Annotated in this window: 64 protein-coding genes and 5 pseudogenes (1 of these 69 only partly in view); 58 read left to right on the top strand and 11 right to left on the bottom strand. The window is 38.9% G+C overall.

The genetic code is table 11. The features are described 5' to 3' along the window. Positions 1 to 1176 (top strand): EndoU domain-containing protein (locus tag ACH0AK_RS10695; RefSeq protein WP_499796889.1); only part of this gene is annotated, 1176 nt, incomplete at its 5' end. A gap of 18 nt (positions 1177 to 1194) precedes the next feature. Here ACH0AK_RS10695 and ACH0AK_RS10690 read toward each other — a convergent pair. Together ACH0AK_RS10690 and ACH0AK_RS10685 are read right to left on the bottom strand one after the other, a co-directional pair. Then, positions 1195 to 2178: a hypothetical protein gene (locus tag ACH0AK_RS10690; RefSeq protein WP_062805086.1), complete on the bottom strand. Its 984-nt coding sequence runs from the start codon at positions 2176 to 2178 to the stop codon at positions 1195 to 1197. Positions 2179 to 2579: 401 nt separating this feature from the next. After that, positions 2580 to 3059, bottom strand: a complete 480-nt coding sequence (locus ACH0AK_RS10685) for an arginine repressor (protein WP_010735183.1) — start codon at positions 3057 to 3059, stop codon at positions 2580 to 2582. Between the two features lie 374 nt (positions 3060 to 3433). On the opposite strand from ACH0AK_RS10685, the gene rpsB reads away from it, so the two are divergent. The 20 genes and pseudogenes from rpsB to ACH0AK_RS10585 all read left to right on the top strand — a co-directional run bounded on the left by rpsB (position 3434) and on the right by ACH0AK_RS10585 (position 26064). Next, the gene (gene rpsB, locus ACH0AK_RS10680) at positions 3434 to 4216 is read left to right on the top strand and encodes a 30S ribosomal protein S2 (protein ID WP_010735184.1); all 783 of its coding nucleotides are present in this window, start codon (positions 3434 to 3436) and stop codon (positions 4214 to 4216) included. Between the two features lie 102 nt (positions 4217 to 4318). Continuing rightward, positions 4319 to 5200 (top strand): translation elongation factor Ts, encoded by an 882-nt coding sequence (tsf, locus tag ACH0AK_RS10675; RefSeq protein WP_010735185.1) that lies wholly within the window; start codon positions 4319 to 4321, stop codon positions 5198 to 5200. A gap of 234 nt (positions 5201 to 5434) precedes the next feature. After that, positions 5435 to 6157, top strand: coding sequence for a UMP kinase (gene pyrH, locus ACH0AK_RS10670; RefSeq protein ID WP_010735186.1), 723 nt, complete (start codon positions 5435 to 5437; stop codon positions 6155 to 6157). Positions 6158 to 6160: 3 nt separating this feature from the next. Further along, entirely contained in the window at positions 6161 to 6718 is a 558-nt protein-coding gene (gene frr, locus ACH0AK_RS10665) for a ribosome recycling factor (protein WP_023519849.1), read from the top strand. 180 nt (positions 6719 to 6898) lie between these two features. Beyond that, positions 6899 to 7705 carry an undecaprenyl pyrophosphate synthase gene (uppS, locus tag ACH0AK_RS10660; RefSeq protein WP_010735188.1) on the top strand — a complete coding sequence of 269 codons (807 nt, stop codon included), beginning with the start codon at positions 6899 to 6901 and terminating at the stop codon, positions 7703 to 7705. Beyond that, positions 7702 to 8502 (top strand): phosphatidate cytidylyltransferase, encoded by an 801-nt coding sequence (locus tag ACH0AK_RS10655; protein ID WP_023519848.1) that lies wholly within the window; start codon positions 7702 to 7704, stop codon positions 8500 to 8502. The genes uppS and ACH0AK_RS10655 overlap by 4 nt, the downstream gene beginning before the upstream one ends. A gap of 200 nt (positions 8503 to 8702) precedes the next feature. Further along, positions 8703 to 9971, top strand: coding sequence for an RIP metalloprotease RseP (gene rseP / locus ACH0AK_RS10650; RefSeq protein ID WP_062805088.1), 1269 nt, complete (start codon positions 8703 to 8705; stop codon positions 9969 to 9971). Positions 9972 to 10029: 58 nt separating this feature from the next. Then, positions 10030 to 11739 (top strand): proline--tRNA ligase, encoded by a 1710-nt coding sequence (locus tag ACH0AK_RS10645; RefSeq protein WP_010735191.1) that lies wholly within the window; start codon positions 10030 to 10032, stop codon positions 11737 to 11739. 404 nt (positions 11740 to 12143) lie between these two features. Next, the gene (locus tag ACH0AK_RS10640) at positions 12144 to 16496 is read left to right on the top strand and encodes a PolC-type DNA polymerase III (RefSeq protein WP_137072540.1); all 4353 of its coding nucleotides are present in this window, start codon (positions 12144 to 12146) and stop codon (positions 16494 to 16496) included. A 205-nt stretch (positions 16497 to 16701) separates the two neighbouring features. Further along, entirely contained in the window at positions 16702 to 17175 is a 474-nt protein-coding gene (gene rimP / locus ACH0AK_RS10635; protein ID WP_010735193.1) for a ribosome maturation factor RimP, read from the top strand. Positions 17176 to 17196: 21 nt separating this feature from the next. Beyond that, complete coding sequence (gene nusA, locus ACH0AK_RS10630) at positions 17197 to 18384, top strand: transcription termination factor NusA (RefSeq protein WP_010735194.1); 1188 nt, start codon at positions 17197 to 17199, stop codon at positions 18382 to 18384. 23 nt (positions 18385 to 18407) lie between these two features. After that, the gene (rnpM, locus tag ACH0AK_RS10625; RefSeq protein WP_010735195.1) at positions 18408 to 18701 is read left to right on the top strand and encodes an RNase P modulator RnpM; all 294 of its coding nucleotides are present in this window, start codon (positions 18408 to 18410) and stop codon (positions 18699 to 18701) included. Continuing rightward, the gene (locus tag ACH0AK_RS10620; RefSeq protein ID WP_010735196.1) at positions 18698 to 19009 is read left to right on the top strand and encodes a YlxQ-related RNA-binding protein; all 312 of its coding nucleotides are present in this window, start codon (positions 18698 to 18700) and stop codon (positions 19007 to 19009) included. Before rnpM ends, ACH0AK_RS10620 begins: the two co-directional genes overlap by 4 nt. A 12-nt stretch (positions 19010 to 19021) precedes the next feature. After that, positions 19022 to 19444: pseudogene (locus ACH0AK_RS10615) on the top strand (translation initiation factor IF-2 N-terminal domain-containing protein); the annotation flags it as partial. A gap of 138 nt (positions 19445 to 19582) precedes the next feature. Next, positions 19583 to 21472, top strand: a pseudogene (infB, locus tag ACH0AK_RS10610) (translation initiation factor IF-2); the annotation flags it as partial. A 24-nt stretch (positions 21473 to 21496) separates the two neighbouring features. Continuing rightward, a complete protein-coding gene (gene rbfA / locus ACH0AK_RS10605) occupies positions 21497 to 21844 on the top strand; it encodes a 30S ribosome-binding factor RbfA (RefSeq protein WP_010735198.1) in 348 nt (115 codons plus the stop codon). 506 nt (positions 21845 to 22350) lie between these two features. Further along, on the top strand, positions 22351 to 23274 hold the full coding sequence (gene truB / locus ACH0AK_RS10600; RefSeq protein WP_096081583.1) for a tRNA pseudouridine(55) synthase TruB: 924 nt from the start codon (positions 22351 to 22353) through the stop codon (positions 23272 to 23274). A gap of 7 nt (positions 23275 to 23281) precedes the next feature. Next, positions 23282 to 24226 (top strand): riboflavin biosynthesis protein RibF, encoded by a 945-nt coding sequence (gene ribF / locus ACH0AK_RS10595; RefSeq protein WP_226076955.1) that lies wholly within the window; start codon positions 23282 to 23284, stop codon positions 24224 to 24226. A 190-nt stretch (positions 24227 to 24416) separates the two neighbouring features. Continuing rightward, positions 24417 to 25202, top strand: coding sequence for a glucose-1-dehydrogenase (locus ACH0AK_RS10590; protein ID WP_226076953.1), 786 nt, complete (start codon positions 24417 to 24419; stop codon positions 25200 to 25202). 10 nt (positions 25203 to 25212) lie between these two features. Next, the gene (locus ACH0AK_RS10585; protein WP_023519841.1) at positions 25213 to 26064 is read left to right on the top strand and encodes a GRP family sugar transporter; all 852 of its coding nucleotides are present in this window, start codon (positions 25213 to 25215) and stop codon (positions 26062 to 26064) included. Positions 26065 to 26113: 49 nt separating this feature from the next. Here the strand turns inward: ACH0AK_RS10585 and ACH0AK_RS10580 are convergent, their stop codons facing one another. Continuing rightward, positions 26114 to 26572: a helix-turn-helix domain-containing protein gene (locus ACH0AK_RS10580; protein ID WP_023519840.1), complete on the bottom strand. Its 459-nt coding sequence runs from the start codon at positions 26570 to 26572 to the stop codon at positions 26114 to 26116. 1106 nt (positions 26573 to 27678) lie between these two features. Here ACH0AK_RS10580 and ACH0AK_RS10575 point away from each other — a divergent pair. From ACH0AK_RS10575 to ACH0AK_RS10555, 5 genes are all read left to right on the top strand, one after another. After that, positions 27679 to 27936 carry a hypothetical protein gene (locus ACH0AK_RS10575; protein WP_023519839.1) on the top strand — a complete coding sequence of 86 codons (258 nt, stop codon included), beginning with the start codon at positions 27679 to 27681 and terminating at the stop codon, positions 27934 to 27936. A 596-nt stretch (positions 27937 to 28532) separates the two neighbouring features. Further along, complete coding sequence (locus ACH0AK_RS10570) at positions 28533 to 29429, top strand: 6-phosphofructokinase (RefSeq protein ID WP_023519838.1); 897 nt, start codon at positions 28533 to 28535, stop codon at positions 29427 to 29429. Positions 29430 to 29953: 524 nt separating this feature from the next. Then, positions 29954 to 31225 (top strand): electron transport complex subunit RsxC, encoded by a 1272-nt coding sequence (gene rsxC / locus ACH0AK_RS10565; RefSeq protein ID WP_499796887.1) that lies wholly within the window; start codon positions 29954 to 29956, stop codon positions 31223 to 31225. After that, positions 31222 to 32235 (top strand): RnfABCDGE type electron transport complex subunit D, encoded by a 1014-nt coding sequence (locus ACH0AK_RS10560; protein ID WP_226076950.1) that lies wholly within the window; start codon positions 31222 to 31224, stop codon positions 32233 to 32235. Before rsxC ends, ACH0AK_RS10560 begins: the two co-directional genes overlap by 4 nt. Before the next feature lie 281 nt (positions 32236 to 32516). Then, entirely contained in the window at positions 32517 to 34253 is a 1737-nt protein-coding gene (locus tag ACH0AK_RS10555) for a glycosyl hydrolase family 28-related protein (RefSeq protein WP_178946442.1), read from the top strand. 2042 nt (positions 34254 to 36295) lie between these two features. Here ACH0AK_RS10555 and ACH0AK_RS10550 read toward each other — a convergent pair. Next, complete coding sequence (locus tag ACH0AK_RS10550) at positions 36296 to 36838, bottom strand: hypothetical protein (protein WP_226076948.1); 543 nt, start codon at positions 36836 to 36838, stop codon at positions 36296 to 36298. 115 nt (positions 36839 to 36953) lie between these two features. On the opposite strand from ACH0AK_RS10550, the gene ACH0AK_RS10545 reads away from it, so the two are divergent. From ACH0AK_RS10545 to dnaJ, 7 genes and pseudogenes are all read left to right on the top strand, one after another. Beyond that, positions 36954 to 37184, top strand: a complete 231-nt coding sequence (locus tag ACH0AK_RS10545; protein WP_023519833.1) for a hypothetical protein — start codon at positions 36954 to 36956, stop codon at positions 37182 to 37184. A gap of 9 nt (positions 37185 to 37193) precedes the next feature. Next, positions 37194 to 37636: pseudogene (locus ACH0AK_RS10540) on the top strand (IS3 family transposase); the annotation flags it as partial. 358 nt (positions 37637 to 37994) lie between these two features. After that, a complete protein-coding gene (hemW, locus tag ACH0AK_RS10535) occupies positions 37995 to 39176 on the top strand; it encodes a radical SAM family heme chaperone HemW (protein ID WP_226076946.1) in 1182 nt (393 codons plus the stop codon). Between the two features lie 232 nt (positions 39177 to 39408). Further along, entirely contained in the window at positions 39409 to 40452 is a 1044-nt protein-coding gene (hrcA, locus tag ACH0AK_RS10530; protein WP_226076944.1) for a heat-inducible transcriptional repressor HrcA, read from the top strand. 79 nt (positions 40453 to 40531) lie between these two features. Continuing rightward, positions 40532 to 41080 (top strand): nucleotide exchange factor GrpE, encoded by a 549-nt coding sequence (grpE, locus tag ACH0AK_RS10525; RefSeq protein WP_010735217.1) that lies wholly within the window; start codon positions 40532 to 40534, stop codon positions 41078 to 41080. Between the two features lie 55 nt (positions 41081 to 41135). After that, positions 41136 to 42965, top strand: coding sequence for a molecular chaperone DnaK (dnaK, locus tag ACH0AK_RS10520; protein ID WP_010735218.1), 1830 nt, complete (start codon positions 41136 to 41138; stop codon positions 42963 to 42965). Positions 42966 to 43319: 354 nt separating this feature from the next. Continuing rightward, positions 43320 to 44486 (top strand): molecular chaperone DnaJ, encoded by a 1167-nt coding sequence (dnaJ, locus tag ACH0AK_RS10515; protein WP_010735219.1) that lies wholly within the window; start codon positions 43320 to 43322, stop codon positions 44484 to 44486. A 28-nt stretch (positions 44487 to 44514) separates the two neighbouring features. Here the strand turns inward: dnaJ and ACH0AK_RS10510 are convergent, their stop codons facing one another. Both ACH0AK_RS10510 and ACH0AK_RS10505 read right to left on the bottom strand, forming a co-directional pair. Next, on the bottom strand, positions 44515 to 45213 hold the full coding sequence (locus ACH0AK_RS10510; protein ID WP_023519827.1) for an HAD family hydrolase: 699 nt from the start codon (positions 45211 to 45213) through the stop codon (positions 44515 to 44517). A 10-nt stretch (positions 45214 to 45223) separates the two neighbouring features. Beyond that, entirely contained in the window at positions 45224 to 46000 is a 777-nt protein-coding gene (locus tag ACH0AK_RS10505) for a DeoR/GlpR family DNA-binding transcription regulator (RefSeq protein ID WP_226076942.1), read from the bottom strand. A 226-nt stretch (positions 46001 to 46226) separates the two neighbouring features. Here ACH0AK_RS10505 and lacG point away from each other — a divergent pair, with 226 nt between their 5' ends. From lacG to ACH0AK_RS10480, 5 genes and pseudogenes are all read left to right on the top strand, one after another. Continuing rightward, positions 46227 to 47627, top strand: a complete 1401-nt coding sequence (lacG, locus tag ACH0AK_RS10500) for a 6-phospho-beta-galactosidase (RefSeq protein WP_010735222.1) — start codon at positions 46227 to 46229, stop codon at positions 47625 to 47627. Positions 47628 to 47643: 16 nt separating this feature from the next. Continuing rightward, complete coding sequence (locus tag ACH0AK_RS10495; RefSeq protein ID WP_010735223.1) at positions 47644 to 47955, top strand: PTS sugar transporter subunit IIA; 312 nt, start codon at positions 47644 to 47646, stop codon at positions 47953 to 47955. Between the two features lie 18 nt (positions 47956 to 47973). Then, a pseudogene (locus ACH0AK_RS10490) lies at positions 47974 to 49258 on the top strand (PTS transporter subunit EIIC); the annotation flags it as partial. 77 nt (positions 49259 to 49335) lie between these two features. Then, positions 49336 to 49656, top strand: a pseudogene (locus ACH0AK_RS10485) (lactose/cellobiose PTS transporter subunit IIB); the annotation flags it as partial. Between the two features lie 20 nt (positions 49657 to 49676). Further along, complete coding sequence (locus ACH0AK_RS10480) at positions 49677 to 51308, top strand: glycosyl hydrolase 53 family protein (RefSeq protein ID WP_438725208.1); 1632 nt, start codon at positions 49677 to 49679, stop codon at positions 51306 to 51308. Between the two features lie 60 nt (positions 51309 to 51368). On the opposite strand, the gene ACH0AK_RS10475 is transcribed toward ACH0AK_RS10480, so the two are convergent. Together ACH0AK_RS10475 and ACH0AK_RS10470 are read right to left on the bottom strand one after the other, a co-directional pair. Then, the gene (locus tag ACH0AK_RS10475; RefSeq protein ID WP_019723724.1) at positions 51369 to 52106 is read right to left on the bottom strand and encodes an amino acid ABC transporter ATP-binding protein; all 738 of its coding nucleotides are present in this window, start codon (positions 52104 to 52106) and stop codon (positions 51369 to 51371) included. A gap of 1 nt (position 52107) precedes the next feature. Further along, positions 52108 to 53697, bottom strand: coding sequence for an amino acid ABC transporter substrate-binding protein/permease (locus ACH0AK_RS10470; protein ID WP_309296177.1), 1590 nt, complete (start codon positions 53695 to 53697; stop codon positions 52108 to 52110). Between the two features lie 198 nt (positions 53698 to 53895). On the opposite strand from ACH0AK_RS10470, the gene uvrB reads away from it, so the two are divergent. From uvrB to ACH0AK_RS10410, 12 genes are all read left to right on the top strand, one after another. Beyond that, entirely contained in the window at positions 53896 to 55890 is a 1995-nt protein-coding gene (gene uvrB / locus ACH0AK_RS10465) for an excinuclease ABC subunit UvrB (RefSeq protein ID WP_019723722.1), read from the top strand. A 9-nt stretch (positions 55891 to 55899) separates the two neighbouring features. Beyond that, positions 55900 to 58719: an excinuclease ABC subunit UvrA gene (gene uvrA / locus ACH0AK_RS10460; RefSeq protein WP_010735229.1), complete on the top strand. Its 2820-nt coding sequence runs from the start codon at positions 55900 to 55902 to the stop codon at positions 58717 to 58719. Between the two features lie 262 nt (positions 58720 to 58981). After that, positions 58982 to 60247, top strand: coding sequence for a D-aspartate ligase (locus ACH0AK_RS10455; protein WP_041684221.1), 1266 nt, complete (start codon positions 58982 to 58984; stop codon positions 60245 to 60247). 3 nt (positions 60248 to 60250) lie between these two features. Next, positions 60251 to 60955, top strand: coding sequence for an amino acid racemase (locus ACH0AK_RS10450; RefSeq protein WP_010735231.1), 705 nt, complete (start codon positions 60251 to 60253; stop codon positions 60953 to 60955). Between the two features lie 375 nt (positions 60956 to 61330). Then, entirely contained in the window at positions 61331 to 62215 is an 885-nt protein-coding gene (gene rapZ, locus ACH0AK_RS10445; protein ID WP_010735232.1) for an RNase adapter RapZ, read from the top strand. Then, positions 62212 to 63207, top strand: a complete 996-nt coding sequence (locus ACH0AK_RS10440; RefSeq protein ID WP_010735233.1) for a gluconeogenesis factor YvcK family protein — start codon at positions 62212 to 62214, stop codon at positions 63205 to 63207. Before rapZ ends, ACH0AK_RS10440 begins: the two co-directional genes overlap by 4 nt. 36 nt (positions 63208 to 63243) lie before the next feature. Beyond that, positions 63244 to 64179, top strand: a complete 936-nt coding sequence (gene whiA, locus ACH0AK_RS10435; RefSeq protein WP_010735234.1) for a DNA-binding protein WhiA — start codon at positions 63244 to 63246, stop codon at positions 64177 to 64179. Between the two features lie 203 nt (positions 64180 to 64382). Beyond that, complete coding sequence (locus ACH0AK_RS10430) at positions 64383 to 64802, top strand: hypothetical protein (protein WP_010735235.1); 420 nt, start codon at positions 64383 to 64385, stop codon at positions 64800 to 64802. Positions 64803 to 64839: 37 nt separating this feature from the next. Beyond that, positions 64840 to 65124 (top strand): helix-turn-helix domain-containing protein, encoded by a 285-nt coding sequence (locus ACH0AK_RS10425; RefSeq protein WP_023519818.1) that lies wholly within the window; start codon positions 64840 to 64842, stop codon positions 65122 to 65124. Between the two features lie 126 nt (positions 65125 to 65250). Further along, positions 65251 to 66063 (top strand): hypothetical protein, encoded by an 813-nt coding sequence (locus tag ACH0AK_RS10420; protein WP_226076934.1) that lies wholly within the window; start codon positions 65251 to 65253, stop codon positions 66061 to 66063. 380 nt (positions 66064 to 66443) lie between these two features. Then, positions 66444 to 67643: a hypothetical protein gene (locus tag ACH0AK_RS10415; protein ID WP_226076932.1), complete on the top strand. Its 1200-nt coding sequence runs from the start codon at positions 66444 to 66446 to the stop codon at positions 67641 to 67643. 123 nt (positions 67644 to 67766) lie between these two features. Further along, positions 67767 to 67940, top strand: a complete 174-nt coding sequence (locus ACH0AK_RS10410; protein WP_153829763.1) for a hypothetical protein — start codon at positions 67767 to 67769, stop codon at positions 67938 to 67940. Between the two features lie 75 nt (positions 67941 to 68015). Here ACH0AK_RS10410 and ACH0AK_RS10405 read toward each other — a convergent pair whose 3' ends face one another. Then, positions 68016 to 68531, bottom strand: coding sequence for a DsbA family protein (locus ACH0AK_RS10405; RefSeq protein WP_010735239.1), 516 nt, complete (start codon positions 68529 to 68531; stop codon positions 68016 to 68018). Between the two features lie 291 nt (positions 68532 to 68822). Here ACH0AK_RS10405 and nifJ point away from each other — a divergent pair, with 291 nt between their 5' ends. From nifJ to glmM, 4 genes are all read left to right on the top strand, one after another. Continuing rightward, positions 68823 to 72500, top strand: a complete 3678-nt coding sequence (gene nifJ / locus ACH0AK_RS10400) for a pyruvate:ferredoxin (flavodoxin) oxidoreductase (protein WP_226076930.1) — start codon at positions 68823 to 68825, stop codon at positions 72498 to 72500. A gap of 170 nt (positions 72501 to 72670) precedes the next feature. Next, a complete protein-coding gene (gene cdaA / locus ACH0AK_RS10395; RefSeq protein ID WP_010735241.1) occupies positions 72671 to 73555 on the top strand; it encodes a diadenylate cyclase CdaA in 885 nt (294 codons plus the stop codon). Further along, a complete protein-coding gene (locus ACH0AK_RS10390) occupies positions 73552 to 74727 on the top strand; it encodes a CdaR family protein (protein ID WP_137072525.1) in 1176 nt (391 codons plus the stop codon). Before cdaA ends, ACH0AK_RS10390 begins: the two co-directional genes overlap by 4 nt. Before the next feature lie 23 nt (positions 74728 to 74750). Continuing rightward, positions 74751 to 76106 (top strand): phosphoglucosamine mutase, encoded by a 1356-nt coding sequence (gene glmM / locus ACH0AK_RS10385; RefSeq protein WP_010735243.1) that lies wholly within the window; start codon positions 74751 to 74753, stop codon positions 76104 to 76106. 73 nt (positions 76107 to 76179) lie between these two features. Here glmM and ACH0AK_RS10380 read toward each other — a convergent pair whose 3' ends face one another. Further along, a complete protein-coding gene (locus tag ACH0AK_RS10380; RefSeq protein WP_023519811.1) occupies positions 76180 to 77139 on the bottom strand; it encodes an Rgg/GadR/MutR family transcriptional regulator in 960 nt (319 codons plus the stop codon). Positions 77140 to 77233: 94 nt separating this feature from the next. Here ACH0AK_RS10380 and ACH0AK_RS10375 point away from each other — a divergent pair, with 94 nt between their 5' ends. Both ACH0AK_RS10375 and ACH0AK_RS10370 read left to right on the top strand, forming a co-directional pair. Further along, the gene (locus ACH0AK_RS10375) at positions 77234 to 78163 is read left to right on the top strand and encodes an ATP-binding cassette domain-containing protein (RefSeq protein ID WP_137072521.1); all 930 of its coding nucleotides are present in this window, start codon (positions 77234 to 77236) and stop codon (positions 78161 to 78163) included. Next, on the top strand, positions 78164 to 78922 hold the full coding sequence (locus ACH0AK_RS10370; protein ID WP_226076928.1) for an ABC transporter permease: 759 nt from the start codon (positions 78164 to 78166) through the stop codon (positions 78920 to 78922). It abuts the gene before it with no gap. Positions 78923 to 79019: 97 nt separating this feature from the next. Here the strand turns inward: ACH0AK_RS10370 and glmS are convergent, their stop codons facing one another. Further along, positions 79020 to 80828 (bottom strand): glutamine--fructose-6-phosphate transaminase (isomerizing), encoded by a 1809-nt coding sequence (gene glmS, locus ACH0AK_RS10365; RefSeq protein ID WP_499796886.1) that lies wholly within the window; start codon positions 80826 to 80828, stop codon positions 79020 to 79022. Between the two features lie 391 nt (positions 80829 to 81219). Here glmS and ACH0AK_RS10360 point away from each other — a divergent pair, with 391 nt between their 5' ends. Together ACH0AK_RS10360 and sppA are read left to right on the top strand one after the other, a co-directional pair. Continuing rightward, positions 81220 to 81510 carry a hypothetical protein gene (locus ACH0AK_RS10360; RefSeq protein ID WP_226076926.1) on the top strand — a complete coding sequence of 97 codons (291 nt, stop codon included), beginning with the start codon at positions 81220 to 81222 and terminating at the stop codon, positions 81508 to 81510. An 11-nt stretch (positions 81511 to 81521) separates the two neighbouring features. Continuing rightward, on the top strand, positions 81522 to 81872 hold the 5' portion of the coding sequence (gene sppA / locus ACH0AK_RS10355; RefSeq protein ID WP_077151451.1) for a signal peptide peptidase SppA. Its footprint extends 675 nt past the window's final position; 351 of the gene's 1026 nt are visible here — the first part of the coding sequence; the start codon lies at positions 81522 to 81524; its stop codon lies beyond the right edge, outside the window.

Here is an 81872-nt window from a genome sequence, read left to right as displayed (position 1 = left end):
ATTCCCTTGGAGACGGACTTTGATACATTTTTAGCAGAAATCGCCACACCTGAACAAGCCTTGGAACTGGTCAAAGAATACTCGTCCGTCCAATTTGGGGCAGTAGCCCCAACAGATGTTGATTCTGTCAATGACATCGGAAAAGAAATCACCCGTCAGATGATCGATGAGCGGGATGCGCTGATTGATCAATTACCTGATACGTTTCAGACCAATCTATTCCGGATCGCAGCGAAAGCCAATGACAAAGAAGTTGTCATTGATCGAGAAGGTGAGTTTGTGTATCGGGGAACGCAAGAAATTGTTCCCTTAGACCAAATCGACATCGGCTTTAACCAAGAAGTCATCTATACGATCCGCAAAGTGCAAAGCTTTTTCGGTGTCTATTGCAACTACTATGCGTTAGCCGATGGCTTGTTTGATGAAGAACGCACGAATTCTTTGCCAAAGAGTTTAGATGACACCACCATTGCAGCGATTTCTGAAGTCGGTGGCAGTGTATTGAAGCACTTACCAAATTACGAAAATACCGACTGGGTCATCAAGCAGTCCCAATTGAAGCCCGAACCAATGGACGTCTTACTCATCGCCATGTGCTTACCATGGTCAGAAATGATTTCTGTCTTACGGACCGTCAAATCCGATGAAGTCATCCTAACAGCGATTGAAGTCGAAGAAGCCGAAGCCGCTCGCGTATTGGAAGCGGAAAAGGCTCTAATCACCAAAGGGTGTCCAAATGAAGCCTTGGTAGAGAAGTTACCAACCACCGAATACTATAACCGTAAAGCCTTGCGCCATGTGGCGGGAGAGGTAAGACCGGGAAGAACTGGCAATCCTGAAATCACAGGTGCTCATTCGCGCCATCCTGATTTCTATAGTCCAGAAAGTGGAGTTGTATATAAGCCGACAGAGACTGTAGTAGAAGGGCAACCTTATAACGCCGAAATAACTTATCCAGGTACTTTGAAGGTCAAAGAATCTACAGTATTCCCAGATAATTGGGATGCTCAAAAAATTACGAGTGAGGTAGAACAGATTGTAAAAAAACATAATTTTACCACTCCCGGAAATCATTCATTTAGTGGTAAGAGCACAGCTGGATTTGAGATAAAAGGAAATGTAAATGTTAAAATGAATGGTAAAATAACTGTTGCAACAGCCTATCCGGTGAAATAAAAAGACATGGAAGTTGAATTAATTCAACTTCCATGTCTTTTTATAGTTACGCACTATTTTTTGGAAATCTTCATAGGAATAATTGTTGCGCCAGTAATATTTATTATAGAGCATATATTTCCTCATAATCACTTCGATCGCATCATCTAGTTCCTTACTAAGTCCAAGGTACGTAATATTAGCAATCCCCCCATTAAAGAAGTCGCCATGAAAACTAGTTCCTATACTATAAGGAGAAAGTCCGTAAATGGCTGTCTCATTAAAATAAATGTGGTAATCATAGTGAGATAAGTAACGTCTAGGATCATCTGGCTCGTCTTCTTCAGGATCATAAGGACATTCCGCAAGAAAATGGCCAATATCCGGACCAAAATCAATATAAGAATCATCATGAATCACCGTTAATTGAGAATCTAAGTGATCTAATTGAGTTTCTAAAAATTCGGTATTCTTTTCTACAGCAGCTAAAGATCGATGTTTGGGGTCAGTGAAACTAATTGGCGAACTAATGATTTTTACTGGTCCAACGAATTGTGATAATCGTTTATAAGGTTCTAACTTTTCCTGTTCAAATTGTTTTTCTGTAAATAAGTCTTTCCAGTAGAGTAGGTTACGCACTTGATAGTCATGAATGATTCTTAGGAGAGTCTGTTCAATCATTTTTAAAGTTTTTCTTTCTGGATCTGGAGTTCCTCCAGGTTTTTTATAAGTTTCGTAAAGCCATTCACCATAAGGAGTAAACCAGTAAAGAGGATAGTTTTTATATCTAAGTTGGTACTCCGAGTACGCAAAATGTTCCATCGGATGATTTGCCACGCGAGGATCCCAGTAAATCGACGAAAGTTGTGGAAAGACCTCTGGACCATAATCAATAAAGTTATCATTATGTATCAAAGTCAAATCTGGATCGATTGCTTGAAATTTTTGTGTGAGTTCTTCTGTGATTTTTCGAATCTTGGCTTGTGGTCGACGATTGGGATCGACAAAGGGGAAGAAGGTCATAATCGTTTTTTCCTTTCTATCTATAAAAATTTTTTTAATTAAATTATGACATGTAAATAAGGAGTGTTGGGGACTGTTTTTTTCGTCAATCAGAAAAAAGTAGAGGTTTATAATGAAACAAGCAATACCTGCCTAATTCAAAGTTAAATAAGCTTTATATGATTTTTAGCGCTTGTGGTGTTTCTCAAATTTGTATTTATTCTACTAGTGGAAAACATTACTATTGTTGTTTCTATGAGGCATTGAGTGCGAGGTATAGCGGAAATTTCGTAGTAACTGAAGGTTAAGTCAACTTGAGAGAGGTTCAAGGTTCTTCTCTAGTATTGATTCAAATAAAAAAGATGCTGGCAAATTTCACCAACATCAAAAAATATAGATACAATTACTATTTGTTATGGTATTTAAAAAATTGTAGCTGTAGTGGGATGATGCAAGAAGTTTTCAACTAACTGCGCATCTTCATCATCTTTCGAAATAATGATCGTTGTATCAAAGCCAGCAATCGTACTAACGATATGAGGCGGTTTGATTTCATCTAAGACAGCAGCGAACAATGGTGCGTTGTCTGGTAAGGTGTGGACGATAGTCAAAAAATGAACTCGTTCCACTTTTAACACGATATCTTCAATCATCTGGATCAAACGTTTTTCATCTTCGCTTTTTGATTCAGCTGTCTCCTTTTCTTTGAACAGGACAAAATGGGAAACACCATTTTCATCAGGCGCCTTGACGATTTTTAAGTCACGTATATCTCTTGAAATCGTCGCTTGAGTCGCAGATACACCCATTTCAGTCAGCTTAGCTAACATTTCATCTTGTGTACGGATCGTATAATCTTCAATGATTTGTTTAATCAACAAGTGTCGCTCAGTTTTTCGCATTTTAGTTCTCCTTTAACGAAACTTTTCACAAGTATCATAACAAAAAAACGTTGAATTGCCCATCTTTATTTTCCAGTTACCTGTTTATTTTTTCACGAATTCCTTATAAAAAAACAAAGAAATAAAATAAAAAAATGAGAGGGAGAAAAAGAAGACACAAAAAATTAAGTAAGTTAATTTTTTTTCTTGAATTTTATGCCCAATTCAGTTAAACTATTGAATGTTGAGCAGAAAAAGATCACTTTGGTGTATCTTGCGTCACTACTCAATAAATCCACATTCTTGTTGGATCGTTGGTCGGTGCTTGTAAAAGTTGGCTAGCGAGTTGGAAGACAAGAAGAGGGAAAATAAAAACCAAATCGGAGGAAACAAACATGGCAGTAATTTCAATGAAACAATTACTAGAAGCCGGCGTACACTTTGGTCACCAAACGCGTCGCTGGAACCCAAAAATGAAGAAATACATCTTCACAGAAAGAAACGGAATCTACATTATTGACTTGCAAAAAACAGTTAAATTAGTAGATGCAGCTTACGATTACATGAAGAGCGTAGCAGAAGAAGGCGGCGTTGCTTTATTCGTAGGTACAAAAAAACAAGCACAAGAAGCAATCAAAGATGAAGCTACTCGTGCTGGACAATACTTTGTAAACCACCGTTGGTTAGGTGGAACATTGACAAACTGGGATACGATCCAAAAACGTATCGCTCGTTTGAAACAAATCAATGCAATGGAAGAAGATGGAACTTTTGCAGTTCTACCTAAAAAAGAAGTTGCTGGTTTGAACAAACAACGTGAACGTCTTGAAAAATTCTTAGGTGGTATCGCTGATATGCCAAGAATCCCAGATGTAATGTACATCGTTGACCCACGTAAAGAACGCATTGCCGTTCAAGAAGCACACAAATTGAATATCCCAATCGTAGCAATGGTTGACACAAACTGTGATCCAGATGAGATCGACGTAGTTATCCCATCAAACGACGACGCAATCCGTGCCGTTAAATTGATTACTTCAAAAATGGCTGATGCTTTCATCGAAGGAAATCAAGGGGAAGATCAAGTAGTTGAAGAAGATTTTTCAGCAGAAAACACAGCGACTTCAATCGAAGAAATCGTTGATGTTGTTGAAGGCGACAACTCTTCAGCAGAATAATTTTTAAATGATGGAGCTGTTTCAAAGGCTAGGCGACAAGCCTCACTCTCCTTTGAAACAGCTTTTTTTAAAGAAAAAGCATACAACTAGGAGGAAGAAAAAATGGCAGACGTTACAGCTAAAATGGTAAAAGAACTACGCGACATGACTGGCGTAGGAATGATGGACGCGAAAAAAGCATTGGTTGAAGTTGAAGGTGACATCGAAAAAGCAGTAGATCTTTTACGTGAAAAAGGAATGGCTAAAGCTGCGAAGAAAAACGATCGTATCGCCGCTGAAGGTCTTGCTTCAGTTGCAGTGAAAGGTAATACTGCAGCAATCGTTGAAGTCAACTCAGAAACAGACTTCGTTTCTAAAAACGAAATGTTCCAAGACTTAGTAAAAGAAATCGCTGAACTAGTTGCTGAAAACAAACCAGCTGACATGGACGCAGCAATGAAAATCAAAACATCAAAAGGAACAGTTGAATCTGACTTGATCGAAGCAACACAAGTTATCGGTGAAAAAATCAGCTTCCGTCGTTTTGAAGTAATCGAAAAAGATGACAACGCTGCATTTGGCGGTTACCTACACATGGGTGGACGTATTGCTGTATTAGCTGTTTTAGAAGGTACAACTGACGAAGCAGTAGCTAGAGACGTAGCGATGCACGTAGCAGCGATCAACCCTCGTTATGTAAACGAAACACAAATTCCTGAAGCTGAATTAGATCACGAACGTACAGTCTTGACTGAACAAGCATTGAACGAAGGCAAACCAGCGAACATCGTTGAAAAAATGGTTGAAGGACGCTTAAACAAATTTAAAGCTGAAATAGCATTGGTTGACCAACCATTCGTTAAAGATCCTGATATGACTGTTGAAAAATTTGTTGCTTCTAAAGGCGCAACTGTGAAATCATTTGTCCGCTTTGAAGTCGGCGAAGGTATCGAAAAACGCGAAGATAACTTTGTAGAAGAAGTAATGAACCAAGTGAAAAAATAATCCGGTTTATAGACTTGATCAATGGGACGATGTTTGGGGCAAAGAAAATGAAGATCATTCTCCGTTTTCTTTGTGCCCCCATCGATTCCATCGCTTATTTGAATGAAATGAGGAGCAGCGACATTCGTCACAGCTCTTTTTTTTAGGGCAAGAGATATCAGGAGCATAGGTATTTTCGTGCCTAAACTATCTGGATATGGTAGAATGTCAATAGAAAATATTGGAGGAATGAACATGGTCACACCAAAATATCAGCGTGTCGTCTTAAAATTAAGTGGAGAAGCTTTAGCTGGAGATGAAGGGTTTGGAATCAAACCACCAGTTATCAAAGAAATCATCCAAGAAATCAAAGAAGTCCACGAGTTAGGCGTAGAGATGGCAATTGTTGTCGGCGGTGGAAATATCTGGCGCGGTCAAATTGGCGCACAAATGGGGATGGAACGTGCACAAGCGGATTACATGGGCATGTTAGCAACTGTGATGAATGCTTTAGCATTACAAGATACATTAGAAAATGTTGGTGTTCCTACACGCGTACAAACCTCAATTGAAATGCGACAAATCGCAGAACCATACATCCGTCGTAAAGCAGAGCGTCATTTAGAGAAAGGGCGCATCGTTATTTTTGCCGGTGGTACTGGAAACCCTTATTTTTCTACAGATACAACTGCGGCATTACGTGCAGCTGAAATTGGCGCTGATGTTATTTTAATGGCTAAGAACAATGTTGACGGTGTTTATTCTGCCGATCCAAAAATCGATTCAACAGCAGTGAAATTCGATGAATTGACACACATGGAAGTCATTGCAAAAGGATTACAAGTAATGGATTCAACTGCTAGTTCATTGAGTATGGACAATGATATCCCGTTACTTGTGTTCAATCTTAATGAACATGGAAACATTCGCCGAGCAATCTTAGGTGAAAATATCGGAACAACCGTAAGGGGGAAATAAACAATGGCAGATGCAATTATGACAGAAGCAAAAGACAAGATGCAAAAAGCAGCACAAAATCTACAACGTGAACTTGGACAGATCCGTGCCGGCCGTGCGAATGCGAGCTTATTAGATCGTATAACTGTTAATTATTATGGCGCACCAACACCATTGAACCAATTAGCATCGATCCAGATCCCAGAAGCAAGAGTATTGATGATCACACCATTCGATAAAAGTGTGCTTCAAGACATCGAAAAATCGATCATGGCAAGCGACATCGGTATCAGCCCAACAAATGACGGAAATGTGATCCGTTTAGTCATTCCTCAGTTAACAGAAGAACGTCGGAAAGAATTAGCGAAAGACGTGAAAAAAGAAGCTGAAAATGCGAAAATCGCTGTCCGTAACATTCGTCGTGATGCAATCGATGAGTACAAGAAACAACAAAAAAATGGCGATATCACAGAAGATGATTTGCGTGACTTAGAAAAAGAAGTGCAAACTCTAACAGATGATAGTATCAAAGAAGTAGATCGTATCGCTGCAGACAAAGAAAAAGAATTGCTTGAAGTATAAGAATCAATAAAGACAGGTGGACAGTGTGAAGTGCTGTCTCCTGTTTTTTACTTTTTGACTAAGAAAAACTAAAAAATCCTTTGAATTTGCGTAAAAAAAGGGCTATACCATAGGAAATAACGATAGATATTGCTATAATGGTAAAGATAGTTGTAATTTTTTAGTATGGGAGGAAAAAGAATGTTACGTTTTTTTCCGCAAAAAAACAAATATATTCAAGAAAAAAGTGAGCACCATTTTGATGCGCAGAGAGATATCCCGAAACATATCGCCATCATCATGGATGGGAATGGTCGTTGGGCACAAAACCGTCGTCTTCCACGAGTGGCTGGCCACAAAGAAGGCATGGAAACCGTTAAGAAAGTCACTAAAAAAGCTTCTCGACTTGGGGTAAAGGTGTTAACGCTCTATGCGTTTTCAACCGAAAATTGGAAACGTCCAAAAGAGGAAGTCAATTTTTTGATGCAATTACCTGTAGACTTTTTTGATACGTTCGTCCCTGAGTTGATTGCTGAAAATGTCAAGGTACAAGTGATGGGCTATGAAGAACTTTTGCCGGAACATACGCAAGATGCAGTACGCCGTGCCATTGAACAAACCAAAGAAAATACGGGAATGATCTTAAACTTCGCACTGAATTATGGTAGTCGGGCAGAAATCATCTCTGCAGTCAAAGCAATCAGTGAACAAGTAAAAGAAAACGATCTTTCTACGGAAGACATCGACGAGGACATGATCGCGGATCATTTGATGACCGGTTTCTTACCTCCCGAACTTCGCGATCCAGGATTAGTCATCCGGACAAGTGGCGAAGAACGGATCAGTAATTTCTTATTGTGGCAGATTGCTTATAGTGAATTATATTTTTCAAAAGCCTTATGGCCAGATTTTGACGGCGCCCATTTAGAGGAAGCAATCGCTTCTTATCAACATCGAGACCGTCGTTTTGGTGGCGTAAAAAGTGTAGATAAAGGAGAACAATCATGAAGCAACGTGTGATCACTGCGGTCGTAGCATTGGCATTATTTATTCCGATCATTTGGATCGGAGGAATTGGTCTTGAGCTAGTAGCGGCTTTATTAGCAGTAGTTGGTGTCTATGAACTTTTTCGTATGAAAGGATTGACACTATTAAGTTTTGAAGGAGTTCTTTCTGCCATTGGTGCAGTTTTTCTTGTCCTGCCGAAAGAGCGCTGGTTTTTCTTTTTACCTGAACAAACAAATGAATTTATGTTGTTTTATTTGACTGTGATGATCCTATTGGGTGCCGCTGTCTTCTCAAAAAATATGTATACGATCGATGAAGCTGGTTTTCCAGTTGTTACTAGTTTATATGTCGGTTTTGGTTTTCAAAACTTTGTTAGTGCGCGTACAGAAGGAATCAACGTATTACTTTTTGGCTTGTTCATCGTTTGGGCAACCGATATTGGCGCATATCTAGTTGGTAGACGTTTTGGTAAGCGTAAGCTATGGCCAGATATCTCACCCAATAAAACGATTGAAGGTGCATTAGGGGGAATAGGTAGTGCGTTAGTTGTTGCCTTACTATATTTCTTACTTTATCCACCACAAGAATTGTTTGGACATGGCTTATTCGTCATGTTACTCCTAACGATCATTCTATCGATCGTAGGCCAATTTGGGGATCTAGTCGAGTCGGCAATTAAACGCCACTATGAGGTCAAAGATTCAGGGAACATTTTACCTGGACACGGTGGGATCTTAGATCGATTCGATAGTCTATTGTTCGTCTTTCCAGTCATGTACTTATTTGGATTGATATAAATAAAAATTCTGTAAAAGAAGCTTCCGAAGCCAAAAGTTTTTCGTCCGTCAATCAGACACGATCGGTAAGGAGATTCTTTACAGGATTTTTATTTTTTTACATTTTAATAGGTGCTTGGTGAAGTGTCGATAATATGGTAAAATTAAGTAGTTTTATTTTAACTGAATAAAAAATAATGATTAATGTAAAGGAGAATAGGATGAGAACAATTATCACGTTCATTATCGTTTTTGGCATCTTAGTGATCGTACATGAATTTGGCCACTTCTTCTTTGCGAAACGATCAGGAATCCTAGTTCGCGAGTTTGCGATTGGCATGGGACCTAAAATCTACGGTCATCAAGCAAAAGACGGCACGACTTATACATTGCGTTTGTTACCGATCGGTGGCTATGTGAGAATGGCTGGGAATGGGGACGACGAAACGGAAATGGCCCCAGGAATGCCGTTATCACTCTTGATGGATTCAGATCATGTCGTAAAGAAAATCAATTTAAGCAAAAAGATCCAATTGACCAATGCGATCCCAATGGAATTGATCCGTTATGATCTTGATGAAGCACTCACGATCACAGGTTATGTGAATGGTGATGAAACGCAAGAAGTAACGTATGCAGTGGATCACGATGCTTCGATCATCGAGGCGGATGGGACTGAATTGAGGATCGCACCGAGAGATGTGCAGTTCCAATCAGCCAAATTATGGCAACGAATGTTAACTAACTTTGCAGGTCCAATGAATAATTTTATTCTAGCAATTCTATTATTCATCGTATTAGCGTTCATGCAAGGCGGGGTGACTGTCACAAATACCAACCAAATCGGTGTTGTTACGCCAGACGGAGCTGCGGCTGCAGCCGGACTGAAAGAAAATGATGAAATTCTTTCAGTAGAGGGAAAATCAATCCAAACATGGAATGATCTGACAGCGATCATTACTGAAAATCCAGATAAACCACTTGATTTTGAAGTTGAACGAAATGGACAGGTTTCTTCTGTTGAAGTGACACCGAAAGCAATTGAGTCAAATGGTGAAAAAATTGGTCAACTTGGGATACAAGCGCCAATGAAAACTGGCTTCTTCGATAAGATCATCGGTGGAACACAACGTGCATTTAGTAGCTCTTTGGAAATATTCAAAGCATTAGGTTCATTATTTACCGGCTTTAGCTTGGACAAATTAGGTGGACCGGTGATGATGTTCCAATTGTCTTCTGAGGCAGCGAATCAAGGGATCATGACAGTCATTGGTTTGATGGCTATCTTATCCATGAATTTAGGGATCGTCAATTTATTACCGATTCCAGCATTAGATGGTGGAAAACTAGTCTTGAATATTTTTGAAGGTGTCCGTGGTAAACCACTTAGTCAGGAAAAAGAAGGCGTTTTGACGCTCGTTGGTTTTGGCTTCCTGATGCTATTGATGGTATTAGTAACATGGAATGACATTCAACGATTCTTTTTCTAGAAAAAGTAGGGTATAATGACATGCGTTAGATTATTTGAGGAATAAAGGAGTTTATATAATGAGACAATCAAAAATGTTGATTCCAACATTAAGAGAAGTTCCAAATGATGCGGAAGTATTAAGTCATCAAATCTTACTACGTGCCGGTTACATTCGTCAGGTTTCGGCTGGAATCTATTCTTATTTACCACTTGCAAATCGTGTATTAGAAAAATTAAAAACGATCATGCGCGAAGAATTTGAAAAAATCGGCGCAGTAGAAATGTTGATGCCAGCGATTTTACCTGCTGAGTTATGGCAAGAATCTGGTCGTTATGAAACATACGGTCCCAACTTGTATCGCTTGAATGATCGTAACGATCGTCAGATGATCTTAGGACCAACACATGAAGAAACATTTACAGAATTGATCCGTGATGAAGTCAATTCATACAAAAAATTACCTTTGAATCTTTATCAGATCCAAGCAAAATACCGTGATGAAAAACGTCCCCGTTTTGGACTATTGCGTGGACGCGAGTTTATCATGAAAGATGCTTATTCTTTCCATGCGTCTCAAGAGAGTTTGGATGAAACATACAAAGATTATGAAAAAGCTTATACAGAGATCTTTAAGCGTTGTGGTCTAGAGTTCCGCGCGATCATCGGTGACGGTGGGGCGATGGGCGGAAAAGACTCAAAAGAATTTATGGCAATCTCAGAAATTGGTGAAGACACGATTTGTTATTCAACAGAAAGTGACTATGCAGCAAATTTGGAGATGGCGACGAGCTACTATGTGCCAAAAAAATCCCATGAAACACAATTGGAAATGGAAAAGAAAGAAACACCAGATGTGAAAACCATCGAAGAGGTTGCAGCTTTCTTTGACGTTCAACCACAAAAAATCATTAAGTCTGTACTTTTCACAGCAGATGAGCAGCCTGTTCTAGTTTTAGTTCGCGGCGATCATGAAGTCAATGATGTGAAATTGAAAAACTTCTTAGGTGCAGATTTCTTAGAAGAAGCAACAGAAGAAGAAGCGAAAAACTATTTAGGCGCTGATTTTGGATCAGTTGGACCAATCGGTGTAGCAGAAGAAGTCAAAGTCTATGCGGATCGTCATGTTCAAGATCTGGCCAACGCGATTGCGGGAGCGAATGAAACTGGCTACCATTATATCAATGTCAATCCAGAACGTGATTTCAATGTCCTAGCATATGAAGACTTACGCTTTGTCCAAGAAGGCGATCCTTCGCCAGATAATAATGGCGTATTAGCCTTCACTCGAGGAATCGAGATTGGGCATATCTTCAAACTAGGTACACGTTACAGTGAATCAATGGGTGCTACTGTTCTTGATGAAAATGGTCGTGAAAAACACGTGATCATGGGTTGCTATGGTATCGGTGTGAGCCGTCTACTTTCAGCGATCGTTGAACAAAATGCTGACGAAAACGGTATTCACTGGCCAAAAGGCATTGCACCATTTGATTTGCATGTCGTACAAATGAACTTAAAAGATGAGTTCCAAACGAACTTGACGAATGAAGTGGAAAAAGCAATGAACGAAGCCGGTTATCAAGTACTTGTTGATGATCGCAATGAGCGTGCCGGTGTTAAGTTTGCTGATTCTGATTTGATCGGATGTCCAATCCGTATCACCGTCGGTAAAAAAGCAGTAGATGGCATCGTCGAAGTGAAAATCAAAAAAACAGGTGAAATGGTCGAAGTTCGGAAAGAAGAACTCGTAAATACACTACCGATTTTATTGAATCAAGGCGAATAAATAAGAGTGGAAAAGTCGTATCAGTCTTTTAGAAGACGGAAGCGACTTTTTCATTTCCTTTTCTTCAGTTAATGAACGGTGTTCAAGAAGCAACACTTCAATAATAAGCCAAAAAAATCAAAATGAAAAAGCCATTTTTCGATTTTCTTGTCTTATTCCTCAGTGCTGATCGCTTTTTTCACAACTTGATAAACGGTTTTCGAAAAGCTAACCTTCAACATTAAGCTGGAAAATTAAAAAATATGAAAAGCTATTTTCTGATTTTCCATCTTACTGCTCAGGTCAGAGCGCTTTTCTTACAACCTTAATGAAAATTTCCCTAAAAAGGGTTATACTAAATAGTATTGAAAAGTAAGGGTCGGAAATGGAATAATTTCTGGTCTTGACAGAAAGGGCGTATATTTTTGTCAGAAAAACGAGAGTTATTTGAGAAATTATTGGAGCAGATCCAATTAGAAGAAACAGAAAAAGCACATCCGCTTATTTCTGCTGGGGAAATGGAACAGGTGGTGGTCCATCGTAAATCTCGTCTGTGGGAGTTTACGTTACGTTTTCCAGCTATTTTGCCTGTGATGCTTTATCGCTCGCTGGTGCAGCATGTTATACTTGCATTCAAAGAAATTGCTGAGGTGAAAATCACAGTCCAAGCAGCGGATCAAACATTCGATGAACAACTCTTACAAGATTATTGGTCGCAAGCACTGGAAAGTCAGCAATGCGATACACCTTTAGTACAAAAGGTATTAAAGACGCAAGTACCAATGATCAAAGAGCATAAGGTGATTTTGCCTGTTGATGGTGAAGGAGCGATCGGCTATCTTAAACAACAATATCTGCCATTAGTAGAACAGTTATTTGTTAGTTACGGTTTTCCTAAGTTTCGAATCGAACCAGAAGTTGATGAGCAACAAGCAGAAAGAGTCCTAAAGCTTTTTGAAGAAAGACGACAAGAACAGGCTGAGGCGTTCATGAAACAAGCAGCTGAAAGCTTGATTGTTCATGAACAAAAGAAAAAAGAGCGCAAAGAGCAATTACCAGCGCTTGACGGGCCAATCCAGCTAGGTAGAAATATCCCGAATGATGAGCCTATCACACCGATGATCAATATCTTGGAAGAGGAACGCCGGGTAACGATCGAAGGCTACGTGTTCGATAAAGAAGTACGCGAGCTTCGTTCAAAACGTAAGATTTTGACATTGAAGATCACAGATTACACTTCTTCATTTATCGTCAAAAAGTTTTCAAATAATGAAAAAGATGAACAAATCTTTGAAGCAATCAGTACGGGTAGTTGGTTGAAAGTTCGTGGGAGTGTACAAGAAGACACGTTTGTTCGTGACCTAGTGATGAATGCCCAAGACATTTTAGAAGTCAAACATGCACCACGTAAAGATTATTCTCCTGAAGGGGAAAAGCGTGTCGAATTACATCTTCATAGTAATATGAGTACTATGGATGCAACGAACAATATTTCAGATCTTGTGGCACAGGCAGGTAAGTGGGGACATAAAGCAATTGCAATCACTGACCATGGCGGTGCACAAGCATTTCCAGAGGCACATAGTGCAGGGAAAAAAGCTGGTGTGAAGATCTTGTATGGTGTCGAAGCGAATGTGGTCGATGATGGGGTGCCGATTGCGTATAATGACGCCCATGATTCATTGAGTGAATCCACTTATGTCGTGTTTGACGTGGAGACAACAGGTTTGTCTGCTGTTTATGATACGATCATCGAGTTAGCTGCTGTTAAGATGTACAAAGGAAATGTCATCGAAAGTTTTGATGAATTTATCGATCCTGGACATCCCTTATCACGAACAACCATTGATTTGACAGGGATCACGGATGAAATGGTTCGCGGTTCAAAATCTGAGGAGGAAGTTTTACGCTTATTCTTGGAATTCTCAAAAGATGCGATCCTAGTTGCCCATAATGCGGCATTCGATATGGGATTTTTGAATACAAGTTATGCCAAATACAACATCCCTGAAGCAGCCAATCCAGTTATAGATACCTTAGAATTAGCTCGTTATTTATATCCACAATTCAAACGGTTTGGTTTAGGTGTACTATCCAAAAAATTCGGTGTTAGCTTGGAACAACATCACCGCGCGATTTATGACGCGGAAGCAACCGGACATCTGGCTTGGATATTTATCAAAGAAGCGATGGAAAACCACGAAATGTATTATCACGATCAGTTGAATGCCCATGTAGGTGAAGGTGATTCTTACAAACGGGCGCGACCTTTCCATGTCACATTACTGGCTAAAAACCAAGCTGGATTAAAAGACCTGTTCAAATTGATCTCGATGTCAAACGTCGATTATTTTGAACGCGTGCCACGAATCCCCCGATCACAGCTGAAAAAATTCCGACAAGATTTGTTAGTTGGCTCTGCCTGTGACAAGGGTGAGATTTTTGAAGCCATGATGCAAAAAGGGGTAGAAGAAGCACGTAACCGGGCGAAATTTTATGACTATATCGAAGTCATGCCTAAAGCTGTCTATGCACCACTCCTGGAGCAAGAGCTTGTCAAAAATGAACATGACTTAGAAGAAATCATTCGTAACTTAGTAGAAATCGGCAAATCATTAGATAAAATCGTTGTAGCGACAGGAAATGTCCACTACCTGAATGAAGAAGATGCGATCTATCGTAAAATCTTGGTCAATTCGATGGGGGGAGCCAATCCATTGAATCGTCACAGTCTGCCCGAAGTGCATTTCAGAACAACAGATGAGATGCTGACTGCATTCTCCTTCTTAGGTACGGATTTAGCAAAAGAAATCGTAGTTGAAAATACCAATAAGATTGCAGATATCTGTGAAGAAGTCGTGCCAGTGAAAGATGAATTATATACCCCTAAAATTCCTGGTTCGGAAGATGAAATCACGGATCTAAGTTATTCGAAGGCAAAACAAATGTATGGTGATCCATTACCGGATATCGTAGAAAAGCGTCTGAAAAAAGAGCTGGATTCGATCAATGGTAATGGCTTCTCAGTGATTTATTTGATTTCACAAAAGTTAGTGCATAAAAGTAATGAAGATGGCTATTTAGTAGGTTCTCGTGGCTCGGTTGGTTCTAGTTTCGTCGCAACCATGACAGGGATCACAGAGGTCAATCCATTGGCACCTCATTACTATTGCCCAGATTGTCAGTATTCGGAATTTTATGAAGATGGAACTTATGGTTCAGGATTTGATATGCCTGAGAAAAAATGTCCAAAATGCGGTACTCGTTTAAATAAAGATGGGCATGATATTCCGTTTGAAACATTCTTAGGTTTCCATGGCGATAAAGTACCCGATATCGATTTGAACTTCTCAGGGGATTATCAAGCAGAAGCCCATCATTATACGAAAGTATTGTTTGGCGAAGAATATGTCTATCGTGCGGGAACGATCGGTACTGTTGCGGATAAAACGGCGTATGGATTCGTTAAAGGGTTTGAACGTGACCACAACTTGCATTACCGCAGCGCCGAAGTGGATCGCTTAGCCAAAGGTGCTACTGGGGTCAAACGAACGACCGGACAGCATCCAGGAGGGATCATTGTTATCCCCGATTATATGGATGTATATGATTTCACGCCGATCCAATATCCGGCAGACGATCAGAATTCAGAATGGAAAACGACCCACTTTGATTTCCACTCGATCCATGACAATGTCTTGAAACTTGATATCCTGGGACACGATGATCCAACGGTGATCCGGATGTTGCAAGATTTGTCTGGGATTGATCCACAAACGATCCCAACCGATGATCCAGAAGTCATGCGGATCTTTTCTGGACCCGAAGTCTTGGGAGTCACACAAGAACAGATTTATTCTAAAACAGGTACATTAGGGATACCGGAATTTGGGACACGTTTCGTTCGTGGGATGTTAGAGGAAACACACCCAACGACTTTTGCGGAATTATTGCAGATCTCTGGTCTTTCTCATGGTACGGATGTTTGGTTAGGGAATGCAGAGGAATTGATCAAACGTGGGGATGCGACGCTGGCTGAAGTAATCGGCTGTCGTGACGATATCATGGTTTATTTGATCCATGCTGGCTTAGATAGTGGGATGGCGTTCAAAATCATGGAGACGGTGCGTAAAGGATTATGGAATAAGATCCCTGACGAATTGCGTGAAACGTATTTGACCGCAATGAAAGAAAATAACGTACCTGACTGGTACATCGATTCTTGTTCGAAAATCAAATACATGTTCCCGAAAGCCCATGCGGCTGCTTATGTCTTGATGGCGCTACGGGTTGCTTATTTCAAAGTTTATTTTCCGATATTGTATTACTGTGCCTATTTTTCCGTTCGTGCAGATGACTTTAATCTTGTTGCTATGTGCAAAGGAAAAGAAGCAGTGAAAGAGGCGATGAAGGAAATCACGGATAAAGGCTTAGATGCTTCTGTAAAAGAAAAGAATCAGTTGACAGTTTTAGAGTTAGCCAATGAGATGCTAGAACGTGGCTTGAAATTCGGAATGATCGATTTATACAAATCCGATGCAGTAAACTTTGTGATCGAAGGAGACACGCTGATTGCGCCATTCCGTGCGGTACCAAGTTTAGGGGCCAACGTAGCGAAACAAATCGTCGAAGCTAGAAAAGATGGTCCTTTCTTATCCAAAGAAGACTTGGCAACTCGTGGGAAAGTCTCGAAGACATTGATCGAGTATATGACAGAAAATGGTGTCTTGAAAGATTTACCTGATGAAAATCAATTATCGTTATTTGATATGTTATAAAAGTCAACGTGAGAAATGAAAATGAATCAAAATGAAAGCAAAGATTAGTAAAGCTGGTTGCCAGTTGGTTCTAATGATATGGCTTGTCATTTAGAGTGATTTATGTTATAGTTATTTAAGGTAATGATACTAACTGTGAGTGAGCGGAATTTTCGCTCACTCTTTTTAATGGAATTACGGATCTAATTTTAAGGAGGCGAAATCTTTGAGTAGCGTCGTTGAAACAGTCACAGAAATGGTGACACCGATCTTAGATGAACAAAAGTTTGAGCTAGTAGAAGTAGAATTTGTCAAAGAAGGAAAAAGCTGGTTTTTACGGGTGTTTATAGATAAAGAAGGCGGAATCGACATTGAAGAATGCGCATTTGTCAGTGAAAAATTAAGTGAGAAACTTGATACGACAGAGCCAGACCCGATACCACAAGCATATTTCCTAGAGGTATCATCTCCAGGCGCAGAACGCCCTTTGAAAAAAGAGGCAGATTATGAAAAAGCACGAGGAGAGTATATCCATGTGTCTTTATATCAACCAGTTGACGGAGAAAAACAATACGAAGGTTTTCTCCAATCATTTGATGCTGAACAGCTTACATTGAAGATACGCATAAAGACACGGGAAAAAGAAATTGTTTTTGACCGTAAGAATATTGCCAAAGCTCGCTTAGCAATCCAATTTTAATCACGGAGAGGAAACAGAAGAATGAGTAAAGAAATGTTGAACGCGTTAGATGCTTTAGAGGCTGAAAAAGGAATCTCAAAAGAAATCGTGATCGACGCTTTAGAAGCTGCGTTAGTTTCTGCATACAAACGCCATTATGGGCAAGCACAAAACGTAGAAGTAGAATTTGAACAAAAAAAAGGCAAGATCCATGTCTATGCAGTGAAAGAAGTCACTGAAGAAGTGATGGACTCACAATTAGAAGTATCTTTGAAAGACGCCTTGTTGATCAATCCTGCTTACGAGATCGGTGACAAGATCCGTTTTGAAGTCACACCAAAAGATTTCGGTCGTATCGCTGCCCAAACAGCGAAGCAAGTCATCTTGCAACGTGTACGTGAAGCAGAACGCACGATCATCTATAACGAATTCAGTGCTTATGAAAAAGACATTATGCAAGGGATCGTTGAACGTCAAGACAAACGTTATATCTATGTCAATTTAGGTAAAATCGAAGCGGTACTATCAAAACAAGACCAAATGCCAAATGAATTTTATCAACCACATGATCGTATCAAAGTATATGTATCACGTGTTGAGAATACATCAAAAGGCCCTCAAGTCTTTGTTAGCCGTAGTCATCCTGATCTTTTGCGTCGCTTGTTCGAACAAGAAGTACCAGAAGTTTATGATGGACTTGTTGAAATCGTCAGTGTGGCTAGAGAAGCAGGCGATCGTTCAAAAGTGGCTGTCCGCTCAACGGATCCGAATATCGATGCTGTCGGCACGTGTGTTGGTCCTAAAGGCCAACGTGTCCAAGCGATCGTGAATGAATTGAAGGGCGAAAACATGGATATCGTCGAGTGGGATGAAGATCCTGCGGTGTTCATTGCGAACGCATTGAATCCTTCACAAGTCGTGGATGTCATTTTTGACGAACAAAATCCAAAAGCTTGTACGGTCGTTGTACCGGATTATCAATTGTCATTGGCAATCGGTAAACGCGGACAAAATGCGCGTCTAGCAGCCAAATTGACGAACCACAAAATCGACATCAAATCAGAGTCAGACATGACTGAATTCTATGAGAAAAAAGCTCAGGCAGAAGCAGCAATCTCTGAAGAATTACACGATGAAGCAATCATCCAATCAGATTTGACAGATGATGAATATCAAACAATCGCATTTGAAGACGAAACAGCTGAAGTAACTGAACAAGAAGAAATTTAACTGCTAGTGAAGGAGGCAAAGAGATGAAACAAAGGAAGATCCCTTTACGCAAATCTGTGGTTTCAGGTGAAATGAAACCAAAAAAAGAGATGATTCGTGTCACACGTTCAAAAGAAGGTGTGGTATCGATCGATCCTACTGGAAAAATGCCTGGACGAGGAGCGTATGTCTCACTTGAGCCGGAGGAAGTACAACAAGCTTGGGATAAACATCTCTTGGATCGTGTACTTGAAGCTAAGCTAACAGATGAATTTTATCAAGAACTATTAGATTACGTCACTCACCAAAAAGCCCGAAAAGAGCTATTTGGCGAATGAATGGAATGAATCGGCAAAAAGCCATGAATCTTATTGGTCTAGCGATGCGTGCAGGGAAAATGATCACAGGTGAAGAATTGACGATCGGAGACATCCGTCGTCAAAAAGCCAAGATCGTTTTCGTCGCAAGTGATGCCAGTGAGAATACCAGAAAAAAAATCAAAGATAAGAGTTCGTACTACGAAGTTCCTTGCTTTGAGCTGTTTTCTGAGGAAGAAATCACGCAGATGATCGGTAAACCTCGGAAAGTGATAGGAATCACGGACACCGGCTTTGCAAAAAAGGTCAAGGAGCTAATTGAAGGTTAGGAAGGTGATTGCATGGGCAATAAACGAATTTATGAACTAGCGAAAGAATGGAACAAGTCTAGTAAAGAGGTCGTTGATAAAGCGCAGAAACTTGGAATCGATGTGAAAAATCACATGGGTGCGGTCAGCACACAAGATGAAAAGAAACTGCAACAAGCGTTCAACCAACCACAGCAGAAAAAGCAACCAGTACAAAAAGCAAACCAAAAACCAGCCGGACAACAGCCAAGTAACCAAAAGAAAACAAACGAACCATCGAACCAACAAAAAAATAAAAGTAACCGCAACTATCAAGATCGCGGTCAAGGGAGCGGTCAAGTGAATCAAGGAAAATACCAATCAACAAATCAGAATAAGAGTAACCAGACAGGTGGAAACAATCAAAACCGTCAAGGATCTACTCAAAACAATAATCAAAATCGCCAAGGTAACAACCAAGGCAGCAACCAAAACCGTCAGGGAACTACCCAAGGAAACAGCCAAGGTAGCAACCAAAACCGCCAAGGCTCTACCCAAGGAAACACTCAGGGCAGTAACCAAAACCGTCAAGGAGCAAACCAAGGCGGCGGCCAAAATAGAAACAATAATAACAATCGCGGCAAATTCAACAATAACAACCGCAATCGTTTCAACAAAAAAGGAAAAAAAGGCAAACAACAAACGTCAAACAAGCCAGCAGTTCCACCACGTAAATTCCGTGAGTTACCTGAAGTATTAGAGTATACAGAAGGTATGAATGTTGCAGATATCGCGAAGAAAATTCACCGCGAACCAGCAGAGATCATTAAAAAATTATTTATGCTAGGCGTGATGGTCAATCAAAACCAAGCATTAGATAAAGATACGATCGAATTGTTAGCAACAGACTACGGGATGGAACCACAAGAAAAAATCCAAGTAGATATTGCGGATATTGACAAATTCTTTGAAGCGGATGAAGTGAATCCAGAAAAATTAGTCTCACGTCCTCCAGTTGTTACGATCATGGGACACGTTGACCATGGTAAAACAACTTTACTCGATACCTTACGTCATTCTCGCGTAACAAGCGGAGAAGCCGGTGGTATCACACAGCATATCGGTGCGTATCAAATCGATATTGATGGCAAACCAATCACATTCTTGGATACACCAGGACATGCGGCCTTTACAAGTATGCGTGCGCGTGGTGCAAGTATCACTGATATCACGATTTTAGTTGTTGCCGCCGATGATGGCGTAATGCCACAGACTGTAGAAGCGATCAACCATGCGAAAGCAGCTGGTGTGCCAATCATCGTTGCAGTCAACAAAATCGATAAACCAGGTGCAAACCCACAACATGTGATGCAAGAATTAAGTGAATATGAATTGATTCCTGAAGCATGGGGTGGCGAAACGATTTTTGTAGAAATCTCAGCGAAATTCGGTCAAAACATCGAAGAACTATTAGAAATGATTCTTTTAGTCGCTGAAGTGGAAGACTTGAAAGCTGATCCAACACAACGTGCGATCGGTACAGTGATTGAAGCACGATTAGACAAAGGAAAAGGTCCTGTGACAACATTACTTGTTCAACAAGGTTCATTGAATGTTGGAGACCCAATCGTTGTCGGAAACACATATGGTCGTGTACGTGTAATGGTCAACGACTTAGGACGCCGTGAAAAAACAGCTGGACCAGCAACACCAGTTGAAATCACAGGATTGAATGATGTACCTCAAGCAGGCGATCGTTTTGTTGTCTTTGAAGATGAGAAAACAGCTCGTGCGGCGGGTGAAGAACGTGGCAAACGTGCGATGTTAGAACAACGTGCAGCAACTAGCCGTGTGACATTAGATAACTTGTTTGAAAGCTTAAAAGAAGGCGAATTAAAAGAAGTCAATGTCATCATCAAGGCTGATGTACAAGGTTCAGCAGAAGCACTAGCTGCTTCATTGAAGAAGATCGACGTTGAAGGCGTACGTGTCAAGATCGTCCATTCAGCTGTTGGAGCAATCAATGAAAGTGATGTAACGCTTGCTGCGGCAAGTAATGCGATCATCATTGGTTTCAATGTTCGTCCGACACCACAAGCGAAAATCCAAGCAGATACAGAAGAAGTGGATATCCGTCTTCACCGTATCATCTACAAAGCCATCGAAGAAATCGAAACAGCGATGAAAGGGATGCTAGATCCTGAATTTGAAGAGAAAATCACTGGTCAAATGACTGTCCGTGAAACCTTCAAAGTATCAAAAGTCGGAACGATCGCTGGTGCCTTTGTCACTGATGGTTACATTCGTCGTGATAGCGGCGTACGTGTCATTCGTGATGGCATCGTCATTTTCGAAGGACAATTAGCAAGCTTGAAACGCTTCAAAGACGATGTCAAAGAAGTGAAAATGGGCTTTGAATGTGGAGCAATGGTAGAGAAATTCAATGATCTTAAAGTAGATGATGTTATCGAAGGCTTTATCATGGAAGAAATCAAAGTCGACTAATTTAAAAAAAGGAGGCCGCTCATTATGGCTAACTATCGTGACCGCAGAGTCGGTCAAGAAATTTTAAAAGAAGTGAATGATATCTTACGCAAAAAGGTACGTGATCCACGTGTGGAAAACGTAACGATCACAGATGTGCATGTCACGGGTGATCTGCAACAAGCAACGATTTATTATAGCCTCTTATCTGACTTAGCCTCAGATAAGAAAAAAGCGCAAGAAGGGTTGAATAAAGCAAGTGGACTGATTCGTCGTGAATTAGGACATAACATGAGCATTTATAAAACACCTGAATTGACGTTTGAGCTAGACGAATCAGTTGTCTATGGTAATCATATCGATGAATTATTGCGTAATTTAAACAAAGACTAATGTTCTAGCGAGTTAAATCGTTCGTATCAATGGTCGAACAGGGAGGATACAATAACTGTATCCTCCCTGTTTTTTTTTTTGTCTATTTTCATTCGACACTAGAGAGCCAAACAAAATACAACGAAAGAATCCAAAAATAAAAGGAGCCATTTTCGAATTTTTTCGTTGTATTCGTAGCAGATGATCATCGCTGAATTGTCCGCTTTTGGGGAAAACATGTTTCATCATAAAAGCAAAAGATAAGAATTGACTGATCAAAGAATCATCCGATCATCTACCAGATAACCATCCGTATAACCAATCAAAAGGTGCAAAGAAAAGATTTTCCATAGGTGCTCCCTCCTTTACAAAAAGAATACCACCTTTCTATTTACAACAGTGTGAACTTTTGTTACGTTTATGTTTCTAAAACAAAATAATCGTACATTTAAGGATCAATCCCGTCAGTTTTTGATCCGATGTGTTATAATAATTCAGTTAATACTTAAAAGAATGGAGAACAAAAGATGGAAGGCTTATTACCTTTATGGAAAGAACGCGGCATGACTAGCCACGATTGTGTATTCAAATTACGAAAAATTTTACATACAAAGAAAATCGGACATGGTGGGACATTAGATCCTGATGTAGATGGTGTTCTTCCAATTTGTATTGGTAAAGCCACTAAAGTCATTGAATATCTGACGGATTCGGGGAAGACCTACAAAGGAGAAATCACACTTGGCTACAGTACGACGACTGAAGACAAATCAGGTGAAATCGTTGAACAACGAGCTGTCACCGAAGCATTGACAGAGGAGCAAGTAGATGAAGCAATGGCTGCTTTTGTCGGTGAGATCACACAGATTCCTCCGATGTACTCGGCTGTGAAAGTCAATGGTCGACGTTTATATGAATATGCTCGAAATAATGAGACAGTGGAACGACCTGTTCGCAAGGCACAGATCTATCGTTTTGAACGAACAAGTGAAATCCTCTGGTCAAAAGAAGCAGGGACCGTTTCGTGGCGGTTTGAAGTCGAATGTGGCAAAGGTACCTATGTTCGGACGTTGGCTGTAGATACGGGGAGTAAGCTAGGCTATCCTGCGCATATGTCAGATTTGACGAGAACAGCGAGTGCCGGCATGGATGAATCCCAAGCAATTACTTTAGCTGAAGTAGCATCATATATGGAGAATGGTACGATCGAAGAGTATTTATTACCCATTGAAACGGGTGTAGCAAAGTTCAAACAGGTCGATATCGATGAAACAGTGTGGCAGAAAGTCAAGAATGGTATGCGCTTAGATTACCAAGTATTCGGTCTATCCGAGATGCCATCAGAAGAAATTGCCCTTTTTTATCAAGGAAAAGTAGTGAGTATCTACCAACCAAATCCAAAAGAAAAAAATAAGTTAAAACCAAGTAAAGTTTTAAGAAATGAGGTTTAATGTAAAAATGGAAATCATCAAAATCAGACACCCTTATCAAGTTTCTCAAATTCCGAAAGAAGACGTCGTATTGATCTTAGGTTTCTTTGACGGAGTTCATTTAGGACATCAGAAAGTGATTGAAACGGGGCGAGAAATTGCTCAAAGAGAGGGTCTGAAATTGGCATTGATGACATTTAATCAACATCCGTCAATCGTCTTTAAAAAAATCAATCCAAGTAACGTCAAATACTTGACTACGTTAGAACAAAAAGAAGAAAAAATGGCAGAACTTGGGATCGATTATCTTTACGAAATTGAATTTACTTCTGCATTTGCTCACTTAGCCCCTCAAGATTTCGTTGATCAATATATTGTAGGGCTAAATGCTAAGTATGCCGTTTCTGGCTTTGACTATACGTATGGTCCAAAAGAAATTGCGGATGTCCCTCATCTCCCAGGTTATGCAAAAGGTCGCTTTGAAGTAGTCACTGTACCAAAAGAGCAACAAGAAGGGGAAAAAATCAGTTCTTCACGGATTCGTCAAGACTTGGATGCTGGGGATGTCGCGAGTGTGGCCCATTTGCTAGGATATATTTATGAAATCGACGGTGTGGTCATCCACGGGGACGCACGTGGTCGCTTATTAGGATTTCCGACAGCTAATGTCAAAGTTAAAAGCACCGTTCATTTACCAAAAGTGGGGGTCTATGTTTGTGAAATCAAAGTCGGTGAGACGTGGTACCCAGCGATGGGATCAATCGGACATAATGATACATTTGGCGATGGACGTGAATTGACAGTCGAACTGTATATTCTAGATTTTGATCAAGATATCTATGGTGAACATGTCTACATTCGTTGGCACGAGTTTATCCGAGATCAAGTGAAGTTTGATGGAGCAGAAGCTTTGATCGAGCAATTAAAAGCAGACGAACGAGTAACTGCTGATTTTTTTGAACATGTTGAATAAGCAAATGTAGTATTCGAGAATAAGGAAGAAGCCCAATCAGGATAACTGAAGGGCTTTCTTTTTTGGAAAGAATTTTTTAGTGCGTATGATTTGCTTTCACCTACACTGCGTAGTGTACACTGTCTTTATAGCTAATAACGAATGTTTTAAAATATCTGTTATTAATGTGATAAAAGAAAGGGTGTCTTCTATGTATAAAGAATTAGAACAGAAAGTAGCTATAGTGACTGGTGGGTCCAAAGGGATCGGTACAGCCATTTCTCAGCGTTTTGGAGAAGAGAAGATGAAAGTAGTTGTAAATTACCATTCGGATGCTGATGGAGCAGAAGAAGCAGTTAAAGCGATTGAAGAAGCTGGGGGTCAAGCATTAGCTGTCAAAGCGGATGTAGGAACAGAAGAAGGCGTGCAGACTTTGATTGATCAAGCGATAAAAGCCTATGGTCAGTTGGATGTTTGGGTCAACAATGCTGGCACTGAAAACCAAAAACCTACGCACGAATTAAGCTTGGAAGAATGGGAAACTGTGATGCAAGTCAACCTTACTGGCGTGTTTTTAGGAACAAAAGCCGCGATCAATTATTTCAAAAAACACAAAGTAAAAGGAAGTATTATCAATATTTCCTCTGTCCATGAACAAATCCCATGGCCGACCTTCTCACATTATGCCGCTTCAAAGGGTGGGGTAAAACTATTCACTCAAAGTGTTGCGATGGAGTATGCGCCTGAAGGAATACGTATCAATAGTATCGGACCAGGAGCGATCAAAACACCGATTAATGCCGAAAAGTTTGATGATCCAGAGCAAAAAGCGACAACAGAAAGTATGATCCCGATGGAACGCATTGGAAAACCAAGTGAAGTCGCCGCTGCGGCTGCTTGGTTGGCTTCAGATGAATCAAGCTACGTTACAGGTATCACGTTGTTTGTAGACGGTGGTATGACGCTTTATCCTTCATTTCAAGGTGGGAAAGGGTAGGGATTGATTGATGGGAATCTTAATTGCATTAATACCAGCGATTGGCTGGGGAATCCAACCACTGGTTTTGAAAAAAATCGGTGGACGTCCCACCAATGAAATATTGGGTACAGGTATTGGGGCATTACTCGTTGGTCTAGTTGTTCAATTGTTCATGTCACCCGGTGGTATTTCGATTACTACATTTTTGATCAGTCTTTTATCTGGGGCGTTTTGGGTCATTGGCCAAATCGGACAATATACGACGTTCAATTTGATCGGCGTATCCAAAACAATGCCTATTTCCACTGCGATGCAGCTTGTTGGAACGTCACTCATTGGTGTTTTTGCTTTTGGCGAATGGTCAGGAACAACAGGGAAAGTGATTGGTGGAGTAGCGATCGTCTTGCTAGTGATTGGTTCTGCACTAACAGCAGTAACTGATAGGGGAAGTAAACAAGGTGGAATAACTAAAGGAATTTCGATTCTTGCTTCTACGAGTATTGGTTATTGGGTGTACAGTGCATTACCTAAATTAGTCAATGCAGATGGTGTAGCTATCTTCTTTCCACAAATGTTAGGTGTTTTCTTAGCCGCGGCTATTTACGTCGTCTTGAAGCAACCAAAAGCGTACGGAGATGGAAAAAGTTGGAAAGCGACGATCGTCGGAGTCATTTTTAGTTTAGCCGCATTTGCTTATATATTTTCAGCTAGTGCCAATGGAGTAGCTACTGCCTATATCATCACACAACTGAACGTAGTGATCTCAACATTAGGTGGTATGGTTATTTTGCACGAAAAGAAGAGCAAAAAAGAATTAAGATACACGTTGATCGGGTTAGCCTTGATTGTCGGGGGTAGTATGATTACTGTGCTGATTTAAAAAATAAAGCAATGTAAGACATCGACTAACAAAAATGTCTTACACTGCTTTATTTTGGTGCGGTCAATGAGATATCCGTTCGTTTTAAAACAGCTTCATTAAACCAAGTACCAAAACTTTGAACATAGTTAAAATTCCCGCTAATGATAAATTCCGCGCAGGTATCATCTAAGACATTATAAAAAAAGTAACGATCTTCTTTATTTGAATAAACATCTTGATGATAGCTGATCATACAATCTCTAAATTGGTGCAATGACTCCAACGTTTCGTACTGAAGGTAGAATTTTAGGACTACTGCACTATTTATTGGTTGGTCAGTTCCTACGAAGCTTGGTTTGTTTTTAAGAGAGAACTGTAGAAACTCTGACAGATTTTCTTCTGAGAATTTCCATTTTCCTCCAACCTTTATCCCCTGTAGTTTTCCCTCGCGTAGATAATTTCGTACAGAACGAGTAGTTACTCCTAGAATCTCTGCAACTTCATTGACTGAATAATAATTCTTCATCAGTTTTCCTTCCTCCGTTTTCTTGAATGATAGAAACAAATAACTAGTACCATTTACGAGTTAGGTAAATGATTTTTGCTATTATGATTTGCCTATCAATTATATAAATATAGCGTAAAATAATAAATAAATAGAGAAAAAATAAGGATATCTTTCAAATTATTATACTCAATATAAAGCATTAAAACCATAATTTTTGAAGATTATTGTTATGTTTTTAAACTTTTGCAAAATATCGATAAGGTAAATATCAAGTCTGTAAACAATCCGCCTAAACCTTTTCTAAAACATTCTCTAAAATTTGTGAGTGTTTCAATATAGGATAGCTAGTTACTTCTTAATTCAGTGTCTAAAATCCTGCAATCCATGAAAACAGTACGAATAAGCTGTTTAATAAAAATAAACTTATTCCTAACTTTTCCTAACAAAGATATTGACTTTTACATTAATCGCGTTATACTAATGTTAGGAAAAAAAGTGAAATTTTTTCCTAAATACTAGAGAGGAGGACAGTGATAGTTAGCTCAAAGGATCTGTGAAGAGTCTCTAAGCACATTAAATGACCGTATACCAAAGTGAAGTCATGTAGTTGTTCTAGATGATTAGCAAATGGACCAAAGCTTACACCGTTCTTTTTTATGGTAGAAACGAAGTTAGTACACTAAAAAACTCCCCTTTTTTGTACAGACTAACTTTAGTTTCCTAAAAATCCCCATATTGTGAGGCAAATGATTTCGTCTATGATTTGCCTCACAATAATCAATTGTAAGTTAACGATGACCAAGATCAGATAAGAAGGATAAACCTTATCTATATAGTGAATCTTATGTGTATACATACCATTTTGAGATGAAAACTACTACTTATTCGCATTTGATTATTTTACGATGTAAAGTAAATGCAAGAATCGATCACCCGCCAAGAATAAAGGAACTCTTATCTTTGGAATAAGGAATAAGAACAAGTAATACGGTTAATGCTTTTGAAAAGGCAGTCCAAGTGAAGTAATATTCAGAACACCATCAATTTCGAAGAATTGCTGTTAAAAGAAGACAATCAATAGTAGAACTATTGGTTATGGAGTTATAGGAAAGGAAGAAAAAGAAATGAAGTTAAACAAAGCGATCGCTTATGAAAAATTAGGAAATACAATCTACTTGTCATCAGATGAGGGAATCTTTCTACTGGAGAATGAAGTAGCGACATATATCTTCGATCTTCTGACAAAGGAACAGACCATCAAAGAAATCAAATTAAAAGTAAAAGAAAAGTTTAGTCACGCGAATGAACTGACAAAAGAAGGAACAGATTTATTTATTGAAAATTTTTTAACTGATTTGTCGAAGCGATCGATTGTTTGTTAAATGAAAAGCACATTATCTAACTCTATGTTGGATCATTCAACATGAAACAGCTCTAATTGTTGCTACGAATAAAATATACATGTTACAGCTGGAGGTACAATAAGTTTAAAGCTGTTTTATTTTGAGTTATCGAACGTTAAAAATAGACTGCAAGTCACACTTGCGGTCTATTTTTTTGTTGAAGACAGATCCAAAGCCTGATTCGATGATCACCAATAAAAGAAATGTCTTTGTCTTTCTCGCTTTCTAGGTGTTGCCGTGAGACAAAAATATCATAATTTGTTCTGTCGCAATTGCTACTATTATTTTAGTATTCCTATACTTTTTTCTACCAATAAAAAAACCTCTATGCTATATTGGAATAAATATGGTATATTTTACTTAAATAGAAAACAGCGGAAAGATACTATGTTTATCCTATGGAAATCACAAAATTAAGTGACTTTTCGAAAACTTTTACGATTAAATGATACCGATTACATAGGGCTGCTATTTATTTGATCGGCATGAGAAATTACTACTGACTGAGGAAGATAGCTCTTGGAACTAACTTAGTATAGAAATTCAATGAAAGAATACAGTGAGGGGAAAAGAATATGGCGAAAAAAGTTGGGATTTTATCAATAGAAGGCTATGTAAAAGGGGGAGAGCGATTAGTGGAACAGCTTGTGCTTTCCATACCTGAACAAGAAATCGAATTATTCGCAATCAATTTTTCTGAAGAACAATATATCCAAACAAAGTTGGATCAAAATATAAATAATTGGCATTTATTTGATTGTTCCTATTTATGTTCAGAAACTAACCATGTAAACTATCAATTTATTCAATTGATCAAAGAGGCAAATTACGACTCCTTCGTATTATTAGGTGGGACTTCGAGTGTTGTATTTGCAAATGAGCTACGTAGCCATGGACTTTCAGTAATCACTGTACCAGTATCCAACTATCTTGATTATCCAAGTGGTGACTATACAGTAGGTTCAGATACATTTATCAACGGCGTAACAAAAGTGATTGATCGGATAGTCGATACTGGACATTCTCATCAAAAAGTAACGTTCATCCAAATTGACGATACCATCACAGGTAAAGTCACAAGAGAACTATCTTTGACAAATGAAATCGATGTTTGTATTGCTAATCAACTTGATTTAACGAATAATAAAAAATATCTTTTGAAACATATGAATAGCCATCCTATGCATTTTTTATTGAACCGTTCAGTTAGTTCAATCGATTCTTTTGTTGAAACGTTTTGTCCCACATTATCCGACTATAGAAGTATTGTTTTAGATAATTTAGCCATTGGACAGTCGATGATCACCGCGTTTGATCGAATTGCGGTAATTGAATTAGCGAATGTCATAACTGATTTACTTAACGACAGGCAATGTTTAGACGCTGAATTGTATTTCTCACATGGGAAGGTGTTGTTTGAACAAAGTCCTTATCATCAAAATGTGAAAAACAAGCGGTGGAGTAACTATTAGTAAGCAGATTGTTACAGGATAGAATGTCACGTTCCACGAAATAATTTTCGGTAATCCGGATCTGGCAAAAAGGTAACCCTTCAAATTATTTCTCGCAAGCAAATCAATAAAAAATTCTAACTCAAAGCAACACATGAGTTAGTTTTTTTTTGTTATTGTCATTTAGTAAAAAAGATAAGATAAAAATTTTTATAAATTAATCTTTTATATTACGTTATATAATGTTATTATATTTGTGAAAAACAGTTATTCTATTTACTTTTATATAAACGGAAATAGTAAAATATTTCACTTATAAATCATTTTCTTTAGTAGAGTTTGGGCGAATATATACTATTTTGTTCATATTCATTCGAGTAATAAAACAACTGTTTTATATAAAAAAACAATTGTTATTCTAGGGGGAGAAATGAAAAAAATTAGTTATCGAAAAAAATATGAATGGATCGGATTAGGTTTGCAATTAGTTTTAGTAGCTATCGGTTTGATTTATTACTTTTTTATCTATCGTTAGGAGAATGAAAATGAAATTAATAGTAAAAAAAAGGTTGAATGGCGTCTATCTTGATAAAAACAAACATACAGCACAACAAGCCATCGAGAAACTAACGCCACCAAAGAAAATTATTTTACCAATGTCTATGCATCTTGGAAAACCTGCTAAAGTCGTTGTTGAAGTAGGCGATAAAGTGGCAATTGGGACACTCATCGGAGAAAAAGATGGACCAATATCTGCCAATGTACATAGTTCAGTGGCAGGAGTCGTAAAAAAAATCGAGAACCGCATGGTCAATCATCGGTCGACTGAAGTGGTCATTATAGAAAATGACTTTTCTGACCGTATGGAATTATTACATACAAAAAACAAAGTTTTACATAATATCGTCGCGAATGCAGGAATTGTAGGGATGGGAGGCGCTGGTTTTCCAACTGACTTAAAGCTACTACCTAAAGAAGAACAAAAGATCCATACCTTGATCATTAACGCAGCAGAATGTGAACCATCCATTACTAGTGATAGAAGATTATTGATTGAAGATACTGAACAAATGATTTTGGATACTTATAAAATCCCCAAAGCAAGGATTGCGATCGAAAAATCATCTGTACAAGTGATTGAACATTTACATAAACATCTGATTGATCCAAGAATCCAGTTACATATTCTAGGGAATCTATATCCTCAAGGTGCGGAAAAATTAGTGATCAAGCATGTATTATCTCAAGAAATACCTAAAAGCAAGCTCCCTTTTGATGTCGGAGTGATCACCTTGAATGTAGCGACGATACATAGTATTCTTAGTGCTGCGTTGAAGCAGGTCGCATCCTTCGAACGGGTAGTAACAGTTTCAGGTACACCGATCAAAGAAGGAAAAAATCTACGAGTACGAATTGGCACACCAGTAGAGGAATTGATTGATGCTTGTGGTGGATTTGTGTCGTCACCTCTTAAGGTATTGAATGGTGGACCGATGATGGGGAAACTTATCCAATCATTAGATGAACCAGTCACAAAAACGACTAATTTGATTTTAGCATTGTCTGCAGCAGAGGCAATGATCCCCAAGGAACAAAAGTGTATCAAATGTAGCGAGTGTGTGAATGCGTGCCCAATCGGTCTACATCCGATCTTGATCAGTCAAGCGTACCGTCATCAGGATCTTCAGACAGCCGAACAGTTAGGCGCGTTGAATTGTTTAGAATGTGGTGCTTGTTCATTTATCTGTCCTTCAAAAATCAATTTATTAAAAGATATCAGAGCAGTAAAAAATCAGATCATGGAGGCAAAAGGATGAGTACGAAATATCTAGGAAACGGAACGATCAATGGTCCGCATATCCGTAATGATTGGACAAGCCAATGGAAAATGAAACAAGTATTGATTGCCCTTATATTTCCAACGATTGGTGCTACTTACTTTTTTGGTTGGCGTTCGTTAGTGAAGATCATTACCAGTATCCTCACATGTGTATTACTTGAAGGGGTTATCCAAAAAGTAAGTAAACAACAGATCACGGTCAATGATTTGACTGCTGTGATCACAGGTTGGCTGTTAGCTTTGACATTACCTACTAGTGCACCATTATGGACAGTGCTTGTCGGAGACTTTATTGCTATCGTCCTTGTAAAGCATCTAGGAGGCGGGTTAGGAAGGAACTGGATCAATCCCGCAGTAGCAGCACGAGTCCTTCTAAAGCTCTTTTTATCTCCTTGCATCACCAATTGGATCGCACCAGGACCAGATGTGATCACTACTGTGACGCCACTTGTGGCACTTGCTCATTTTTCTCGAGAAATCAGCGCGACCACACCTGAATGGTGGAAACTTTTCTTAGGGATTGATCTAGGCGGTCCAATGGGGGAAACAAGTAAACTGCTCTTATTGATTGCAGGGGGCTATTTGATCGTGCGAAAAATCATCCATCCATTCGTTCCTCTGTTGACCCTAAGCTCTTTCTATCTAGCGATTTTAATTTATAGTGGGTTTAATTTTAGCTTTGCTACAGCTCATTTGCTTAGTGGAGCATTGATCATGGCAGCTGTTTTCATGGTAACAGACTATACGACTTCACCTGCAACCGATAAAGGGAAGTATTATTTCGCTATCGGCTGTGGTTTACTATGTGCTGTTTTAAGAATCGTCTTAGATTTGCCAGGGGGGATCGGCGTAGCGATTGTTGTCATGAATCTAGCGGTACCATTCATTGATCAGTGGACGATGCATCGGGTGTATAGTGAAAAAGAGTTTAAGATAACCCCGATGATTGATAAAGAAAATAGAAAAGGATTATCAAGTTTCAAGTGATAATTTATAAGGAATAGGACTGTTACCCGACTAGAGAAATTTAGTCGGGTCTTTTTAGGTAAAACTGTTGCTCAACTATTTTTTTTGTGAAAGAACTCAATAATTTCACCTGTGAATGAAATTATTGAGTGCCAAACTATTTATTTATCTGCTAATCTACAAATGGATATCATTCGTTATTTTATAGTGTCTTAAAACAAAAGGTACCTAACATCAAAAATAAAAGAATACTTCCTGTTTAGAACGATAGCCAATCACAGCTAAAAAGAATGGAGAGACAAATGAACAAACGACAACTAAAAATGATGTTATGTTTTCTGGTTCTGTTTGTAATAAGCATACCAGCAAATATAAACGCAGAAGCAACGAATGAGTTAGAGGGCCAAAAAACTTTTTCGGCTCAGCACACCGAATGGTTAGATGCAACAGATGCGACGATTTTTGGAGAGCACGCGCTGCGACGTGAGAGTTTAGAAGATCAGTCAAATCAATTACAAGCGATTATTGATCATGCCAATTCTTTAACAAAACAGTTATATATTCCAGCTGGTACGTATATTATCAACAAAAATGTAGTGTTAAGAAGCGGTCTTAAGATCAAAGGAGAAGAAGAGAATCCAACGATACTGAAAAATGAAACAGGACAAAACGTTTATTTGTCAGATGAAAATTACCAGACAAGCTACAATATTGAGATTCATTCATTGTTTTTCGATGGAGTAGGAATTTTTACACGTTTAGCAAATAACATTACCATCAATGATAATGTGTTTTATCATCCTGTCTCTTTATATCCGATCAACCTACAGACATCCAATGGGGCAACTATGCAAAATAATATATTTATGAGAGATCATGAACATGCCACGCCAGATACAGAAAATCGGGCAATCTATATTGGTGGTTTTTCGACGGTTGGAAGATATGAGTATATGGAAAATGTACAGATTACAGATAATCTATTTGGATTACGGATCAATGAGTTAGAAGCAATCAAGAGCTTTAGCAATCCTGAGATTATCAAAACCATCAATCGTCTACAATCTGCATTGGAGTCTGAGCAAATGTCTCTTGAACATAACGAACAAAACTATCTTTCTTGTGGTGTCAATTCATATAGTAATTCGAAGAATGTTTTGATAAAAAATAATTTCTTCCAGCAGATGTACGAGAACGAGGATCGATATGGTGTGGTAGGTGATCATGCCATCTATCTAAGAGGATCACAGAATGTACAGGTTGTAGGCAATCACGTTCGTGGATTGCACAATGGACCTTATGGTGGATTTAAATTCAAATCAGGACGTAACATCACGATCATGAATAATTATCTACGTAATACCGGTATTATCATGTATGAAACACCAGAATTTGGATTAGGAGATAGTTTTGCTCAAGGTCAAGTAGCTGAGTTATCGAATTGGTTCGTAGCAAATAACGTGTTTGATTTTAAAGAGTGGCAGGATAAATACGCGATTGGGATAGAGTATAATCGGCATACTGGAAAGGACAACGTATACAATGGGGTATTTATTGATAATAAATTTATCAATTATCACAATATTCCAGCCAACCGCCGGAGAGAGCTATTGATCATGAATCAAGCTTCTGAAGGTTTTAAAGGAGAGTCAACATATGTTTCTGGCAATACACGTGATGACACATCTGATCGTCAATTAAATGTTGAGTATTGGACCTCGGCAGAGTATGACAAAATGCCAAAGGATTGGAGAAGTTTGATCGATTCTACAATGTATGATCAATATAAAGAAACGCAAATACCAATACAAGATGCATTTCCTGTTGGTCGGACGGTTGAGATTATTTTAGGTGAATCTTATGATCCATTTGATTTTGTTGAGCAAACCCATATAGAAGAAAACGATCGTCCTGAAATCACTATTTTGAATCCTGAAGTTCTATCAAAAGTTGGTCAACATAAGCTAGAGCTAATGCTTTCATATCCAAATGGACGAACAGTGCGTGTGGTTTCAAATGTGACAGTCATGTTTCAATAATATAAAAAGTTCAAGCGATTCAAAAACCAGTTGAAACTTCTTGGCATATCATTTTCTAGCCAAAGTCGAAAGAGTTAGAAATATTTTCGCTCGATAAAGATTTACAAGTAGTCATTTTATCAGAAATACCAAGTTTTTACCGCTTAATTTTCGATTGAAAAGGCGGTGTTAATGAGCTTGGCTAAATAGGTGATTTCGACAAAAGAACAGATGCATGAAATTACTTATATCTCTTCTATTTTTCGCACCAAAAAACAAGGTTGGTTGAACATTCCTTCTTTTTATAGACATAGTATAAAGACGGAGGATGTTCAACTGATTTTTATTTTGCCTAAGTAGTTTATCAATCAGTTAAATAAAAATACACTTATAAAGTGAAAAAGAAAAGGTACAAGAAATGTAAAATAAAAGTATTGTGGATTTAGTAGAGATTGTCATAGCGAAAGAATTTTATGCTGGAATGAAATATGTAACAGATGAAGCGAATAAAAGACAGAAAGGATTAGATGGTTAGGGTAAAATGGATTGGATACTGAAGTCATCCAAGAAATATGTGTATGGCTTTTTTTGTTTTGCTGATTTTATCATACTTGATTGAGATAAATTTAACGTTTATGCGTTCAAAATAAGTTTTTATGATTAGTTTGAATAATAACTATGTTATTAGGTTATATTAAACGTGTGGCTTAAAGGTTTATGATTTTTTGTATATTATGTAAAAAAAGTTCTAAAGATTAATAATTTTTTTGTAATTAAAATTTTCTTGGTACTACTATGAACTATGGTAAAGAGAATTATTGCAGAAGGTATAGCTAGAATCGTCAGAAAAATAATAGTTATCTTTTGGAATAAGCCTTTAACAGTACATATTGAAAAGGATGTAGGTAGGTTAAATTGATATATTTCGCGATCCGAATAGGCTTATGTTTCTTAAGTCTGTTGTGTTTTAGTATAGGCATTAGCTTTTTATGGAGAATAAAAAAATTAGTACGACAAAACCTTGGGAAAAGTTTGTCAAGATCAGATTATATGAAAACACAAGATTATTTAACAAAATATAGGTTTTATGTTTATATAGTTTTTTTTACATTAGCATTTATCTTAATACTAATACGTTTTAATTAGTATTTAATTGATATTATTTCTCTTTGATTACAATTTATATTCAGCATAAAGTGTATTATGTTTATTTTCATAAATAATCGGTTGTAAGCCCGATTATTTATGAAAAAGAGAGTATAAAATTTTTACGGTAGGATAGAATTATTATGATAGAAAAGATTCTGATAAGGAACATCGTATCTAGAAATATTTTTTATAATTGTTAATTCGTCGAAATCTAATTGTTTTAGCATAAGAATATCTAAGATACATTGTAATTTTAGAGTTACATATATAATTCTATTGGATTGGTAATGGCTAATTCATATTTACTTACTGAATCTCCGTGGGTAAGATAATTTCTTGTGAATCTGTAAATATTTTTAAATATCTATAATTTAGTTTTCGTCCCAAAAAAAATTGAATAAAAATTATTGATTTTAAGTAAACTATCTTTAAAATCTTTAAAAAGGAAGTAGACTGTCGTTTAAAACTTTTATTTCAAAATTTTTTTAGAGAAATTTCAAATTTTGTAAATCCATCAATATGTCTCCTTGATAGTATAGCTCTTTTAGAAAATTCCATTGTATCAACCTCTATTAGAAATGAGCTTTCAATTGATTTTAGATTTTCCTTACCATAGTTTACAGATTCAGAATTTTCTGCTTTATTTATAGATATTGTGATTGGAGAACTTTGATTCCATCTTTCATATGAGTCAAAGGAAAAAGTGGATTTTATGATATTTAAATTATCAATTAATGCAATTGGTTGGGATGAAATAAATAAGGAATTAACCAGGTATGTTACTAGTTTGTATAATAATAATGAAATCCTTTAAATATACATATTTACCATTTTCAGAAAAACCATAGATTATTCTATCGTCAATTATATTTTGCTGATCAAAGAAGTCTGCAAAACTATTCATTAACTTTAGTCTAAATTTTTGCGATAGTACCATCATCTTTTAATTGATAACTAGTAACCACTTGGCGACTCAGTCCCATTCCTGTTCCAGTAAATATATACAGATTAATTGATTTATTTACTGGTTGTTGTGCCATCAAAAGCTCTGAGTTCTTTTTAAAACGTTCTAAATCTTGTTCACTCTCTAAATAATTATTAGTAATGCTTAGACTATAGAAGTTATCTCCTGTTTTAGTTAACTCAATTTCAGCTTTGTCAGTATTATCAGAAAAATAAGGTGATAAACTCAATTCTGCAACCATAGAGGCATCCTGCAAAGCTTTAGTTTCGTTGCCTTGAGTAGCATTAATCATACCTTGAATATCCATTTTTCCAGGATGCCATTCACTTGCAGGATATTCTTTTAATAATGATTCAGAAGTTGGTTCACTGCTTGATATTTTTGTTTGTTCAACCGTACTACTCGTTGTAGAACTAACTTTTTTTGTGGTTGGCTCGGTATTTTGATTAGAACAACCAGCAAATAAAGTAATCGTTGATACAAGTAATAACAACCAAATATTTTTTTCATTATTTCACTCTCCTCAAATTATATAATAACATGGTTTGAATATATTGTATCTAAATATTCCATGACGATAAGTATGCGCAACAGAAAAGTATTGTATTATGAAATTTGAACAACTTGGAAAACCAATCAAATTTGGCGAATATATGGGTCGTTACAAAGAAATGATCCAGCATGTGTTATGTGAATTGTCTTTTGTAGATTTTGATTCAGAAAAAATAAAAGCATTATTAAGAGCAAAAATACGTAAGGCAGAAACTACTTTTTATATCTTTTATGATCAACATCGCAGAGAGCCTGATTATGCTTTTTTGCAGAGGAAAATTATGTAGTGCGAGCCACTTTCACAACCCAATTTTGTTAATCAACAAAGGTTCAAGGCCACAGAAAATATAAAATTTGGTTAAGAGACATTACCTATATCACTCTGAAAGAAGGAACGCTTTATTTATCTATATTTATTGATATCTGTACGAGAAAAATTGTTGGGTGGTCTATGTCACCTAGAATGAAAGGTCAATTAGTTGTGGACTCTTTTCTTCAAGCATTTGGAAAAGAGCAGCCTGGACCAGGGGTTATTATTCACACTGATTAAGGCTCACAATAAACAAGCGCTAAATTCCAATCGGTGTTAAGAAAAAAAGAAGCACGCTCTAGTATGAGCCGAAAAGGAAACCCTTATGATAATGCCTTAATGGAATCTTTTTACAAAACGATAAAAAGAGAGCTGATCAATGATGTTCAATTTAGAGATATTGATCAGGCTCAAATGGAGATATTTAAATAGATTGAAACTTACTATAACACGAAACGCATACATTCTAGAACGTGTAGGGCACGCCAACATGAAAACCACACTGGAAATTTACAAACAAGTCTCCAATACAACTAAAGAAAAACTAATCCAAGAAACCGATTCTTGGATTTTTTAGTGGATTTGTTTGTTAAATACGTTTAGTATGCGTATATAAGAGGTCGTGAAAGTGCCGGTTAGCTCCGATGACAATAAGAAAGCAATTTTTAAAACAGCTTTTCATGTTTTGAAAATTGCTGGCTTATTTCAAGGAGTTGGCACTTGAACACCGTTTAAAGAGTGGTCGAAAAGCGGTACGACTTTTTGACGTAAGGAGAAAGAAAAACTAATGAAAGAAACAAACAAATCCGCAGAACATAAGGTTTCTGCTTATATCCATATCCCGTTTTGCGAACATATCTGTTATTACTGTGACTTCAATAAAGTGTTTCTAGAAGGTCAACCAGTGGATGAGTATGTCGAAATGCTACTAAAGGAAATGGCGATCATGATGGAGCGTCGTCCGGTGAATGAATTGGAGACGCTGTATGTTGGTGGTGGAACGCCGACTTCTTTATCGGCTAAGCAGCTCGATCGACTATTGTCTGGTGCCAGAGAGATCTTACCTTTTAATGAAGGAAAAGAGTTTACGGTGGAAGCGAATCCTGGTGATTTGACCAGGGAAAAGCTACAAGTAATGAAGAATTATGGGGTCAATCGTTTATCGATGGGGGTCCAGACCTTTGATAATCGCTTATTAAAGAAAATTGGTCGAAAACATACGGCGGAAGATGTCTATGAAACAATGCGATTTTTAGAGGCGGAAAATTTTTCAAATGTCAGCATTGATTTGATCTATGCGTTACCTGGGCAGACGTTAGAAGGCTATCTTGATACTTTGGAGCGGGCATTAGCCTTAGACTTACCTCATTATTCTCTTTATTCATTGATTTTAGAGAATAAAACGATGTTTATGAATTGGGTTCGACAAGGTCGGTTGCAATTACCAGATCAAGAGACGGAGACACGGATGTTTGAAGAAACGATTGCGGCGATGGAAAAACACCAACGTCATCAATATGAGATCAGTAACTTTGGTTTAGCTGGTCATGAATCGCAACACAATTTGATGTATTGGAATAATGATCACTATTTCGGTTTTGGCGCAGGGGCAAGTGGCTATTTGGATCATACGCGATATCGAAATAAAGGTCCGATCCAACATTATTTGCGTCCGTTACGTGAAGGTGAGCTACCGGTATTAGAACGTGAAGAGTTATCTCATAAAAATCAAATTGAGGAAGAGATGTTTCTTGGTTTAAGAAAAAAGGTGGGCATTGAGAAGCAACACTTTTTACAGCGTTATGGTCGATCGATTGAATCGTTGTATCAATCTGTCCTGGATGAGTTAGTAGCAGAAGAGTTGTTAGTGAATGAAGAAGACCGAGTATATTTGACACAAAAAGGAACTTTTTTGGGAAATAATGTCTTCGAACGGTTTTTATTGGATAAGGACTTGATAAACGACTGAATGATTGTTTAAATTTTTTATAACAACGAAATAAAAAAACGATTTGATCATTTTTTTTATGATTAAAAGACTGATATGACGGTATTTTAAGCAAGTTGACAATTGATTAGCACTCTCGGTGGCAGAGTGCTAAAAAAGTGGGTTCTTTTCCTTGACACTTTTTAGTCTTCTTGCTATATTTATAAGTGGGTTAGCACTTAGAAGCTAAGAGTGCTAATGAGAGGTGAGAAAGATGTTAACACAGCGACAAAGTGATATTTTACGTCTGATCATCCAAAACTATACGAGTAGTGGGGTGCCCGTTGGTTCCAAAACGTTAATGGCGGAAGGAGTCGAGGCAAGTCCAGCGACGATCCGTAATGATATGAAAGCTTTAGAGGATGAAGGTCTACTTTTAAAGACACATTCTTCTTCTGGACGTATACCGTCTGCGCTAGGTTATCGTTATTATGTGGATCATCTGTTACGACCTGCTCGTGTAGCAAATGATGATTTGCACCAAATTCGACAGTCTTTAAACAAGGAATTCCATGAAATCAACGAAATCATCAAACAATCAGCTGAGATTTTATCTGAGTTGACTAGTTACACTACTTTTTCGTTAGGACCCGAGATTAAAGATCGCCGTTTGACCGGTTTTCGCATCGTGCCATTGAACAGTCGTCAGGTGATTGCGATCGTGGTGACTGATAATGGGAACGTTGAAAGTCAGGTTTTTACTCTTCCTGAAAACTTAGGTAGTCAGGACTTAGAAAAAATGGTTCATATTGTCAATGACCGTTTGGTAGGAGATCCGTTAGTGACGGTATACAACAAATTACGCACGGAGATCCCAATGATCTTGCATAAATATTTTCAAACAACGGAAGGGATGTCAAATCTCTTTGATACGGTATTGAGTCATGCGTTTGAAGATAAAGTTTATGTGAGTGGCCAAATGAACTTATTGGATTATGAACCGTTGCAAGATGTGGATCAGTTCAAGTCAATGTTTTCATTTATGACAGATTCCTATGAACTGACACAGATGATCGTACCGATGGATAGCAAGATACATATCAAAATCGGTTCGGAAATAGGCAATGACCTATTGCAAAATATGAGTATGATCCAAGCGAGTTATGAAATCGTCGGCCATGGACGTGGAACCATTGCATTGCTAGGACCAACTAGTATGCCATATTCCAAAATGTTAGGCCTTGTCGATGTCTATCGAAAAGAATTGGCGCACAAACTCGCTGATTATTATCGCACACTTGATCGCTCGGATTTTTAAACAATCACAAAAGTGACTGATCGTTTTTTCGATTTGAGCGATCAAGCATCTGACTGAATAATGAAAGGAAGACTGCATCATGAAAGAAAACCATGAAGAATTAGATCAGGAATTGAATGATACGCAGCTAGATCCAGAAACGGAAGAAGTAGAAGTTTCAGAAGTGGAAGAAGAAGCAAATGAACTTGCAAATCTCCAAGCTGAATTTGATGAAATGGAAGACAAGTTTTTGCGTGCGAGAGCAGAAATCGCTAATATGGCAAATCGTGGTAAAAACGAACGAGAGCAATTGCAAAAATATCGTTCACAAGATTTAGCCAAAAAATTATTACCTTCGATCGACAACTTAGAACGTGCTTTAGCAACAGAAGTATCTGATGAGCAAGGTGCAAGTTTGAAAAAAGGTGTCGAGATGGTTCTTGAAAGTTTGAAACATGCATTGAAGGAAGAGGGAATCGAAAAAATCCCTGCAAAAGGTGAACCTTTTGATCCGACATTGCATCAAGCAGTTCAGACCGTGCCAGCAACAGATGAATTACCTGCTGATACGATCGTTGAAGTGTTACAAGAAGGCTATAAATTACATGACCGCGTATTGAGACCGACAATGGTTATCGTTGCGCAATAAAGTCATGATGGAATAGAAACAAACAACTTAGTAATAAGATAAGGAGACGTTGATTATGAGTAAAATTATCGGAATTGACTTAGGTACTACAAACTCAGCAGTAGCTGTATTAGAAGGAAATGAAGCAAAAATCATTGCAAACCCAGAAGGAAACCGTACAACACCTTCTGTTGTGTCATTTAAAAATGGTGAGATCCAAGTAGGGGAAGTAGCAAAACGTCAAGCAGTAACAAACCCTAATACGATTTCTTCCATCAAACGCCATATTGGTGAAGCTGGTTATAAAGTGGATGTTGAAGGTAAATCATATACACCACAAGAAATCTCTGCAATGATCTTACAATACATCAAAGGATTCGCAGAAGATTATTTAGGCGAAAAAGTAGAAAAAGCAGTTATCACTGTTCCTGCATACTTCAACGACGCACAACGTCAAGCAACTAAAGATGCTGGTAAAATTGCAGGTTTAGAAGTAGAGCGTATCGTCAATGAACCGACAGCGGCAGCGCTAGCTTATGGTTTAGACAAAACAGATCGCGATGAAAAAATCTTAGTATTTGACCTTGGTGGTGGTACATTCGACGTATCGATCCTTGAATTAGGTGATGGCGTATTCGACGTATTATCTACTGCTGGAGACAACCATTTAGGTGGAGATGACTTTGATAACAAAATCATTGATCATATGGTTGCTGAATTCAAAAAAGAAAATGGCATTGACTTAGGTCAAGATAAAATGGCTTTACAACGTTTGAAAGACGCTGCTGAAAAAGCGAAAAAAGATCTTTCAGGTGTTTCAAGCACTCAAATCAGCTTGCCATTTATCACAGCTGGCGATGCTGGTCCATTGCACTTAGAAATGACATTGACTCGTGCAAAATTTGATGAATTGACAGCTGACTTAGTGGAACGTACGAAAGTTCCTGTACGTCAAGCATTGAAAGATGCTGGTTTGTCACAATCAGAAATCGATGAAGTGATTTTAGTCGGTGGTTCAACGCGTATTCCTGCGGTTGTTGAAGCTGTAAGAAAAGAAACAGGAAAAGAACCAAACAAATCAGTAAACCCAGATGAAGTTGTAGCGATGGGTGCGGCAATCCAAGGTGGCGTGATCACTGGTGATGTAAAAGACGTTGTTTTACTAGACGTAACACCATTATCATTAGGTATCGAAACGATGGGTGGCGTATTTACAAAATTGATCGATCGTAATACAACAATCCCAACAAGTAAATCACAAGTATTCTCAACAGCTGCGGATAACCAACCTGCGGTAGATATCCATGTATTACAAGGGGAACGCCCAATGGCTGCGGACAATAAAACATTAGGTCGCTTCCAATTGACAGATATTCCAGCTGCACCACGCGGTATCCCTCAAATCGAAGTAACATTCGATATTGATAAAAATGGTATCGTAAATGTATCTGCTAAAGATCTAGGTACACAAAAAGAACAAAAAATCACGATCAAATCTTCTTCAGGTCTAACAGACGAAGAAATCGAACGCATGGTGAAAGATGCTGAATCTAATGCAGAAGCAGATAAAGCACGTAAAGAAGAAGTGGATCTACGTAACGATGTCGATGCATTGCTATTCTCAGTTGATAAAACCTTGAAAGAATTAGAAGGTAAAGTTGACGAAGAAGAAGTGAAAAAAGCTGAGGCAGCTCGTGACGAGTTGAAAGCTGCAGTAGAAGCAAACAACATCGAAGAAATGAAAACAAAACGTGATGCGTTGAACGAAATCGTGCAAAACTTGACAGTTAAATTATATGAACAAGCGGCACAACAACAAGCTCAAGAAAATCCTGAAGCTGCCCAAGGCGGAGCGGATGATGTCGTAGATGCTGATTTTGAAGAAGTCGATGACGACAAAAAATAATCAGTTCATTTAGTTTCACTTAAAGAGATCAAGTCCCGCTTAGAATAAGCCGAAGAATTCGAAAATAGCTTCTCATATTTTCGCGATTCTTCGGCTTATTTCCGAGGGAATAATCTTGTATCACTTTATTTTATAGAGTTTAGAAGCATCGCTAGTGTAAAGAAACAAGTCATCAATTATGATTTTTCTTTGGATCAAGAAGAGAAATGTTTTCTTTTCTTCATGCCATAGAAATCAATGATCGATTTTTTCTTCTTTAGTCGATACTTCGAAATTTCCGGTTTTTGTTTCGATCAAAGTGTGATATGATAACAAACGACGTGGAAATGAAGAGAACCAATAGGAGGAAAGCCTATGGCAACAAAACGTGATTATTACGAAGTCTTGGGGCTGTCAAAGGGAGCTTCAGAAGACGAAATAAAAAAAGCTTATCGAAAGTTATCAAAGAAATACCATCCAGATATCAATAAAGAGCCTGATGCTGATGAAAAATTCAAAGAAGTTTCCGAGGCTTATGAGATTTTAAGTGATCCACAAAAACGTGCGGCTTACGATCAATACGGACATGCCGGAACTGATCCTAATTATGGCGCAGGTGGCGGCGGCTTTGGTGGCTTTGGCGGCTTCTCCGGTGGTGGAGCTGGCTTTGGTGGATTTGAAGATATTTTTGATTCGTTTTTTGGCGGTGGTGGAAGATCTGTTGATCCAAATGCCCCTCGTCAAGGATCAGATCTACAATATACAGTCAATTTATCCTTCGAAGAAGCAATCTTTGGGGTAGAAAAAGAAATCAAATACAACCGTGAAGAAATATGTCACACGTGTAGCGGAAATGGTGCAAAACCAGGAACACAACCGACGACTTGTCATAAATGTCATGGTTCTGGAACGATCAATGTGGAACGTCAAACGCCACTTGGTCGTGTGATGAGCCGCCAAACTTGTGATGTGTGTCGAGGCACTGGGAAAGAGATCAAAGAACCATGTCCAACTTGTCATGGCTCTGGTCATGAGAAGAAAGCACATACGGTCAAAGTGAATGTACCAGCCGGTGTGGAAGAAGGACAACAAATGCGCTTAGCAGGACAAGGTGAAGCAGGCGAAAATGGAGGCCCATTCGGAGATCTATATGTGGTCTTCCGAGTAGAAGAAAGTGATATCTTCGATCGCGATGGCTCAGAGATCTATTATGAGTTACCATTAAGCTTCGTGCAAGCGGCATTAGGCGATGAAGTACAAGTGCCAACTGTTCATGGGGATGTCAAATTGAAAATCCCTGCTGGTACGCAAACGGGAACGAACTTCCGTTTACGTGGCAAAGGAGCGCCGCGTTTACGTGGTGGTTCAACAGGGGACCAACATGTACGTGTGAAATTGATCACACCTAAAAACCTCAATGAGGAACAGCGTGAAGCTTTACGTGCGTTTGCTAAAGCAGGCGGCATGCATGTTCAAGAGCAACAAGAAGATGGTTTTTTTGATAAAGTAAAAGATGCGTTTGGCGGAAAAAAACGTAAATAAATACAAAAAAAGATAGACGATCATACGTCTATCTTTTTTTTGATGAAGTTGCAGTGGAGAAGAAATTGAGATAGAAATCATCAAAATTCTCTATCACACCATCTTTTCTTAGTTCTTGATCGGAGAATAACTGGCGATTTTTTCCAAATGGATCAATGGCGATGATCGTACCGATATTTGCACGCTTGGCTGCTAAAAGTCCAGAATAAGCATCTTCAATGACCAAGCAGTCTTTTGGTTCAAGAGCCAATTTTTGGGCAGCTTTGATAAAGATATCAGGTTGTGGTTTACCTGGAAAAGTATTATCATCGTAAACGACTTGGTCAAATTCAAACCATCGCGCTAAATCGAAAATCTCGAAATAAAATTCAACGTTTTCTTTGACTGTCGCTGTAGCGATGGTGATCGGGATATCCTCCTCTTTCAATATATCCAAAGTACCGATCAATCCCTGCGTAAGCACTAAATCATCCGGTTTTTCTAAGCAAAGAGTGCGATAATATGCCTCTTTCTCGTTTGATAGTTTCTCGACTTCTTCCTTAGATAAAGTAGGTGAGATAAAATAATTCAATATCTCGCTATTGGTACGTCCATGGATATTTTTAACAATGTCTTCATCAGAAAGCTCTTTTTTAGAATAATGATGGATCATTTGGACCCAAGCCGCTTCATGTAAATGGGAGTCTTGGAACATCGTCCCGTTGAAATCAAAAATAATTCCTTTCATACGTTCACTCCTAAAGTTCATTTTCTAGCGATTCCGCTAATTTTATTTGGACATATTGCGAATAATGATCTTTCACATGTGACTTGATGTGTGGATCAGTAATCAATAAATCGAAATCATGTAATTGATAAAAGATATAAAAGTCATCGCGATTAAATTTTTGGTGATCCACTAATAAGTATTTATTTTTCGAATGGTTCAATGCAATTTGTTGGGCTTCGCCTTCTTCAGTACTATAGGTTGAGATTGCTTCATTATGCACACCGTTAGCGCTGATAAAAGATTTGGTGAACTTCAGTTTTCTGAGGTTATCGTTGGTGATGGGGCCGACAAATGCACCAGTGTTTTTTCGAAAATCGCCACCGATCAACAAAATTTCGGGAACTTCTGCTTGGGCTAACACTTCAAAAACGGCATAATTATTCGTAATGATCCGCAATTTTCTGTGGATCAAGTGAGAAGCTAATAACTCGATCGTCGTTCCTGGGCCCAAAAAGACTGTATCGCCTTCATTGATCAACTGTGCAGCAGTTGCTGCAATCTGTTGCTTTTCGTTGATTTGCATGACTGATTTTTCTGTATGTGATAATTCTTGGTCGAGGGTATAGGTAAGACTTTGAGCCCCGCCATGGATACGCAATAATTTTCCTGACTTTTCTAGCTCATCCAAATCTCGACGAACGGTCATATCAGAGACATTCAATTGTTCGATGATCTCACTGACCGTTAAAATTCCTTTTTTATTCACCATCTCACTAATTGTTAGTAAGCGCTCTCTTTTTAACATCTAATCACTCCCAATTCACAAATAATCTACCATAGAATAGAATGGAGGTCAACAAAAACAAACATGTGCAAACAAAAATAATCAACCTAAACAAACAATTGCCACTTTTATTTTAAATAAATGCAATTTTTTGATTGAATTTGTTTGTTTTTGTTGACAAATGTTTTGGATGCGATTACAATTCGTGTTGTCATATAAATTAGTAGACAAGAAGGTAGGGGAAGAGATGCTGAAATTACCAGAAGATTTTATTTTTGGCGGAGCAACAGCGGCATACCAAGTAGAAGGTGCAACAAAAGAAGGCGGAAAAGGTGAAGTTGCTTGGGACGAGTTTTTAGAGAAACAAGGAAGATTCAGTCCTGATCCGGCAAGTGATTTCTATCATCAATATGAAAAAGATATTGAATTATGTGAAAAGTTTGGTGTGAATGGGTTACGTTTATCCATTGCGTGGAGTCGTATTTTTCCTGATGGAACTGGGAAAGTCAATGAAGAGGGTGTGGCATTTTACCATAAGGTCTTTGCAGCTTGTGAGAAACATGGTGTACTTCCTTTTGTGACGCTCCATCATTTTGATACTCCGAAAGTTTTATTTGATCAAGGTGATTTTTTAAATAGAGACAATATAGAAGCATTTGTTGCATATGCAAAATTTTGCTTTAAAGAATTTAAAGAAGTGCGTTACTGGAGTACCTTCAACGAGATTTATCCAGTGGCAACGAATCAATATTTATTAGGGATTTTCCCACCAGGAATCACCTATGATTTTACCAAAATCATTGCTTGTTTGCATAACATGATGTATGCGCACGCAAGAGTGGTGAACTTGTTCAAGGACGAGGGATACGCCGGTGAAATTGGTGTGGTTCATTCCTTAGAAACGAAATATCCTGCATCGGACGCTTTGGAAGATCAACATGCAGCATTCTTAGATGATGCGTTGTCGATCCGTTTTCTCTTAGATGCCACTTACTTAGGATATTACTCTGATGAAACATTGTCAGCACTTGCTGAGATTTGTGAAGCGAACGACGCAAGTTATGAGTTTCCTGAAGAGGATCTGGCGGAGATGAAGCGTGCCTCACATCGTAATGATTACTTGGGGATCAACCATTATCAATGCCACTTTGTCAAAGCGTATCATGGAGAGAATGCGATCCATCATAATGGCACAGGGGACAAAGGAACTTCTGTTTATAAAGTAAAAGGAATTGGGGAACGGATCTATAAAGAAGGGATCCCTCGAACGGATTGGGACTGGTTGATCTATCCAGAAGGGTTATATGATCTATTGTTACGTATCAAGGAAGATTATCCCCACTACAATAAAATCTACATCACTGAAAATGGGATGGGATTCAAAGATCAGTTCGATGATGGTGTGATCATGGACCAACCACGGATCGAATATTTGAAAGTTTATTTAGAATCATTGAGCCAAGCTATATCTGCTGGAGTCAACGTGAAAGGCTATTTCCTATGGTCGTTAATGGATTTGTTCTCTTGGTCAAATGGTTACAATAAACGATACGGACTCTTCTATGTCGATTTCGAAACACAAAAACGTTACCCTAAAGAGTCCGCCTATTGGTACAAATTCGTCAGTGAAACAAAAACAATCATTTAAGTTGGAGGAATGGAAGATGAATAAAGAAGAATTGCAAATGTTAGGTTTTGAGATCGTGGCTTATTCAGGGGATGCACGTAGTACGTTACTCACATTATTAAGAGAAGTACGTCAAGGGAAATTTGATCGTGTGGAAGAAGCCTTGAAGGATGCAGATGAGAATTTGACATTAGCCCATAATTCACAAACGAAGATCTTAGCAGAAGAAGCTTCAGGAAAAGATATGGATATGGGATTTATTTTTATCCATGGACAAGATCACTTGATGACTACTTTATTGCTAAGAGATTTGATCCAAGATTTTATTGAGTTATATAAAAACAAATAATCACTAGGAGTGAAAAGCATGAATGGGATCATCAAGCAAATTGAAAAAGGCAAACCGATCTTTGAAAAAATCTCACGTAATATATACTTAGGTGCGGTCAGAGATGGATTCTTGACGGCTATGCCTGCAATTTTATTTTCAAGTATCTTTATTTTGATTGCGGCAGTTCCTGAGATTTTTGGTTTTCAATGGCCAGAAGGAGTATCGACCTGGTTATGGAAAATCTACAATTATTCGATGGGGGTCGTGGGCATATTAGTTTCTACAACTACTGCACGTTGTTTAGCTGAATCGATGAATCGGAGAATGCCGAAAAATAAAATCATCAATACCACATCGGTGATGCTTGCTTCTTTAGTTAGTTTCTTATTGTTGAGTGTCTCACCGATCGAAGGTGGTTTTTCAACGGAATATATGGGGACGAAAGGATTACTTGCTTCGTTCATCGCTGCATTTATTACTGTAAATATTTATAAGTTTTGTGTACGAAAAGATATTACGATCAAGATGCCAAAAGAAGTGCCAGGAACGATTTCTCAAACGTTCCGCGATATTTTTCCATTTTCATTTTCGGTCTTTGCCGCCGTGTTGGTCGACTTAGCTGCACGTAGTCTTTTTGGCATCTCTTTTGCAGAAGCCATCATCACTTTATTACAACCACTATTTACAGCAGCAGATGGCTATTTGGGGATAGCCGTGATCTGGGGTGCTATGGCATTTTTCTGGTTTGTTGGTGTGCATGGCCCATCGATTGTTGAACCAGCGATTGCAGCGATCATTTATGCGAATGTCGAAACCAATTTACAACTGTTTAATTCTGGGGAACAAGCTTCACATGTATTGACTGTTGGTTTAGGAAATTTTGTCGGAACGATGGGTGGAACAGGTGCGACTTTAGTCGTGCCGTTTATCTTTTTGCTGTTTGCAAAATCCAAACAGTTAAAAGCCGTTGGTAAAGCTTCAGTTATTCCAGTCAGCTTTGCTGTGAATGAGCCGTTGTTGTTTGCGGCACCGATGATTTTGAATCCGTATTTCTTTGTTCCGTTTTTATTGACACCGATTGTAAACGTTTGCTTGTTCAAGTTTTTTGTTGATGTGTTTGGAATGAATAGTTTCATGTATGTCTTACCTTGGGCAACGCCAGCGCCGATTGGACTAGTTTTGGGAACCGGCATGGGGGTTTTGGCGTTTGTATTAGCAGCCGTCTTGATTCTCGTCGACTTTGCAATCTACTTCCCATTCTGTAAGGCGTATGATGCAACGTTAGTCGAGCAAGAAGCACGACAAGCAGAACAAGTAGCCATGCAAGAAAACGAAACAAAAGTGACTGTGACGATTCCGGCGAATGAAGTATTGGCAACAGAAGCGAGTTCTTTGGGTGATTCAGGAAAAGAAATCAATGTATTAGTTTTATGTGCAGGTGCAGGTACAAGTGCTATGCTTGCAAATGCCTTAAAAGAAGGAGCAAAAGAATTTGATGCACCAATCAGTGCTTTAGCAGGTGCTTATGGTTCTCATTACGAGATGATGGAAGACTTTGATATGATCGTCTTGGCGCCGCAAGTCCAATCTTACTATGAGGATATCAAGGAAGACACAGATCGTTTAGGGATTAAATTGGTTGCCACAAAAGGTGCAGAATACATTGGTTTGACAAGAGATCCTGAGAAAGCTGTTCGGTTTGTTTTAGATCAATTTTAAATCAAAGGAGAGATCGTTAAATGAACAAAGTAAAAGGTTGGCGAGTGTTGGTTGTCGGATTATTTGTTTCATTAGTCAGTGTAGTATTAGGCACAAAGCAAGTGGAGGCAAAGGAATTGATACGAGGAGCAGATATCTCGATATTAGCAGATATGGAAAAATCTGGTGCAGGATATTACGAAAATGGTGTGAAAAAAGATGCATTACAGATTCTAAAGAACAATGGCGTCAACTATGTTCGTTTGCGATTATGGCAAGATCCTTATGATGATCAAGGGAATTCATATGGTGCAGGCACGAATGATTTGAAAACAACGATTGCTTTGGCGAAACGTGCGAAAAACCTAGGATTAAAAGTGTTACTTGATTTTCATTATAGTGATTTCTGGGTGGACCCTGGCAAACAAAACCTACCGAAAGCATGGGAAAACTATAGCTTTGAGCAACTTGATGCAGCCTTATACGGTTATACGAAAAGTGTATTGACAGAAATGAAAAACAATGGCGTATATCCTGATATGGTCCAGATAGGTAATGAATTGAATAGCGGCATGCTTTGGCCACATGGGAAATCATGGGGGGAAGGTGGTGGCGAGTTTGATCGATTAGCCACTTTCTTGAAGTCTGGGATTCGGGGAGTAAAAGAAACACAACCAGTCGACACGCCGATCATGCTACATTTAGCTGATGGTGGAGATACAGATGTATTTACTTGGTGGTTTGATGAGATTACAAAACGTGGGGTGGATTACGATTTGATCGGCCTGTCCTATTATCCTTATTGGCATGGCTCGATGAATGCCTTACAAACAACAATGAACACGATCAGTGCCAGATATGATAAAGAAGTCAATGTGGTAGAGACTGCGTATGGACACACAACTGCCAGTGCGGATAGTATGCCCAATGCTTTTGGACCTGAACAGGAAATTGCAGGAGGCTATGCGGCAACACCAGCAGGACAAAGAGAATATTTGAATGATTTGGTGACCCGTATCCAAACCGTGCCAAATGAGAAAGGAAACGGATTCTTCTACTGGGAACCTCTATGGTATAACGGCAATGTCTCTTGGGCAACAGCTGCTGGAATGAACTATCTAGGCGTACAATCTCAAACAGGAAATGAGTGGGACAACCAAGCGATGTTTGATTTCAATGGGCAAGCACTTTCCAGCTTAAAGGCGTTTCAAGAAGCCGGGAGACAGCAAAATCTTCTGAAAAATCCTAGTTTTGAAAATGACGGTTTCACGAACGCACCGTCCAATTGGTCGGTGTGGCGAGGCAATGGTGCAGCAATCGATACATTGAAAACTGAAACTGGTGGGTTTTCCGGAACGTATAAAGCAACCTTTTGGGATGATCAAGCGTATCAAATGTCGATATATCAAACGGTTAATGGATTAAGCAAGGGAACCTACACATTAACTGCTTATACTATGGCAGGCGGCGATTTGACCACTAGTCAGGTGTATGTCAAAAATCATGGTGGGAAAGAACTGAAGACTTCGATCACTAAAAGTGGCGAGTGGAGGAAGGTAACGATCAAAGATATCCCGGTTACTTCAGGCACGAGTGAGATTGGCATTTATGTTGATGCAAAAGCGCAAGGATGGGTATCGGTGGATCATGTAACATTCGTTAAAAATCAATAGTAAAAAGCCCCTAAGGACGCTTGGTTTTTCCAGACGTTCTTAGAGGCCTTTTTTAGTCGATCAGATATCTAATACTTTATCCAAGAAATCTTTCGTTCGCTCATTTTGCGGATTTTCAAAGATTTGTTGTGGTGTGCCATCTTCAAGGAAGTTGCCGCCATCTATAAACATGACACGGTTAGCGACTTCTTTAGCAAAGCCCATTTCATGTGTCACGATGACCATAGTCATTCCTTGTTTCGCTAATTTTTTCATGACATTCAATACATCGCCGACCATTTCTGGGTCCAAGGCTGAAGTAGGTTCATCAAAGAGCATGATATCGGGATTCATAGCTAATGCACGAGCGATAGCAACCCGTTGTTTTTGTCCACCAGATAAGTTATCTGGGTACATATCTTTTTTGTCTTCTAAACCAACTGTTTCTAACAATTTGATTGCTTTTTTCTCTGCTTCCTCACGAGAGAGTTTCTTTAGATCCATCGGTGCTAAAACGATGTTTTCCAACACAGAAAGATGTGGGAAAAGATTGAAATGCTGGAATACCATGCCAATATGTTGTCTTACTAAGTTGATATCTGTGTTTTTATCCATCAAATGAGCACCATCAATGATGATATCACCGGATGTCGGATCTTCTAAACGGTTCAAACAACGTAAAAAAGTACTTTTACCTGAACCAGAAGGTCCGATCACACAAACAACATCGCCTTCATTGATCGACACGTTGATGTCGTTCAAGACAGTGTTGTCTCCATATTTTTTTACAAGATGTTCGACTAAGATTTTTTCTGTCATCTTATTTCACCTTCTTTTCTAAAACTTTCGCGAATTTCGTCAATGCAGTGATCAAGATCAAGTACATTACTGCGATGATCAAGTAAACATACGTACTTTGAGTGGTCCGAGCAACGATGATTCGTCCAGTTTGTAACAACTCGACCACACCGATCGCTGAAATGATCGTCGTATCTTTCAATGAGATCACGAATTGGTTGACAAACGATGGAATCATGATTTTAAATGCTTGTGGTAAAATGATTTTTTGCATCGTACGGTTATAAGACAGACCTAAACTTCGTGAAGCTTCCATTTGTCCTGTTGGAACTGCATTGATCCCACCACGTACGATTTCAGCGATATAGGCACTCGCGTTCAAGGTCAATGTAATGATCCCTGCAATAAAGTCAGGAATCGTAAAGCCGACGATACTTGGTAGACCGAAAAAGATGAAGAAAGCAAGTACCATCATCGGGATTCCACGAATGATATCTACATAGATGCTGGCAACTGTTCGTAAGGCGCGGATCGGTGCAACACTGAAAAGACCGAAGATTACGCCGACAACTAAAGCTAGTGCAAATGAAATCAAGGTTAATAGGATCGTTTGCCATAAGCCTTTCAATAGCGCTTTGTAATTGTTTTGGATCAAGCCAGTCAATGTCGATTCATCAACAGCTGGTGCTGCTGCACTTTCATCTGTAGAGATGTATTGATTGATGATCTCATCATATTGACCTGTTCGTTTTAATTCTTTTAATCCTTCGTTGAACATTTGTAATAATTCAGGATTTTCTCCTTTTTTCACTGCGAAACCATAAGAGCCACCAGTTTCTCGTTCGATCGGCGTTTCTAATTCCTGACCATTTTTGATCGCATAACCGATTACTGGATAGTCATCCATCATTGCGTCAATTGCTCCGACTCTCAAACTGTCATATAGTTGATCTGCAGCATCGAAATATTTGATTTCGTAGCCATATTTCTCTTGGTTAGCGACCAAGAAATCTGCACTTTCGGTACCGACTTTCGCACCGACTGTTTTTCCATCTAAGTCTTCATAAGACTTGATCGAAGTATTGCCTTTTTTGACTGCGATTTGGATACCACTTTGGAAATAAGGGTCTGAAAAATCAAACGTTTTTTTACGTTCATCTGTAATCGTCATCCCCGCGATCATTCCATCTGCTTGTCCAGATTCCAATGCTTGTAACGCAGCAGAGAAACCGCGGAAGTCCATGCGGATATTGAACCCATGCATTTCTGAGATAGCTTCCATTAAGCTGACATCGATCCCCACATATTCGCCATCCGCATTTTGATACTCGAATGGAGCGAAGGCCGAATCACTTGCAATCACATAAACGTCTTTTTTAGGTTCTATTTTTTGCATCGTCTCGCTAGTTGCTGTAGTCGATTGCGTCTCATCAGCTTGCACAGGCGTGTGCAGAGCGAATGTAACAAGTCCTGTCATTATGAAAAGGAATGTCTGTAACATGTTTCTTTTTTTCATAAATAACCTCCTATATAAATTTCGATAATTTCCATATTTAACTATTATAGGCGAAAAGATATTCCTAACACAAGATTCCAAGAAAAAATAATTCAAAAAAGTAGCAGTTTATTACATGGTATGTAAGAAAATGTGACATGTAATAAAAGAAAGAGATGAACTATAAGATCTGAAACTTTCAATTGGCGAAAGTATGTTCGCCGTGATATAATAGAAGAACAAGGAATGCCTTTGCTTTCCTTTTCTTTTTTTTGATGAAATGAGAGAAGGAATGAACGAAAAGGAGGACGAACAATGATTGAAAGAGATACCTCCCGTCATTTCGAGTTGGTGTCAAAATACCAACCAGCCGGCGATCAACCAGAAGCGATCAAGCAGTTGGTCGAAGGTGTAAATGAGGGTAAAAAAGCGCAGATTTTATTAGGTGCGACCGGAACAGGGAAAACCTATACGATATCTAATTTGATCGAAAAAGTAAATAAACCAACTTTGATCATTGCACATAATAAGACACTAGCTGGCCAATTATATGGGGAATTCAAAGAGTTCTTTCCGAATAATGCGGTCGAATATTTTGTTTCTTACTATGATTATTATCAACCAGAAGCCTATGTACCTTCGAGTGATACGTACATTGAAAAAGATTCAAGTGTCAACGATGAAATCGATAAATTGCGTCATTCCGCCACAAGTTCATTGTTAGAACGAAATGACGTGATCGTGATTGCTTCGGTTTCTTGTATTTTTGGATTAGGTTCACCATTCGAATATCAAAAACAAGTCGTGTCGATCAGACAAGGTGCGGAGATGGACCGTAATCAATTGATCCGAGATCTAGTCAGCATCCAATTTGAGCGAAACGATATTGATTTTCAGCGCGGTCGTTTTCGAGTGCGTGGTGATGTCGTGGAGATCTTTCCGGCTTCACGTGATGAGCGAGCATTACGCGTGGAATTTTTTGGTGATGAGGTAGAAAGAATCCGTGAAGTGAATGCGTTGACAGGTGAAGTATTAGGCGAAACAGAGCACGTCGCTATTTTCCCAGCCACTCACTTTGTGACCGATGACGATCATATGGAACATGCGGTCGCAAATATCAAAGCAGAACTGGAACAACGCTTGACTGTGTTACGTAATGAGAACAAATTACTAGAGGCGCAACGCTTAGAACAACGGACGAACTATGACATCGAGATGATGTTAGAGATGGGCTATACTTCAGGGATCGAAAACTATTCACGTCATATGGATGGTCGTAAAGAAGGCGAACCGCCGTATACGTTATTAGATTTCTTCCCTGAGGATGCGCTGATGGTCATTGATGAATCTCATGTGACGATGCCACAGATCCGTGGAATGTATAACGGAGACCGTGCGAGAAAACAAATGCTAGTCGATTATGGCTTCCGCTTGCCATCTGCACTAGATAACCGTCCTTTGCGTCTAGAAGAATTTGAGAAACATGTCAACCAGATCGTCTATGTTTCAGCTACTCCTGGACCTTATGAGTACGAACAAACAGACACAGTGGTCCAACAAATCATTCGACCAACAGGATTATTAGACCCAGTCATCGAAGTACGACCGATCATGGGTCAAATCGATGATCTAGTTGGTGAGATCAATGAGCGGGTCGAAAAAGATCAACGGGTGTTCGTGACCACGTTGACGAAAAAGATGTCAGAAGACTTGACCGATTACTTCAAAGAGTTAGGGATCAAAGTGAAATACTTGCATAGTGATATCAAAACATTAGAACGAACAGAGATCATTCGCGACCTTCGTTTAGGTGAGTTCGATGTATTAGTTGGTATCAACTTACTACGTGAAGGATTAGATGTCCCTGAAGTATCGTTAGTCGCTATTTTAGATGCCGATAAAGAAGGGTTCTTACGAAGTGAACGTTCGTTAGTCCAAACCATCGGACGTGCGGCACGTAACTCAGAAGGTAAAGTCATCATGTATGCGGACAGAGTCACTGATTCTATGCGTTTGGCCATGGACGAAACGTCAAGACGTCGTAGTATCCAGCAACAATACAATGAGGAACATGGTATTGTTCCGAAAACGATCATCAAAGAAATCCGAGACTTGATCTCGATTACGAAAGAATCAGAAGATGATGCAAAAGAAACGGTACAAGTTTCTTATGAAGAGATGACAAGAGAAGAAAAAGCAACACTATTGATGAAACTAGAAAAAGAAATGAAAGATGCAGCGAAAGCATTGGATTTCGAGACCGCAGCCAATGTGCGTGATATGATTCTTGAATTAAAAGCATCTGAGTAGGGGGTAAACATGGCTAACGATAAAATTATTATTCATGGCGCAAGAGCGCACAATTTGAAGAATATCGATGTGACGATCCCACGTGATAAATTCGTGGTCGTCACCGGATTATCCGGTTCAGGGAAAAGTTCACTTGCTTTTGACACATTATACGCAGAGGGACAACGCCGATATGTCGAAAGTTTATCTGCGTATGCCCGTCAATTTTTGGGGCAAATGGATAAACCGGATGTCGATAGTATTGATGGACTTAGCCCAGCAATCTCGATCGATCAAAAAACAACCAGTAAAAACCCTCGTTCTACCGTAGGGACAGTCACAGAGATCAATGATTATTTACGTTTGTTGTTTGCTCGGGTCGGTCATCCGATCTGTCCAAATGACCATATCGAGATCACCAGTCAATCCGTCGAACAAATGGTGGACAAAGTGCTAGAACTGTCTGATCGGACGAAGATCCAAATTTTAGCACCGATCGTGGTAAAGAAAAAAGGACAACACAAAAAAGTATTTGAACGTGTCCAAAAAGAAGGGTATGTTCGTGTTCGTGTAGACGGAGAAACCTATGACGTTAGCGAAGTACCTGAATTAGAGAAAAATAAAAAACACGATATCGCGATCGTGATTGACCGAATCGTGGTCAAAGAAGGCGTCCGCTCTCGTTTATTCGATTCTATCGAAGCAGCGCTTCGTTTAGCGGATGGCTATGTACTGATCGATGTGATCGGGGAAGAAGAAATGCTCTTTAGCGAACATTATGCGTGTCCGTACTGTGGGTTTACAGTGGGAGAATTAGAACCGCGCTTATTTTCTTTCAATGCACCATTTGGCGCATGTCCGGATTGTGATGGTTTGGGTGTCAAATTAGAAGTCGATATCGATCTAGTGATCCCAGATAAAACAAAAACATTGAATGAAGGAGCAATCATCCCTTGGAATCCCATCAGTTCGCAATATTATCCACAAATGCTGGCTCAAGCGTGCGAAAGTTATGGCATCGATATGGATACACCATTTGAAGACTTACCTATTGAACATCAAGAAATCGTGTTGAATGGTACCTCAGAGCCCTTCCATTTCCACTACGAAAATGATTTTGGAGGAGTGAGAGATGTTGAAACGTCATTTGAAGGGGTGATGACCAATATCAAACGTCGCTACCATGATACGAACAGCGATTTTACGAGAGAACAAATGCGTCTTTACATGACAGAATTGACGTGTAAGACTTGTGACGGTTACCGGTTGAATCCACAAGCTTTATCCGTACAGATCAATGGTACGAATATTGGTCAGACGAATGAGTTGTCGATCCAACATGCCGTTGAATTTTTTGAAAATCTAACTTTATCAGAGCAAGAAAAAGTCATCGCTCGTCCGATTCTAAAAGAAGTCAATGATCGTTTGTCATTCTTAGAAAATGTGGGTCTTGATTATTTGACACTTAGTCGTGCTTCGGGCACTTTATCAGGTGGAGAAGCGCAACGGATTCGTTTAGCCACACAAATCGGTTCAAATCTATCGGGAGTTCTTTATATCTTAGATGAGCCTTCCATTGGCTTGCATCAACGGGACAATGATCGCTTGATCGGTTCATTGAAGAAAATGCGTGATCTTGGCAATACCTTAGTGGTTGTGGAACATGATGAAGATACGATGCGTGCAGCTGATTATTTGATCGATGTTGGGCCTGGTGCGGGACATCAAGGTGGCGAGATCGTTTCTGCTGGAACCCCAGCTCAAGTTGCGAAGGATAAACATTCATTGACCGGACAATATCTGTCTGGCAAAAAATCGATCCCTGTTCCTGAAACAAGACGAAAAGGTACAGGGAAAGCGATCAAGATCACAGGTGCGACAGAAAACAACTTGAAAAACGTGTCCGTCGAGTTTCCTTTGGGTGAGTTCGTGGCGGTCACTGGAGTCTCTGGTTCAGGGAAAAGTACGCTTGTGAACAGTATCTTGAAGAAGGCATTAGCACAAAAAATCAATCGTAATTCAGCCAAACCAGGAAAGTTCAAAACGATAACTGGTTATGAAGGAATCGAAAAAATCATTGATATCGATCAAAGCCCGATTGGTCGGACACCAAGAAGTAATCCGGCGACTTATACGAGTGTTTTTGATGATATCCGTGATCTGTTTGCTCAAACTAATGAAGCGAAGATGCGTGGCTACAAAAAAGGTCGTTTCAGTTTCAATGTGAAAGGTGGACGCTGTGAAGCTTGCCGCGGGGATGGGATCATCAAAATCGAAATGCATTTCTTACCAGATGTGTATGTCCCATGCGAAGTCTGTCATGGGAAACGTTATAACTCAGAAACATTAGAAGTTCATTACAAAGGAAAAAGTATTGCGGATATCTTAGAGATGACGGTTGAAGATGCCGTTGAGTTTTTCCAACCGATCCCTAAGATCCATCGAAAACTACAAACGATCGTTGATGTTGGTTTAGGGTATGTCACGATGGGACAACCAGCAACGACATTGTCCGGCGGAGAAGCGCAACGAATGAAACTTGCGAGTGAACTGCACAAAATTTCTAATGGGAAGAATTTTTATATTTTAGATGAGCCGACTACAGGGCTTCACACTGATGACATTGCTCGTTTATTGCATGTTTTGCAACGATTGGTTGATGCAGGAAATACTGTGTTAGTCATTGAACACAATTTAGACGTCATCAAAACAGCGGATCATTTGATCGACCTAGGACCTGAAGGTGGCGAAGGTGGCGGTACGATCCTAGCGACTGGTACACCAGAGGAATTAGTGAAAGTCAAAGAAAGCTATACAGGACATTATTTGAAAAAAATCATGGGAAAATAATAAAAGTGATGATGATAGTTAAAAAAATATTAAAAGAATACAATATGTATTGTTTTCTTTTCATGAATATTCTAGAATATTTTATATGGTAGTTCTTTCTACACTTATTGGTATAGATAAAAACTTCCTATAAGTTCAATCCGTTCAAAAAAGAATTGAGCAATCGGAGGAGATTCCTTTGATTGCTTTTTTCTTTATGGTATGATATTCCTTGTGTAATTGTAAAAGAAAAAACAAGAGATTATTAAGTTAGTGAGAGATAATGATGAACAGTAATGAAAAAAATGAATTTATCCCTATTTTATTAGGTAGCGATATGAACGTTTATGGTATGGCCCGTTCATTTCACGAGGCATATGGCACAGTTTGCCAATCCTATGCGTCGAATCAATTAGCGCCTACCCGCTATAGCAAAATCGTAAACGTTGAAGTGATTCCAGGATTTGATCAAGATCCGGTTTTTATAGAGACGATGAGACGTTTAGCAAAAGAAAAATATACGGATAAAAATAAAAAATATTTACTGATAGCTTGTGGCGATGGATATGCCGAGTTGATATCTCAGCATAAAGAGGAGCTGTCTGAAACTTTTATATGTCCTTATATCGATTATTCACTTTTCGAGCGATTAGTGAATAAAGTGAGTTTTTATGAGATATGTGAAGAATATCAGTTACCTTATCCCAAAACATTGATCATTCGAAAAGAAATGTTGAACAATGGCCGCTTGGAACAAGAGTTACCTTTCAATTTTCCTGTAGCACTAAAACCGGCAAATAGTGTGGAATATTTATCTGTCCAATTTGAGGGACGAAAAAAAGCGTTTATTATTGATAATCGCGAGGAATTTGATTTGATGTTAGGTCGGATCTATGAAGCAGGTTATACGAGCGAAATGATCGCACAAGATTTTATTCCTGGGGATGACAGCAATATGCGTGTTTTGAATGCCTACGTTGATGACCAGCATCAAGTACGAATGATGTGTCTAGGACATCCATTACTTGAAGACCCAACACCAGCGTCTATCGGAAACTATGTGGTGATCATGCCTGACTATAACGAGAAGATCTACCAAACGATCAAAGCATTTCTAGAAAAAATCGAGTACACTGGTTTTGCAAACTTCGACATGAAATATGACCCACGAGATGGGGAATATAAATTATTTGAGATCAATCTTCGTCAAGGAAGAAGTAGTTTCTTTGTTACGCTTAATGGTCTGAATTTAGCACGTTTTCTAACAGAAGACCGTGTCTTTGGTGTGCCATTCGTGGAAACGACCTACGGAACGAACCAATCAGACCAAGCGAAGCTATGGCTTGGCGTGCCTAAAAAAGTCTTTTTGACTTATGCCAAAGAGAACGAACAAAAACAACGTGCCTTGCAGTTGATCAAAGAAAAACGCTATGGAACGACTGTGTTTTATGAGAAAGATCATTCACTTAAACGCTGGGTATTGATGACTTATATGTTCCGAAACTATATTCCAAGATTTAAAAAATACTTTCATTCGAAAGAAGGCTAGCTCATGGAGAATTTTTTCAGCATCTTAGGTGGGATGGGAACGATGGCAACGGAAAGCTTTGTACGCTTGATCAATCATCGTGTCAAAGCCGCCAAAGATCAGGATTATTTGAACTATGTATTGTTCAATCATGCGACAGTTCCTGATCGAACGGCCTACATTTTGGATCAAACAAAAGAAAATCCTGTCTCTTATTTAGTAGAGGATGTCAAAAAACAAAATTTACTACAACCGAATTTCATTGTTTTGACTTGTAATACAGCTCATTACTTTTTTGATGACTTACAAGCAGAGACGACGATTCCGATTTTGCATATGCCACGAGAAGCGGCAAAAGAGCTTGTCCGTCAAAAAACAACGGGTAAAGTAGCTGTTTTAGCAACTCAAGGAAGTATTCTTGCCGGCGTTTACGAAAAAGAAATCAAAGCGTTAGGATTTGACGTGGTGATTCCTGACCAAGAACTACAAGAAAAAGTGAACTACTTGATTTATCATGAAATCAAAGAAGCAGATCGCTTGAACAAAGAACTTTATTTTGAGATTTTAGAAGAAGTCGTTCAACGATTGGCATGTGAAAAGATCATCTTAGGCTGTACAGAATTGTCTTTGATGCAAGAAGTTGCCTCCGATAATCCTTATCCTGTGATCGATGCGCAGTCGATATTAGCTGATCGAACAATCGAGATGGCACTGTCTGCTCGAAAGTAAGATACGTTTTGAGTGTAATAATAGTTGTGGGCTGAGTTTGATCCACAGGGGTTCAGCTCCTATAAATTAGCGCGAAAAGAGTTAGAGACAGAAATGTTTCCCCTCGAGAAATAAGACGCCATCCACGAAAATTGTTCTTCAAATTTTTGTGGATGGCGCCTTATTTCCGAAGAGCGTACTTTTGTTCTCGCCATTTATTCGGTTTTAGAATGTGCGTGAGGACTAATGTCCCACTCACTTTTCGTGCTTATTTTGAAGTGATTTGTTTTTGTTTCACAGTCTTTGAATAAAATCAAAAGAAATCGAATTCAAACTAGCAATGATACGCCCGGGATGATATAATTTTATAGGAGAACGAGAGAGGAGGCCATACGGATGGCTGATAATTTAGAACTAGTAATCATTACAGGAATGAGCGGTGCAGGTAAAACTGTGGCCATTCAAAGCTTTGAAGATATGGGGTACTTTTGTATCGATAATATGCCCCCAACACTGATCCCGAAATTCTGGGAACTGATCAAGGAATCGGGGAAAGTCACAAAAATGGCACTTGGTGTGGATCTACGTTCACGCTCTTTCTTTGAAGAGATCCAAAGTATGTTGATCGAGATCGAAAACACAAATTTCATCGATACCTCTGTCTTATTTTTAGATGCTTCTGATGAAGAGTTGGTTGCTCGTTATAAAGAAACCAGAAGAACACATCCGATGGCGATGGATGGTCTAGTAACGGAAGGTATTCGTAAGGAACGGGCGATTTTAAATGACATCAAAGCACAAGCTTCGGTCATTATTGATACGACGACTTTAACTCCACGACAACTACGTGAAAAAATCAATCAAACATTTAAAACAAAAGATGATCAAGGATTTCGCATCGAGTTTGTTTCGTTTGGTTTCAAATATGGATTACCGATTGATTCAGATATTGTAATGGATGTTCGCTTTTTACCGAACCCTCATTATATCGCTGATTTAAGACCATTGACTGGGAAAGATAAACCAGTCTATGATTACGTCATGTCCTTTGACGAAACAGAATTATTTTATTTGAAATTCCTTGATTTATTAAAGACAGTCATGCCAGGATATATCAAAGAAGGAAAAAGCAGTTTGACTGTAGCAATTGGCTGTACGGGTGGACAACACCGTTCAGTTGCTTTAACAGAAAGGTTATCTCAAGCGCTTAGTGAAACATATAAAGTCAATGTAACTCATCGTGACAAAGATAAGCGCAAAGAGACGGTGAACCGCTCATGAAAATGAAAACTTACCGAATTCGAAAACCCAAAATCGTTGTAGTCGGAGGCGGTACTGGCTTACCTGTTATTTTGAAAAGTCTACGTAATCAAGGAGCCGATATCACGGCAATCGTGACTGTCGCAGATGATGGCGGTAGCAGCGGTGAGATTCGCCAGTCGATTGCGATGGCTCCTCCAGGAGATTTAAGAAATGTGTTAGTCTCGCTATCTGATATGCCTCAATTTTACGAAGATATCTTTCAGTACCGTTTCAAAAAAGAAGACCAATTTTTAGCCAATCATACCATTGGTAACTTGATCATTGCGGCAGTTGCTGAAATGAGAGGGAGTACTTATGAAGCAGTGCAACTATTGTCTCGAATGATGCACGTGGATGGTCACATCTATCCCTCTTCTGAAACGCCGTTGACTTTACATGCGGTCTTCAAAGATGGAACGACAGCGATCGGAGAATCTAAAATCGCTCTTGACCGCAAAACGATCGATCGGGTATTCGTGCGTAATACAGAAGACGAAAGTGAAGCCAAAGCAGGCCGCAAAGTCGTTTCTGCGATCATGGAAGCAGATATGGTCGTCTTAGGACCGGGAAGCTTGTTCACGAGTATTCTTCCTAACTTAGTCATACCAGAAGTTGGTGAAGCCATGCTTCAAACGAAAGCAGAGGTCGTGTACATTTGTAATATCATGACACAAAAAGGGGAAACAGAACATTTTTCAGATGCAGACCATATTCGTGTGTTGCATCAACATTTAGACCAACCCTTTATCGATACTGTTTTAGTCAATACAGAAAAAGTACCAAAAGATTACATGGACCCGGAAATCTACGATGAATACCTTGTCCAAGTAGCACATGATTTTAATGGCTTAAGAGAAGAAAATTGTCGGGTCATTTCGACAGACTTTTTAGAGTTGAAAAATGGCGGGGTCTTCCATGATGGTGAAAAGGTAGTTGAAGAACTATTTCGTATCGTCTTTGGCTCAAAGTAATTAAAGGAAAAATTTTGTGAAAAGGAGGTGGATAACGTGTCATTTGCAGCTGAAGTCAAGAAGGAATTGACTGGTTTGGAAGTCCATCGAGAACATGCAAAAGCGGAATTAGCCGCGTTATTACGAATGAATGGCTCACTTGGAATCGTCAACCAGCAATTCATCTTGAATGTACAGACAGAAAACGCCGCAATTGCTCGACGGATCTACTCACTTTTAAAAGATCATTATCAAGTACGAAGCGAACTGCTCGTACGCAAGAAAATGAAATTAAAGAAGAATAATGTCTACATCGTTCGCTTGAAACAAGGAACAAAAAATGTATTGATGGATCTGGATATCATGGATGGCATGATGTTCAATGGGCATGTTTCCGATGAGATCATGGGAAATGCACAAAAGATGCGTTCATATTTACGTGGCGCATTTATGGCGTCGGGTTCAGTCAATAACCCGGAAACAAGTCGTTATCACTTAGAGATTTATTCGATCTACGAACAACATAACCAAGATATTTGTAATATGTTGAATTACTATGGTTTACACGCGCGTACACTAGAAAGACGTAATGGCTATATCTCTTATTTAAAAGGGGCCGAAAAAATTGCTGATTTCTTGACTCTGATTGGGGCAACAAATTCGATGTTGCGCTTTGAAGATGTGCGGATCGTGCGTGATATGAGAAATTCAGTGAACCGGTTAGTCAATTGTGAGACGGCTAACCTGAACAAAACCATTGATGCAGCATCAAAGCAGATTGAAAATATTGAATTGATCGAAGCACGAGTGGGTTTACAAGCACTTCCGGAAAAGTTACAAGAGATTGCTGAATTACGCTTGCAACATCCTGAAGTCAGTTTAAAAGAACTAGGAGAAATGATCCCATCCGGAGCGATCTCGAAATCAGGGATCAATCATCGGATTCGAAAAATCAACGAATTTGCTGAAAAATTAAAGGAACAAGCATCCTAACGAACAATGAATTTATTGTTCATTTAATGGAAATATAAACATATTGTGGTTTGACTAATTTGTCTTTTGCTTTTAGGGTCCATCGAAGCAAGAGGATAGATGTCAGACCACTTTTTTTTCTTTTTCTTAAAAATGGGCCTGAATCTAAAGTTTAGGTACTTATAATGAATGTAAATTAGTGATAGTGAGGAGGAGATTGCATTATGGAAGAAGCACATAAAAGTAAGAAACGTAAAATAGATGAACTATATCCTACAAGAGACCTAAAAGAAAAGCGTGATCAAGCCATTTATCGTGAGTTAATATCAGGTCAGTTGGAAAAAGACATCATGAACAAGTATCAAATCAGCAGAGAGCGCCTCTATACAACCAAGAAAAAGCTGGCAATCCAAGAGATTATCGGGCAAAAAAGCCAAAAAAAAATTGCCTATCGGTTGAAATTGACAGTCTCACAAGTTCGTAAGTATCGAAATGATTATATTTATACCGCATTAGCAAAAAATGGAGAGATAGCAGCATTAGCAGCTGAATTTCAGATGAGTGAAAAACAAATCTTGCAGATTCGCAATAAAAGGATCGAGTTTAACAGAAGTAGCAAAAGATTCACAGTTATCAGTCAATAAAATTTGTTCAATCAGAAATGAACAGATTATCGAACGATTGAAAGAACAACATCCTGAAGAAATTGCCAGAGATTTCAATTTATCAATGGAACAAGTATTTTTGATCAAGCAACGTTCGCTAGAATCAAATAGTAAGACAAAAGAGTTGTCTTCCGCGAACAAAAATCTCTTGGATCAATTAGAGGAACGCAAAGCGAAGATGCTAAGTTTACTTGAAGAAAGCAAAACAACAAAAGCTGTAGCACAAGAATTAATGATCAGTCAACGAGCAGTCATTGATATCCGTAATCGGGAAATCGAAAAATCATTCGAAGCTGGATAGACTGGCCAAGAAATCAGTCAGCGATTCCACATTGGAATCGAGGAACTCTATCGACTAAGAGATGTTCGTCTATTGATACAAAGCGATCAAGGGAAAACGAGTAGTCTTCTTTCAAAAAGATTTAATGTGTCATTATCCAGAGTTGGATCGATTTTGTGTCGGAATAATGCTTCTAGTAAGCTTGATCATACTACAGCAAGCTCTCGAAAAACATTTGATATTTCAGTAGTGTCTGATGAGACAAGACAAGAAATTCTGAAACGAATCAAAGAAACAAAAATAACGAAGGCTTTGGGAAAAGAATTAGGAGTAATCGTCCCCCTGATCTATAAAGTGAGAAATCATGGGATATTAACAAAATTGAACAGTGGAGAATCCACTCAAGCGGTCGCAGAAGAATTCAAAATGGATATCAAAAATGTTCGTGAAGTTATTTTCCGAGCAAATCTGGCAGAATTTCCAAATATCAAACGACGTACTTTAGATTATTTGACACCTGAACAAGTGCAAACAGTTAGAAACTGCCTCAATCGCAAGATGACGCTCAGAAAAATCTCTGAAGTACTAGGAATCAAAGACTCGCTGGTCAGATGTGTGCAAACAAAAATGAAATCACAAAAAGGAACAATCAAGATGAAGCATCGAGTCACAAAAGAACAAAAAAAGCAGATCATGCAAGACCTAAACTACATGACTCCTTTTGTGAATTCTTCGAAATCAGGGGTTAGTGAGTCGACCATCCGCGTTTTGGCTACTAGGTTTGAAGAAATCAAGGGGAGAGAAATCCAAGAAAGACGAAAAACAGCAAAAATGAAGGCACTACAAAAGATGGATGAACTACTTACTAAGGTGAAAGAAGAAGCGAAAATCCGCAATATCCAGCAAATTATTCAAAAAGAAAAAATGCCAAAAACGAAATTGATGACACAACGTGAATAAATAGATACGAGTAATGGACAGTATTCTAAAGAGCATTAGCACTCTTTTTGATCAAGACGAAGTAGAATCATTCCCTTGATCTCTTTTTAGCATATGTTGAAAAAAAGAAAGATCGATCAAAGAAATACTCCTATAACGAGAGAATGAAACAAACAAGTTAGGAGGAAACTGTAAATGAGTGATTATGAAAAACAGGTAGTGACATCCAAAAGAAGATTTCAAATACGTACGCAAGCAATCGAAAAAAACAAGACGTATTAGCGGAAATAAGACATCGCAAAACGAACGCATATATCATAAAAAAACATCACCTTACTCTTTGGCAGGTCAGATTCGTTATAAAAAGAGAAATTATACGACAGATCAAAAAAGGTACGCGTATGGAAATAATCGCTCACCGATTGAATATGTCGCTAGATCAAATTCGAGAGGTACGCAATAACTATATCAAACATCATCTAATAAACGGTGCTTCAAAGAATGATCTCGCTAAAAAGCTACATATGGAGCATCAACAGATACTTACTATTCGAAATCATATGATCGAGAAAAAGTTAGTTCAAAAATTGACCATCAAAGAAGTTGCACACAGGTGGAGATTGGCAGAGAGTAGTGTAGAAAAGATACGAGAACAAGCCATTTTAAGACGATTACAAATGACTCATCCAGAAGATGTTGCCACTACTTTTCGATTATCAGTTGAAGATGTTTTACGTATTCGTCAGAAAATTAGCCAACCACTTGCCTTGCAAGGTCATGTCACAAAAGAAAGTAAGAAATGGCTAAAAAATATCAATCGACAAGAACAAGCAATTGTCGCGAGCTTAGAACAAGGAAAGCCAACAAGAATCATTGCCCAGCAATTGAATATCAACCAAAAATTTGTGATTCGGACACGCACGCGTCATATTGAACAAGCATTCGAGCAAAGGCAGCCACTAGTAGAAATCAGCAAGCGATTTTATACACCTGTTGATGAACTAAGAAAACTTAGGAATCAGCGAATTTTGTATTATCGCGAGGGTGGAATCAAAGCAAGGATCTTAGCTAGAAAGTTCAATATGAAAACTACTGCACTTCAGAAAGTCGTTTATCATAATCGAGCAGTAAAACAGCCCATGAAAAAAGATAAGAAAGAGAATAAAACTGAGCCACTGACGTTGTTTTCAGTTGAAGCATGTGCCAAATTTATGGAGGAATTAAAAAAAAGGAAATCAATGGCCGAAATTGGTCTCTCTCTTAACTTGAATCACCATAAAACTTGTGCAATTAGAAATCACCTGATTTTAACGAAGCTTAATAACGGGGAGAAAACAGAAGCTGTCGCAAAGCAATTCAATACTAATTTGACCAATATCTATCAAATCACGTTTCAAGCGGATCTAGTAAACTATCCCAATATCAAAAAACGGACAAATAGTTATTTGACAGAGGAGCAAACGCAAGATGTTAAGCGGATGATTGGGGAAGGAAAAACAAACAGCCAAATTGCGCAGCTACTTTCGGTAAAAAAATCATTAGTCATCAGTAAAAGGCGATCATTGAAAAGACTGACAAGATTATCTAACAAAAAGTATTGAATTACAGATGAACAAAAATCAGCGATCCTTGCAGATGCTAGGTATCTCGATAAGGTCACTAATGCCATGAAACATGGGGTAAGCATAGAGTCAGTTCGAGTCATCTCGAAGCGCAATAATAAAATGAGCATAAAAAAAATCAGTGAACGTAAAAATGATGTGGAGAAACTAAAAAAATTCAAGGAAATAGAAAAAGAAATCAAACGACAAGCAAAAGTAGAGAATATCAAGCGGGTCCTCCAAGAAAAGCCGCAACAGTTTCGTTCAACCAAGCATACTTCGTTACTACAACGATAAAAAATAGACCGAAAAAGCCAATCGCTTTTCGGTCTATTTTTGATTTTGAACATCAAGGAATGATCAAATGATGAATTATTTAACCAATTCACTCAATTCTTCTGGTGTAATCGATTCATCAAAGATATGTTCATCGATGATTACAGTAGGGACGAATTGGATGTGAGCAGCATTTGCTTCATCGATGATTGCTTGAGTAGTTGCTTGGTCTTCTTGTTCGGTTAAACCAAGTGTTTCTGTTGCATATTCGGCAATGCCGGCTAAATCAAGTTGTTTCCATTCATCTTGCGCATCGAAAATCGCTTTGATTTGTTTTAATGCGACTTTTCCATCCGTCGTAGTGATATGATGATGCATCACATTTCCTTTTTGTAAACTAGGTTTTTCTTTGTCGAACAATTTGATGATTCGTAAGAGTCTTCCAGATTGAACCGCCTCTTCTAAAATGTCATAAGATTCGATAAACCATTGTCGACAATAAGGACAAGCAAGATTAACAAATTCGATCATTTGTTTTGGTGCATTTTCGTTTCCGTACATGATTCCAGTAGTTTTGTTTGTTTTTGTTGCATCAATAATTGAAATATCCATTTTTTAACACCTCTTTATTCTATTGTAATAACTTTGCCCTAAAAAAGACAATGATTTGTTCAAAGAAATAAATGTGTGTGAATCGTTAATCTCTCATTTCCTAGATTAAAAAGCTAAAAGTTGTAAGAAGGGAAAAGCTATTTTTTTATTTTTTACCTGTCGATTCTGGTCGAAGCATTTCTGTCATATCTTTAGCATGTGATTTTTCTTTCAAAATTAGGAGGTTTTCTTTGTTCGTTTACGGTATAATAATAAAGATTATTTAGATAAATTGAGCAAAGGTGATGAAACATGCGGAAAATGAAGACGATGGATGGGAATACTGCTGCGGCATATATTTCATATGCCTTTACAGAATTAGCAGCGATCTATCCAATTACGCCTAGTTCAACAATGGCTGAACTGGTTGATCAATGGGCAGCTTCAGGTAAAAAAAATATTTTCGGACAACCAGTGAAAGTCGTAGAGATGCAATCAGAAGCTGGTGCTGCTGGTGTCGTACATGGGTCATTAAAAACCGGAGCATTGACAACAACGTACACTGCTTCACAAGGATTATTATTGATGATCCCAAATATGTATAAGATAGCCGGTGAACTTTTACCTAGTGTTTTTCACGTAGCTAGTCGAGCGGTGACGACGAATGCGTTGAATATTTTTGGTGATCATGGCGATGTGATGGCCGCTCGCCAAACAGGATTTGCGATGCTTGCGGAAAGCAGCGTCCAAGAAGTGATGGATTTAGCGCCAGTTGCGCATCTAGCTTCCTTAGAAGGAGAAATCCCTTTTGTTAACTTTTTTGATGGTTTTCGAACGAGTCATGAAATCCAAAAAATCGAAGTGTTGGAATATGATGAATTAACTCCTTTGATTCCTCAAGAAAAATTGGAGGCCTTTCGTGAACGTGGAATGAATCCTAATCGGCCGACGACCAGTGGGACGAATCAAAACCCTGATATCCACTTTCAACAACGAGAAACGATCAACCGATACTATGATCGTTTGCCCCAAATCGTGAAAAAGTATATGGATAAAATCAATGAACTTCGAGGAACTTCTTATGATCTGGTCACTTATTATGGAGCGGCTGACGCAGAAGAAGTCATTATTTCAATGGGATCAGTTGCGCAAACGATCCAACAAACAGTTGATTACTTGAACCAAAACGGTCGTAAAGTCGGCTTCTTGAATATCCACTTATATCGTCCGTTTCCAATTGAAACATTGATTGAAAAACTACCGAATACCGTAAAGGCAATTGCTGTTCTAGATCGCAGTAAAGAGCCGGGAGCAGGGGGAGAACCTTTATTATTAGACGTTCAAAGTGCGTTATATGATGCAGAACGTCATCTGAAAGTGATCGGCGGACGTTATGGCATTGGTTCAAAAGATGTCACCCCTGATCAGATTGTAGCGGTATATGATGAATTGAAAAAAGAAAAAACGGATATGAAGAAACGTTTCACGATCGGGATCATTGATGATTTAACTTACTGTTCTTTGGAGGTTGGCCCATCACTTGATTTGACTGAAGCGAATACTTTCCAAGCGAAATTCTGGGGATTTGGATCTGATGGAACAGTTGGAGCAAATAAATCAGCGATCAAAATCATTGGTGACCATACAAACAAATACGCACAAGGCTATTTTTACTATGATTCAAAAAAATCAGGTGGTCTGACTGTTTCACATTTGCGTTTTGGCGATACACCGATCCGTTCGACCTATTTAGTCGAACATGCCGATTTTGTAGCTTGTCATACCCCTGCTTATCTTCACAGCTATGATTTAGTCAAAGGGTTGAAACCTAAAGGGACTTTCTTATTGAATACACTTTGGTCAGACGAACAACTAGCTACGCATCTACCGACCCATTTAAAACGATATTTAGCTGAAAATGAGATCCAATTTTATACGATCAATGCGATGCGTTTGGCGCAAGAAGTAGGTCTAGGTCGGCGGATCAATACGGCGATGGAAACAGCATTTTTCAAGTTGGCGAATATCATACCTTTCGAAGAAGTCCTACCGATTTTGAAAGAGGAAGCCTTGAAGAGTTATGGTCATAAATCAATAGCGATCGTTGAAAAAAATATCAAGGCGATCGATCGTACAGTGGAATTGTTGCATAAAGTCGAAGTGCCGGCTGAATGGGCAACATTGGCGCTTCCTGATAAGGAGAAAAATACTCAAAATCGCTATATCAGAGACATCCTTGAACCAATCAACGCTCAAGAAGGAAATCAGCTCTCAGTGAGGACCTTAGCAGAAAACGGAATGACACGAGGCGATATGCCTTTAGGAACCACTGCTTACGAAAAACGCGGAGTAGCACTTGAAGTACCTGAATGGATCAGTGAGCGCTGTACGATGTGTAATGAATGTTCGTTCGTTTGTCCTCATGCAGCGATTCGACCATTCTTAGCCGATGAGGAAGAACTAGAAGAAGCACCGGAAGGGTTCATTGTTCGAGAAATGCGTGGGCCAGATGGTTTGAAGTATCGCATCCAAGTGTCTGTCGAAGACTGTACTGGTTGTGGCCTATGTGTTGAAGCTTGTCCAGCAAAAGGTAAAGCACTAGTGATGAAGCCCTATGAAGAACAAAAGAAACAAGCAATCAACTGGGCATTTGCGATGACCTTGCGACAAAAAGAAAATCCGATCAAAGGCAAAAATACAGTGCTATCAACACAGTTCAATCAACCTTTATTAGAATTTTCCGGGGCATGTTCCGGTTGTGGGGAAACGCCTTACGTGAAGCTATTGACACAGATGTTCGGTGACCGTATGATGATCGCCAACGCGACAGGTTGTTCATCTATTTGGGGAGGAGCAGTGCCGGCTTCACCATTTACCACAAATGATTGTGGGCAAGGACCTGCGTGGTCAAATTCATTATTAGAAGACAATGCTGAATTTGGTTATGGGATGCTTTTAGCCGCACAAACAAGAAGAGAAGCTTTAGCAGAAACGATGAAAAAAGTGATGTCTAAAGTCTCCTTAAAACTACGTGAATTGATGGAAGATTGGTTGGCGCATATGTTTGAAAGCGAAGGAACCCAACAACGGGCAGCTAAATTACGTGGGGCAATCGAAAATGAGCTTGAAGCTGTTCCTGAATTACAAACGATCTACCAAGAAAAAGATCTATTTGTCAAAAATAGTCAATGGATGATCGGTGGTGATGGCTGGGCGTATGATATCGGTTTTGGCGGAATCGATCACGTCTTGGCAAGTGGCGCAGATGTAAACATTTTAGTCATGGATAACGAAGTCTATTCCAATACAGGTGGACAAGCCTCGAAAGCTACACCTGCTTCAGCAATCGCTAAATTCTCAGCAAATGGGAAATATGCCTCGAAGAAAGATTTAGGCATGATGGCGATGACGTATGGGAATGTGTATGTAGCACAGATCGCTTCAGGCGCGAATCAAATGCAAACGATCAAAGCATTTGAAGAAGCAGAAAAATTCCCTGGACCATCGTTGATCATTGCGTATACGCCATGTATTGCTCATGGGTTACTAGGTGGAATGAAAGAATCGATCAAAGAAGCAAAAGAAGCAGTGGCTTCAGGCTATTGGTCGTTGTATCGCTATAATCCTGAATTGATCGAAAAGAAGAAAACGCCGATGACGCTAGACTATAAAAAGCCTGATTTTACCATGATGGCTGACTTCATGCGCAAGCAAGTCCGTTTTTCATCGCTTGAAACGATTCATCCGCAGGCAGCGGAGCAGTTATTCAATAAAACGATCCAAGATGCGAAAAAACGGTTTTACAACTATGCGGCGATGACTGGTCAATTAGAAAAAATCAAAGCGAAGATCGAACCGACAGAAGGTACTGAAAGTCCAGAGATCGAAAAACCGAGAGTCAAAAAAGGACGAACGGTTGATCCGGAAGCAGAAGCTAGACGTGCTGCCAGACGTGCCGCTAGAGCGGAACGAAGAAAAACCAAAGAATGATAAAACGAAACGATCCAAGGAAATAGAATAACTTATTGGTGAATAAATGGAAAATGTAAATTTCTTGAAAAAAATTGGTTTTTGTTAGGAAATTCCAAGCAGATAAGTCTCTTCTGAGGAAACATATGATATACTAAAGAGGAAATCTCAAAAGAGAAGAGAGGCTGTCTATGTCATTTCAAATCGGAGAACTTTTTAATTTAGACTATTGGCGACAAATGTTTTCCGGTGACTTGTTTTCTCAGAATTTTTTGGTGAACATACTCGATGTATTGGTTGTTTGGTATTTAGTTTATAAACTCATTCAACTATTGCGAGGAACAAAAGCAATCCAATTGCTAAAAGGGGTAGGGATTTTTGTTGTTATTCGGATCTTAGCCGAGATTATTGGTCTACATACCTTATCTTGGTTGATGAATCAAGTGATCACGTATGGTGTGATTGCGGCTATCGTCATTTTTCAACCAGAGATACGGCGTGGATTAGAACACCTCGGTCGTAGCTCACTTTTCAAACAATCGAAGAGTGAGAAGCAAGAAGATGAACAGATGATCCTTTCTTTCGACAAAGCGATCCAATATATGTCCAAACGTAAAATCGGTGCCTTGATCACGATCGAACGCCACACCGGGTTGGATGAATATATCGAAACAGGGATTGCTTTAGATGCCGATATCACTGGCGAATTACTGATCAATATTTTTATTCCGAATACACCGCTGCATGATGGTGCAGTGATCGTAAAAGATGGAAAAATTGCAGTAGCCAGTGCCTACTTGCCTTTATCTGAAAGTATGTTGATTCCGAAAGAATTCGGAACCCGTCACCGAGCGGCTGTCGGAGTCAGTGAGGCGAGCGATGCGATTACGATCGTTGTCTCAGAAGAAACAGGAGATGTCAGCATTACGTTGGATAACCAATTGATGCCTGGCTTATCTCAAGAAGAATATTTGACGATCTTGCGTAAAAATTTGATCGTCGAAGAAAAAAACAAAAATAAAAATACGCTCCAAACCTTCTTAGACGTGATGACTAAAGGAGGGGATCACAAATGATCTCAAAAGAGAGGCGTAAAAGTATCTTATATGCGTTTGTTGCGTTATTATTCAGTATTGTGCTGTATTTTAATGCAAATGGACAATCTGTCCAAGACACGCTGTCAGGAAATGAAGCCTATACGCAAAACGTTTCTGATGTGTCAGTACAACTTTTATACGATACGGATCAATATTATATCCATGGATATGAGAGTACGGTCACAGCGAAGTTGTCCAGTGCCAATCGTGTTCAGTTGAATGCCGAAGCAATTGAAGATACAAGAATGTTTCGGGTGACAGCAGATCTCACTGGTTTAGGTGAAGGAACACATGAAGTACCATTGAAAATCAGAAATCTGAGCAGTGCAGTCAAAGCAAAACTAGAGCCGGATACGATCACAGTGACTATCGAGAAAAAAGTGACAAAAGAATTTGAGGTCACGCCTTTACTCACAACAGAATCAACTCCAGCTGGATTCGAATTGAATGACCTTGAATTATCACCAAAAAAAGTGACGGTCACGACTGGCGATCAGACACTGGAAGAGATCCAACAGGTCGTAGCGAGGATCGAACCTGCGATGATCACGGACGATGGGGTCGATACGAGAGTCACTGTACAAGCATTGAATAGTGCAGGAGAACCTTTAAGTATTGTTTCAGATCCAGTGCAAGTCACTGCAAAAGCAACGGTAACAAAGCCTACGAAAACGATTCGACTTTATGGAACAGCACAAGGGACCCCCGCAGATAATGTGGAGAGTTACGATTTCAGTTTCTCTGACATTGAAGCAGAAGTCACTGGTTCAGAGAGTCAACTGGCTCAACTAGGAAATAGCATCACGATACCAATCGATATTTCTGGGATCGTCCACCGGACGACAAGAAATATTGATATTCCGGTAGAGAGTGGACTTAGTATCACACCACCTTCAATCGATGTTGAGATTACACCGGTCCTGAAAACAAGCACGGAAAACACTAGCCGTTCTAATTCGGGAAATTCCGGAAATTCGGGAGGAAGTACAACTTCTGGTGCAGGGTCGACACCTGCGAACTCTTCGTCATCGACGACACGTCAGTCTGAAGAGACGCAGTCAACATCGAGTGAAGGGTCGAATGAATCATCAAGTGAGACAACACAATCAAGTAGTCAACCGAATAGTCAAGAGGATTCATCGGAAAATTAAGTTAAAGGAGCAAATTTACAGCTATGGGTAAATATTTTGGAACGGACGGTGTCCGTGGAGAAGCGAATAAAGAACTAACACCGGAATTGGCCTTCAAATTAGGACGTTGCGGCGGTTATGTACTGAGCCAACATGAGAAAGATGGAAAACGTCCACGTGTATTGGTTGGACGTGACACAAGAATTTCAGGTCAAATGCTTGAAGAAGCGTTAGTTTCTGGTCTGTTATCTGTCGGGATCGAAGTTTTTCAATTAGGTGTGATCTCTACACCAGGAGTGGCTTACTTGACACGTTTGCAAAAAGCAAGCGCAGGTGTCATGATTTCTGCTTCACACAATCCAGCTCAAGATAACGGCATCAAGTTTTTTGGTGCAGATGGATTTAAATTAGATGATGACCAAGAATTAGAAATCGAAGCATTGTTAGATGCGGAAGTCGATGAATTACCACGACCTTCTGCTGAGGGATTAGGTACAGTCGAAGAGTTCCCAGAAGGGTTGCTGAAATATTCACAATTCTTAGTACAGACGATCAACGGCGATCTTTCGGGCTTAACGGTCTGTGTAGATGCGGCAAATGGTGCAACAGCAACATCTGTCAATCGCTTGTTTGCTGATTTGGAAACTGATTTCTACACGATGGGAACAAATCCGAATGGCTTGAACATCAATGACGGTGTCGGATCAACGCATCCTGAGCGTCTAGCAGAAATGGTAGTAGAAAAAGGAGCAGACGTCGGTCTTGCCTTTGACGGCGACGGCGACCGTATCATTGCGGTGGATGAATTAGGAAATATCGTAGATGGCGATAAGATCATGTTTATCTGTGCGAAATATTTGTCAGCTAAAAATCGTCTGAAAAAAGATACGATCGTTACAACGGTCATGAGTAACCTCGGCTTCCATAAAGCGGTCGAAGAAATCGGTTTGAAAGATGTTGTGACACAAGTGGGCGACCGCTATGTGGTCGAAGAAATGCGTAAAAATGACTACAACTTCGGTGGCGAACAGTCTGGTCATATGATCTTCTTAGATTTCAATACAACAGGAGATGGTATGCTTTCTGGGATCCAATTGTTGAATATCATGAAACAAACTGGTAAAAAATTATCAGAATTAGCAGCAGAAGTAACGATCTATCCGCAAAAATTAGTCAATATCCGTGTAAGTAACAAAAACGGTGCAATGGAAGTTCCTGCAATCAAACAAGTCATTGAAGAAGCAGAAGCTGAAATGGCCGGTGAAGGACGTATCTTAGTTCGCCCTTCCGGAACAGAACCATTACTACGCGTGATGGCAGAAGCACCATCTGATGAAAAAGTAAACTATTATGTTGACAAAATCGCAGCAGTTGTCAAAGCTGAGATTGGAATCGATTAAAACGTACGATGAGAGAATCAACCCTCAAGTAGAGGATGTTGATTCTCTTTTCTTTTGATCAAATGCACGTTCTTTAGTAATTTTTGATATCTAAAAAATCGCCAAATAGGGGATCATTTACAATGATTCCGGGGAATTCATTGGTTAGAATGAGTTGTTTGAAAATTCGGTAACCTTTTAACGACTTTGACATGCCTAATGTTTCTAAATGATGGAGTGATTGTTCCATCATTCGATCAGCAAGAGACACATCGTTTTCTAAAAAAGCAATCCAACCTTCATAAAAAGGAATAAAAATGGCTTGTTCGATGTGCTCTTCTTTAAAGACCCATGTTTTCCATAGTTTGAATGTTTCTTTAGCGTAAGCTACTTCTTCGAAGAAACAAAAGACCGAAAATATTGTTGTAAAGGTTTGATAGAGAATATCTTTATTTCCCGGTATTTTGGATAAACGCTGACTTTTCTTGACCGCAATTTTCAAGCAACGAAATAATAGAGAAGGTTCAATTGCTATAGAGATACGGGCGAATAATTTTAACTCGTAGATACCCCAAGTATCAGTATTCAATAAATAGTGTTTGGCAGGTTCTAAGTAATGATTATGTTTTTTATATGCTTCAAGGACAGGCGTATCTTGAATAATCTCCTTTTTCATTGCCAAATCAAAACGAAATAATTGTAACACATGATCCAATTCTAAAGAATAATTTTCTTGATAATAAATATACAATTTTTCATACTGTTCTTCTAACTTTATCCAGTCTTGGATTGTTTCGATATACATATATTCCATATATTCGATAATCGCCAATTGTGAAGCAGAAAAAGTATTCTCAGTTTGCATCAATATAAATTCATCAAATGTTACTTCTAACTTTGACAATAAGTGATGGAATCTCTCGCATGAGATCGTTGATTTCTCATTTTCAAACTGAGAAAGAAGAGACATCGATAGCTGTTTATCCGCCAGTCCTTTAAGTAAAATCCCTTTACTTAAGCGAATTTCTTTAATTGTTTTTCCGTAACTTTTCATACGCGCACCTTCTTTTCAATATATTGAACTAAAATAAATAATACTTCTAATTTTATATATAGTTGAATTATCTTATAGAAACGAGGAAGAAGCCATGCAAAAAGAAAAAATAATCGAAAGTATTGATCTAAAAAAAGATTTTGGTAAAAAACAAGTATTAAAAGGCGTAGATTTTACGGTTAAACGTGGTGAAATTTTTGTTCTTTTAGGCTCTAATGGGGCTGGAAAGTCAACACTTTGTAAAATTTTGACTACGATTCTTCCTTTTGATGGAGGGCAAGTTCGAATCAATGAACATGATCTACTGAAAGACGGAGTTAAAGTGCGAGAAGCTATTAGTCTGACTGGACAGTTTGCCGCAGTTGATGAGATGTTGACAGGTTACGAGAATATGAAAATGATTGCAGCTCTTCGTCATGTGAAAGATAAGCACAAGGTTGTCAGTGACTTATTGAAACGGTTTGATTTGCAAATATACAGCCAAGAACTAGTTAAAAATTATTCAGGTGGAATGCGAAGACGTTTAGATATAGCGATGAGTTTTATCGGTGATCCGCAAGTGATTTTTCTCGATGAACCGACAACAGGCTTGGACCCCCAGAACCGAATCGCAACGTGGCAATTGATCAAAGAAACCGCAATATCAGGGCGGACTATTTTTTTGACTACGCAATATTTGGAAGAAGCAGAGTATCTTGCAGATAAAGTGGCTATATTACATGAAGGTAAAATCATTGTGAATGCTACGCCACAAATGATCAAAAGCACATATGACAAACAGAAAATGGAGATCAATGTATTGACCATAGAGGATTTTAATCTACTTTCTGCACATTTTAAACGACGACTACTGACAAAAAATGAAGAAAAACTTTCTGTGACTGTCAATGTAGGGGATCATTTCAATGATTCAGTTGATCTTCTGAACGAGTTAAAACGATTACCGATCAGGATCACAAATTTCCAGCAGAAAAATGCATCTTTAGAAGACATCTTTTTAAAATTAGTACAAGGAGTGGTCTAATTGAAAGCAATCATAGAAACAAATACATTATTTAAACGTAATATTAAATTATCTTTTCGTAGCCTGGAAACATTTATCGGTGGACTACTAACCCCAGTGATATTGATGTTGCTTTTTGTTTATGTACTTGGAGGAGCGATGGATGTAGGTGAGCTATCTTATGTTGATTTTGTTTTGCCCGGAGTGTTAGTCCAATGTATTGCTCAAAGTGCTTCTGTCGTCGGGTTAGTCATTAACCAAGATGTCCGTTCTGGTATGGTTGAACGACTCCTAACACTAAATCTTTCAAGGGGAGCATTTCTAAATGGACATGTATTTGCAGCTGCCTTTAGAAGTGTGATGAGCAGTTTTGTCGTATCAGCCGTGGCATTGCTCATCGGTTTTCATCCAAACGCCACCTTTGCAAAATGGCTACTTGTTTGGTTGCTCATTCTTTGTTTTATCCTTGCCTTTACTTGGATTTCGGCCTTGTTTGGGTTATTAGCGAAATCATCAGAAATGGCAAGCTTATTTACTCTCCTGACTACCATCTTACCTTATTTAAGTTCAGGATTCGCACCGACTGAAAATATGCCTACAGCGATCAGACTATTTGCTGAGTACCAACCGATGACACCAATCATCCAAGCACTTCGAGGGTTGCTACTAGGTCTTCCAAATCCAACATTAAAGCAAGCATTTTTATGGAGTATTAGTTTGATTTTGATTTTTAGTTTCTTAGCATTATTGGCTTTTAATAAGTGTGTGAGGTGGAAATAACTTATCGAACTACAATAAAAAAACCAGTGAGAAAACAAACTTTTCGTTTTTCTCACTGGATTTTTTGCTATTGATTACTTATTTTTTAATCGGACAATTATTCAACCGTGACTGATTTAGCTAAGTTTCTTGGTTTGTCTACATCGAATCCACGCAATAGGGTAGCGTAATAAGCAAGCAATTGCATCGGGATGACCATGGCAAGAGGAGAAAGGTATGGATGGACAGCAGGAATCACTAATTGATCCGTTTCTTTTTCTAATCCATGTGCCGCGATCACTAAGGTTTTTGCACCACGACTTTCAACTTCTTTTAAGTTGCCACGTGTATGAGCCCCTGTGATTTCCTCACTAATAATCCCAATTACTGGTGTGCCTTCTTCAATCAGTGCAATGGTACCGTGTTTCAATTCACCGGCAGCAAAACCTTCTGCTTGGATATAGCTGATTTCTTTTAGTTTCAAAGCAGCTTCTAAAGCGACATCGTGATCGTTGCTACGACCGATATAAAAAGCGTTGCGCGTGTCATTCAAGAATTCCGCAGCTAGTTCTTGGAGTTCATCTTTTTGGGTAATTACTGTTTCCATCGCATTCGCTACCATACTCAATTCATGCGCTACATCAAATGTCAATGAACGTTTATTGCCTTTTTGATCACCGACTGCTTTTGCAAGTAAAGCTAGTACAGCGATTTGAGCAGTATATGCTTTAGTTGAAGCAACAGCGATCTCCGGACCTGCATGTAGCAACAGAGTGAAGCCAGCTTCTCTTGATAACGTAGAACCAGCAACGTTCGTGATCGTCAATGAAGGATGACCTAATTGATTGATCTTGACTAACACCTGACGACTATCAGCGGTTTCGCCACTTTGACTTAAAAAGATAAAGAATGGTTTTTTCGATAATAAAGGCATGGTATAACCAAACTCACTGGCCAAATGGACTTCTACTGGAATGTCAGTCATTTGTTCGAAGAAATGCTTGCTCGCTAATCCTGCATGATAACTTGTGCCGCATGCCACGATGTAAATACGGTCACTTGCTAACAGTTCATCCATCAATTTGTGATCTAAAGGAATTTCATTGTCCTCATTCACATAGGTTTGCGCGATTTTACGCATGATGATCGGCTGCTCGTCGATTTCTTTCAACATATAGTAAGGGTATGTTCCTTTTTCAATGTCAGAAGCATCTACTTGTGCTTCATAAGAATCACGTTCTATGATCATACCAGTCATTGTTTGGATCGTGATATTATCTGCTTGAACGATCACCATTTCTTGGTCTTCGATTTCAATAAATTCTTTAGTGTAAGCAAGCATCGCCATCGCGTCACTTGCGATCACATTGAATCCTTGGCCTTTACCGATCAATAAAGGGCTTTTGTTTTTGGCAACGAAAATTGTTTCAGGAGCTGTGCGATCCATCAAGGCAAAAGCGTAAGAACCTTCGATGACTTCTAGCGCTTTTCTAAATCCTTCTTGTGTATCTTGCGTTTCTTCCACGAATTTTTCAATCAAATGAACAACGATTTCCGTATCTGTTTCGCCGATGAAGTCATCAGTGGCTACGTATTGTTGTTTCAATTCTTCAAAATTTTCAATCACCCCATTGTGGACTAAAACAAAACGTCCGCTTTGTGAGTGGTGGGGGTGCGCATTTTTCTCAGCGGGTTCCCCATGAGTTGCCCATCTTGTATGACCGATACCTGCTGTACCAGTGGTTTCTGGAGATAATTTATCTTTAAGGTTTTGGATTCTACCGCGTGCTTTGACTAAATGGTCCTGTTTTCCATTTGAGACAAAGATACCCGCCGAATCATACCCGCGATATTCTAATTTTTCTAAACCATTGATCAACCCTGGTGTCACGTTCTCTAATCCAATCATTCCAACAATTCCGCACATAAAAAAACATCCTACTTTCTGTTATAAACTTGATATTAGCGTTTCCAACTGCGTAAGAAACCTTTTGTTCTACCTTCACAGGTAGTTTTTATGTTTCTTTTTAGGATGCAGTCCCTAGGGCCATCCGCCGAATCCTTCGATCAACCCTTTCCTCGTCATCTGTTAAAACAGACCTGGCGCTATTCCGTATTGGTCTAATTATCCTCCTGTTATTATTTTCTTTGGAAACATCTAAAATCATAACGTTAATGTGTGAGGTTTGTCAATAAAAAAGACAAAAAAATAAATTGGTATATATCTAATTGGGATGGACGAAAGAAAAATATCAAATTCGACTATCATCTTTTCTTGTAGTTCGGTACAATAATTATAGATAGAAGGAGGATGAAAGATGGAAGAGAAGATAGAAATCATGACGTTGGGGATGTTAAAAAAACAAATTGCAGCATTTGAAAAAACAGAACACGTGACGGATGACACTAAAATCTTTTTGGATACCGGATGGGACAGTATCCAAGAAATCGCCCCTGATGCGTTCGAAATCGAACATGCGCAACAGTTTGTCGTTGAAGATGAATTGACCCACGAACAGTTTACTGGTTACACCCTTGAAGAAAAAGCAGAAAAGATGAATGCGAAACCTAGTTCTGAAACGGTGATCGTGATTAGAAATCTATATTAGGAGCGTGTAAAATGAATAAGAAACGTTGGATAGCAGTACTGATTGCTGCCGGCTTATTGGTTGTTTCGTTGGTATCATCAAGTTTGACGCAACCGCAAGAAGAGGTGCAGATGGGGAACATCAATAGTTGGTTATATGGGGACGATGAAATGTCACCGGTGGTACTTGAAGAAGGCAGTGGCATGGGAAGGATCGCAAAATTGTCCGTTGATGGTGCCATAGCTAGTGGAGGCTCTTCTGGTTTATTTGCTACTGAGAGTTATAATCATGAAGACTTCTTGAAACAAATTGAAGCGATCGAAGCCGATGAACGCGTCAGTGGGATTTTATTGGAAGTCAATTCTCCGGGTGGCGGAGTTTAT

It is taken from the genome of Enterococcus pernyi (assembly GCF_045371165.1).
Classification (GTDB): Bacteria; Bacillota; Bacilli; order Lactobacillales; family Enterococcaceae; genus Enterococcus_B; species Enterococcus_B pernyi.
This window is presented reverse-complemented; position numbering and strand designations above follow the sequence as displayed.

Excerpts from the sequence above, each read along its gene's own strand:
- ACH0AK_RS10690 (WP_062805086.1), bottom strand. The coding sequence starts at position 2,178 with ATGACCTTCTTCCCCTTTGTCGATCCCAATCGTCGACCACAAGCCAAG.
- ACH0AK_RS10685 (WP_010735183.1), bottom strand. The coding sequence starts at position 3,059 with ATGCGAAAAACTGAGCGACACTTGTTGATTAAACAAATCATTGAAGAT.
- rpsB (WP_010735184.1), top strand. The coding sequence starts at position 3,434 with ATGGCAGTAATTTCAATGAAACAATTACTAGAAGCCGGCGTACACTTT.
- tsf (WP_010735185.1), top strand. The coding sequence starts at position 4,319 with ATGGCAGACGTTACAGCTAAAATGGTAAAAGAACTACGCGACATGACT.
- pyrH (WP_010735186.1), top strand. The coding sequence starts at position 5,435 with ATGGTCACACCAAAATATCAGCGTGTCGTCTTAAAATTAAGTGGAGAA.
- frr (WP_023519849.1), top strand. The coding sequence starts at position 6,161 with ATGGCAGATGCAATTATGACAGAAGCAAAAGACAAGATGCAAAAAGCA.
- uppS (WP_010735188.1), top strand. The coding sequence starts at position 6,899 with ATGTTACGTTTTTTTCCGCAAAAAAACAAATATATTCAAGAAAAAAGT.
- ACH0AK_RS10655 (WP_023519848.1), top strand. The coding sequence starts at position 7,702 with ATGAAGCAACGTGTGATCACTGCGGTCGTAGCATTGGCATTATTTATT.
- rseP (WP_062805088.1), top strand. The coding sequence starts at position 8,703 with ATGAGAACAATTATCACGTTCATTATCGTTTTTGGCATCTTAGTGATC.
- ACH0AK_RS10645 (WP_010735191.1), top strand. The coding sequence starts at position 10,030 with ATGAGACAATCAAAAATGTTGATTCCAACATTAAGAGAAGTTCCAAAT.
- nusA (WP_010735194.1), top strand. The coding sequence starts at position 17,197 with ATGAGTAAAGAAATGTTGAACGCGTTAGATGCTTTAGAGGCTGAAAAA.
- rnpM (WP_010735195.1), top strand. The coding sequence starts at position 18,408 with ATGAAACAAAGGAAGATCCCTTTACGCAAATCTGTGGTTTCAGGTGAA.
- ACH0AK_RS10620 (WP_010735196.1), top strand. The coding sequence starts at position 18,698 with ATGAATGGAATGAATCGGCAAAAAGCCATGAATCTTATTGGTCTAGCG.
- rbfA (WP_010735198.1), top strand. The coding sequence starts at position 21,497 with ATGGCTAACTATCGTGACCGCAGAGTCGGTCAAGAAATTTTAAAAGAA.
- truB (WP_096081583.1), top strand. The coding sequence starts at position 22,351 with ATGGAAGGCTTATTACCTTTATGGAAAGAACGCGGCATGACTAGCCAC.
- ribF (WP_226076955.1), top strand. The coding sequence starts at position 23,282 with ATGGAAATCATCAAAATCAGACACCCTTATCAAGTTTCTCAAATTCCG.
- ACH0AK_RS10590 (WP_226076953.1), top strand. The coding sequence starts at position 24,417 with ATGTATAAAGAATTAGAACAGAAAGTAGCTATAGTGACTGGTGGGTCC.
- ACH0AK_RS10585 (WP_023519841.1), top strand. The coding sequence starts at position 25,213 with ATGGGAATCTTAATTGCATTAATACCAGCGATTGGCTGGGGAATCCAA.
- ACH0AK_RS10580 (WP_023519840.1), bottom strand. The coding sequence starts at position 26,572 with ATGAAGAATTATTATTCAGTCAATGAAGTTGCAGAGATTCTAGGAGTA.
- ACH0AK_RS10575 (WP_023519839.1), top strand. The coding sequence starts at position 27,679 with ATGAAGTTAAACAAAGCGATCGCTTATGAAAAATTAGGAAATACAATC.
- ACH0AK_RS10570 (WP_023519838.1), top strand. The coding sequence starts at position 28,533 with ATGGCGAAAAAAGTTGGGATTTTATCAATAGAAGGCTATGTAAAAGGG.
- rsxC (WP_499796887.1), top strand. The coding sequence starts at position 29,954 with ATGAAATTAATAGTAAAAAAAAGGTTGAATGGCGTCTATCTTGATAAA.
- ACH0AK_RS10560 (WP_226076950.1), top strand. The coding sequence starts at position 31,222 with ATGAGTACGAAATATCTAGGAAACGGAACGATCAATGGTCCGCATATC.
- ACH0AK_RS10555 (WP_178946442.1), top strand. The coding sequence starts at position 32,517 with ATGAACAAACGACAACTAAAAATGATGTTATGTTTTCTGGTTCTGTTT.
- ACH0AK_RS10545 (WP_023519833.1), top strand. The coding sequence starts at position 36,954 with ATGAAATTTGAACAACTTGGAAAACCAATCAAATTTGGCGAATATATG.
- hemW (WP_226076946.1), top strand. The coding sequence starts at position 37,995 with ATGAAAGAAACAAACAAATCCGCAGAACATAAGGTTTCTGCTTATATC.
- hrcA (WP_226076944.1), top strand. The coding sequence starts at position 39,409 with ATGTTAACACAGCGACAAAGTGATATTTTACGTCTGATCATCCAAAAC.
- grpE (WP_010735217.1), top strand. The coding sequence starts at position 40,532 with ATGAAAGAAAACCATGAAGAATTAGATCAGGAATTGAATGATACGCAG.
- dnaK (WP_010735218.1), top strand. The coding sequence starts at position 41,136 with ATGAGTAAAATTATCGGAATTGACTTAGGTACTACAAACTCAGCAGTA.
- dnaJ (WP_010735219.1), top strand. The coding sequence starts at position 43,320 with ATGGCAACAAAACGTGATTATTACGAAGTCTTGGGGCTGTCAAAGGGA.
- ACH0AK_RS10510 (WP_023519827.1), bottom strand. The coding sequence starts at position 45,213 with ATGAAAGGAATTATTTTTGATTTCAACGGGACGATGTTCCAAGACTCC.
- ACH0AK_RS10505 (WP_226076942.1), bottom strand. The coding sequence starts at position 46,000 with ATGTTAAAAAGAGAGCGCTTACTAACAATTAGTGAGATGGTGAATAAA.
- lacG (WP_010735222.1), top strand. The coding sequence starts at position 46,227 with ATGCTGAAATTACCAGAAGATTTTATTTTTGGCGGAGCAACAGCGGCA.
- ACH0AK_RS10495 (WP_010735223.1), top strand. The coding sequence starts at position 47,644 with ATGAATAAAGAAGAATTGCAAATGTTAGGTTTTGAGATCGTGGCTTAT.
- ACH0AK_RS10480 (WP_438725208.1), top strand. The coding sequence starts at position 49,677 with ATGAACAAAGTAAAAGGTTGGCGAGTGTTGGTTGTCGGATTATTTGTT.
- ACH0AK_RS10475 (WP_019723724.1), bottom strand. The coding sequence starts at position 52,106 with ATGACAGAAAAAATCTTAGTCGAACATCTTGTAAAAAAATATGGAGAC.
- uvrB (WP_019723722.1), top strand. The coding sequence starts at position 53,896 with ATGATTGAAAGAGATACCTCCCGTCATTTCGAGTTGGTGTCAAAATAC.
- uvrA (WP_010735229.1), top strand. The coding sequence starts at position 55,900 with ATGGCTAACGATAAAATTATTATTCATGGCGCAAGAGCGCACAATTTG.
- ACH0AK_RS10455 (WP_041684221.1), top strand. The coding sequence starts at position 58,982 with ATGATGAACAGTAATGAAAAAAATGAATTTATCCCTATTTTATTAGGT.
- ACH0AK_RS10450 (WP_010735231.1), top strand. The coding sequence starts at position 60,251 with ATGGAGAATTTTTTCAGCATCTTAGGTGGGATGGGAACGATGGCAACG.
- rapZ (WP_010735232.1), top strand. The coding sequence starts at position 61,331 with ATGGCTGATAATTTAGAACTAGTAATCATTACAGGAATGAGCGGTGCA.
- ACH0AK_RS10440 (WP_010735233.1), top strand. The coding sequence starts at position 62,212 with ATGAAAATGAAAACTTACCGAATTCGAAAACCCAAAATCGTTGTAGTC.
- ACH0AK_RS10430 (WP_010735235.1), top strand. The coding sequence starts at position 64,383 with ATGGAAGAAGCACATAAAAGTAAGAAACGTAAAATAGATGAACTATAT.
- ACH0AK_RS10415 (WP_226076932.1), top strand. The coding sequence starts at position 66,444 with ATGGAAATAATCGCTCACCGATTGAATATGTCGCTAGATCAAATTCGA.
- ACH0AK_RS10410 (WP_153829763.1), top strand. The coding sequence starts at position 67,767 with ATGAGCATAAAAAAAATCAGTGAACGTAAAAATGATGTGGAGAAACTA.
- ACH0AK_RS10405 (WP_010735239.1), bottom strand. The coding sequence starts at position 68,531 with ATGGATATTTCAATTATTGATGCAACAAAAACAAACAAAACTACTGGA.
- nifJ (WP_226076930.1), top strand. The coding sequence starts at position 68,823 with ATGCGGAAAATGAAGACGATGGATGGGAATACTGCTGCGGCATATATT.
- cdaA (WP_010735241.1), top strand. The coding sequence starts at position 72,671 with ATGTCATTTCAAATCGGAGAACTTTTTAATTTAGACTATTGGCGACAA.
- ACH0AK_RS10390 (WP_137072525.1), top strand. The coding sequence starts at position 73,552 with ATGATCTCAAAAGAGAGGCGTAAAAGTATCTTATATGCGTTTGTTGCG.
- glmM (WP_010735243.1), top strand. The coding sequence starts at position 74,751 with ATGGGTAAATATTTTGGAACGGACGGTGTCCGTGGAGAAGCGAATAAA.
- ACH0AK_RS10380 (WP_023519811.1), bottom strand. The coding sequence starts at position 77,139 with ATGAAAAGTTACGGAAAAACAATTAAAGAAATTCGCTTAAGTAAAGGG.
- ACH0AK_RS10375 (WP_137072521.1), top strand. The coding sequence starts at position 77,234 with ATGCAAAAAGAAAAAATAATCGAAAGTATTGATCTAAAAAAAGATTTT.
- glmS (WP_499796886.1), bottom strand. The coding sequence starts at position 80,828 with ATGTGCGGAATTGTTGGAATGATTGGATTAGAGAACGTGACACCAGGG.
- ACH0AK_RS10360 (WP_226076926.1), top strand. The coding sequence starts at position 81,220 with ATGGAAGAGAAGATAGAAATCATGACGTTGGGGATGTTAAAAAAACAA.